This is a genomic window from Pseudomonas sp. S30 (genome assembly GCF_016518545.1).
Taxonomy (GTDB): Bacteria; Pseudomonadota; Gammaproteobacteria; order Pseudomonadales; family Pseudomonadaceae; genus Aquipseudomonas.
In genome coordinates, this window is sequence record NZ_JACVTO010000008.1 from 56,738 (window position 1) to 171,316 (window position 114,579).

Here is a 114,579-nt window from a genome sequence, read left to right on the forward strand (position 1 = left end):
TCGGGCTGACGCGCGGCGTGAAGGTGGACCACATCATTCGTGCCGCCCTGGAGTCGATCGCCTTCCAGACCCGCGATGTGCTCGACGCCATGCAGCACGACTGCGGTCAGCGCCTCACCGAGCTGCGGGTGGACGGCGGGGCGGTCGCCAACAACTTCCTGATGCAGTTCCAGGCCGATATCCTCGGCACCTGCGTCGAGCGCCCGAAAATGCGCGAAACCACGGCGCTGGGCGCGGCCTATCTGGCGGGCCTGGCCTGTGGCTTCTGGACCAGCCTGGACGAGCTGCGCGACAAGGCGATCATCGAGCGCGAATTCAGCCCGCAGCTCGACGACGCTCACAAGGAGAAGCTCTACACCGGCTGGAAGAAGGCGGTCGAGCGTACCCGCGACTGGGAAGACCACCAGGACTGACAGACGTCTCGTTGCACCGGCGCCTGCCAGGGCGCCCGGTTGCGCCAAAGGTGAGCGCCGGCTCCCGAGAGGATGCCACGGCATTCACTTCGCGAGCCTGCACTCCGACACTGTCGGACCTGCCTAAGAAAAATGTAGGAATCTACCTACCAGAACGGTCCAATCCTGTGCTGGCCGACATCCACGTCCTACGGCATCATTGCAGCATTTGTCCGGCAGCCCCAAAGGACCGCCCATGAATCTGCCCCCCCGCCAACAACAAATACTCGAACTGGTGCGCGAACGCGGTTACGTCAGTATCGAGGAGATGGCCCAGCTGTTCGTCGTCACCCCCCAGACCATACGTCGCGACATCAATCAGCTCGCCGAAGCGAACCTGCTGCGCCGTTACCACGGTGGCGCGGCCTATGATTCGAGCATCGAGAACACCGCCTACGCCATGCGCGCCGACCAGATGCGCGACGAAAAGCAGCGCATCGCTGAGGCTGTCGCGCGGCAGATTCCCGACCATGCGTCGCTGTTCATCAACATCGGCACCACGACCGAATCGATCGCCCGCGCCCTGCTCAACCATGCCCACCTGAAGATCATCACCAACAACTTGCACGTGGCGTCGATCCTGGCCGCCAAGGACGACTTCGAAGTGCTGGTGGCGGGCGGCACAGTGCGTCGTGACGGTGGGGTGGTGGGCCAGGCGAGCGTCGACTTCATCAGTCAGTTCAAGGTCGACTTCGCCGTGGTCGGCATCAGCGGCATCGACGAGGATGGCAGCCTGCTGGACTTCGACTACCAGGAGGTTCGGGTGTCCCAGGCGATCATCGCCAACGCCCGCCAGGTGATACTCGCGGCCGACTCCAGCAAATTCGGGCGCAATGCCATGGTGCGGCTGGGCTCGATCAACCTGATCGATTGCCTGGTGACCGATCGGACACCCTCTGCAAGCCTTTCGCATTTGCTCAACCAGAACAAGATCCGCCTGGAAGTGGTCTGAGTCAGCCGACACGGCCGGCCGCCAGCTGCGGTGAATCCGGTTGCCAGTCAATGTTCACAAATGTTCATTTCATACGTCAGCGATCGATATTTTCAATGGAAGATCGCTGGCGATGACCATTTCGTTGCGCTACTATTTTCGCAAACGAACATTGATGTTCACATTCGCTGTGAATACATTCAGGAGACCTTGCCCGTGTCCCAGTCACAGAATCAGTCATCCCTTGCCGATTGCTACGACCTTGCCGTGATCGGCGGCGGTATCAATGGCGTCGGTATCGCAGCGGATGCGGCTGGGCGTGGCCTCAAGGTGTTCCTCTGCGAAAAGGACGATCTGGCGCAGCACACCTCTTCAGCCAGCAGCAAGCTGATCCATGGCGGCCTTCGCTACCTGGAACACTATGAATTCCGCCTGGTGCGCGAAGCCCTGGCCGAACGCGAAGTGCTGCTGGCCAAGGCCCCGCACATCGTCAAGCCCATGCGCTTCGTGCTGCCGCATCGACCGCACCTGCGCCCTGCCTGGATGATCCGCGCGGGTCTGTTCCTCTATGATCACCTGGGCAAGCGCAAGCGCCTCGGGGCCTCGCGCAGCCTGCGATTCGGCCCCGGCTATCCGCTCAAGCCCGCAATCAGCCGCGGCTTCGAATATGCCGACTGCTGGGTCGACGATGCGCGTCTGGTCGTGCTCAACGCCATGGCGGCCCGTGAGCAGGGTGCGCGAATCCAGACCCGCACCCGGTGTCTGCGCGCCGAGCGTGTCGAGGGCGTATGGGAAGTCGTGCTGCAGCACGCCGATGGCCGCATCGAGAGTATCAGGGCGCGCGCGCTGGTCAATGCGGCCGGCCCTTGGGTGGCCCGTTTCATCAAGGAAGACCTCAAGCTCGATGCTCCCTACGGCATCCGCTTGATCCAGGGCAGCCACCTGATCGTGCCACGCCTGTACGAAGGCGAGCAGGCCTACATCCTGCAGAACGAAGACCAGCGCATCGTGTTCTGCATCCCTTATCTGGATCGCTTCACCCTGATCGGCACGACCGACCGTGAGTACACGGGCGACCCGGCAAAGGTCGCGATCACCGATGCTGAAACCGATTACCTGCTCAACGTGGTCAATGCCCACTTCAATCATCAGCTGAGCCGGGCCGACATCAAGCACACCTACTCCGGCGTGCGCCCCCTGTGCAACGATGAGTCCGATAATCCCTCCGCAGTGACCCGTGACTATACGCTGGCAGTGTCGGCCAGCCAGGGACAGGCGCCGCTGCTGTCGGTGTTCGGCGGCAAGCTCACCACCTATCGCAAGCTGGCCGAGTCGGCGATGGCCGAACTCAAGCCGTTCTTCGCGCAGATGCGCGGACAATGGACGGCGGATGCACCGCTGCCGGGAGGCGAAGACATGACCAGCGTTCAGGCGCTGGCCAGCCAGTTGCTTGCCGAACATCCCTGGTTGGCCAGCGACATCGCGCTTCGCTGGGCACGCACCTATGGCTCGCGCACCTGGAAGATTCTCGCGGGCGTGCGCGGCCCCGACGATCTCGGCCAGGCCCTGGGCGCAGGGCTGTTCGCCAGGGAGGTGGATTACCTCTGCCGCGAAGAGTGGGCGGTGAGCGTCGACGATATCCTGTGGCGCCGGACCAAGATCGGGCTGTTCCTCACGGCTCAGGAGGTCGAGGCGGTACAGGCCTACCTCCAGCATGCCGCGCTTGCCCGCGCGAGCGCCGGGCAAGCGGCCTGATCCCTCCGCCAGACAACCCTGCGTGCACGCTTCCAGGCCTCACCCCTGAAGCCGTGCCTGCAGTTCGTTGGCCAGGGTCAGCAGCAAGGCGTTCTCCAGCCGCTGGTAGTCCTGTTTCAACGCTGCACAGGCCTGTGCGTACTCCCAGTCGTTGATCTTTCCTTCGCTCAGTTGCAGGTCCAGTGCTTCAATCTGCGTATGCAAGGGCGCGAAAACCTCTTCGAAACGCCCGGCGTATCGATCATGGGCGTAGGCTTCCCAAAAAGGGCGTTCTGCCAGCGTGCGCGCCAGAAGCGGAGGCGTCTCGCGCTGGATCACCCGTTGATAGGCGTGCTCGAGATCACTGCGTCGAACATGGGCATACTCGGGATAATGCATGATGGCCGACTCGACAGGTAGATCCAGACGGTCGCGCAACTGCTGGCGGAAAAACAGCCTGACTTCCACTTCATCGACTTCGACCAGATTGGACCTGCGCAGTTGAGCCACGTGCTGGGCGGCGATATGGTCGACCTGATCCAGGCGCCAGAGCCCCCTGCCCAGCCCGTACAGGCGTCGTTCGAGGCCTTCACGTGGGCCTTCCCTCCAGGCACGCTCGACCAGCACGGCGAGTTCCAGCTGTTCGAGGGTGAGCAGCAAGCGGTCCTCGCAGGTCTGTGGACCGGCAGCGACCAGGAACAATCGCTGACGCAGCCCCGCATCCCGTTCGCATGCCTGCAGGATGCGCCAGATGCGTGGCCTGTAGAGGCTGGGGTCACCCTCGAAGTCTTCCGAGTAGGCGAAATCCAGAAGAAAGCGGAACAGCCCGGAAGAGCCCTGTTCCTGCCGCAAGGCGTTCCAAATCGCCTGGCGGCGTTGCCGCTCGACTCCACTATCGCCGGCAGTGTAGCGGCCTATCAGTTCGGGATGCTCGTCGACCACGTGCCGACGCCTGGGAACGGCATGCGGAGTTCCGGCGCCTGCGCGAGCCTCGCCCAGCAGCTGTTCGCTGGCCGCATCGAGCGGATTGTCGTGCAGCTCCAGTCCGTCCAGACGCAGCCGCAGCAGACGCAAGTCCTCGCGCACCTGCCGAATGGCGTTGTCGCGCAGATCCAGATGCGCGCGGGGCGGCACCCCCTCGGGCAGCGCCTGCAGGTGGGTCGCCCGCAGGCTGACATGGCGCAGGTTGTGCAATCCGCTCAACACGGGAGCGACACCCAGCGGGTTGTACTCCAGCTCCAGTTGATGCAGATGAGTGAGCTGGGTCAGGTACGAGCGTGCAGAGGCGCTCAAGACGATCCTGTTGTGTCCAAGGCGCAGGATACGCAGGCGCTGCAGATGCCTGATGCCCTGAGGCAGCTCGGTGAGCTTGTTGTGGGACAGGTCGAGTTCGATCAGGTTGCCGAAGCGTGACAGAAAGTCGTCTTCGACGTCGACCAGACCCATGTCGCGCAAGGTCAGGCGCTGGATATGGTCGTAGCGAATACCCACGGGCAATGCGGGCAGGGAGCCCACTGGCTCGCCTTCGATTTCCACCACGTATTCGCCGAAGGCATTGGTGATCTTGCGGCGCCAACTGCGCCGCAAGGCGACTTCCACATTGCGGCGCCTGAACGTGTCGAGGACACCACTCGCGTTGGCACGCCACTGGCGCAGCTGGCTGCGCAGTTGATCGAGTTGCGCCTGCAGCTGCACATAGTGTTCCCAGAGGCCTTCACCTCGCTCGATCAGGGGCAGCAGATACGCCTGCAGTTCCTGATCGGTGAGTGTTGGGTAGATACGATGGATGCCGGCGCGCAATGCATGCCGGCTACCGCCGCCGCGGCCACTGAGCGGATAACCGAGACGGCCGTCGCCCAGTCTCGGTGCCGGGCGCAAGGCCGGCGCAGGTGCCAGCCCCATCAATTGGGCCGCATGCTGACGATCTTCCGCGGCCTGGCGAGTCAACCAGATGGCCAGGGTCTCGTCGTCCCATGCGGCATCCTGAAGCTGGGCATACTGACCCTCGCTGAGGCTGCGCCGCAGCGCACCCGCCAGACTGCAGGCCTGGCCGTCGGCGCCGGCCACGCGATAACCCGACAGCTCACGAACGATCACCGTCACCGCGGAGGCGGAATCACTGCCGACCTGCACCAGCAACTGGCCTGACGCGGTGTCCTGACGCAGTTCCACGCGAGCGTCGTCAGGCCAGGGATACCGCTCATGCAGCAATCTCAGCGCCAGCGACTCGCTGTCGGCGTTCGCGGCACGTGGCAGGCGCACGCCGGCCAGGGCCCGGTCCAGCCGCGCCTCGCGCAATGCCCAGCGTGCCCGCTCGGCCAAGGCCAGGGGCACCCGGGCACGCTCCTGCATCTGCGTCAGCTCGGCGCTGCTGGACTCTTCGAGCAACTGCACGACCTGACGCAGCGACAGTCCCGGGAAGGCTCGAGCCAGCATGCCGCCGGTTCCCTGACTGGCACCCAGGCTGCTGCTGAACGACTGATCCAGGGTATCCCCCCACAAGGCGCGGTTGCCTTGGTGGAGTTGATGCAGGTCCAGGGCATCGAGCAGCCTGGCCGGCGCCGCGACCTGTTCCAGGTGCAGCCTGCGCAGCTGCGCCTCATCGAAGCCGGTGACCTGTATCAGGTAGTCCGCCGTCTCGGCGCTGAGTGAAGCCAACCGGCCAGAGAAGCGCTGCAGCAACTGTGTACCGTGCCAGAACCGCGCGCTTTCCAGCTCGTGTCGCCAGCCGTCGGCGCCATTGCCCTCGACGCGCGGCGCATAGGCGTCGCTACGCCGTGGGTGGCTGATGCGCAATTCCCCCTCGCCGAGCGCTTCCTGGACTCGGTACAGTTTTTCATCCACATGCCACAACCATCCCTGGGAACCTTCTTCCATCTTCGTCAGGGCATGCCCAGGCAGCTCGGGGCTCATCAAGCGAACCTTGCCATCGCTCGCCCGGATCGGCTGAAGATCGTCGACGAATGGCCTGCGCTCGACCACCGCGTTGAACGCCACGCCGCCTGCGGCCATCAGCGTCGCGCCGATGACATTTTCAGCCACGGAGAACAGGTGCGCCAAGGCGGCCTCGCGGTCGCCGATCCGCCAGTCCTGATAGCCCTCGTACACCTCCGCAGCGAGCGACACCGCGCCGACGCCCAGCAGCAGTTCACCCAGGCCGGGAACGAAAAGACCTGCAAGGTTGAGCAGGTTCAGGCCTGCCTGGGCGTAGCCCTGCAGGCGCTCCAGGCGATCACGCTGGTCTTCTTCGCCGGTGGGCGTGGCCAGCACCAGGGCATCGTCGATCAGGGTGTCGATACGCAGACTGCGCAGGTAGCGCCACAGATCCTGCTCGAGTGGAAGATGGCGCCCATCGAGTTGCAGGGGCTTTCCAGGGGCGACGGCTAGCAGGTGCCGGGCCAGGGTCAATTGGAAAATGACGCGGTCACGCTCGCTGATGAAACGCATGAAGAAGCGTCGGTAGGACTCCTCGCCCAGACGGGTGGCCAAGGTGTCGTAGAAGCTGGCCCAGGAGCGATGCTGGCTCAGTTGGGTGTTGGGGTCGCCCGGTATCCACGCAACGATCGCCTCCACTGGCGCCTCGACGGCCGGGCGCAGCTCGAACGCGACCACACCGCGGACCTTCTTGCCCAGTACGTAGGGTTGACAGGCGGTGACATGGCCGAGCACCCCGGGCACCACCGGCACCTCACTCACCTGCGACAGTAACATCAGGTAGCAATTTTCTCTGACCTCTCCCCTGAACAGCGCGCAACGCAGGGCCACCTCGAGGTTGGCTTGCAGACTCTCTTCGAAACACCGATGCACGTGCTCGCGCGCTTGCCCCGCGGGTTCGCCTGGCGGGTCCGCGGGTGCCAGGCACTCCTGGAGGATCGCCTGGTAGCGGCCGCCGACGTCCAGCGCCCTGCACAGGCCCGCGTACACCAGAAAACCCATGCAATGATTGCCAGAGACATCGACTACCGAGCCGCGCCGGCGTGAAGAGGGCCGGGTCTCGGTGATATGGAAGTTGTGCAGCGCCGACGCCAGAAGCGTGCTGGATGACCGATCCACATAACGCGGAATCGGCCAGCCCACCACTCTGGCCAGCGGAATGCGCTCATGCTCGACGATCACGTGACTGCGACGCACGTCCACACCGTTGACGCCCGCCTTGCACAACGCATCGCTCAACAGTTTCGCGGCGAACGCGTCCAGTGGCGGGATGGGTCGCAGCAGTTCAGCCAAGGCCGCGCTGGCAGTGGCCTGACGCTTGAGTGCCTGGTGCAGCCGCAGCAGGCGGTCGGTGTTGCCATGCGCGGTCAGCCAGGCAGGCAGGCGCGAGGCAATCAGCGCCTCCACGGTTTCTGGTGGAAAAGGGGATGTGCTCACGGCCGACTCCTCGATGAAGGTCCGGCCAGAAGACCCTTCGCGCGCCTCTGCAAGGTGCTATATACGTCTGCGGCATTCGTTCGGGTTTCCGAACGACGAACAGGTGCCCGTTCGGCAATGCGGACGGATCGAGGCAAAGCCAGGTGCCATCATCTGGTCATCCCCCAGCCAAATCGAGGTGTTATGCTGGGGCGTGAAGCTTGGCACGAGTCATGCTCTACACTTGGTAGCCGAACGCGCACCCCAGGGTGTGTTCGTTGACCGAAGAGTCCACAAACGGCTGCATAAGAAAAACAAATGTCGAGGAAAATTTGATGCGTATCGTTCGTCAATTGCTGGGCGCTGCAATCGCCGCCGCCGTCATCGCTTCGCCGGTCATGGCCGACGAGCTCACCGGCACCCTGAAGAAGATCAAGGACTCGGGCACCATCACCCTGGGTCACCGCGATTCCTCCATTCCGTTCTCCTACCTCGCCGGGGGCACAGAGCCTGTCGGCTACTCCCACGATGTGCAGATGGCCGTGGTCGAGGCCCTGAAAAAGCAACTGGGCACCGACATCAAGGTCAGGTACAACCTCGTCACCTCGCAGACTCGTATCCCCCTGGTACAGAACGGCACCGTGGACCTGGAGTGCGGTTCCACCACCAACAACGTCGAGCGCCAGCAGCAGGTCGGCTTCTCGGTGGGCATCTTCGAAGTGGGCACGCGCCTGCTGACCAAGGTCAAGGACGGTCAACCTGCATACAAGGATTTCCCGGACCTGGCCGGCAAGAACGTGGTCACCACCGCCGGAACCACCTCCGAACGTCTGCTCAAGGCGATGAACGCCGAAAAGCAGATGAAGATGAACGTGATCTCCGCCAAGGACCATGGCGAAGCCTTCAACATGCTCGAAAGCGGTCGCGCCGTGGCCTTCATGATGGACGACGCCCTGCTGGCCGGCGAAATGGCCAAGGCCAAGCAACCCAAGGACTGGGTCATCACCGGCACCCCGCAGTCCTATGAAATCTACGGCTGCATGGTGCGCAAGGAGGATGCGCCGTTCAAGAAAGCGGTCGATGACGCCATCGTCGCCTACTACAAGTCAGGTGACGTCGAGAAGAGCTACGACAAGTGGTTCCAGCAGCCCATTCCGCCGAAGGGCCTGAACCTGGACTTCTCTATGAGTGCCGAGCTGAAGAAGCTGATCGCCGAGCCGACCGACAAGGCTGCCGACGAGAAGCCGGCAGACGAGAAGAAGTCCTGATTCTCAGCCGTTAGTGGCCTGGTGCGGCAACGCACGACCTTCGATCCGACAGGCCACCCATAAGTGTCTAACCTTGATTCCAGGGGTGCCCGTAACCGGGCCTCCTGGAAGCTCGAAGGTGCCCGTGAAACAATCGTCTGAGGGGAAATCCCGATGAATTACAACTGGGACTGGGGCGTGTTCTTCAAGTCCACCGGCGTGGGCAGCGAAATCTATCTGGACTGGTACCTCACCGGCCTGGGCTGGACCATCGCCATCGCCGTCTCGGCCTGGATCATCGCCTTGCTGCTGGGATCGCTGCTGGGCGTGATGCGTACGGTGCCCAACCGCCTGCTGTCAGGCATTGCCACCGCCTATGTGGAGCTGTTCCGTAACGTACCGCTTCTGGTACAGCTGTTCATCTGGTACTTCCTGGTGCCGGACCTGCTGCCCGAGGGCCTGCAGGAGTGGTTCAAACAGGACCTCAACCCCACCACCTCGGCACTGATCAGCGTGATCATCTGCCTGGGCCTGTTCACCGCCGCACGCGTCTGCGAACAGGTGCGCACCGGTATCCAGGCCTTGCCCCGCGGACAGGAGTCGGCCGGGCGCGCGATGGGCTTCAGCCTCACGCAGATCTACATGAACGTGCTGCTGCCACAGGCCTACCGGATCATCATCCCGCCGCTCACCTCCGAGTTCCTCAACGTGTTCAAGAACTCGTCCGTGGCCTCGCTGATCGGCTTGATGGAACTGCTGGCGCAGACCAAGCAGACTGCGGAGTTCTCCGCCAACCTGTTCGAAGCCTTCACCCTGGCGACCCTGATCTACTTCACCCTGAACATGGGCCTGATGCTGCTCATGCGCATGGTCGAGAAGAAAGTCGCGGTGCCGGGCCTGATTTCCGTGGGAGGTAAATGATGGACCTGGATTTCAGTGAAATCATCCCTGCCCTGCCGGCCCTCTGGAACGGCATGGTCATGACCCTGCAACTGATGGTGATGGGCGTGGTGGGCGGTATCGTGCTCGGCACCCTGTTGGCCCTGATGCGACTGTCGTCGAGCAAGTTGATGGCCAACCTGGCCGGCGCCTACGTCAACTACTTCCGCTCCATCCCGCTGCTGCTGGTCATCACCTGGTTCTACCTGGCGGTGCCCTTCGTGCTGCGCTGGATCACCGGTGAAGATACGCCGATCGGCGCCTTCACTTCGTGCGTGGTGGCCTTCATGATGTTCGAGGCCGCCTACTTCTGCGAAATCGTGCGCGCCGGCGTGCAGTCGATCTCCAAGGGCCAGATGGGCGCCGCGCAGGCGCTGGGCATGAGCTATGGGCAGTGCATGCGCCTGATCATCCTGCCCCAGGCGTTTCGCAAGATGACCCCGCTGCTGCTGCAACAGAGCATCATCCTGTTCCAGGACACTTCGCTGGTGTACACCGTGGGCCTGGTCGACTTCCTCAACTCGGCACGCGCCAATGGCGACATCATCGGGCGCTCCCACGAGTTCCTGATCTTCGCCGGCGTCGTGTACTTCCTCATCAGCTTCTCCGCTTCCTGGTTGGTCAAGCGCCTGCAAAAAAGGATCACCGTATGATTTCCATCAAGAACGTCAACAAGTGGTACGGCGACTTCCAGGTGCTGACCGACTGCAGCACCGAGGTCAAGAAAGGCGAGGTGGTGGTGGTCTGTGGTCCGTCCGGTTCGGGCAAGTCCACCCTGATCAAGTGCGTCAACGCGCTGGAGCCTTTCCAGAAGGGCGACATCGTGGTCGATGGCACCTCGATCGCCGATTCCAAGACCAACCTGCCCAAGCTGCGTTCGCGGGTGGGCATGGTGTTCCAGCATTTCGAGCTGTTCCCGCACCTGTCGATCACCGAGAACCTGACCATCGCCCAGCGCAAGGTGCTGGGCCGCAGCGAGGCGGAGGCCACCAAGAAAGGCCTGGCGCTGCTCGACCGGGTGGGCCTCGGCGCCCATGCCAAGAAGCATCCCGGCCAGCTGTCCGGCGGCCAGCAGCAGCGCGTGGCGATCGCCCGGGCGCTGTCCATGGACCCGATCGTCATGCTGTTCGACGAACCGACGTCGGCGCTGGATCCGGAAATGGTCAACGAGGTGCTGGACGTGATGGTCGAGCTGGCCCATGAGGGCATGACCATGATGTGCGTGACCCACGAAATGGGCTTCGCGCGCAAGGTCGCCAACCGGGTGATCTTCATGGACAAGGGCCACATCATCGAGGACTGCCAGAAAGAGGAATTCTTCGGCAATCCTTCCGGCCGCCACGAACGCACCCAGCACTTCCTCAGCAAGATCCTGCAACACTGATGCGTCTCGCGCGTGCCGCCCAGTCGGGCGGTGCGCGCTGGTCGTGACAAGGCCACTGTGATGAAATGCGACCCCTCGCTTCTTCGCCCCGCAGAGCCCGCCGTGAAATCCCGCCTGATCCGCCAAGTGTTCCTGCCGCCGTTGATCATCCTGCTGATGGTCGGCCTGGGCCTGGTCGGCTACCTGATCAGCGAGCACAACGGCATCCGCACCCTCGGCGAGAACGGCGAACGTCAACTCGAGCTGCACGCGCGTACGGTCGAGAGCGAGATCAGCAAATACACCTACCTGCCCAGCCTGCTCGAGCTCGAAGACAATGTGTCGCAGTTGTTGGCCAATCCAGACGGTGGCTCACGCCAGGCCGTCAACGAATACCTCGAAGGGATGAATCGGCGCAGCCGCAGCCGCGCCATCTACGTGCTCGACACCAGCGGCCGGGTGCAGGCCACCAGCAACTGGCGCGACGCCGACTCCTTCCTTGGCGAAGACCTGTCGTTCCGCGCCTACTTCCAGGATGCGGTGCGCGGTCAGCCCGGTCGCTTCTATGGCATCGGCAGCACCACCGGCGAGGCCGGCTATTACCTGGCGCACGGCCTGGAAGAGCATGGCCGGATCATCGGCGTGGCGGTGATCAAGGTGCGGCTGGACACGCTGGAGGAACGCTGGCAGCGGGCGCGACTGGAAGCGTTCGTCAGCGACGAGAACGGGATCATCATCCTTTCCAGCGATCCTGCCCGGCGCCTCAAGTCCGTACGCCCGCTGACCCCGCAGATCAAGGAAAACCTGGCGCGCAGCCTGCAGTACTACTGGTGGCCACTCAACGAATTGCAGCCACTGGCACGCCAGGGACTGGGCGACGGCGTGGAAAAGCTCACCTTTCCGTCCAGCCAGGACGGCGAATCGGGTAGCCAGCACGAGGTCACCTACCTGGCGCAGACCCGGCGCCTGGCCGATACGCCCTGGCACTTCACCCTGCTCACGCCCCTGCAGGACCTGCATCGCGAGTCGATGATCCAGGGCATCCTGGTGGGCGTCGCGTTCGCCCTGCTGGCGATCCTCGGGATCGCCTGGAACGAGCGGCGCAAGGTGATCGCCACTCGCCTGGCGGCGCGGGAGGCGTTGGAACAGGCCAATAGCCAGCTGGAGCGGCGGATCGCCGAGCGTACCGCCGATCTGCGCGCCAGCAACGAACGGCTCAAGGGTCAGATTCGTGAGAGGCGCCATGCCGAGCAAACCCTGCGCCATGCCCAGGACGAACTGGTCCAGGCTGGCAAGCTGGCGGCCATCGGGCAGATGTCCACCAGCATCGCCCATGAACTCAACCAGCCACTGGCCGCCCTGCGTACGCTGTCGGGCAATACCGTGCGCTTTCTCGAGCGCGGCGCGCTGGACACGGCCAGCACCAACCTGCGCACCATGAACGATCTGATCGACCGCATGGGCCGCATCACCGCCAGCCTGCGCTCGTTCGCCCGTCGCGGCGAGGACAGCGGCCGGGCATCGCTGGGCAGTGCCGTGGACGCGACGTTGCAGGTCCTGGCCAACCGTATCGCTGCCTGCGAACTGACGCTGCATCGCCAGTTCGACGAGCAGCGGCTGGCCATCGACCAGACGCGCCTGGAGCAGATCCTGGTGAACCTGATCGGCAACGCCCTGGACGCCATGGCCGCTCAGCCGCAACCCCAGTTGTGGCTGGAGGGCGAACTGGCCGGGGATCGCTATCGCCTGCGGGTGCGCGACAACGGCCATGGCATCGACCACGATGCACGCCAGCACCTGTTCGAACCGTTCTTCACCACCAAACCGGGCGAGCATGGCCTGGGCCTGGGGCTGACCTTGTCGGCCAGCCTGGCCACCGCCGCCAAAGGTACTTTGAACGTCGAGCATCCGCCCGGCGGCGGTACGGCCTTCGTGCTCAGCCTGCCACTGGCGCCATCGGCCAGTGATCCGATCGACCCCTCATCAACATAGGGTGCCCATGAACCCCACTCCCCTGACCGTCCTGATCGTCGAAGACGACCCCCACGTGCTACTGGGTTGCCAGCAGGCGCTGGCACTGGAAGACATCGCCTGCGAGGGCGTGGGCAGCGCCGAGCAGGCGCTCGAACGCATTGGCGACGACTTCGCCGGAATCGTCGTCAGCGATATCCGCCTGCCCGGCATCGACGGCCTGGAGCTGCTCAACCGGCTCAAGGCGCGCGACCGCAGCCTGCCGGTGGTGCTGATCACCGGCCACGGCGACATCGACATGGCCGTCGGCGCCATGCGTAACGGTGCCTATGACTTCATGGAAAAACCCTTCTCGCCGGAGCGGCTGGTGGAAGTGGTCCGCCGCGCCCTGGAACAACGCGGCCTGTCACGGGAAGTCTCGGCCCTGCGCCGGCAACTGGCCGGTCAGGGCTCGCTGGAGGGGCGCATCATCGGTCGTTCGCCGGCCATGCACGCCTTGCGCGAGCTGATCGCCAACGTCGCCGACACCTCGGCCAATGTCCTGATCGAAGGCGAGACCGGCACCGGCAAAGAGCTGGTGGCGCGCTGCCTGCATGATTTCAGCCGCCGCCAGGCAGCGCCCTTCGTGGCCCTGAACTGCGGCGGACTGCCGGAAAACCTGTTCGAGAGCGAAATCTTCGGCCATGAAGCCAATGCCTTCACCGGTGCCGGCAAGCGGCGTATCGGCAAGATCGAGCACGCCAATGGCGGTACGCTGTTCCTCGACGAAGTCGAAAGCATGCCGATCAACCTGCAGATCAAGCTGCTGCGGGTGTTGCAGGAGCGCACTCTCGAGCGGCTGGGGTCGAACCAGAGCATCGCGGTGGATTGCCGGGTGATCGCCGCGACCAAGTCTGACCTCGCCGCGCTGGGGCAGTCCGGCCAGTTCCGTAGCGATTTGTATTACCGCCTGAACGTCGTCACTCTGGAATTGCCTCCGCTGCGAGAACGCCGCGAAGACGTGCTGCAACTGTTCGAGCATTTCCTTCAGCAGTCGGCGCTGCGCTTCGACCGGGATGTCCCGACGCTGGACAACCAGACCCTGTCACGGCTCATGGCTCACGACTGGCCCGGCAACGTGCGCGAGATTCGCAACGTTGCCGAACGCTATGCCCTTGGCCTGCCAGCGTTCAAGCGCCAGGGCGGCGGCACCAGCCAGGGGCTGGGCTTCGCCGAGGCGGTGGAAGCCTTCGAGCGCAATCTGCTCGGCGACGCCTTGCAGCGCACCGGCGGCAATCTCAGCCAAGCCAGTCAGGAGCTGGGCATGGCCAAGACCACCCTGTTCGACAAGGTGAAGAAGTACGGGCTGGGTTGACCCCTGCAACGTGTTCGCGCAATGCGGTAGCGCGCGTCACAAACCGGCGAGGTGCGTCGCGTCCTGGCGATGGGCCTTGAGATAAGGGAGCACCGCCGCCAGCAGCGGCGCCTTGAACGGCTCCTGGAAACGGTGCGCCAGGCCCGGAATCAGCCGCAGTTGGCTGCCCTGGATATGCGCGGCCAGGTGTACGCCGTGCATCACCGGTAGCAGGGGATCGGCCGTGCCATGCACCACGAGCGTGGGCACCCGCAGGCGGTTGAGCAAGGCTACCCGGCTCGGTTCGGCCAGGATCGCCATGATCTGGCGCTTGACGCCCTCCGGGTTGAACGCACGGTCATAGGCCTGCGCCGCCTGCTGCAGCAGCACGGCCCGGTCATCATGGACCGTCGGGCTGCCCAGTGCCGCCAGCAGATCGGCCTGCTGTTCGAGCGCCACCGTCCGGTTCGGCGCACTGCGCCGGGCCAGCAGTTGTACCAGCGCCGGACTTGGCGCCGGCAGGCCCTGGGCGCCGGAGCTGGACATCACCAGGGTGAGGCTGCGTACCCGCTGCGGCGCCATGGCGGCCAAGTGCTGGGCGATCATTCCGCCCATGCTCACACCCAGTACATGAAATTGCTCGATGCCCAGCGCATCCATCAGGCCCAGGCCGTCGCCGGCCATGTCGGTCAGGCTGTAGGGGGCCGCCACGGGCAACCCCAGCTTGTAGCGCAGCAGTTCGAGGGTGAGGTTGGCCGAGGCCGGCGGCTGGTTCCAGCGCGACAGGCCGACATCGCGGTTGTCGTAGCGAATGACGCGAAACCCCTGGCGACACAGGGCCTGCACCACCTCGTCCGGCCAGTGGATCAACTGCCCGCCCAGCCCCATTACCAGCAGCAATGCCGGGTCGCCTGGCTCACCGACGCTCTGGTAGACCAGGCTCAAGCCGCCGAGCTCGGCGCGCCGCACCGGCACCTGAGCATCGCAGCGACCCGCAGCCAAGCCTGCCGGCAGCAGACACAGCCAGAGCGATAATGTGAGAAAAAAACGCATGGAAGAAAACACCAGAATGCAAATGCCCAGTAGAGCGCGAGTCTGATGAAATCCGTGCGGGCGCGCTGCCACAGTTGCGTGACAGTTTGATTAACGTCGCCGAACGGTCATGTTCAGGACAGTCGACAGGGTCGACAACATGAGCGAAACTCAACCTCCTTCCTTTCATCGTCCTGATTCATCGCTGGAGCTGCGAGTGCTGGAGATCCGCCACCTGAAAACCCTTCATGCCCTGCGCGAGGCCGACAGCCTCGTCGAGGCGGCTGACCGGCTACACCTGACCCAGTCGGCGCTCTCGCACCAGTTCAAAGAGCTGGAAGAGCGCCTGGGCATGCAGCTATTCGTGCGCAAGACCAAGCCGATCCGCTTCACCAGCGCCGGGCTGCGCCTGTTGCAACTGGCCGATGCCACCCTGCCGCTGCTGCGCGGCGCCGAGCGGGACATCGCACGCCTGGCCGGAGGTACGGCAGGACGCCTACACATGGCCATCGAGTGCCACAGCTGCTTCCAGTGGCTGATGCCGACCATCGACCAGTTCCGCGACGCCTGGCCGGAAGTGGAGCTGGACCTGGCCTCCGGATTCGCCTTCGCGCCGCTGCCAGCCCTGGCACGCGGCGACCTGGACCTGGTGGTGACGTCCGACCCGCTGGACCTGGCGGGCATCACCTACGTACCGCTGTTCACTTATGAGGCCATGCTCGCGGTGGCCAACCAGCATGCCCTGGCGGGCAAGCCATACGTGGTGCCGGACGATCTGATCGACCAGACCTTGATCACCTACCCGGTGGAGCGCGATCGCCTTGACATCTTCACCCGGTTCCTGGAGCCGGCGGACATCGAGCCGGCAGCGGTGCGCACGTCGGAACTCACCGTGATGATGATGCAACTGGTGGCCAGTGGCCGTGGCGTCTGTGGCATGCCGCACTGGGCGCTGCACGAGTACAGCGCGCGCGGCTATGTGAAGGGCAAGCGGCTGGGCGAGAAAGGCCTGTTCGCCACGCTCTACGCCGCGGTGCGCACCGACATGCTGGAAGCCCCGTACATGCGCGACTTCCTGCTGACGGCCAAGGACACTTCGTTCGCCACCCTCGAGGGCGTCAGCGCGGTGCGTTGAGGCGCTCACGCCACAGCGGCAGGATCAAATCGCGGGTCAACGGCGCGAGCGTCAGCTCCGTCGCCTGATCGGCTGCCAGCCACTGCACCTCTTCGATCTCCGCCGCGGGTATCACCGTCTCGGCGCATTCGACGCGAAACAGTTCGGCCTGGACTTCGAAGCCAGGCTCATTGGCCGCCGGGGCACTGAATCGGCCCAGGTGCACGGCGTGCTCGGGCTCGACGCGCAGGCCCAGCTCTTCATGCAGCTCGCGCACCAGGGCCTGAGCCGGCGTCTCGCCAGCATCGATCTTGCCGCCGGGCTGCATGAACGCCTGGGTGCCACGCTTGCGCACCAGCAGGGTGCGCCCTGCCGGATCGAGCAACAGGGCGGCGGCGATATGAAGGGTCTTGGTCATGGCTGGGCTCCTGTGTGGGCTGGGGAGAATACCCGAAAACCCCGGTAACCCCTCAAGTCAGACGAATGGCCTCTTGCCAAGCCAGCCTCCAGCCGCCATAAACGGTGGATGAATCTGCCCGCCCTGCATCACCCGGTGCTCGACCTGTTCCACCCAGCGGTGAGCGCCTGGTTTCGGCGTCGTTTCGCCACGCTGACCGACGCCCAGGCCAAGGCCTGGCCGCTGATTCACGCCGGACGATCGATGCTGCTGGCGGCACCTACCGGTTCGGGCAAGACCCTCAGCGCCTTCCTCGCGGTGCTCGACGAGCTGTTCCGCCAGGGTCTGGAACAGGGCGGCGAGCTGCCCGCGCAGACCCAGGTGGTGTACCTGTCGCCGCTCAAGGCCCTGTCCAACGACATCCGCCTGAACCTGCAGGCACCGCTCGAAGGCATCGCCGCCACGCTCGCCGAACAGGGCCTGAAGGCGCCGCAGATCACCACCGCCGTGCGTACCGGCGACACGCCGCAGAAGGAGCGCGCCGCCATGCGGCGGCGTGCCCCGCACATCCTGGTGACCACACCCGAGTCGCTGTACGTGCTGCTGGGTTCGGCATCGGGTCGCGCCGGCCTGAGCCAGGTGCACACGGTGATCGTCGACGAGATCCATGCGCTGGCCGGCAACAAGCGCGGCTGCCACCTGGCTTTGAGCCTGGAGCGCCTGCAGGCGCTGTGCGGTCGGCCCTTGCGGCGTATCGGGCTGTCGGCCACGCAGCGGCCGATCGAGCGGGTCGCCGAGTTCCTCGTGGGGCATGCCAGGCCCTGCGCCATCGTCGACGTGGGCCATGCCCGCGAACGCGACCTGGCCATCGAAGTGCCGCCGGTGCCGCTCGAAGCGGTCATGGCCAACGATGTCTGGGAGCGGGTCTATGATCGCCTGGCCGCGCTGGCCCGCGAGCACCGCACCACCCTGGTGTTCGTCAACACGCGCCGGTTGGCCGAGCGGCTGACCCGCCACCTCGGCGAGCGCCTGGGCCAGGACCAGGTCGCGGCGCACCATGGCAGCCTGGCCAAGGAGCAGCGACTGGCTGCCGAACAGCGGCTCAAGGCGGGTGAGCTGCGCCTGTTGGTGGCCACCGCCTCACTGGAGCTGGGGATCGATATCGGCGAAGTCGAGCTGGTGTGCCAGATCGCCTCGCCGGGCTCGATCGCGGCATTCCTGCAGCGCGTGGGCCGCTCCGGCCACCAGGTCGACGGTGTGCCCAAGGGCCGCCTGTTCCCCACTTCCAGGGATGACCTGATCGAATGCGTGGCGCTGCTCGACTGCGTGCGGCGCGGCGAGCTGGATGTGCTGCACCTGCCCGAGGCACCGCTGGATGTGCTGGCCCAGCAGATCGTCGCCGAAGTGAGCAACCAGCCCTGGCCCGAGCAGGCGCTGTTCGACTGCCTGCGCGCCGCAACGCCCTACGCCAGGCTCGACGAAGACCGTTACCAGGCGCTGCTGCGCATGCTCGCCGAAGGCTACAACGGCCGCCAGGGGGTGCGCAGCGCCTACCTGCACCGCGATGCGGTCAGCGGCATGCTGCGCGGTCGCCGCGGCAGCCAGCTCACCGCGCTGACCAGCGGCGGGACCATACCCGAAACCGCCGACTACAGCGTGATGCTCGACCCGCAGGCGATGAACATCGGCAGCGTCAATGAAGATTTCGCCGTGGAAAGCATCGCTGGCGACATCTTCCAGCTGGGCAATGCCTCCTACCGAATTCTGCGCGTGGAGCCCGGCCGCGTGCGGGTCGAGGACGCCAAGGGACTGCCACCGACCATTCCGTTCTGGCTGGGCGAAGCGCCGGGGCGCAGCGCCGAGTTGTCGGCTGCCGTGGCGCGGTTACAGGCAGGGCTCGACGAGCAGTTGCAGCGAACCGAGGGCGACCTGGACCAGGCGCTGAACTGGCTATCGAGCGAGTACGTGCTGGACGACGCCAGCGCCGGCCAGTTGCTCGACTACCTGGGACGCACCTGGCAGGTGCTGGGCGCCCTGCCCTCGCAACGAACGCTGGTCATGGAGCGTTTCTTCGATGCCTCCGGCGGCACTCAGCTGATCATCCATTCGCCCTATGGCAGCCGCATCAATCGAGCCTGGGGCCTGGCCTTGCGCAAGCGCTTCTGCCGCACCTTCAACTTCGAACTGCAAGCCGCGGCCAGCGAAGACGCGATCGTCCTGTCGCTGTCGACCAGTCACAGCTTCGAGCTGGACGAGGTGTGGCGCTACCTGTCCAGCCGCAGCGCCGAGGCGATCCTCGTCCAGGCCCTGCTCGACGCGCCGCTGTTCAACGTGCGCTGGCGCTGGAACGCCGCCACCGCCATGGCCCTGCCGCGCTATGTGGGCGGGCGCAAAGTGGCGCCGCAGATTCAGCGGATGAAGAGCGAGGATCTGGTGGCGGCCGTGTTTCCCGACCAGATCGCCTGTGTGGAAAACCTCGTCGGCGAGCGCCAGGTGCCGGATCACCCGCTGGTGCAGCAGACCCTGGACGATTGCCTGCACGAAGCGCTCGACAGCGAAGGCTGGCTGGCCCTGCTCGGGCGCATGGAGCGCGGCGAGGTGCGCCTGCTCAGCCGCGACCTGCCAGCCCCTTCGCCACTGGCCGCGGCGATCCTCAATGCTCGGCCCTACGCCTTCCTCGACGATGCGCCCCTGGAGGAGCGACGCACCCAGGCGGTGCTCAACCGACGCTGGAGCGACGTGCACAGCGCCGATGACCTCGGTGCGCTGGATGCCGAGGCGATCGCGGCGGTCGAGGTCGAGGCCTGGCCGCAGCCGCGCGACAGCGACGAAATGCACGAGGCCTTGATGAGCCTGGGCGTGATCGCCCAGGCCGAGGTGCAGGCCAATGATGGCTGGGCACGGATGCTCGGCGCGCTGGCCGCCAAAGGCCGCGCGACCCGGCTGGCGGGGCCTGCGCAGGGACTGTGGTTGGCTCGCGAGCGCCTGCGCACCCTCACCACGCTTTACCCGGGCGCGCTGCTGGCCCCTGCCGTGCAGGTGCTGCCCGGCTTCGATCACCCAACGGACCCCGAGCGCGCGCTGGACGAGGTGCTACGGTGTCGGCTCGGTGCCTGTGGGCCGCAGACACTGAGGCAGATCGCCGCGCCACTGGGCTTGCCGGACGCGGATATCGAGCAGGCCCTGGCGCGTCTGGAGGCCGAAGGCTATATGCTGCGCGGCCACTTCAGCCCGGGCCAGCCCGAGCTGCAATGGTGCGAACGGCATTTACTGGCGCGCATTCACCGCTACACGGTCAAGCGCCTGCGCCGAGAGATCGAGCCGGTCAGCCTGCAGGACTTCATGCGCTTCCTGTTCGACTGGCAGCACCTGAGTGCAGCCGAACGCCTGCGCGGCCCCCAGGCGGTCGCGCAAATCCTGGCACAGCTCGAAGGCTTTCCCAGTGCTGCCGCCGCCTGGGAGGCGAACCTGCTGTCGACGCGCATCGCCGATTACAGCCCGCACTGGCTCGACGACGCCTGCCGCAGTGGTCAGTGGACGTGGACCCGGCTGACTGCAAGTGGCGCGAGCAGTACCCTGGCCAGCACGCCACTGGTGCTGTTGCCCCGCGAGCACCTGGGCCTGTGGCGCAGCCTGGCCCCCGACATCGAGGCGCAGACGCTGGGGCCTCGTGCGCAGCGGGTGCACCAGGCGTTGCAGCGCCAGGGAGCGTCGTTCTTCGACGAACTGGTGAGCGAAGCACGGCTGTTGCCCAGCGAACTGGAAACCGCCCTGCAGGAACTGGTCGGCTCGGGACTGGCGGCGGCCGACAGCTTCGGCGGGCTACGCAGCCTGATCGCACCAGCCTCACGGCGCGGGGCGCGCCACCTGCGCCGCAGTCACCTGCCGCTACCGGGCAGCCTGCTCCAGACCGGACGCTGGTCACTGTTGCGGCGGAGTGCAGCACAGCCCGATGCCGACCAGCGCCTGGAGCACATCGCGCGCACCCTGCTGCGCCGCTACGGCGTGGTCTGCTGGCGTCTGCTGGAGCGCGAAAGCGAACTGCTCCCACCCTGGCGCGACCTGCTGCGCTGCTACCATCGCCTGGAAGCACGCGGGGAAATCCGTGGCGGGCGCTTCATCGCCGGGCTGGCGGGCGAGCAGTTCGCATTGCCCGAGGCCATAGGCCCGCTACGGCAGGTGCGCCGACGCGAAGGCGACGGCGAGCTGGTGCTGGTCAGCGGCTGCGATCCGCTGAACCTGATCGGCTCGCTGCTGCCCGGCGCCAAGCTCCCGGCTCTGACGGCCAATCGCCTGTTGTTCCGAGACGGCATACCAGTGGCGATGCGAATCGGCGGCAAGTATCGCTTTCTGGTCGAAGCCTGCGCGTCGGATCAGACGCACTGGCAACAACGGCTGCTGCGCGGCTGAGGGCTACGGGCCGAGGCCTCGCCCATGACCGATCGCTCAGCGAGGCTTGCCGGCGAACCCGGCGAAACGCTTGTTGAAGCCCGCCACCCGGCCTTCGACCGTGGTCTTGCGCTGTTGCCCGGTGTACACCGGATGGGACGCGCTGGAGACGTCCAGCGCCACGTAGGGGTAGGTCTGGCCGTCGCTGTGGCGATGGGTACGGTCGGTGTCGACGGTCGAGCCGATGAGAAAGTACACGTCTGCGGCGGTGTCGTGGAACAGCACGGGGCGGTAGTCGGGGTGGATGCCTGCTTTCATGGGAATATCCTCGAACAGTAGTGATATTTTATAACATATCATCATGAGAATGATTTTCGATACCCCAGATTTCATTTTCACGCCTGCCCGAAGCCCTGGCCAGGGAAGGCCGCAGCGGGCTAAGGTCGAGCACTGCCCAGGCCCCGCGCCTGATTGACCGAAGCATCCGCAAGGGAATTTCGCATGAGTCTGTCACTACTGAGCCGTTACGCCGTGTTTGCGCTGTGTGTGCTGTTCACCCTGGCCAGCCTGCCTTTCCTCCAACACGAATGGTTGTGGCCGTTCACCCTGACCACAGCGGTACTGAGCCTGCTCGGCGTGTTCGACCTGCTGCAGAAACGCCACGCGGTACGCCGCAACTATCCCATCCTGGGCAACATCCGCTACCTGGTCGAAGGCATTCGACCGGAGATTCGCCAGTACCTGCTGGAATCGGACAACGACGCCCTGCCGTTCTCCCGCGCGCAGCGCTCACTGGTGTATGCACGGGCCAAGAACGAGGCCTCGGACAAGCCCTTCGGCACCCTGATCGACGTGTACCAGGCCGGCTTCGAGTTCATCGGTCACTCGATGCGACCAGCGCCGCTGGCGGACCCGGCGAGCTTTCGCATCACCATCGGCGGCCCGCAGTGCACGCAGCCCTACTCGGCGTCGATCTTCAACATTTCGGCCATGAGCTTCGGCTCGCTCAGCGCCAACGCCATTCGCGCCCTCAACGAAGGCGCTCGGTTGGGCAATTTCGCCCATGACACCGGCGAAGGCAGCATCAGCCCCTACCACCGCGAGCATGGCGGCGACCTGGTGTGGGAGCTAGGCAGCGGCTATTTCGGCTGCCGTACCGCCGACGGTCACTTCGACCCGGCGCGCTTCGCCGAGCAAGCCGCCAACCCGCAGGTGCGGATGATCGAGATCAAGATGAGCCAGGGCGCCAAGCCCGGCCACGGCGGCATTCTGCCCAAGCACAAAGTCACGCAGGAAATCGCCGAGACCCGCGGTATCGCCATGGGCGAGGACTGCATCTCGCCGTCACGCCACAGCGCGTTTTCCACGCCAGTGGAAATGATGCAGTTCATCGCCCGCCTGCGCGAACTGTCCGGCGGCAAGCCAGTGGGCTTCAAGTTCTGTCTGGGCCATCCCTGGGAGTTCATGGGCATCGCCAAGGCCATGCTGGAGACCGGCATCCTGCCTGACTTCATCGTGGTCGACGGCAAGGAAGGCGGGACCGGCGCCGCGCCGGTAGAGTTCATCGACCATATCGGCGTACCGCTGCGAGAAGGCCTGCTGTTCGTGCACAACACCCTGGTGGGCCTGAACCTGCGCGACAAGATCAAGCTCGGCGCCAGCGGCAAGATCGTCAGCGCGTTCGACATCGCCAGCGTACTGGCCATCGGCGCCGACTGGGCCAACTCGGCGCGGGGATTCATGTTCGCCATCGGCTGCATCCAGTCCCAGAGCTGCCACACCAACAAATGCCCTACCGGTGTCGCGACCCAGGACGCCTTGCGTCAACGCGCGCTGGTGGTCCCGGACAAGGCTCGGCGGGTGCTGAACTTCCACCACAACACCCTCCACGCGCTCGCCGAGATGCTCGCCGCGGCTGGTTTGCAGCACCCCGCACAGCTGGAAGCCAAGCACCTGGTGCGACGCATCTCCGCCACCGAGATCAAGCTGTTCTCGCAAATGCACGTGTTCCTCAAACCCGGCGAACTGCTCACCGGCGACGTGGATGGCCAGTTCTATTCACGCATGTGGCAACTGGCACGCGCCGACAGCTTCGAGCCCCACGACGACATCGCCGCCTGACCGCCGATCCTCTTCGCCCGCCATCACAAATTTTTCACCTTATCCAGCCAGCGTCTAAGCTTCAGACAAGCAAGACAAAATCCCTGGCCGGACTGGAAGACTATGGGCGTGATGCGGCACTCGCAACAGATCAGCAGCGACACGCGTGAACCCGCCCTGACCGACGCCCCCACGCCGAAGACACCCCGTCATCGGCGCCTCTGGTGGCGGCTGATCGTGCTGATCGTGCTGGTGGCCCTGGTCGCGCTGGGTTTGGCCGTGCATGACGAAGTGCGCACCTCGCGGGTGCAGTCGCGTGAATTCAGCCAGCTGGCCAGTACCCTCACCTACTCCCTGGGCAGCGGCCCGAGCGACGCCATCGTCTACCCAGGCGACGGCCCCTTCGACAAGCGCCTGGGCTACAGCGCCCTGGGCCAGTTTCTGCCGCGGCTGCTCAAGCGTGACTACCTGATCAGCGAACAGGTGCGTTTTTCCCCGGCGTTGATGCGCTATGTCGATCATGGCCTGTTCGTGCCCTACGTGGAGAAGGATCAGGCCGGCCTGTCGATCACCGATTGCCGTGGCGACAGCCTTTATCAGTACCGTTACCCGCAACAGCTTTACGGCAGCTTTGCCGACATCCCGCCGCTGATCGTCAGCAGCCTGCTGTTCATCGAGAACCGTGACCTGCTCGACGGCCGCGAGCCACGTGACAACCCGGCGGTGGACTGGCCGCGCTTCGCCAAGGCCGCCTATACCCAGGTGGCCAAGTACCTGGCGCTGCCGGGGCAGTCCGCCGGGGGCAGCACCCTGGCGACCCAACTGGAAAAATACCGCCATTCGCCGGACGGTCTGACGGTCAGTGGTGCCGAGAAGATCCGCCAGATGATCTCGGCCAGCGTGCGTGCCTATCGAGACGGGCCGGACACCACGGCGGCGCGGCGGCGCATCGTGCGCGACTACCTCAACAGCGTGCCACTGTCGGCCGTGCCGGGACATGGCGAGGTGCACGGCCTGGCCGAGGGCTTGCGGGTCTGGTACGGCGCCGACTTCGCCGACGTGAACCAGGCCCTGGCCTCCACCGCCACGGACCCTCGGAGCCTGGCTGCAAGAGGCCTGGCATTGCGCGAAGTGCTGTCGCTGATGATCGCCCAGCGCCGGCCCTCGCACTACCTGTCCAAGGGGCGCCTGGAACTGGCCGAACTGACCGATGCGCATATCCGCGTGCTGGCCGCCAACGGCGTCATCGACCGGCCGTTGGGCGATGCCGCCCTGGCCAGTGAAGCGGTGTACCGCGACTGGGTGGCGCAGCCGACCATCGTGCCGATCGTCACCAACAAGGGCATCAGCCTGGCGCGCAATCGCCTGGCGGCCATGCTCGACCGGCCGCTGTACGACCTCGATCGTCTCGACCTGTCCGCCACCAGCACCTTGCAGGCCGACCTGCAGACCCAGGTCAGCCAGTACCTGAAGAACCTGGCCGACCCCGCCTTCGCCGCGCAGATCGGTCTGATCGGCGAGCGCCTGCTGACCAGCCGCAGCACGGACCAGGTCAGCTACAGCTTCACATTGTTCGAGCGTACCGCCGATGGCTCGCGAGTGCGGGTGCAGACCGACAGCACCAATCAGCCCTTCGACATCAACGAGGGCAGCAAGCTGGAGCTGGGTTCCACGGCCAAGCTGCGCGTGCTCACCACCTACCTGGAAATCATCGCCGAACTGCACGAGCGCTATGCCGGCAAGCCCGTGGCCGAACTGCGCAAGGAGCCGGTCGCCGATCTGGACCGCATCAGCCAATGGGCACGGCAATGGCTGATGCAGAACAGCAGGGACCAGCACCTCGACGCCATGCTCGACGCCGCGCTGGAGCGCACCTACTCGGCCAGCACCGGCGAGGCGTTCTTCACCGGTGGTGGCCTGCACCGCTTCAACAACTTCCGCAAGCAGGACGAAGGGCGAAATCCGAGCCTGAAGGACGCGCTGCGCGAATCGATCAACCTGCCGTTCATCCGCCTGATGCGCGACCTGGTGCGCTACGTCACCTACCAGCAGCCCTACAACCGCGAGCCGCTGCTCAAGGACGATGCCGATCCGCGCCGCCAGGAATACCTGGCCCGCTTCGCCGACCGCGAAGGCACCAACTACCTGCTGCGTTTCTGGCGCAAGTACCAGCGCAAGACCTCGCAGCAGCGCCTGGACACCTTTCTCGACGGCATGCGCGTGACTCCACAGCGCCTGGCAGCAGCGCACCGCTACCTGTTCCCCGATGCGCGTCAGGAAACCTTCAATGCCTTCGTTCGCGCCCGCGGCGCCAAGGACAAGGCGGCCCTGGCCAAGCTCAGCGACGGCCGTCTGGCCGAGATGTACGCCGCCTACGGGCCGGGCAAGTACGACCTGCCCGACCAGGGCTTCATCGCCAAGGTGCACCCGCTGGACCTGTGGCTGCTGGGCTACTTGCTGCGCAACCCGGGCGCCAGCACCCGCGACATGGTCAATGCCAGCCGCTTCGAACGCCAGGAGGTCTACAGCTGGCTGTTCAAGAGCCGCCACCAGGGCGCACGGGACAGCCGTATCCGCACCATGGTCGAAATCGAGGCGTTCCTGGACATCCACCAGCGCTGGAAGCGCGTGGGCTACCCCTTCGACCACCTGGTACCCTCGCTGGCCACGGCCATCGGCAGCTCCGGCGACCGACCAGCGGCGCTGTCGGAACTGGTGGGGATCATCCAGAACGACGGCGTGCGCCTGCCTACGTTGCGCATCGACACGCTGCATTTCGCCGCCGACACGCCCTACGAAACCCGGCTGGTCAGTGATCCGGACCGAGGCCGGCGGATTCTCAAGGTGGAAGTGGCGCGCGCCTTGAAGGGCGCCATGTCGCAAGTGGTGGACGCCGGCACGGCACGGCGCATCGCCGGCAGTTTCAAGCTGCAGGACGGCACCTCACTGGTGATGGGCGGGAAAACCGGCACCGGTGACAACCGCCTGCAAAGCTATGGTGCCGGCGGACGACTGATTGCCTCGCGCTCGGTGAACCGTACCGCGACCTTCGTGTTCTTCCTGGGCGACAGCCATTTCGGCACGCTCACCGCCTTCGTGCCCGGGCCCACGGCAGAGGCCTTCACCTTCACCTCGGCCCTGCCGGTGCAAGTGCTAAAAGGCATGGCGCCGATCCTGATGCCTTACCTGGAGCCGGGAAACGCCAATGCCTGCAAGGCGCCGTCTCTTGCCGGGCGGTAACCGAACCTTGCATCGGAAAAATAGATGATAATCATCCGCATTTAAAGGTTGAATTAAGATATATCTTGAGTAGTATCTTTCACTGAATCCCCGTTGAGTGGCAGTGAAATGCGTGAGCCTGCACCGAACGATCCCCTTGACCGCCGCGTGGGCCGCAGTGAGCGCGGCCCCCGTGTTTTCGCACCCGGCGACCTGAAGCTGCTGCTGTTGTCGATGCTCTCGTCGGGTCGACCTGGGCATGGCTACGAGTTGATCCGTCAGATCGAGGCGCTGTTCGATGGCAGCTACAGCCCCAGCCCTGGCGTGATCTATCCCACCTTGAGCTTCCTCGAAGAGGCGGAGCTGATCACCGGCTACATCGAGGGCAGCAAGCGCCAGTACGTCATCACCGACAGCGGCCGGCGTGCCCTGGATGATCAGGCCGTCGCCCTGGAAGGCGTGCGTACGCGCATCGACCTGAGCCGCCGCGCTCTAAAGGGGCAGGATCGCCCACCCGAAATCCATGAGGCGGTCGGTAATCTGCGCCACGCCTTGCACCTACACAGTGGCCACTGGACGCCAGAGGAGATCGAGCGCGTGCGGCGGCTGCTCGACGACACCGCCAAGGCCATCGCCAGCGGGCCGTCCCCACAGGAGAAGACCCCATGAACGACACCATTCATCGCGTCAACCACCCGATCCGCCAGCGTCGCCTGCACGTGCTGCGCGTGACCGAGCTGACTCCACGCATGCGCCGCATCACCCTGGGAGGGCCGGAGCTCGCCGGGTTCGTCAGCCTCGGCACGGACGATCACATCAAGCTGTTGTTCGGCTGCACCGCCCAGGAACAGCAGGCGATCGATACCCGCAACCTGAGTGGCGAGGGCAGCGTGCGACCGACCATGCGCGAGTACACGCCCCGGCGCATCGACCTTCAGGCGCTGGAGCTGGACATCGATTTCGTGCTGCACGGCGACGGTCCTGCCTCGACCTGGGCCGCCCAGGCGGCGCCGGGCCAGACCCTGGACATCGCCGGGCCGCGCGCCTCCATGGTGGTCCCGGACATCTTCGACAGCTACCTGCTGATCGGCGACGAGACAGCGATCCCGGCCATCGCCCGGCGGCTGGAAGCCTTGCCTGCTGGCCGCCAGGTGCTGGCCGTGATCGAGGTCGAGGACGAGCACGAGCGCCAGCCGCTGGGCAGCCAGGCCCAGGTGGAAGTGATCTGGGTACGACGGCATGCCGAGGACCTGCTCGACCGGGTGGCGCACCTGGCGTTGCCGCAGGGCAGGCTGTATGGCTGGGTGGCGCTGGAGAAAGGCCTGACCCGGCAGGTCAAGCGTCTGCTGCTGGACAAGGGTGTGCCGGAAGACCGGCTCAAGGCCGCGGCGTACTGGCGTGCAGAAGGCACGCCAGATGACGAGTAGCCGCTGACCGCCCGGCATGGCGCACCGCTCGCGGTCGCGCCTGTCTCAGCCTTGGCGTGCGCCCCACCAGCGGTCGAGGCCGATCAGCAGCACACCGATCCCCCAGAAGCCGGCCAGCACGCCCAGCCCGTTGAGCGTCACCTGGGCATAGCCAAGGCTCGCGACGTCGACGAAGGGATAGGGGTACACGCCGATCTCATGCCCACGCCACAGCATGAACACGAAGTACGTCAGCGGATAGAGGCTCCAGGCCGCCAGGTGCCACAGGCGCAGATGCCCCTTGGGCACCGCCACGCACCAGTACAGTGTGAACACCACCGGCATCACGTCGTGCAGCAGCTCGTCGGCCAGATGCTGCCAACCTTGCGGGTGCCACAGGCCGCGCAGCAGCAGGCTGTAGGCCAGGGCCACCAGCACGATGCTGACCAGCACGCCAGCGCTCACCGCCGGTGTCAGGAACCAGCGCCGCGCAGCTGTTTCTCGGCCGAAGGCGGCATGGCTGAGCACTGTGGCCACCAGCGTATTGCTGAGCACGGTGAAATAGCCGAACAGGTTGATCAGCCCGCCGATGAGACTGGCCTGCTCTTGCCAGCGTGCCCACAGTACCAGGTACAGCTGGATCGCCAGCCCGGTCCAGCCGAGCAGCGCGGCGCCCGTCAGCCAGGCGCGGTGGCGCCTCAACGCTGACGCTGCAGCTTGACGTACAACTGCTCGACCCTCTCCCGGGCCCAGGGCGTCTTGCGCAGAAATGTCAGGCTCGACTTGATGCTCGGATCGCTCTTGAAGCAGCGGATATCGATACGCTCGGCCAACCCCTGCCATTGGTAGTGGTCCACCAGCTCGGTCAGGATCTGCTCCAGCGTCTTGCCGTGCAGCGCGGTGTGTTGCGCCGTGCTCATGCCGTTCTCCAGCGTTGAAAGATGCGCACCTTACACCAGTGCAGAGGCTGGGTGTGCGATTCGCGGCGTAGCTGCGGGCGGCATTGTCAGCACGCCTGCATGGGACGGCTTCTAGGCTATTCAGCCAGAGCCCAGGGTCAGCGCACACATCCCGGGGCATGAACAGTAGTGCCATATGTAAATGGCAATGTTATATTGTATCAATAAATATCTGCCGCCAAGGAATGTCCCCTCGCCATGCTGTCCAAATCTTTCGTCCTGTCTCCCCTCGCCGTCGCGCTGTGGCTGGCCTCATCACCTGGCCAGGCGCTGGAGCTCGCACCTCAGGTGATCACTGCCAACCCCCTGGGCAACTCGCAATTGGCCGCCCCCAGCACCGTGCTCGAGGGTGACGCGTTGCTGCAACAGCAGCAGGGCAGCCTGGGAGAGACCCTGAACAAGCAGCCCGGGGTGGCGTCCACCTGGTTCGGGCCGGGGGCGAGCCGTCCAGTCATCCGCGGTATGGACGGCGACCGCATCCGTCTCCTGCGCAATGGCGTCGGTGCCCTGGATGCTTCGTCGCTGTCCTACGACCATGCGGTGCCGCTGGATCCGGTCAACGTCGATCGCATCGAGATCGTGCGCGGACCGGCTGCCCTGCTCTATGGCGGCAATGCCATCGGTGGGGTGATCAACACCTTCGACAATCGGATTCCCGATTCGCCCATCGACGGCATCCACGGTGCTGGCGAACTGCGCTACGGCGGCGCCGACACCACCCGCAGCAGCGCTGGCAAGCTGGAAGCGGGCGACGGCACGTTCGCCCTGCACCTGGACGCCAACAGCCGCCAGTTCAACGACCTGCGCATCCCTGGCTATGCGCGCAGCAGCAGGGTCCGCGATGCCGATGATGCAGGCTCCAAGCACCGTCTGGAGAACAGTGACGGTCGCCAGGACGGCGGCGCGATCGGCGGCTCGTATCAGTGGGATCATGGTTATGCCGGCCTGTCCTATAGCCGTTACGACGGCAACTACGGTTCGGTCGCCGAGCCGGGTGTACGCCTGGACATGGAACAGGATCACTATGCCTTCGCCTCGGAATTGCGCGACCTCGAGGGGTTGTTCAGCTCGATCAAGGTCGATGCCGGCTACACCGAATACAAGCACCGTGAGATCGAAGACGGCGAAGTGGGCACCACGTTCAAGAACAAGGGCTACGAAGCGCGTATCGAGGCCCGTCACCAGCCCATCGGGCCGGTCGAGGGCGTGGTCGGCGCTCAGGTGAACCGCAGCGAGTTCTCGGCGCTGGGCGAGGAAGCCTTCGTTCCGCAGACCGATACCGACAGCCTCGCGCTGTTCATGCTCGAACAGTGGCAAGCCACCGAGCGCTTGAACCTGAGCCTGGGCGCGCGCCTGGAGCACACCCGTGTCGATCCGGACAGCCAGGGCAACGAGCGCTTCGTCCACGCCGACGGCACCGACAGCTTCAATGCCTGGAGCCTGTCGTCCGGGGCGGTCTATCAACTCGATTCGGTCTGGGCGCTGGCGGCGAACCTGGGCTACACCGAGCGTGCCCCGACCTTCTACGAGCTGTACGCCAATGGTGCCCACGTGGCGACCGGCACCTACGAGGTGGGCGATGCCGACCTGAACAAGGAAAAGGCCATTTCCGGCGACCTGGCCCTGCGCTTCGACAACGGCACCCACAAGGGCAGCGTGGGGGTGTTCTACAGCCATTTTCGCAACTACATCGGTCTGATCGGCAGCGGAGTCGAGCGCGAAGGCGAAGACGAAGACGACCTGATCCCGGAGTACCGCTACACCGGCGTGCGGGCGCGCTTCTACGGCATCGAAGCCCAGGATCACTGGAAACTGCTGGAAAACCGCTATGGCCGTTTCGCCCTGGAACTGTCCGGTGACTATACCCGTGCCAAGAACCTCGACACCGGCGAGCCGCTGCCACGCATCGCACCGCTGCGCGTCAACACCGGACTGCTGTGGGAGCTGGATCGCTGGCAGGCGCGAGTGGATGTACAGCATGCCTCGGCGCAGCATCGCAAGCCGGCCAACGAAACCAGCACCGATGGCTACACCACCCTGGGCGCGAGCGTCGGCTATCGCTTCGACATCGGCCAGAGCCAATGGCTGGCGTTCGTGCGCGGCGAGAACCTGACCGACCAGACGGTCCGCTACGCCAGCTCGATTCTGCGTGACATCGCCCCGGCACCGGGGCGCAGTGTCGAAGTCGGACTGACCACCCGGTTCTGACGCCCGCTCGCTGAAGTACGACGGGCTGCTCCCAGGGAATCAGAGGGGGCGGTCCGTATTCGACGGCACTGCACTCTTACCGCCTCCACAACAATGCCCTGCGACATTCTGTCTTTTTTTCCGTGACCATCCTCTATATCCTCCCCGCCGCAAGCTGAAACGCTTCACTAATTATCCCTTGCAGCCTTCGTCATCAGAGAGCAGCTCTTTGATGCGCTTGCGTTTTCCCCACACTCTAAAAAGACAGCGCTATCTCATGTTTCAACTGCCCAACTCACGCCTTCCCGGCATCGTCTTGACCACGGTGCTCGCCAGCCTGGCATCGCCCGCCGTGGCCGACTCGCCATTTGCCACCGACTCGCCCTGGATGCTGGGCGACTGGGGCGGCACTCGTCAGCGCCTGCAACAACAGGGCTACGATTTCACTCTGGGCTACACCGGCGAAATGGGCAGCAACCTGCACGGCGGCTACGATCATGACCGCACTGCTCGCTACAGCGACCAGCTCACCTTGGGCACCCACTTCGACCTGCAGAAGTTGCTGGGTTGGCAGGACAGCGAATTCCAGCTCACCGTCACCGAACGCAGCGGCCGCAACATCAGCAATGACCGAATCAACGACCCACGTGTCGGCGGGTTCACTTCCGCCCAGGAAGTCTGGGGTCGCGGCCAGACCTGGCGCCTGACCCAGATGTGGTTCAGGCAGAAGTACCTCGACGGTGCCCTGGACATCAAGGCCGGACGCTTCGGCGAGGGCGAGGATTTCAACAGCTTCCCCTGCGACTTCCAGAACCTGGCGTTCTGCGGCTCGCAAGTAGGTAATTGGGTGGGCGGCATCTGGTACAACTGGCCGGTGAGCCAATGGGCCTTGCGCGTCAGATACAACCTACACGAGAACCTCTACGCGCAGATCGGCGTCTACGAACAGAACCCCTCGAACCTGGAAACGGGTAATGGCTTCAAACTCAGTGGCAGTGGCACGCAAGGCGCGCTGATGCCGATAGAACTGGTGTGGAGCCCGCAGGTCAATGGCTTGAAAGGGGAATATCGCGCCGGCTACTACTACAGTAATGCCAAGGCACAGGATGTTTACCGCGACGTTGATTCACAGCCTGCGGCGCTGACGGGCCAGGCCTATCGCAGCCGTGCCAGCAAGCAGGGCGTGTGGTTCGGCGCCCAGCAGCAGGTGACGTCGCTGGCCTCCGACGCTTCGCGCGGCCTGAGCCTGTTCGCCAATGCCACGATGCACGACAAGAAGACCAATATCATCGACAACTATGTTCAGGCAGGCCTGGTGTACAAAGGCCCTTTCGACGCCCGCGCCAAGGACGACATCGGCTTCGCCCTGGCCCGCGTGCACGTCAATCCGGCCTACCGCAAGAATGCCCGCCTGATCAATCGGGTCAACCTTGTGGACGACTACGACCAGCCCGGCTCCCTGCCTGTCCAGGACACCGAATACAGCGCCGAACTCTACTACGGCATTCACGTGGCCAATTGGCTGACCGTGCGCCCGAACCTGCAGTACATCCGCCATCCAGGTGGCGTGTCGCAGGTCGATGACGCACTGGTCGGCGGCCTGAAGATCCAGAGCAGTTTCTGAAATGACCCCTCGAACGAACGGAGAACCCACGATGAGCACTGAAGGTGCCACCCCCGGCCCCCGCTGGCTACCCCGGCTGCTAGGTGTACTGCTGCTGCTGATGGGCCTGGCCCTGATCGCCGGCGGCCTGAAACTGAGCCAACTGGGCGGATCGCTGTATTACCTGATCGGCGGCGTCGGCTTCGCCTTGTCCGGCGTGCTGCTGATCGCCCTGCGCCGCATCGGCCTGGGCCTGTACGGCGCGGTGCTGCTGGCCAGCACCGTCTGGGCGCTGTGGGAAGTGGGCCTGGACTGGTGGCAACTGGTGCCGCGTCTGTCACTATGGTTCGCGCTGGGTGTGGTCCTGCTGCTGCCCTGGGTGCGCCGTCCGTTGCGTGGCCCGGCCTCGAACTTCAACGGTGCCCTGCTCAGCGTCGCGGTGATCGCCTCCGGCGCCAGCGCCGTGGCCAGTCAGTTCACCCATCCGGGGGAAATCTTCGGCGAACTGGGCCGGGACAGCAGCGAGATGGCCAGCGCCGCACCGGCCATGCCGGACGGCGACTGGCAGGCCTATGGCCGCAGCGAATACGGCGACCGCTACTCGCCGCTGCGCCAGATCACCGCGCAGAACGTCGATCGTCTTGAAGAGGCCTGGCGTATCCGTACGGGCGATCTGCCAAGCGACAACGATCCGGTCGAACTGACCAACGAGAATACGCCGCTCAAGGTCAACGGCATGCTCTACGCGTGCACCGCGCACAGCCGGGTGCTGGCCCTGGACCCGGACACCGGTGCCGAGATCTGGCGCTTCGATCCGCAGCTCAAGAGCTCGGTGGGTACCTTCAAGGGGTTCGCGCACATGACCTGCCGCGGCGTTTCGTACTATGACGAAAACCGCTACGTCAGCCGCGACGGCAGCCCCGCGCCGCAGATTTCCGACGCCGGCAAAGCCGTGGCGCAGGCCTGTCCACGCCGCCTGTACCTGCCCACTGCCGACGCCCGCCTGATCGCCATCAACGCCGACAGCGGCAAGGTCTGCGACGGTTTCGCCAACCAGGGCACCATCGACCTGACGGTCGGCATCGGGCCGTTCACCGCTGGCGGCTATTACTCCACCTCGCCGGTAGCGGTCACCCGTGACCTGGTGATCATCGGTGGCCACGTGACCGACAACGAGTCGACCAACGAGCCGTCCGGCGTGATTCGCGCATACGACGTGCACGACGGCCACCTGGTGTGGAACTGGGACAGCAACAACCCCGACGACACCGCGCCCCTGGCGCCTGGCAAGACCTACAGCCGCAACTCGGCCAACATGTGGTCGCTGGCCAGCGTCGACGAAGAGCTGGGCATGGTCTACCTGCCGCTGGGCAACCAGATGCCCGACCAGTACGGTGCCGACCGTACCCCTGGTGCCGAGAAGTACAGCGCCGGCATCGTCGCGCTCGACCTGGCCACCGGCAAGGCGCGCTGGAACTACCAGTTCACTCACCATGACCTGTGGGACATGGACGTCGGCAGCCAGCCGACCCTGGTGCACATGAAGACCGACGAAGGCGTCAAGCCGGCCGTCATCGTCCCGACCAAGCAAGGCAGCCTGTACGTGCTCGACCGCCGTGACGGCACGCCCATCGTGCCGATCCGCGAGATCCCGGTACCCCAGGGTGCGGTCAAGGGTGACTTCACCGCGCCGACCCAAGCCCGTTCGGACCTGAACCTGCTGGCGCCGGAACTGACCGAGCAGGCCATGTGGGGCGCCACGCCGTTCGACCAGATGCTGTGCCGTATCCAGTTCCGCGAGCTGCGCTACGAAGGCCAGTACACCCCGCCGTCCGAGCAGGGCACGCTGGTTTACCCCGGCAACGTGGGCGTCTTCAACTGGGGCGGCGTGTCGGTCGATCCAGTGCGTCAGTTGCTGTTCATCTCGCCGAACTACATGGCGTTCGTGTCGAAGATGATCCCCCGCGCAGAGGTCGCCGCCGACAGCAAGCGCGAGAGCGAGACCAGCGGTATCCAGCCGAACACCGGCGCCCCGTACGCCGTGACCATGCACCCGTTCATGTCGCCACTGGGCGTGCCTTGCCAGGCACCGGCCTGGGGCTACGTGGCCGCCATCGACCTGTTCACCCACAAGGTGGTTTGGAAGCACAAGAACGGCACCACGCGTGACAGTACGCCGGTGCCGATCGGCCTGCCCGTGGGCGTGCCGAGCATGGGCGGTTCGATGGTCACCGCCGGCGGCGTGGGCTTCCTCAGCGGTACGCTGGATCAGTACCTGCGCGCCTATGACGTGAACGATGGCAAGCAACTGTGGAGCGCCCGTCTGCCAGCAGGCGGCCAGGCTACGCCGATGACCTACACCGGCAAGGACGGCACCCAGTACGTGCTGATCGTCGCCGGCGGCCACGGCTCGCTGGGCACCAAGATGGGCGACTACATCATCGCCTACAAGCTCGCGCACTAGCGCGAGTCCTGCAGGTCGCACAACGCAAGACCCAAGCGGGGCCATGACGGCCCCGCTTTTTCATGGCCGCTCGACACCCGAAATCCCACGCTTGCTCGCGCTGCTTGAAACCCCAGGCCGCTTGCCCCATCTAAGCACCATAGCCATTCACGCAGGTGCCCCATGAGCGACCAGCAGGACTTCCCCGAACACCCCGACGAGCATGAGCAGGTCGAACACATCGACGCCAAGACCAGCACCAGTCATGCCCTCGCCCTGCCCGGCCAGCAACTGCCGGACAAGGTCTATGTGATACCGATCCACAATCGCCCGTTCTTCCCCGCCCAAGTGCTGCCGGTCATCGTCAACGAAGAGCCCTGGGCAGAAACCCTGGACCTCGTGGCCAAGACCGAGCACCACACCCTGGCCCTGTTCTTCATGGACACCCCGGCTGAAGACCATCGTCATTTCGACACCAAGGCCTTGCCCGAGTACGGCACGCTGGTCAAGGTGCACCATGCCAGCCGCGAGAACGGCAAGCTGCAGTTCGTCGCCCAGGGCCTGACCCGCGTGCGCATCCGCACCTGGCTCAAGCACCATCGCCCGCCCTACCTGGTGGAGGTGGAGTATCCGCGTCAGCCCACCGAGCCCAATGACGAGGTCAAGGCCTACGGCATGGCGCTGATCAACGCCATCAAAGAGCTGCTGCCGCTCAATCCGCTGTACAGCGAAGAACTGAAGAACTACCTCAACCGCTTCAGTCCCAACGACCCCTCGCCGCTGACCGACTTCGCCGCGGCCCTCACCTCGGCCACCGGCAACCAGTTGCAGGAAGTGCTCGACTGCGTGCCCATGCTCAGGCGCATGGAGAAAGTCCTGCCGATGCTGCGCAAGGAGGTCGAGGTCGCCCGGCTGCAGAACGAGATCTCGGCCGAGGTGAATCGGCAGATCGGCGAGCACCAGCGCGAATTCTTCCTCAAGGAGCAGCTCAAGGTCATTCAGCAGGAGCTGGGCCTGACCAAGGACGACCGCAGCGCCGACCTGGAGCAGTTCGAGCAGCGCCTGCAAGGCAAGACCCTGCCCGACCAGGCGAAGAAGCGCATCGACGAGGAAATGGGCAAGCTGTCGATCCTGGAAACCGGCTCGCCGGAATACGCCGTCACCCGCAACTACCTGGACTGGGCCACTGCCCTGCCCTGGGGCGTGTATGGCAAGGACAAGCTCGACCTCAAGCACGCCCGCAAGGTGCTCGACCAGCACCACGCCGGGCTGGACGACATCAAGGAGCGCATTCTCGAGTTCCTCGCCGTGGGCGCCTGGAAAGGCGAGATCAGCGGTTCCATCGTGCTGCTGGTGGGCCCGCCAGGGGTGGGCAAGACCAGCATCGGCAAGTCGATCGCCGAGTCGCTCGGGCGACCGTTCTACCGCTTCAGCGTCGGCGGCATGCGTGACGAGGCCGAAATCAAGGGTCACCGGCGTACCTACATCGGCGCCCAGCCGGGCAAGCTGGTGCAGGCACTCAAGGATGTCGAGGTGATGAATCCGGTGATCATGCTCGACGAGATCGACAAGATGGGCCAGAGCTACCAGGGCGATCCGGCGTCGGCGCTGCTCGAGACTCTCGATCCCGAGCAGAACGTCGACTTCCTCGACCATTACCTGGACCTGCGCCTGGATCTGTCCAAGGTCCTGTTCGTCTGTACCGCCAACACCTTGGATTCGATTCCCGGGCCACTGCTGGACCGCATGGAAGTGATTCGCCTGTCCGGCTACATCACCGAGGAAAAGGTGGCCATCGCCAAGCGTCACCTGTGGCCCAAGCAGCTGGACAAGGCCGGTGTGGCCAAGACCAGCCTGAGCATCAGTGACAGCGCGCTGCGGCTGGTCATCGAGGGGTACGCCCGGGAAGCCGGTGTGCGTCAGTTGGAAAAGCAATTGGGCAAGCTGGTTCGCAAGGCGGTCGTGAAGTTGCTGGACACCCCGGATGCCAAGCTCAAGATCGGGCCGAAGGAGCTCGAACCCGCCCTGGGCATGCCGGTGTTCCGCAGCGAGCAGGTCCTGGCAGGCAAGGGCGTGATCACCGGCCTGGCCTGGACCAGCATGGGGGGGGCGACTTTGCCGATCGAGGCGACACGCATTCATACCCTCAACCGCGGCTTCAAGCTCACCGGCAAGCTGGGTGATGTGATGAAGGAGTCTGCGGAAATCGCCTACAGCTACGTCAGCTCCAATCTCAAGCAGTACGGGGGCGATCCGGGCTTCTTCAACGAGGCGTTCATTCATCTGCACGTGCCTGAAGGCGCTACGCCCAAGGATGGCCCCAGCGCCGGGGTCACCATGGCCAGCGCGCTGCTGTCACTGGCGCGCGATCAGGTGCCGAAGAAAGGCGTGGCGATGACTGGAGAATTGACCCTGACCGGGCAGGTACTGCCCATCGGCGGGGTACGAGAAAAAGTCATTGCCGCACGCCGACAGAAAATCCACGAGCTGATTCTGCCGGAGGCCAACCGCGGCGACTTCGAAGAGCTGCCGGCCTATCTTCGTGACGGGCTGACCGTGCATTTCGCCAAGCGCTTCGCGGACGTCGCGAAAGTGCTTTTCTAAAAGAAGGCGCTGTTCTGAAAGCACGTGGGGCCGCTCGTCGGCCCCACAGCTTTTCCCGCTTCGGTTATCCTCGGTGCATCGTCGCTTGAGGAGCCACCATGACCATCCCCTACCTTGCGCTTCCCCTGAGCCTTGCCCTGCTGGCCGGCTGTGCCCAGCAGTCCCGTCAGCCCGTCGAACTGGATGCCGAGAGCGAATGCCCGCAACGCCTCTCGACCGGCCAGACCCTGACCCTGACGCTGGCCAGCAACCCCACCACCGGCTATCGCTGGCTGGTCAGGGATCCAGCCGCGCATGTGCTGCGCAGCCTGGGGCCGGAGATCTACAACAGCCCCGAGGACAACGGACTGGTCGGCAGCTCCGGCACCTCCACCTGGCGTTATCAGGCCAGCACGCCGGGCGAAGGCCACCTGGTCCTTGTGTATCAGCAGCCTTGGGCACAGGAGGTCCAGCCCGTGCAGACCTTCGAGTGCGCGATCAAGGTGAGGTGATTCGCCTCAGGCGGCCTCGATGCGCCTGCGTATCGCCAGCAGGTAGTCACGCGCCGTGAACAACGCCGCAAGCAACGCGCTGCTATCGGCAGCGTCCATCATGCCCTTGTCGACGACGCTCCAACCCTCGATGAACCGCTGCGCCTGAGTCAGCCATTGCTGACGCAGTTCCAGAAGGGCGTCGGCGTGACGATACTGGCTGACCGTCTCGTCGAGATTCCTGGACGCCTCCTGCATGACAGCGAGATTGTGTTTTTCCTGGTCGAGGGCCTGCGCCATTTTATTGCGCGCCTTGAGCACACTGGCATATTCACGCCCTTGCTCCAGCAGGTCCAGATGCTGATTCAACTTGGCGATGGCGGCCTTGACCAGCTCAGGCGATGCCGCAGGGCCCTTGATCGCTGGGAGAATTGAGTCGATGTCCTTGTCCTCGGGAATCATCTGGCGCAGCGCCCGGCTGATCGAGGGCGCATTGAGCAGCGCCAGACTGCTGTCGATTTCCGCCAGTGATGCTTCGCGACTCTTGATCGTCTGTTCGACTTCGTGCAAGGCGGTGGCGCTCTGCGCGATGTCCGCTTCAGCGGCAGCCCTGGGAGCGGCCAGATCAGGAAGCCGGTCCGCTTGCACAGCCTCGATCACTTGGGTCAGACGTTGGATGTCGCTCTGCAGCGCTCCACGGGAACGCAACAGCTCTTGCTCGTCGAGGTCATCGGTGGCGCTCTGTTCGAGCCCCTCGAGGTCGCCGTTCAACGTCACCAGGCTCGCGGTCACATCCTTGCGCAGGGCCTGGTTGGCCTTCTTCACCGACCGGGTGATGTCCTGCAGTTCCTCGCGCACCGCGGGGAGCAACTGGCTGGTCTGGTCCTGATAGATTGCAAGCACCTCCTTTTCGATGCTCATCAACCTCGACATATCGGGCATCGGTAGTTCATGGGCGACAGGTTTCATGGCGCTCCCTCCTCTAAAGGATCTTTGATAACCGCATTGAAAATTTCGGAAATGCTTTTGGAGATATTGAGGATATGGCGCCACGGCGAAATGACTCGCTCGAACTGCACGACGAACTTCTTCAGTTGTACATTGGTCGTGATCGCATTGACCTTCTTCATCGATGAATTCATGTACGACTCGAGCAACACCCAAACATCCTCTAGATTCGCGGTTGCCGCACGCACTTCCACCAGGCGGAAGCTGATGTCCATCACCGACTTCTTCAGGGCCTGGAAATGCGCCAGGCCTTCGCCTAGATCGGACTGCTGTTTGATCAGCGCATCGCGCTTAACGATCAAGTCGTTCTTTTCAGCCCGCACCGCCTCTGCCTTCGCACCGTAGATCCCACCCGAGACGGCCAGGCCTGCCGGACCGAAGGCCAGTCCGTAGAATGCCGCGCCGACCAGACTGTCGTACTCGCTGGCCTTTTTTTCGATCATGCCATCGAGCAGGATCAACTGCGTCCCGATGTTGGCGATCTTCGAATCCAAACTTTCCTTCGCCAGATGCTCCAACAACCCACGAGCCGTAGGCGACAGGTTGGTGGTGATCTGGTCGCCGAAGTGGTCGATGAGTTGCTTCACTTCGCCGATGACCCTGAGCTCATCGCGAATGGAGCTCAGAATCGCATCCAGATAAAGATCCACAGCCTCCTTGAACGCGAGGTGGTCGACGTCGGACAGTGGAATGCTCTTGCTGGCTTCTTCGGGGAGCTGATCCAGGCCACTGTCCAACGCCGCAGTGGTCTTCAGCTTGGAAATGAACTTCACCCCTTCGGTGATGAACTCTTCAGCGAACACCTGCAGGTCGCTACCCATCTTCTTACAGGCGTCTTCCACGTCATCCCACGCGTTGCCGTGGGCGTGCAGGTTGGTATAGAAGCGCAGGATGTCATCGACCTTGAGGCCGAGGGCATCCAGGTTGATATCGCCTGCCAGACCCTCACGAGTGGTGGGCAACCTGCTCACCGCGCTCTGGTAGCGTTTTATCGTTCGCAAGTTATCCCGACTGAACAGGAAGGCCGGATCACTCTTCTTGAAATCGAATATCTGTTGCGGGATGAATTCAACCCGCTCCTCTTCCGTCAGTTCATTGAACGGCTTACCCTGAGGGGGTGAACCTGACGAGGCGGAAGTGGGTTCGGCAGTAGCATCGGACATGATCGCTCTCCTCTACCAGTCATACGCCTGGCCTCGGGAAGAGGCCAGGAAAGTCACTGTATCGGTCACGGATGGACCACGAAGTCAGCTGCGCGCGAACTGGCGTGCGGGAAAATGCTCGGGGATCTGCCTGATCGTTGAGCCGAGGAGCCACTGCCATGCGGCGGCTGGCGTGTGGAGGATGCAGGCGCAGGGCGTCGGTTTTGCTAGAATGTGCACCTTTTTTCCGATGACGCATGAGCCCGCTGTGAGCCACCCCTCAGATCGCCTGTTCGCCCAGCCGCTTGATCGAGTCCCCGACTTCGTCTTCAACGAAGATGTCGTGCGGGTGTTTCCCGACATGATCAAGCGCTCGGTGCCGGGCTACCCGACCATCGTCGAGAACATCGGCGTACTGGGCGCGCGTTTCGCCCAGCCCCACACCGCACTGTACGACCTGGGCGCGTCGCTGGGCGCGGTCAGCCAGTCGCTGCGCCGTCACGTGCGCAGCGAGGGCTGCCGGGTGATCGCAGTGGACAACTCGGCCGCGATGGTCGAACGCTGCACCCAGTACCTCACCGCACAGGACTCCATGTTCCAGGAGCTGCTGCCGGTAGAAGTGCTGGAGGCCGATATCCTGGCGTTGTCCTTCCAGCCCGCCTCGTTCATCGCGATGAACTTCACCCTGCAATTCATCGCACCTGAGCAGCGCCAGGGGCTGCTGACGGACATTCGCCAGGCGTTGCTGCCCGGTGGCGCTCTGGTGCTCTCGGAGAAGCTGCACTTCGAAGACGCCCAGAGCCACCGACTGCTCAACGAGCTGCACCTGGACTTCAAGCGTGCCAACGGCTATAGCGAACTGGAAATTGCCCAGAAGCGCAGCGCCATCGAACATGTCATGAAACCCGATACCCTCGCCACCCACGAGCGACGCCTGCGTGAAGCCGGTTTCTCGAAGGTGGTGCCCTGGTTCCAATGCCTCAATTTCGCCTCGTTGATAGCGCTGCCATGATCGATCTGTCCCCTCTCGTCCGCCGCTTGGCGGGCACCCCACTGGCTGCCTGGTCCCAGGGCCTGCAAGCCCAACTGGACACCAAGCTGGAGAAAGGCCACGGCGACCTGGAGCGCTGGCGCGGCGCGCTGGCCGCATTGCCGTCACTGGTGCCCAGCGAGATCGACCTGAGCACGGGCCTGCGCCTGGATTGCGCCTGCGAGCCCGCGACGCGCGCGCAGATGCAGCAGGCCTTGATGGGGCTGTCGCCCTGGCGCAAGGGCCCGTTCGACCTGTTCGGAGTGCATGTGGACACCGAGTGGCGCTCGGACTGGAAATGGTCGCGGGTAGCCCCCCATCTGGACCTGCACGGCAAGCGCGTGCTGGACGTGGGTTGCGGCAACGGCTACTACCAGTGGCGCATGCTCGGCGCCGGTGCGGACATGGTCATCGGCGTCGATCCGAACTGGCTGTTCTTCTGTCAGTTCCAGGCCGTGCACAAGTACCTGCCCGACTTGCCGGCCTGGCACCTGCCCTTCGCGCTCGAGGAGCTGCCCGCCAACCTGGAAGGCTTCGACACGGTCTTCTCGATGGGGGTGTTCTACCACCGTCGCTCACCCATCGAGCACCTGCTGGCCTTGAAGGACTGCCTGGTGAAAGGCGGCGAACTGGTGCTCGAAACGCTGGTGGTCGAAGGTGACGAGCATCAGGTACTGGTGCCCGAGGACCGCTACGCGCAGATGCGCAACGTGTGGTTTCTGCCGTCGGTACCGGCGCTGGAACGCTGGCTGCGCCGCGCAGGTTTCAGCGACGTGCGCTGCGTGGATGTCAGCGTCACCGGCATCGAGGAACAACGCAGTACCGAGTGGATGCGCTACCAGTCGCTGGTAGACTTCCTCGACCCAGACGACCACAGCAAGACCGTCGAGGGCCTGCCGGCACCCCGCCGCGCCACCCTGCTGGCACGCAAGTGAACGAGGGCGCGCGGACGAGCCGCTGATTCAGCTGCGTCGAGGCGCCGCTGCCAGCATCAGCGCCTTCATCTCGGCCACGGCCGCCGGGAACCCGACGAACAGCGCGTGGGCCACCAGAGCATGGCCGATGTTCAGTTCGTTGATGCCCTCGATGGCCGCGACCGCCTCGACGTTGTGGTAATGCAGGCCATGCCCGGCATTGACCACCAGCCCCTGGGCCAGACCACAGGCGACACCGTCGACGATACGCTGCAACTCCTCGGCCACCTCGTCAGGCGTCTGCGCATCGGCGTAACGTCCGGTGTGCAATTCGACGGCAGGCGCACCGACGCGACGGGAGGCCTCGATCTGGCGCGGATCGGCATCAATGAACAGCGAGACTTCGGCTCCGGTGCGTGACAGCCGCTCGACTGCCTTTTGAATGCGCGCTTCCTGGCCGGCGACGTCCAGGCCGCCCTCGGTGGTCAGTTCCTGACGGGTCTCCGGCACCAGGCAGATGTGCGCCGGTCGGATCCGCTCGGCGAATGCCATCATTTCCTCGGTCACGCCCATTTCGAAGTTCATGCGAGTCTGCAGCACGTCCTTGAGCAGCAGGACGTCGCGCTCCTGGATATGCCGGCGATCTTCACGCAAGTGCACGGTGATGCCGTCGGCGCCCGCCTGCTCGGCATCCAGCGCCGCCTTGACCGGGTCTGGGTAGCGGGTACCCCGGGCCTGGCGCAAGGTCGCCACATGGTCGATGTTGACGCCGAGAAGGATGCGGTTGCTCTGGGTCACGAAAGGCTCTCCTGAAGATTGAGCCCCACAGCATACGTCGTGCTCAGCGCTTTCGAAACAGTTCGCGGCTGACCAGCGGCTTGGGCCCCAGGTGCACCGCCAGTGCCTGGCGCATCAGTCGCTTGGCGGCCAGCAGGGCGCCCGGCGCTTCCCATTGCGCTTCGGCCAGCGCCAGCAGCTCGGTGCCATTGAACAGCCCGGGCTGGAACAGCTCGACGCGCTCCAGGCCGCCGTCCACCTGCAGGCGATACAGCCCTTCGGCCACCACGGGCGCCTGGTCGACATCTTCGCTCAGGGAAAAGGCATAGCCCAGTTCGTCCAGCAGACGCCATTCGAAGGCACGCAACAACGGCTCCAGCGGGCGTCCGGCCGCCAGGGCCTGCAATGTCAGGCCATAGTGTTCGAACAATACCGGATGGGCCGCTTCGCCAGGCAGCAGGCGCATCAGCAGCTCGTTCAGATAGAGCCCACTGAACAGCGCCTCGCCGTGCAACCAGCCGGCCACGCCGACAGTATCCATGCGCACCACACTCTTGAGCTCGCTACGGCCCCGCAGCTCAAGCTCCAGTGGCACGAACGGGCGCACATTGCTGCCGCCCTTGCCGCGTGCCCGGCGCAGCACTGCACGGACACGCCCTTCAGGCGTGAGGAAATCCACCAGCGCGCTGGTTTCCTTGTAGGGTCGGCTGTGCAGAACGTAGGCGAGCTGAGGGCTGGGATGGTCCATGGGGCGCTCTGTGAAACTCGATGAGGCGCAGGGGCGCGGCGAACGCCCCCGCGAAGGCCGCAGCCATGACCGCGGGCGTCACGTCCGACGGCTCATGGCGTTGGGCCTCAGAGGTCGCCGTAGCCCAGCGAACGCAGCGCGCGCTCGTCGTCGGACCAGCCACCCTTGACCTTGACCCACAGGTTGAGCATGACCTTGGCGTCGAACAGCACTTCCATGTCCTTGCGCGACTCGGAACCGATACGCTTGATGCGCTCGCCCTTGTCGCCGATGATGATCTTCTTCTGCCCATCGCGCTCGACCAGGATCAGCGCGTGGATGTGCAGCACGTGGCCCTGCTGCTTGAATTCCTCGATTTCCACGGTGATCTGGTAAGGCAGCTCCGCGCCCAGCTGGCGCATGATCTTCTCGCGTACCAGCTCGGCGGCCAGGAAACGGCTGCTGCGATCGGTGATCTGGTCTTCCGGAAAGAAATGCTCGTTCTCCGGCAACTGCTTGGCGATCAGCGCTTCCAGCGAATCCAGATTGTGCCCTTGCTGCGCGGAGATCGGCACGATCTGCGCGTTCGGCAACTGCTCCTGCAGCCATTGCAGGTGCGGGATCAACTCGGCCTTCTCTTCCATGCGGTCGGTCTTGTTGACCGCCAGGATCAGTGGGCCCTCGACGTACTGCACGCGCTCGAGCACCAGTTGGTCCTCATCGGTCCAGCGGGTACGGTCGACCACGAAGATCACCACGTCGACGTCCTTCAGGGCGGCCGAGGCGTTGCGATTCATGTAGCGGTTAAGGGCCTTGTCGTTTGCCTTGTGCATGCCGGGCGTGTCGACGTAGATCGCCTGCACCTCACCCTCGGTCTTGATGCCGAGCATGTTGTGCCGGGTAGTCTGCGGCTTGCGCGAGGTGATCGCCAGCTTCTGCCCCAGGATATGGTTGAGCAGGGTGGACTTGCCCACGTTGGGGCGGCCGACGATGGCGACGTAGCCGCAACGGGTCGGGGTGTTCTCAGTCATTGCCATTCTCCACGCCCAGGGCGATCAATGCGGCGGCGGCGGCGACCTGCTCGGCGATGCGCCGGCTCACGCCCTGTCCACGGCTCTTGTTGTTCAGCAGCACCACTTCGCATTCGACGAAGAAGGTGCGGCAGTGTGGTTCGCCCTGGATGTCCACCACTTCGTAGCGCGGCAGGTCGCAGGCGCGCGATTGCAGGTATTCCTGCAGACGCGTCTTGGGGTCCTTGTTGGTGTCGACCAGCGTCAGCCCCTCGAACTCGTCGGCCAGCCAGGCGAGAATGCGCTCGCGGGCCGTCTGCATGTCGGCATCCAGATAGATGGCGCCGATCAAGGCCTCCAGGGCATCGGCGAGGATCGACTCGCGACGAAAGCCGCCGCTCTTGAGCTCGCCCGAGCCCAGGCGCAAGTACTCGCCCAGGTCGAAACCGCGCGCCAGGCGGGCCAGGGTCTCGCCCTTGACCAAGCGCGCACGCAGCCGCGACAACTGCCCTTCGCGCGCCTGGGGAAAACGCTCGAACAGCGCCTCACCGGCGACGAAATTGAGGATGGCGTCACCGAGGAACTCCAGGCGCTCGTTGTTGCGCCCGGCGTAGCTGCGGTGGGTCAGCGCCAGAAGCATCTGGTCGCGATTCTGAAAGGTATAGCCGAGCTTGCGCTCCAGGCGTTCGAGGGAAGCGTTCATGCAGCCACCCCATCGTTGTTAGACGCGTTCAAATCAACATCCTGAAAGACTGTTTGGCCGTGTCGCGTCGCCAGGCGACGGTGGAAGGGTTCATCCCTGAAGACACAGCCTATGTCAGAAATGCATTCGGCGCCGTCCGGGGACAGCGCCGAGGGGAATCAATGGATCAGGCCGACCCGGGACAGATTCGGCAGATGGCTGAGCTTGGGCTCCGGCCAGCTCATCCAGACCGCGAAGGCCTTGCCGACGATGTTGCGGTCCGGAACCATGCCATGCAGCTCGCGCGGGATGTTCGGATCGTCCCAGAAGCGGCTGTCGTTGGAGTTGTCACGGTTGTCGCCCATCATGAAGTAATGGCCGGCCGGCACGGTCCACTGCTGGTCGGGCGGCATGCGATAGCGGCTCATTTCCTTGCGAATCAGGTGCTCGGCCTTGCCCAGCTTTTCCTGGTACAGCTCGGCGCTTCCGAGCGAGCCCGCTTCGCTGCCGACCAGCTGCTCGGCGACCAGCTGGTCGTTGACGTACAAGCGCTTCTCGTTGGTGTAGCGAATACGGTCGCCAGGTATACCGACCACACGCTTGATGTAGTTGACGCTGGGGTCGCTCGGGTAGCGGAACACCATGACGTCCCCACGCTGCGGATCACCTACCGGGATGACCTTCTTGTCGATCACCGGCAGACGAATGCCATAGGAGAACTTGTTCACCAGGATGAAATCGCCCACTTCCAGGGTCGGCTTCATGGAACCCGACGGAATCTGGAAGGGTTCGACCAGGAACGAGCGCAGCACCAGGACGATGAACAGCACCGGGAAGAACGATTTGCCGTATTCGACCAGCAACGGCTCCTTGTTCAGGCGTTCGACCACCGCCACCTCGGGCTGGCTGACGCTGCCCTGGTAGTTGGCGATTGCCGCCCGCCGGCGCGGGGCCAGGAACAGCAGATCGATCAGACCCAGCAGACCGCAGACGATGACGGCGATGACAAGCAACAGCGGGAAATTTAGCGACATAGGACCTAGCTATCCAACCTGAGCACGGCAAGGAAGGCTTCCTGTGGAATCTCCACGTTACCCACCTGCTTCATGCGTTTCTTACCGGCCTTCTGCTTCTCCAGCAGCTTCTTCTTACGGCTCACGTCGCCACCGTAACACTTGGCCAGTACGTTCTTTCTGAGCGCCTTGACAGTGGTCCGCGCGATGATCTGACCGCCGATGGCTGCCTGGATCGCCACATCGAACATCTGCCGAGGGATCAGTTCCTTCATCTTCTCGGTCAACGCGCGGCCCTTGTAGGCCGCGTTGTCGCGGTGCACGATCAAGGCCAGGGCATCGACCTTGTCGCCGTTGATCAGCACGTCCAGCTTGACCAGGTTGGCCGACTGGTAACGATCGAAATGATAGTCCAGAGACGCGTAACCGCGGCTGGTTGACTTCAGGCGATCGAAGAAGTCCAGCACCACTTCGTTCATCGGCATGTCGTAACGCACCTGTACCTGGCTGCCGAGGAACTGCATGTCGCGCTGCACGCCACGCTTCTCGATGCACAGGGTGATGACGTTGCCCAGGTGCTCCTGAGGCACGAGGATGGTCGCGGTCACGATCGGCTCGCGGAAGTCGACCACAGAGGAGACGTCCGGGAGCTTGGAGGGGTTGTCGACCACGATGGTTTCACCGGTCTTCAACTCCAGCTCGTAGATCACGCTCGGCGCCGTGGTGATCAGGTCCAGGTCGTATTCGCGCTCCAGGCGCTCCTGGATGATCTCCATGTGCAACATGCCCAGGAAGCCGCAGCGGAAACCGAAGCCCAGGGCATCGGAGCTTTCCGGCATGTACTGCAGCGACGAATCGTTGAGGGTGAGCTTCTGCAACGCGTCGCGGAAGTCTTCGAAGTCGTCGGAGCTGACCGGGAACAGGCCGGCGTAGACCTGCGGCTGGATTTTCTTGAAGCCCGGCAGTACCTGCACTTCAGGGGTGCTGGAGAGGGTCAGGGTGTCGCCGACCGGCGCTCCGTGAATGTCCTTGATGCTGGCGATGATGAAGCCCACTTCACCGGCCTTGAGGTCGGCGGTGGCGGTGTGCTTGGGGGTGAACACGCCGACGCTGTCGACCAGATGCACCTTGCCGGTAGACTTGACCAGAATCTTGTCGCCCTTCTTGACCCGACCCTGGCGAACGCGCACCAGCGAGACTACGCCCAGGTAGTTGTCGAACCAGGAGTCGATGATCAGCGCCTGCAACGGCGCTTCGATGTCGCCCACAGGCGCGGGAATGGTGTGCACCAGGCGCTCGAGCACCTCGTCCACGCCCATGCCGCTCTTGGCGCTGCACGCCACGGCGTCGGTGGCGTCGATGCCGATGATCTTCTCGATCTCGTCCTTGACGCGATCCGGATCGGCCTGGGGCAGATCCATCTTGTTCAGTACCGGCATGACCTCCAGGCCCTGCTCGATGGCGGTGTAGCAGTTGGCGACCGACTGCGCCTCCACTCCCTGACCGGCATCGACGACCAGCAGCGCACCTTCGCAGGCCGCTAGAGAGCGCGAGACTTCATAGGTGAAGTCGACGTGGCCGGGGGTGTCGATGAAGTTGAGCTGGTAGGTTTTGCCGTCCTGCGCCTTGTAGTGCAGCGTGACGCTGTGGGCCTTGATGGTGATACCGCGCTCACGCTCCAGGTCCATGGAATCGAGGACCTGGGCTTCCATTTCGCGCGAGGTGAGGCCACCGCACATCTGGATGAATCGGTCGGCCAGGGTCGACTTGCCATGGTCGATGTGGGCGATGATGGAGAAATTGCGGATATGACTCAAATCACTCACAGGTCAACACTCGAAAAGGCTGCGAGCCGGACGCCCGCCAAAAAATAGCCGGGCATTGTAACGCAAGCCGAACGGATATGGGAGATTCCTCTGTCGCCGCCCCGCCACTACAGGGTGAGCTCTGCCGGGCACTCACGAAAAAGGGCAGCCGCAGCTGCCCTCTTCTCCTGCACCGGACCGCTTACTCGGCCAGCTTGAAGGTGATGAAGCTGGCGCGACCCTGGCGCAGCACGCGCATGGACACCGAGCGATTTTTCGGCAGTTCCTTGGCGATCTCGGTGAACTGCTTGGCCGAAGTGATGGCCTGGTTGTTCAGATGGCTGATCACGTCGCCTGGACGCAGGCCGATCAGGGCAGCCGGACCGTCCTGGACTTCCTTGATGACCACACCGCCCTTGAGCTCCAGGGATTTCTTCTGCTCATCGCTCAGCTCGGCCACCGAGACGCCCAGGCGGTTGCTGTTGCGTTCGGCGCCTGCCTGGCCACCCGTGCCGATGTCGGCATCGTCTTCGGGCAGCGCACCGACGGTGACGTCCAGGTTCTGGCGCTTGCCGTCGCGAATGATCTCCAGCTTGGCCTTCTGGCCATCCTTGAGGCCGCCGACCAGATGCGGCAAGTCGGCGGACATGACGATCGGCTGGCCGTTCATGCTCAGGATCACGTCACCCACCTGCAGGCCGCCCTTGGCCGCCGGACCGTTGTCCAACACCTGCGCGACCAGCGCGCCGGCCGGCTTGTCCAGGCCGAAGGACTCGGCGAGGTCCTTGTTGACCTCCTGGATGACCACGCCCAGCCAGCCGCGGCTGACCTTGCCGTCTTTCTTCAACTGATTGGAGACGTCCAGGGCCACGTCGATCGGGATGGCGAACGACAGGCCCATGAACCCACCGGAACGGGTGAAGATCTGCGAGTTGATACCCACCACTTCGCCATTCATGTTGAACAGCGGCCCGCCGGAGTTACCCGGATTGATGGCGACGTCGGTCTGGATGAACGGCACATAGGTGTCGTTGGGCAGGGTGCGCCCCTTGGCGCTGACGATGCCCTTGGTGACGGAGTGATCGAAGCCGAACGGCGAGCCGATCGCCAGCACCCACTCGCCGACCTTGAGTTTTTCCGAATCGCCCAGCTTCACGGTGGGCAGGTTCTTGCCATCGACCTTGAGCAGGGCCACGTCGGTGCGCGGATCGGTGCCGACCAGCTTGGCCTGCAATTCGCTGCGATCGGACAGGCGCACGATGATTTCATCGGCGTCGGCGACCACATGGTTGTTGGTCAGCACGTAGCCATCGGGGGAGATGATGAAACCCGACCCCAGCGACTGCGCCTCACGCTGGCGGTCGCCTCGGGGAGAGCGAGGCTGCTGCGGCATGTTGCGCTCGAAGAATTCGCGGAACATCGGCGGCAGACCTTCCAGATCCGGCATCTGGCCAGCCGCCACCCGGCGGTCGGGCAGCTTCTGCTTGGTACTGATGTTGACCACCGCCGGCGAGGCCTGCTCGACCAGGGTGGTGAAGTCCGGCAAGGCTTCCTGCGCCTGGGCAGTGAGCACCTGGCCAAGCATCAGCACGGCGGCGAACATCGATAGGTAGGATTTCAAACGTGGTATTGACATACGGCTCCCGTCACATCGAGCGTAGTTAGCAGAACGGCCTCTGCAGATACAGGAAAGGCCAGACTCCGGAAAGTCTGACCTATAGAAAATTTACCAGGTGATTGCAAATGACAATGCCTTAAATTCATGTCAGGCACATGCTCAGCGAGCGTAGGACGCCTCTGTGTCAACTAGCGTTGCGCCTGTGCGCCCTGGGCGCGCATCGACAATGCCACACGTTCCGCAGTCCCCAACGGAATCTCCCCCACCACCGTCACCATGAAGTTGCCCTCTGGCGTGTTCAACCGACGAGAAACGGCCGCAGTAGGCCCGAGCTGGACGCGCGTATCGGTGCCGGTATCGGTGATCGGCTCGAGAAACACCGAGAACCGCGCCTGCCCATCATCGTACATCAGACTGCTGACCGAACGACGCTCAGGACCGTCTCGCTGGACGGCACTGTCGATGAGTTCGAAGCCGGGCGGCAGCCAGTCCGAGCGCCATCCGACGATCGGCTCGGATTTGACCGCCAATGGCTTGCCCGGCGGTGTGCAATCCGAACTCGGCGCCAGGTCGCGATCGGTAGGCACCTGGGAGGTGTCCAGACGCGTAACCTGGAAACGCTCCAGCAACTGCCCCTTGTCGTTGAGCATCAACGAACGCAACGGCAGGCCGGTCTGGCGATCCAGATGCAGTTCGAAGGCGTAGCGGTACTGGTCGCGCGGCGTGACCGTGATGATCACGGCATCGCGACCGGCTATGCGGGACGCACCGGCGACGCTCAGGTCGTACCAGCTCATGAGTTTGAGGGGGTCGAGCACACGAGGAGAAGCATTCGGAGTCGAATGAACGTCATCGACCAGGTCGCCGCTGACGCATTGCACCTTGCCGTCTACACGGACGATCTCTTGCGGGAAACCGTCTAGCTGAAGCAGCCGTTCGCTGACTTGGCCATTGCGGGCACGATGCCAGATGTCATGGGAAGAAAAGCTGCCATTGCGTTCGTAGACGAAGGAGCCCTGGTAGCTCTGACTGGCTTCGGCCTGTGCCAGCCTGGTCAGCCATTCACTCGCCTCGGGCGAGGAGTTGGCCGCCAGTACCGGCACTGAAAGACATGCGCAACACAGTAGCGCCAAGTGAGGAAGCGCGCGCATGTTTCTCCTTACTTGGCAGGTTCCAGGCTGGCTGCACGAGCATAGGGCAGAGCGTTCTCAGCGCCTTTGAGCGCCGACTCCTGGGCATGCTGACGCAGGTAGCCGGGCAGACGCTGATCCCAGCCGGCCTGGTTCTGCAGCACGCCATTGGCCATTGGGCCGGTAGGCTGATCGCTGCTCTCGGTGTAGCCCGCCAGCACGGCAGGGCCTTGCGCCTGAGGAACGCTGACACCTTGCTGTACCGGCTGCTGGGAAGCGAGCTGGGCACCGGTGATTTCGTCCTGGTTATACAGACGTACACCTGCCAGAACCGCAACGGTCACCGAGGCGGCGACAGCCAGGCGGCCGACACTGCGCCATGGGCCGCGCTTGGCCTGCACGGGCACCGCCTCATCGGCCAGTGCAGCCGATACGGCCGAGGCGATGTCCAGGTTGGGCAGCAGCAGTTCCTTGTGCATGGCCGCACGCGCCACTTGGTAACGCGCCCAGGTAGCACGGGTTTCGGACTCGTCGGCTGCATTGAGCACCCGGCGCAATTCCAGTTGGTCCGCTTCGTTGTCCATTACCGCGGACAGCGATTCTTGCAAAGCTTCACGACTCATGGCGGTTCCTCTCTTGGCTGTAGCCGCTGTCTCAGGTTTCCTGCAACAGGGGCTGCAGGGCTTTGTCAATGGCCTCCCGAGCGCGGAAAATCCGAGAGCGCACGGTACCCACCGGACATTGCATGACACTGGCAATGTCTTCATAACTCAGTCCGTCGAACTCGCGCAGGGTCAGCGCCGTACGCAGGTCTTCGGGCAGTTGCTGGATGGTGCGATGGACCGTGCCCTCGATTTCATCCCGCAGCAATGAGCGCTCTGGTGACTCCAGATCCTTGAGCCCATGATCGCCATCGTAGAACTCCGCATCCTCGGAGCTCACATCGCTGTCTGGCGGGCGCCTTCCGCGCGACACCAGGTAGTTCTTCGCCGTGTTGATGGCGATGCGGTACAGCCACGTGTAGAAGGCACTGTCGCCGCGGAAATTGCCCAGCGCTCTGTACGCCTTGATGAAGGCTTCCTGCGCTACGTCTTGCGCTTCATGGGTGTCGTGGACAAAACGCACGATCAACCCGAGAATCTTGTGCTGATACTTCAGCACCAACAGATCGAACGCTCGCCTGTCACCACGCTGCACGCGCTCGACAAGCTGCTGATCCTCTTCCTGGGTTAGCATGAACACTCCTCGGTGAACTTGAAGGAGCGCTGCATCAAGCATCGTTCAGGCTTGCAACCATAGACTCGGCCTTTGTGCAAAAGTTCTCCCCTCCAAGCAAGTTTCCTGCGGCCTCTGGTCGGCTCGCACGAAAAAGGCACAGCGCGGTCGCAGCCGGCTGCGTCGATAATCGGTGTTGCTGGTACACAGGTGCCACACCGGTCGGTATTGGCGCCCCGCATCGCCTCGGCATTGCTGTCGGACGGGCATCCTGCTTAGGATTTCCAGGTGAGCCGGAAAGTTCCCACAGTCGGGTCCTACCCTTATCTCCGCATTGGAAATCTGGCATGGGAGGCTGCTATAAAGGCAGCCGACAGGTTTCACGATAGTTTCACAATGCCATATGCGCAGGTCTATTGTGCCGCCCCCCATCCCCAGTTACCAGTGCCCTCCGACATGAGCCAACAATTCCAACATGATGTCCTGGTGATCGGCAGCGGTGCAGCCGGCCTCAGCCTGGCGTTGAACCTGCCAGACCACCTGCGTATCGCCGTGCTGAGCAAGGCAGAGCTGGCCAATGGCTCCACCTACTGGGCCCAGGGTGGCGTCGCGGCGGTGCTGGATGACAGCGACACGGTGCAGTCCCACGTCGAGGACACACTCGACGCCGGTGGCGGGCTGTGTCGTGAGTCGGCGGTACGCTTCACCGTCGAGCATAGCCGCGAGGCCATCGACTGGTTGATCGAACAGGGAGTCCCCTTCACTCGCGACGAACGGCACAGCGTGGACGACGGCGGCTTCGAATTCCACCTCACCCGCGAAGGCGGCCACAGCCATCGGCGCATCATCCACGCGGCCGATGCCACCGGGGCAGCGATCTTCACCACGTTGCTGGAACAGGCGCGCAAACGGCCGAACATCGAGCTGCTCGACCAGCGCGTGGCCGTCGACCTGATTACCCAACAGCGCCTCGGCCAGGAGGGCGAAAGGTGCCTGGGGGCCTATGTGCTCAATCGCCACAGCGGCGAAGTCGATACGTTCGGCGCCCGCTTCACGGTACTGGCGACCGGGGGCGCGGCCAAGGTCTATCTCTACACCAGCAATCCGGACGGCGCCTGCGGTGATGGCATCGCCATGGCCTGGCGTGCCGGTTGTCGGGTGGCGAACCTGGAGTTCAACCAGTTCCACCCTACCTGCCTCTACCATCCACAGGCCAAGAGCTTCCTGATCACCGAAGCGCTGCGCGGCGAGGGAGCGCTGCTGCGCCTGCCCAGCGGCGAACGCTTCATGCCGCGTTTCGATCCGCGCGAGGAGCTGGCGCCGCGAGACATCGTGGCCCGCGCCATCGACCATGAGATGAAACGCCTCGGCGTGGACTGCGTGTACCTGGACATCACCCACAAACCGGCAGCCTTCATCAAGAGCCACTTCCCGACCGTGTACGAGCGCTGCCTGGCATTCGGTATCGACATCACCCGACAGCCGATCCCCGTGGTGCCGGCCGCCCACTACACCTGTGGCGGTGTCATGGTCGACGAACGCGGCCATACCGATGTTCCCGGCCTGTACGCCATCGGCGAGACCAGCTTCACCGGTCTGCACGGCGCCAACCGCATGGCCAGCAATTCCCTGCTCGAGTGCTTCGTCTACGCGCGGGCCGCCGCTGCGGACATCCAGGCGAATCTTCATCAGGTGTCGCCTGCAGCGCCCCTGCCCGCCTGGGACGCCAGCCAGGTCACCGATTCGGACGAGGACGTGATCATCGCGCACAACTGGGACGAGTTGCGGCGCTTCATGTGGGACTACGTCGGCATCGTGCGCACCAGCAAGCGTCTGCAACGGGCCGAGCACCGCGTACGCCTGCTGCTGGACGAGATCGACGAGTTCTACAGCAACTACAAGGTGAGCCGCGACCTGATCGAGTTGCGCAACCTGGCGCAGGTGGCCGAGCTGATGATCCGCTCGGCCATGCTGCGCAAGGAAAGCCGGGGGTTGCATTACACCCTGGACTACCCCCAGCTGCTGGACGCGCCCAAGGACACCGTGCTCAGCCCGCGGCCACCGGCCCCCAGCGCCGACGACTGAATTTCAGGCGCAGGCGCAGGCGGCGATGGCTATCGGCTGGCATCGCGTCGCGCGGGATGCTGAGGGTTTCGCTCAGGCGCCGGCCCTGGCGCACGAAACGCAGCACTACCAGGGCAGGCAGGGCCAGGCTGTCGGGCCGCAGCGCCACCGATTCCCAGCCGCGTGCCCGGCTGAACAACTGCCAGCCGCTGGCGTCGCGACGCAGACCGCTCACGGCTTCGGGATGATTGAGCAGGATGCGGCGCGGGATGACCCACCAGGCGTGGGCGAGACACAGCGGCTGCAGGCACAGGGGCAACCACCAGGGTAGCGCGCTCATCCACAATGCGAGGAACGCCAGCCCCTGAGCTGTCAAGTAGGCCGTCAGCAGCAGGCGCGAGCCTTGCCAACGGCACTCGAACCGCTCACTTGGGCTGGACACGGTCCAGGATGATGCGAACCATGCGTTGCAGCTCTGGATCGTCCGATTCGCTGCGCTCCATGAACCAGCCGAACATGTCCTGGTCTTCGCAGGTCAACAGGCGCCGATACAGCTCGCGGTCCGCTTCGCTCAGGCTCGGGTAGACCTCCTGGGTGAAGGGCACGAGCAGCACGTCCAGCTCCAGCATGCCACGGCGGCTGTGCCAGAAAAGCCGGTTGAGTTCAGTTTGTTCGACCATGGGGCCCTCCTCGAATGGTCGCGCAGTATACCCCGCGACAATCGTGGCGGCACGGCGCATTGGTCCGCTCGCCTACCTATTTTGTTACCGCCGTTCTATGATGGCCGCCAGTCTCTATAGCTACCGCGATGACCCATGGCCGACTCCGCTTTCTTCTGCCCCCTGTCCCACGAGGGCATTCTCGCCGTCCGCGGCTCCGATGCCGGCAAATTCCTGCAAGGTCAGCTGACCTGCAATCTCGACTACCTGAGCCTGGAGCATGCCAGCCTGGGCGCGCGCTGCATGGTCAAAGGGCGCATGCAGTCGAGCTTTCGCATCCTGCCCGAGGGCGATGGCTTCCTGTTGGCCATGGATCGCGAGCTGCTCGATGCGCAACTGGCCGACCTGAAGAAGTACGCGGTGTTCTCCAAGGCCAAGCTGACCGACGAAAGCGCCGCCTGGTCGCGCTTCGGCCTGAATGAAGGGGCTCGGGCACTGCAGGCCCTGGGCGTGCAACCACCCGAGGGTGCCGGCAGCACGGTGCGCGCCCACGACCTCATCGCAATCGCCGTGTCGCCGGGCCGCACGGAGCTGTGGGCTCCTGCCGAGCGAGCGCCGCAGGTGCAGGCGGAGCTCGCCGCCCTGCTGCCCGAGGCGCCGCTCAACGACTGGCTGCTCGGTCAGATTCGCGCCGGTATCGGCCAGGTCATGGGCCCGACCCGTGAACTGTTCATTCCGCAGATGATCAATCTGCAAGCGGTCGATGGCGTGAGTTTCAGAAAGGGCTGCTACACCGGTCAGGAAATCGTCGCCCGCATGCAGTACCTGGGCAAGCTCAAGCGCCGGCAGTACCGCCTTGCGCTCGAACAGGCGCCCGCGCCGCTGCCGGGCAGCGAGATCTTTTCGCCGACCCACGGCTCCTCGGTCGGCGAAGTGGTCATCGCCGCCACCGCGGCGCAGGGCGTCGAACTGCTGGCAGTGCTCACGGCCGACGCGGTCGAGGACGACAACCTGCACCTGGGCAGTCTGCAAGGGCCTCGGCTGACGCTGCTCGATCTGCCCTACACATTGGACCGCGACCGGGAAATTCAGCGCTGACCCGCCGGCCCTGCCGTTGCGCAGGGCTGCCTTACCACTGCGGGAGAAACGCTCATGAACACGCTGGCCGAGATGGTTCAGGCACAACTGCTCGAAGCCATCGAGAACGACGACCTGGTGCTGCCCACCCTGCCCGAGGTTGCCATGAGCATCCGCGAGGCGGCCGAGGACAGCGAGATCAGCGTGGCCGCGCTGAGCCGGGTGATCGGCCGCGACGCCGCGTTGTCGGCGCGGTTGATCAAGGTGGTCAACAGCCCGCTGCTGCGCGCGCTGGTCGAGGTCACCGATCTGCACACCGCCATCACCCGACTGGGGGTCAACTACAGCAGCAACCTGGCGATCGGCCTGGTGATCGAGCAGATCTTCCATGCTCGCGCACCGGCGGTAGAGGGCACCTTGCGGCGCATCTGGGAAACCAGCCTGGAAGTGGCCGGCGTCAGCTACGAGATCTGTCGCCGCCATACCCACCTCAAGCCGGACCAGGCTGCGCTGGGCGGGCTGGTCCACCAGATCGGCGCGCTGCCGGTGCTGATCTACGCCGAAGAGCACAACGAGCTGCTGTCGGATCCGATCTGCCTGGACTTCGTCATCCAGCAGATCCAGCCGGTACTGGGCGACAAGATCCTCGGCGCCTGGGACTTCCCGGAGCAGTTGGCGCGTCTTCCCGGCCAGGTGCAGGACCTGGAGCGCGACAGCGACAAGATCGACTACATCGGCATCGTGCAGATCGCCCGCGCGCTGTGCCTGCGCGGGCTGGGCACGGGGCCTGAAACGCTTGCGGCCTACCGGCACCTGCGCCTGCCCGAAGGCAAGGACCTGGACTTGAACGACCTGCTCGACGCTCGCGACATGCTGCGCTGAGCGGCATCGGTCGATCAGTCGGCGATGAAGCTCACTCGAACCTTCAGTCCGCCTTCATCGCCATCGTGCAGGCTGATCTGCGCCAGGTGCGCACGACAGATCTCGCCAACGATGGCCAGCCCCAGGCCGCTGCCCTGGACGCCACGCCGATAGAAGCGTTCGAACACTCGCTCGCGCTCATCCTCGGGAATGCCCGGGCCGTCGTCCTCGACCTCCAGCACCGCCGGCGCCAGCACCCTGAGGATCACATTGCCACCGGACGGGGTGTGGGCCAGGGCGTTGTCCACCAGGTTGCTCAGCAGTTCGTTGAGCAAGGTCGGCTCGCCCTTGAGCCATACCGGCGCTTCGGCCTCCAGGGCCAGGGCGACACCGCGGGCATGGGCCAGTGGCGCCATGGCCATGCCCAGCTCGCGGGCCAGCTGACTGAGATCCAGCCGCTGGGCGCCACCTTCGGCGATGGCTCGCGCGCCATTTTCCACTCGCGCCAGCGACAGCAGCTGATTGGCCAGGTGGGTCAGGCGATCGGTGCCTTGTGCGGCGGCCTCCAGTGTCTGATGCCACTCGCGCGGCTCGGGCGAGCGCAGGCCCAGCTCGACCCTGGCCTTCAGCGCGGCCAGGGGCGTGCGCAACTCGTGGGCGGCCTCGGCGATGAACTGCGCCTGACGCTCGAACTGGGCGCGCAGGCGTTCGGTGAAGTGATTCAGCGCACCGACCAGCGGCGCCAGTTCGTGCTGCACCTGCACCAGCGGCAATGCGCGCAGGTCGTCGGGCTGGCGCTCTTCGACCGCCGTGCGCAAGCGCTCGAGCGGGCGCAGTGCGGCGCTGACCGCGAACCCCACCAGCACCAGGGCGCCCAAGGCCAGCATGCCCAGGCGCAGCAGGGTGTCGGCCATCAGCGCACGGGCCATGCTGACCCGTGCCTCCTCGGTCTCGGCCACGCGGATTTCGGCCATGCCGTTCATGTTCGGCTCGCTGACCGCCTTGAGCAGGCTCACCACGCGCACGTCCTGGCCCAGGTAGGTGGCGTTGTAGAAGCGTGCCAATGCCGGATAGTCGTCGGTGCGCGGCGTGCCTGGCGGGGGCGGGGGGAGTTTTTCGTAACCGGAGATCAGCGTCCGGTCGATGTCCAGCACCTGGTAGTAGATGCGCCCGGCGCTGTCGTAGGCGAAGGTGTCCAGGGCAACGTAGGGGACATCCGCGCTGAGCGTGCCGTCGCGCTGGGACAGACCGGCGGCGATGGTCCGGGCCGAGGCCAGCAGGGTGCGGTCGTAGGCGGTGTCGGCCGCCTCGCGTCCGTTCCAGTAGGCGCTCAGGCCGCTGGCCAGCATCAGCATCACCAGCAGCAAGGCCAGGTTGCCCAGCAGTCGCCGGCGCAGGCTGCCGGCGTCACGCATCGCGGTGCTCGAGCAGATACCCCAGGCCGCGGAAGGTGACGATGGCCACTGGCTGGCCGTCGAGTTTCTTGCGCAGCCGATGGATGTAGATCTCGATGGCGTCGGGGCTGGCCTCCTCGTCCAGACCGAAGACCTGGGCCGCGAGTTGCTCCTTGCTCATCACTCGCCCAGGGCGCGCGATGAGCGCCTCTAGTACGCTCTGCTCGCGCGAGGTGAGAGTCAGCGCCTCATCGTTCAGGGTAAAGCGCCGGGTGTCCAGGTCGTAGACCAGCGGACCACAGCGTTGCTGACGCTCGCCCCCGAGCACGCTGCGGCGCAGCAGAGCCTTGACCCGGGCCTCCAGCTCGGTGAGCTCGAAGGGTTTGGCCAGGTAGTCGTCGGCGCCCAGGTTGAGCCCGTGGACCCGGTCGCGGACATCGCTGCGCGCGGTGAGCATCAGCACCGGCAGGGTCTTGCCCCGCGCACGCAGGCGCGCCAGCACTTCGAAGCCGTCCAGACGCGGCAGGCCGACGTCCAGTACCGCGACGGCATAGTCCTCGCTGGCCAAGGCCAGGTCGGCCGCCACGCCGTCATGCAACACATCGACGTTCAGGCCCAGGCCCTTGAGGGCCTGGGCCACGCTTTCGGCCAGCGGCAGATGGTCTTCGACCAGCAGCACTCGCATCGGATTCTCCCTGCTCGGGTTGGGCGGTGGCCGGAGTGTACCGCCACGCTCGGCGCTGTGAAGCCCCCAGGCACAAACCTTTCGCATTGAAAGGTTGGCGAAAGGTTCGTTACCTAGCATCGCATCACGGTCGCACTCAACGACACGGCAAGCACCATCAAGGTGCAATTCATAAGAACAATAAATCGGAGTCAGACGCGATGCTGTTTCTGCAGCCTAGCCCGTCCCATCCCACTCGTGCGTGCGCACAGCACCCGGCGCTACGCGAGCGCGCCTCGACAAGCCTGCCTGCCGGCCTGAATCTTTCGCACTCCAGACCTCGCTCGATCGCTCGACCAGCCAGTATCCTCCTCGCCGACCCTCCCCGGCGCCGATGAGCCGTGCCTGCTCGATAGCCCCCGCCTGACCCCGCAAGACCCTATAACAACAACGTTCACGGAGACAGATCATGACCTTTTCACTGCGCCGACTCGTCCTTGCCACCGGTTGCCTGCTGCTGGCCGGCAACGCCCTGGCAGCCGAACCGAAACGTCCCGAGTGCATCGCCCCGGCTTCGCCGGGTGGCGGCTTCGACCTGACCTGCAAACTGGTGCAAAGCGCCTTGGTACAGGAAAAGATCCTCAGCAAGCCCATGCGCGTCACCTACATGCCCGGAGGCGTGGGGGCGGTGGCCTACAACGCGGTCGTCGCCCAACGCCCGGGCGACGCCGGCACGCTGGTCGCCTGGTCCAGCGGCTCGCTGCTGAACCTGGCGCAGGGCAAGTTCGGTCGTTTCGACGAGAACGCGGTGAAATGGCTGGCGGCGGTGGGCACCAGCTATGGCGCCATCGCCGTGAAAAGCGATTCACCCTACAAGACCCTGGACGATCTGGTCGCCGCGCTGAAGAAGGACCCCGGCAAGGTAGTGATCGGCTCGGGCGGCACCGTCGGTAGCCAGGACTGGATGCAGACCGCGTTGATCGCCAAGGCGGCCGGCATCAACCCACGCGACCTGCGCTACGTGGCCCTGGAGGGCGGCGGCGAGATCGCCACGGCACTGCTCGGCGGGCACATCCAGGTGGGCTCCACCGACATCTCCGACTCCATGCCGCATATCCAGAGCGGCAACATGCGCATTCTCGCGGTGTTCTCGGAAAAGCGCCTGGACGAACCGGAAATGAAGGACATTCCCACGGCCCGCGAGCAGGGTTACGACATCGTCTGGCCTGTGGTGCGCGGCTTCTACCTTGGGCCGAAGGTGACCGACGAAGAATACGACTGGTGGAAAGCCTCGTTCGACAAGCTGCTGGCCTCGGAAGAGTTCGACAAGCTGCGTGACCAGCGCGAGCTGTTCCCCTTCGCCATGACCGGCGCGCAGCTCGACGCCTACGTCAAGCAGCAGGTCGTCGAGTACAAGACTCTGGCCAAGGAATTCGGGCTGATCCAGTAAGCCGTCCCCGCGCTGTCGCCGATCCCTGTGGCAGCAGGCCCAGCGTCGCGCACACCGGCCTTGCCGGTGTCACACTCCGCGGTCGCAGGCCTGCATCGTGCCCTTTTCAACGAGGATTCCTTGATGATCCTGCAACGTCTTTTCGCCCTGGTGCTGCTGGCCGTCTGCGCCGCCCTGGCCGTGATGGCCTGGCCCTATCAGGCGGCATTTTCCTACGAGCCGGTGGGCCCGCGAGCCTACCCGCTGCTGATGCTTGGCCTGATGAGCCTGGCCCTGCTGTACCTGGCCGTCCGCCCTACCCCGATCGTGCGCAAGGACGACGAGCCCGAACTGGACCGTGACACCCTGACCAAGATCGTCGCCTGCGTCGGCTTGCTGATCCTGTTCGCCGCCACCTTCGAATCGCTCGGCTTCATCCTCAGCGCCGTGCTGGTGGGCGTACCGATGGCGCGCCTGTACGGCGGCCGCTGGCTTTACAGCGCCGTGGTGGTGGTCGCCATGAGCCTGCTGCTGTACTGGCTGTTCGACCGGGTGATGGACGTGCCCTTGCCCCTGGGCCTGCTGAGCGTACTGGAGAACTGACACATGGATACTTTGAGCTACCTGGGCCAGGGCTTCGGCGTCGCGCTGAGCCCGTACAACCTGGTCACCGCCCTGAGCGGCACCTTGATCGGTACCGTGGTCGGCCTGCTGCCGGGCCTGGGGCCGATCAACGGCGTGGCCCTGTTGATTCCCATCGCCTTCGCCCTGGGCTTGCCGCCGGAGTCGGCGCTGATCCTGCTGGCAGCAGTCTACCTGGGCTGCGAATACGGGGGGCGGATCAGCTCGATCCTGCTGAACATTCCCGGCGAAGCGTCCACGGTGATGACCACCCTGGACGGCTATCCGATGGCCCGCCAGGGCCTGGCCGGCGTCGCACTGTCGCTGTCGGCCTGGAGCTCGTTCATCGGCGCGTTCATCGCCACCTGCGGCATGGTCCTGTTCGCGCCGCTGCTGGCGAAGTGGGCGATCGCCTTCGGTCCGGCCGAGTACTTCGTGCTGATGGTCTTCGCCATCGTCTGCCTGGGCGGCATGGCCGGCGACAAGCCGCTCAAGACCTTCATCGCGGCGCTGATCGGCCTGTTCCTGTCGGCGGTCGGCATCGATGCCAACAGCGGCGTGTACCGCTTCACCGGGGACAGCGTGCACCTGGCCGACGGCATCCAGTTCGTGGTGCTGGTGCTGGGCCTGTTCTCCATCAGTGAAATCCTCTTGCTGCTGGAAAAGACTCATCATGGTCACGAAGCGGTGAAGGCCACCGGACGCATGTTGTTCAACCTGAAGGAAGCGGCCTCGGTGTTCGTGGTGAACATCCGCTGCGGCCTGCTCGGCTTCATCATGGGCGTGCTGCCGGGTGCCGGGGCGACCCTGGCCAGCGCCGTGGCCTACATGACCGAAAAGCGCATCGCCGGTACTGGCGGCAACTTCGGCAAGGGCGATGCCCGTGGCCTGGCTGCACCGGAGACGGCCATCGGCGCCTCGTGCTGCGGTGCCCTGGTGCCGATGCTGACCCTGGGCGTGCCAGGCTCGGGCACCACGGCGGTGATGATCGGGGCCTTGACCCTGTACAACATCACGCCAGGGCCGATGCTGTTCGAGCAGCAGCCGGACATCGTCTGGGGCCTGATCGCCTCGCTGTTCATCGCCAACATCATGCTGGTGATCCTGAACATCCCGATGATCCGCCTCTTCACCCGCATCCTCGCCGTGCCGAACTGGGCGCTGGTGCCGGTGATCGCGATCATCACCGGGATCGGCGTCTACGCCGTGCACGCCACCACCTTCGACCTGTTCCTGATGGTCGGCATCGGCATCATGGGCTACATCCTGCGCAAGCTCGACTTCCCCCTCTCGCCGATCCTGCTGGGCTTCATCCTGGGCGGCCTGATGGAACAGAATCTGCGCCGCGCGCTGTCGATCTCCAACGGCGAGATGAGCATCCTCTGGTCGAGCCCGATCAGCCTGGGGGTGTGGGCCCTGACCCTGTGCATGCTGAGCTTGCCGCTGCTGCGCATCTGGCGCCGCCGCAGCCAACAACGCCGTGCCCTGGCCGATGCCTGACCGGTCGCTGCCCCTGTTCCTGGCCACCGGGCTGGTCGGGCTGGCGGGCGGATTGCTCGCCAGCCGGATCGGTTGGCCGCTGCCGTGGATGGTCGGCTCGTTGCTGGCGATCATCGCCGTGCGCTGCCTGACGCCCTGGCAACTGACGGAAATCCCCAATGGCCGCAAGTGTGGGCAATGGGTGATCGGCATCGGCATCGGCCTGCACTTCACCCCTGAGGTGATCGATCAGGTCGCCGGGCACTTCGCGCTGATCTTCTTCGGCGCACTGCTGACCACTTTGTCCAGTGCGGTGGGTGTCTGGTTGCTGCGTCGCGCCGGCGAGGATCGTGCCACCGCGTTCTTCGCCAGCATGCCGGGCGGCTCGGGGGAGATGGTCAACCTCGGTGCACGCAACGGCGCGGTGCTGAGCCAGGTGGCGGCGGCGCAGAGCTTGCGGGTGCTGGCCGTGGTGCTGTGCGTGCCGGCGCTGTTCAAGCTGCTGCTGGGCGACGGTGTGGCACTGGATCATGCCGGCAGCGTCAGCTGGGGCTGGCTGGCGTTGATCGCACCGCTGAGCGTGGCCATGGCGCTGCTCTGGCAACGCTTGCGCCAGCCCAACCCCTGGTTGTTCGGCCCGCTGCTGGTGGCGGCCAGCTTCAGCCTGGCCGGCGACCTGCGCATCGGTCTGCCGGACGGCGCCAGCCAGATCGGCCAGTGGCTGATCGGCAGCGGCCTGGCCTGTCACTTCAATCGGGCATTCTTCCGTCGCGCGCCAGCTTTTCTTGCGCGCACGCTGGTGGCCACGGCCCTGTGCATGGTCATCGCCGGCGCTGCCGCCTGGGTCCTGAGCCTGTTCAGCCACCTGGACCTGCGCTCGCTGACCCTGGGCATGATGCCGGGCGGCATCGCCGAGATGAGCCTGACGGCCGAAACGCTGCAGTTGTCGGTGCCGCTGGTGACCGCGCTACAGGTGATGCGCCTGCTGTTCGTGCTGTTCCTGGCCGAGCCGATGTTCCGCTACTGGATACGCCGGCAGGCCTAGGCTCTGTCTGAAAAGCCTTGGGCTGCGTCCGAAAAGCCTTGGGCTGCCGAGCGCTACAGCGGCGGCAACGACCAGTCGATCGGGGTCAGGCCACGCTGCTCCAGGAAGCCGTTGGCGCGGCTGAAATGCCCGCAGCCGAAGAACCCCCGGTACGCCGACAGCGGCGAGGGATGCACCGACTTGAGCACCAGGTGGCGGGTGCCGTCGATCAGCTTCTGCTTGCTCTGGGCGTGGGAGCCCCACAGCAGGAACACCACGTTCTCGCACTGCTCGCTGACCACCTCGATGATGCGGTCGGTGAAGAACTCCCAGCCTTTCTTGGCATGGGAGGCGGCATTGGCCCGTTCGACGGTCATGGTGGTGTTGAGCAGCAGCACGCCTTGCTCGGCCCAGCTCTGCAGGTAGCCATGGTTGGGAATCGGCAGGTTCAGGTCGCGCTGCAGTTCCTTGTAGATGTTCACCAGCGAGGGGGGCGTCGGCACGCCCGGCTGCACGGAGAAACACAGGCCGTGGGCCTGGCCGGGGCCGTGGTAAGGGTCCTGACCGAGGATCACCACCTTGACCTGGTCCAGCGGCGTACTGTTCAGGGCATTGAAGATCAGCGGCCCGGGGGGATAGATCTGCTTGCCGGCGGCGTATTCGCCCCGCAGAAACTCGCGCAACTGGTGCATGTAGGGCTTGTCGAACTCGGCTCGCAGTGCGGCCTTCCAGCTGGGTTCGAGCTTGATGCGGTCATCGTCGGTCATGGCGCCGTCCTGAATCGGTGTGCCGCGACACTAGGAAAGCTGTCCCGGCTTGTCAATCGCGACGACCGAAGGCGGGCAGGATCGGCAGGATCCGCCATACTTGCCCGACGATTTGCGGGAGGTGATTCCATGTCCGTGCACTGCGAGGTACTCACCGGCGTCGATGGCGCCCGTATCGGCGTCGCCACTCTGGAGGCCGCCAAGACCCTCAACGCCCTCACGCTGGCGATGATCGAGACGCTGGATGCGCAACTGCGTGCCTGGGCGGACGATCCGCGCATCGTCTGCGTGCTGCTGCGCGGCGAGGGGCCCAAGGCGTTCTGCGCAGGTGGCGATGTGCGCGCCCTCGCCCAGGCCTGCCGCGAGCAGCCCGGCAGTGTGCCAGCGCTGGCCGCCACTTTCTTCGCCAGCGAGTACCGCCTCGATCACCGTCTGCACAACTTTCCCAAGCCGCTGCTGTGCTGGGGCCATGGCCATGTGCTGGGCGGCGGCATGGGCCTGCTGCAGGGGGCGAACGTGCGCATCGTCACGCCCAGCAGTCGCCTGGCGATGCCCGAGGTGAGCATTGGCCTGTACCCGGATGTCGGCGCCAGCGCGTTCCTGCACCGACTGCCCGGCAAGCTGGGGCTGTTCCTGGCCTTGACCGGCTCGCCGCTCAACGCCCGCGATGCCCTGGACCTGGGCCTGGCCGATCGCTTCGTCGGCGAAGGCCGCCAGGGCGCGCTGATCGACGAGCTGCTGCAACTGAACTGGCAGGAACAGACCGGATTGCAATTGAACAGCCTGCTGCGAGCCGAGCAGCATTGTGCCCGCGCCGAACTGCCCGAGGCCCAGTGGCTGCCGCGCCGGGAGATGATCGACGAGCTGCTCGACGTCGCCGATCCGGTGGCCGCCTGGCAGGCCCTCGGCACCCTGGCCTCGCACGCCGATCCGCTGCTGGCCGCCGCTGGGGAGCGCGTGCGCCAGGGCTGCCCGCTGACCGGGCACCTGGTGTGGGAACAGCGCCGGCGGGCGCGGACGTTGTCCCTGGCTCAGGTGTTCCAGATGGAATACGCCATGAGCCTGAACTGTTGTCGGCATCCGGAATTCAGCGAAGGGGTACGCGCGCGCCTGATCGACAAGGACAACCAGCCGCGCTGGCATTGGCCGGACATCGCCAGGATACCGCCTGCGGTAGTGGCCGCCCATCTGCACCAGTCGTGGGAAGGCGCGCATCCACTGGCCGACCTCGGGGCACCCGCGCCCGTATAGCCGCACCCGTGCAGACGACCCCGTCTAGGCGACCCCGTCTAGGCGACCCCGTCTAGGCGCGCCCGTCCCAGCGGTTATACTGCGCACCTGCCTGACGACCCGCCTGACCTCGTGGACCTGACCATGCTCGACACCCAGTGCTGCCTCGCTTGCGGCGCCGCCAACCACTGCGCCCTGGCCGACCCGCGCAGCGCCACCCAGGCCTGCTGGTGCTACGGCGTGACCCTCGACCCGGCGGTGCTCGAAGCGCTGCCCGTGGCGCTGCGCGACAAAGCCTGCCTGTGCCCGCGCTGCGCGGCGGTGCAGGACCAGCTGGAGGCCGCCAGGCAGCGGCCAGCGCGCTGAGTCGCGGCCATGCGATTGGACCGTTTTCTCACCAACCTGCCCTGCTACAACCGCCAGCAGGTCCGTCGGCTCCTGGCCCTGGGCTGCGTGCGCGTGGGCGGTGTGGTGATCACCGATCCCCATCACGAGGTTCGCGAATTCAGCCAGGTAGAAGTGGACGGGCAGGTGCTGCAGGCCGCCCGCCCGGCCCGCTACCTGATGCTGCACAAGCCCGGCGGCTGCGTCAGCGCCACCCGCGACCCGCAGCACCCCACCGTGCTCGACCTGCTGCCAGCCGAGCTGCGTGACGACCTCCACATCGCCGGGCGCCTGGACTACAACACAACCGGCTTGCTGATCCTGACCAACGACGGCCAGTGGTCGAGGCGCCTGACCCAGCCCTCGACCAAGCTGCCCAAGGTGTACCGGGTCGAGACCGAGGACGAGATCGGCGCGCACTACATCGACACCTTTCACCAAGGCCTGTACTTCGCGTTCGAGGACCTCACCACACAACCCGCCCAGCTCGACATTCTCGGCCCGCGCAGCGCGCGGCTGGCGATCGTCGAGGGGCGCTATCACCAGGTCAAGCGCATGTTCGGTCACTTCGACAACAAGGTCATCGCCCTGCACCGCGAGCGCATGGGGCCGATCGCGCTGGACCCCACCCTGGCGCCCGGCGCCTTCAGGGCCCTGAGCGCCGCCGAGGTGGCAGCGGTCTAGCGCCCGTCGGCGCCGGGCCTCACCCGGAACCAGGCCGCGTACAGTGCTGGCAGGAACAGCAGCGTGAGCACCGTGGCCACCACCAGTCCACCCATGATCGCCACCGCCATCGGCCCATAGAACACGCTGCGCGACAGTGGAATCATCGCCAACACCGCTGCCAGCGCCGTCAGCACGATGGGCCGCAGCCGGCGTACGGTGGCCTCGATGATCGCCTGCCAGCGGTCCAGGCCGGCGGCGATATCCTGTTCGATCTGGTCGACCAGGATCACCGAATTGCGCATGATCATGCCCGCCAGCGCGATGGTGCCCAGCATCGCCACGAACCCGAACGGCTGGCCGAAGGCGAGCAGGAACAGGGTGACGCCGATCAGGCCCAACGGGGCGGTGATGAACACCATCAGCGTGCGCGAGAAGCTGCGCAACTGCACCATCAGCAGGGTCAGCACCACCACCACGAACAGCGGCATGCCGGCGTTCACCGACTGCTGGCCGCGGTCGGCATCCTCCACCGTGCCGCCGACCTCCAGCAGGTAACCCTCAGGCAAGCGCTCGCGCACCGACTGCAAGCTGGGCAGTATCTGGCGCACCAGACTGTCGGGCTGCTCCTTGTCGTAGATATCGCCCCTGACCGTTACCGTCGGCAACCGGTCGCGGTGCCAGATCACACCCTCTTCGAAGCCGTATTCGAGCGTGGCGACCTGCGACAGCGCCACGCTGCGACCGTTGTCGGTGGGCACCGCCAGACTGGCCAGGCTACCCAGATCACGGCGGGTTTCGGCAGTACCGCGCACGAGAATTTCGATCAGCTCGTTGTCCTCGCGGTACTGGCTCACCGAAGAGCCGCTGAGCGCACTCTGCAGGAAGCTGGAGAGCTTGGCCGTGCTCACCCCCAGTGCACGGGCGCGGTCCTGATCGATGGCCAGGAACACGGCCTTGCTGGGTTCCTCCCAGTCCAGGTGCACGTTGACCAGGTGCGGGTTGTCACGCACCTTCTCGGCCACCTCGCGCGCCAGCGCCCGTACGGTGCCGATGTGCTCGCCCGTGAGACGAAACTGCACTGGATATCCCACGGGCGGACCGTTCTCCAGGCGTGTCACTCGCCAGCGCAGGTCGGGGAAAGCCTCGTCGAGGGTGCCGATCGCCCAGTGCCGCAGGGCCTCGCGGTCCTCCAGGGACCGGGCCAGCACGACGAACTGGGCGAAGCTGGTGGCGGGCAGTTGCTGGTCCAGCGGCAAGTAGTAGCGCGGCGAGCCGGTGCCGATGTAGGCCACGTAGTTGGCGATACCCGGCTGCTCCTTGAGCAGCGCCTCGAGCCGCTGCACCTGCTCGGTGGTGTTGGCCAGCGAAGCGCCCTCGGCCAGCTTGAGGTCGATCATCAGCTCTGGCCGGGCCGAGGCCGGGAAGAACTGCTGGGGCACGAACCGGAACAGCAGCAGGCTGCCGACGAAGGCGGCGAGCGTCAGCACGATCACCGTCTTGCGTCGCCTCACGCACCACCCCACCACTCGCCGTACGCGCTGGTAGAAGGGCGTGGCATAAGGGTCGGCGGCGTGCGCGCCCTGCGTCCTGGAAAGATCCGGCAGCAGGCGCTCGCCCAGGTAGGGCACGAACAGCACCGCGGCGACCCAGGACGCCAGCAGCGCGAGGGTGACCACCTGGAACAGCGAGCGGGTGTACTCGCCCGTGCTGCTGGCAGCGGTGGCGATGGGCAGGAAGCCGGCGGCGGTGATCAGGGTTCCGGTGAGCATCGGGAAGGCCGTACTCGACCAGGCGTAGCTGGCGGCCTTGAGCCGGTCGTAGCCCTGCTCCATCTTGATCGCCATCATTTCCACGGCGATGATCGCATCGTCCACCAGCAGGCCCAGCGCCAGCACCAGCGCGCCCAGGGAGATCTTGTGCAGGCCGATGCCGAAGTAGTGCATGGCGGCGAAGGTCATGGCCAGCACCAGCGGAATCGCCAGTGCCACCACCAGCCCGGTGCGCAGCCCCAGGGAGAAGAAGCTCACCAGCAACACGATGGCCAAGGCTTCGGCCAGCACCTGCACGAACTCGCCGACACTCGCCTTCACCGCTGCCGGCTGGTCGGACACCTTGCGCAATTCCATGCCCACCGGCAGGTCTCGGGCCAGGCGCGTGAACTCGTGCTGCAACGCCTTGCCCAGGGCGAGTATGTTGCCGCCTTCCTTCATCGACACGGCCAGGCCGATGGCGTCTTCGCCCATGAAACGCATGCGTGGCGCCGGGGGATCGTCGAAGCCGCGCTGCACCTGGGCGACATCGCCGATGCGCAACGTCCTGTCGCCCACCCGCAAGGGAAACTGACGGATCTGCTCGACGCTGTCGAAGCGGCCGCTGACCCGAAGCTGCAGCCGCTCGCTGGGGGTCTCGAAGAAGCCGGCGGTGCTCACCGCGTTCTGCTCCTGCAGCGCCTGCTGCACGGCCGCCAGGGACAGGCCCAGGGTGGCCAGCTTGGTATTGGACAACTCGATCCAGATCTTCTCGTCCTGCAGGCCCAGCAGCTCGACCTTGCCCACGTCCTGGACCCGTTGCAGCTGGATCTGGATGCGGTCGGCGTAGTCCTTGAGCACGGCATAGTCGAAACCTTCACCGCTCAAGGCATAGATGTTGCCGAAGGTGGTACCGAACTCGTCGTTGAAGAACGGGCCCTGGACTTCCGGCGGCAAGGTGTGGCGGATGTCCGCGATCTTCTTGCGAACCTGATACCAGAGCTCGGGAATGTCGGCAGACTCCAACGAATCGCGCGCCATGAAAGTGACCTGCGACTCCCCGGGGCGCGAGGATGAGACGACCTTGTCGTACTCACCGGTCTCCATGAGGGTTTTCTCGATGCGCTCGGTGACCTGCCGGGCCACTTCTTCGGCCGTCGCTCCCGGCCACAGGGTGCGGATCACCATGGCCTTGAAGGTGAAGGGCGGATCCTCGCTCTGCCCCAGCTTCGTGTAGGAAAGCGCGCCAATGGCCGCAAGCAAGATCATCAGGAACAGTACGATCTGGCGATTGCGCAATGCCCAGGCGGAAAGATTGAACCCCATCCGGACTTACTCCTTGGCCGCCAGGTGCACCCCTTGATTGCTGCGGTCCACCGGCCGCACCTGCTGCCCCTCGCGCAGCACGTGACCGCCGGCGGCGACCACCCAGTCGTCGGCCTGCAGCCCGGCGAGAACTGGCACACGTTCGGCGCCATAAGCGCCCAGTCGTACCGGCGCGCGTTGCACGCGGTTGTCCGGCCCCACTCGCCAGACATAGGCCTGCCCCTGCTCGGCGCTGACCGCCGATAGCGGCACGGCCAGCGACGCGCCTTGCCCCTCGGCGATGTACACCTTGGCACTCTGTCCCAATTGCGCTGGGCTCTGCGCCGAAGCGAAGGCCACTCGCGCGGCGAAGGTCCGCGAGCGCGGGTCGGCCGCTGGCGACAGCTCACGGATGCGCCCGGCCAGGCGCTGGCCCGGATGCGACCACAGCTCGACGCTGACCGGCTGGCCCACGGCGAACCGCGTGAACTGTTGCTCGGGCAGGCCGATGGCCACTTCCCGCTCGCCATCGACGGCCAGGGTGAACACGGTCTGACCGGCCGCCACCACCTGCCCGACCTCCACCAGACGCTGGGCGACCACGCCGTCCTGGGGCGCACGGAGCACGGCGTAGGCCGCCTGGTTGCCCGCCACATCCATCTCGGCCTTGGCCTGCTTGAGACGCGCCAGCCCGGCGCGATACAGATTTTCGGCGTTGTCGTAGAGCGAATGGCTGACCATCTGCCGTTCGAACAGGCGCTGGTAGCGGTCGCGTTCGGCGCGTACCAGGGCCAGGTTGGCCTCGGCCGCAGCCAACTGCGCCCGGGTCGCGTCCAGCTGCAGGCGCACATCCTGCGGATCCAGCTCGGCCAGGGGCTGGTTGGCCTTGACCCGCTGCCCTTCTTCGACCAGGCGTTTGCTGACCTTCCCGGCGATACGAAACGCCAGCGCCGGCTCGAACCGGGCACGCACCTCGCCGGGGTAGCTCTCGGCAGCGGCCAGGGCGGCGCGCGGCTGGATCACCAACGCAGGACGCGGCGCCGGTGGCGCTGCCACCTCCGCGCTGCAGGCAGTGAGCAACAGGACACAGGCGAGCGGCACGGCAGGCAGTGCATGGCGCAACATGGTGGGTGACCCTTCCTTGGCGATTGACGAACAATAATTGAACCGATGGGTATAATAAATCAGGGAACCGAAGCGGGGAAGCGGCTGCCACAGAGAAATCCCGATCGGCGCCTGGACTTCGTACAATGAGCGCCCCGTTCATCCATAAGGACCGCAATGCCCAACGATGCCCCTACCGGCCCCGGTCGGCCCAAGGATCAGACCAAGCGCCAGGCCATCCTCGACGCCGCCAAATCGCTGTTTCTAAGCCTTGGCTACGCCAACACCAGCATGGACGCGGTCGCAGCGGCAGCCGGTGTGTCCAAACTGACGGTGTACAGCCATTTCAACGACAAGCGAAGCCTGTTCGGTACGGCGGTGATGGCCACCTGTCAGACGCAATTGCCCGACCTGATCTTCGAGCGGGCCGACGACGCGCCCCTCGACGAAACCCTGCTGAGCATAGCCCGTGGATTCCAGGCGCTGATCAGCAGCGAGGAATCGGTGAAGCTGACTCGCCTGGTCATGGCGCTGGGCAGCCAGGATCCGCACCTGGGGCAGTGCTTCTACGAGGCCGGTCCGAAGCGGGTACTGGCCGGCATGGAGGGGCTGTTGCGCGATGCCCACCGCAAGGGCCTGCTGGATATCGCCTGCCCACGCACGGCGGCCGAGCAGTTCTTCAGCCTGCTCAAGGGCGCGCCGGACTACCGCTTGCTGCTCGGCTGCGCCCCGGCGCTGACCGGAGACGAGGCCGAGGCGCACCTGCAGGCGGTGGTCGAGCTGTTCGTACGGGGCTACCGCAGTGATCGCCGAGGCGCCGAACAGCGCCTGCCGGCATCTTGATCAGCCCTGCGCCTTGAGGGCCTTCTTCGGATAGATGTCATAGCGGCTGGACTTGCCTTCCAGGCTATGGCTCGGTTTGGCACCTTCGATGATCGGCGCCTTGCGCGGGCGCTTGACCACTACCCGGTGGGAAGCCAGCGCCAGGGCGGCTTCGAGCAGCGCCGGGGCGTCCAGGTCGTCGCCGACCAGGGGCCTGAACACGCGCATTTCCTTTTTCACCAGCGCGCTCTTGTCCCGGTGCGGAAACATCGGATCGAGATAGATCACCTGCGGCGCCTCGCCCTGCCAGGCCTGCATGAGCGCGATGGCATTGCCGGTGAGCAGGGGCATACGCTCGACGATCGGCGCCACTTCGCCGTCGGCACGGCCTCGCGCCAGACCGTCTTCGAGCAACGCGGCGATCAGCGGCTGGCGCTCGATGAGGGTCATCTGGCAACCCAGGCTGGCCAGCACGAACGCATCCTTGCCCAGGCCCGCCGTGGCATCGAGCACCTGCGGCCGCACGCCTTGGGCGATGCCGACCGCCTTGGCGATCATCTGCCCGCTGCCGCCACCGAACAGACGCCGGTGTGCCGCCTGACCCTCGACGAAATCGACCCGCACAGGGCCCGGCGCCTGCGGCCCCAACTGCTGCAACTGCAGCCCCTCTGCGCCCACCTGCAAGGCGAACTGCGCGGTGTCGTCGTCCAGTGGCAACTGCAGACGCTGGGCCCATTGCTGGGCCTGCGCCTGGAACGAGGCGTCCAACGCCTCCACGCGGATCCCGCTGCCGTGTTCTTGCTCTGCCATCCCACCCGTACTCGAAAAGATTAAGGAAACCCCGGCCTCGGCCGATAGATGCTCTATCCGCTATTCTGCCAGAGCCCAACGCGCGCGACTCGCCATGTCAGAAACTCTCCCCATCGGCTTGACCTACTTGTCGCCTGTCGGCAACTACGGTCGGCAGAATTCCCAGGCCCTCGGTGGCGTCAGCCACCTGTGGCAGGATTTCTTCGCCCGCGCCATGGCCGAGCGCTCCGAGGACGAGCAGGACAGCTTCAGCCAGGCGCTGGGCCAGCAGGTCGACCGTGAAAGTGGCGAGCCCCTGGGCGGTGCCAAGGCCTTGGCGTTGATCGAAATCCAGCGCGCCTTGCCGGTGCAGGAGCAGGAAGTACGCCCTCCCGAGCCGCTGTTCCTGCCCAAGGCCGAGCTCGAAGCCCGCTTGCTGCCACCGGCGCCCGAGCCGTTCAGCGCCAGCGAACTGATCGCCCAACAGCGTCAGCTCGACCTGGACGGCAGCTGGCTGCGCCCGCAGGTGATGCGCCGGGGGCATCCTGCTCCGGCCCCTGGACCGGCGCCTTCGCCCCGCCCCCTGCACCTGCCCATCGCCGAGCTGGAGCCGGCGCTGCTCGAACCCGCAGCCGAACCGTTCGACGAGACCACCCTGGCCCGGCAACAGCACGACCTGGCCTTCGACGTGCAGTGGGCTCGTCCGGTGGTGTTGAACAACGTGCGCGCCTGCGCCTGAATCAGCGACAGGCGCGCCAGGGTCCCATGTCCAGGTGAAAGTGGTTGGCGTGGGCCGCGTTGTAGTCCGGACCGAGCACAGTGTTGAAACTCACGCACGCCGCATCGCGCACTTCGCGCAGGAACTGCGCCTTGGCGCCGTTTCCCTGCCAGTCGCGGGCGAGCACGATGCGCTGGCCGTCCTCGAGGCGAAAACCGCTGATGTCCAGCGCGTTGGCCGTGGCGTGCTGGCTGCGCCGGCCCTGTTGACGGTGATACACGTTGCGGCAGGCGAAGCTGCCGACGTGATCCACCTGCGTCACCGGCTGGCCGAAGGCACGCTGGGCCGCCGGTTGCAGGCCGTGAATTTCGAACAGTGCGTAGGCCACCGCCAGGGGACAACTGGCCAGGAAGCTGCTGCTCAGGCGCGTCTGGGCCCCGCTTTGCACGCGCCACACGTTGCTCAATGGACAATCGGCCCCAGGGCTGCTGTCGGCCTGCTCGCGATAGCGCATCCCGGAGGTGCGCAGGGTCTGCTGGCACAACGCTGGATCATCGCGCAGGCGCGACAGTTTCCAGGCCGTTAGCAGGTTAGGCGGCTGACGCACATCCAGCGGCGCCCAGGGATTCCATTGCATGGGTGGCCGCCATCCCAGGTGCCAGGCCTGGACGCCTGCCAGCAGCAGGCCGCAGAGCACCAGCGCGAACAGGCGCACGGCCTGTCAGCGGCGCAGCAGGTCGTTGAGGTCAGCGAAGGGCAAGGTCTGCTCGGCGTAGCTGAACGTGCCCTGCTCGCGAATTTCCAGCGCCGCGCGCTGGAAGGCGCCCAATGCAGCGCGGGCCAGGGAAGAACCCACACTGATGCGCCGCACGCCCAGGTCCTGCAACTGATTCACGCCCAATGGCACGCCCGCCAGACCCATCAGGACGTTCACCGGCGTGGGTGCCACCGCCTGCACCACCGCACGTACCTCTTCGGCGGTTCGCAGACCCGGTGCATACAGTACATCGGCTCCGGCCGCAGCGAACGCCTGCAGACGAGCGATGGTGTCGTCCAGGTCCAGGCGTCCATGCAGCAGGTTCTCGGCACGGGCACAGAGGGTGAAGGGAAACGCCAGGCTGCGTGCGGCCTGCACCGCCGCCCTCACCCGCTCGACCGCCTGACCGAGGTCGTAGATGGGGGCGTCGGGCCGACCCGTGGCGTCTTCGATCGAGGCGCCGACCAGCCCCACCTCGGCCGCACGCAGAATGGCTGCGGCGCAGGCCTGCGGTTCATCGCCATAGCCGTTCTCCAGATCGCCGGACACCGGCAGCGCCGTTGCATCGACGATGCCGCGGGCATTGTCCAGCACTTCATCGAGGCTCAGTGCGCCCTCCGCATCCGGCCTGCCAAGGCTGAAAGCCAGGCCGGCACTGGTGGTTCCCAGGGCTTCGAAACCCAGCGCGGCGAGCATACGTGCCGATCCGGCATCCCAGGGGTTGGCCATGACGAAAGCACCCTCACGCGCATGCAGCGCCTTGAAGGACTCGGCTCGCAGGGTTTGCACATCCATGATCACATCTCCGGCAGGGTCTAGAGGGGCATTGGGCTGTGTGCGAAGGATATCCGCATTCGCCGGTGCGACGTTGAACGGGAGTGCGATCAACTCATGTCCGTCCTCACACGTGCCCGATCGCATCGCCTCGGCTTGCCGAACGTGGTGCAGGTACCTTTCAGACAGACCCTAGAGCAGGTCCAGTTGTTCGATCTCGGGCGCACGCGGCAGCTCCGGCAAGGCCGCCAGACCCGGCAGACGCGCCATCAGGCGTTGGTGAAAGCGCTGTGCCAAGGCGGCGGCCAGGTAGTTGTCCGCCGTGTGCAGAAAGATGTAGGGACGCCGGCCCGCTTCGATCCACTCGGCGAGCTTGTCCACCCAAGGCGTGAGAAACGGCTCGTTGGCCGCCAACTCCGGATGCCCGATGAAGCGTACCTGTGGCGTGTCGCTGAAGGCGGCGGGCCTGGGCGGCACCTTGGGTTTCTTGGACTGGGCATGCAGCACTTCGGGTGACCGCGAAGTGCAACTGAACAGCGCCCGTGGATCGAGGCAGATCCGCTCGACGTCATGGGCAAGCAGCAGCCGGTTCAGCGCCCGTTCTTCCTCGCCGCGGGCGAAAAAGGCGTCGTGGCGCACCTCTACGGCCAGCGGCACGCCGACCTGTTCGATGAACTGGCTCAGCTCTGCCAACCGTCCTGGTCCGAAGGAGGCCGGCAATTGCAGCCAGTAAGGCGCCACCCGTGCGCCCAGCGGCGCCATCAGCCGAGTGAAGTCGGCCGCCGACTCCAGTTGCCCACGCAGATCATCGCAGTGGCTGACTTCACGGGGAAACTTGGCGGTGAAGCGGAAATCCGCCGGCATCACCTGCGCCCAGCGCTCCACGGTGGTGGCTGCAGGACGGGCATAAAAGGTGGTGTTGCCTTCCACCGCATTGAAGACCTGGCAATACAGGCCGAGGAAATCGTGGGTGCGCGAATCGGCAGGATAGAGGTAGTCACGCCAGGCGTTTTCGCTCCAGGACGGGCAACCAAGGTGATAAGGCAGCGGCGATGGGGTCATCGCTCAAATGTACAGGTCCAGACCGAGCACTTCCATCTCCCAGTCACTGAAACCGGCGGTACTCAGATAGCTGGCCAAGGCAGTAGCCGTTCGACGATCGCGGGCCCGCGGAAAGATCATGTCCTGTTGCCGGGCGGGCAGGCCTGCACTGCGGCGCTGGGCACGGGCCACCTGTTCGGCTTCGCCGTCCTCGATCAGCTGCGCGTCTTCGATCGACTCGTCACGCACCGGCCCCTTGCGCGGGGCGCGCTTGACCGGATAGGACTGTGGGGAGAAACCGTCGATGCGCATGGCGATGCACTCAGAAGCAGTGATGGCAATCTAGCAGCATCCGGCTTTCATCACCAATGCGCCCGTGATAACTGGACCACAGTTTCGCGCAAATGTTTATCTCCAACCGCACTAGCCGACGAAGGGCAATCAGCGCGCCTTGGGCGTGGCCACGTTGTCGCGCAGATAAACCGGCTGCGCCTGGTCGGCGGCCATCGCCTCGCCCCGTGCCCAGCCATGGGCTGCCAGGCTGAGGATGTCCTGTGCATGAGGCAGGGCCTGGGGGTCGCTGCCCTGAACCTGTACGCCCAGGCGTTCGCCATAACCCCATCCGGTGCCTGCACCGAACCACGAGCCGCCCTCGGGCAAGGCCACGCGCTCGGGGGCGATCACCTGCTCGGGCAACAGCAGGCGCATTTCATCGCCTTGGGCCTGGTAACAGCCCCAATAGACTTCATCCATGCGTGCATCGATGGCCGCCGCCACCTGGCGCACACCGTGCTGACGCAACGCGCCCTGGGCCAAGGCGGCAAGATTCGATACAGGCAGCACGGGCCGGTCGAGCGCGAACGCCAGCCCCTGAACCACGCCGATGGCGATGCGCACGCCAGTGAAAGCGCCCGGCCCGCGGCCGAAAGCGATGGCATCCACCGCGCTCAGGGCCAGGCCAGCATCGGCGAGCAGCTGCTGGATCATCGGCAGCAGTTTCTGGGCGTGCTGACGCGGGATCACCTCGTAATGGCTGATCGTCTGGCCGTCGTGCAACAGGGCGACGGAGCAGGCTTCGGTGGCGGTATCGAGGGCCAGCAGGGTGGTCATCTGAGGTGTATCCAGGGGTCGGAATGGAAAAGGCCGGCAGTATAAACGACAACGGCCCGCAAGCGGGCCGTGGTGCACTGCAGGCGATGATCAGTTCAACGCGGCGAGCACCTTCTGGGTGATCGAGTCCACCGAGCCGACGCCTTCGATGTGCGCATAACGCGGCTTGCCATGGTTGGCTTTGGACAGCTGCTGGTAGAAGTCCACCAGCGGTTTGGTCTGGTTGTGATAGACCGCCAGACGATTACGCACGGTCTCTTCGCTGTCATCCTCGCGCTGGATCAACGCTTCACCGGTGACATCGTCCAGGCCCTCGACCTTGGGCGGGTTGTGCTGGATGTGGTAGGTGCGGCCCGAGGCCAGGTGCACACGGCGACCGGCTACGCGACTGACGATTTCCTCGTCGTCGACGGCGATTTCCACCACGGCATCGATTTCGACGCCTGCCGCGACCATGGCTTCGGCCTGCGGAATGGTGCGTGGGAAGCCGTCGAACAGGCAGCCGTTGGCGCAGTCGGGCTGGGCGATGCGCTCCTTGACCAAGCCAATGATCAATTCGTCGGAGACCAGATCGCCGCTGTCCATGACCACCTTCAGTTGCAGACCCAGCGGGGTGCCTGCCTTGACCGCGGCACGCAGCATGTCACCGGTGGAAATCTGCGGAATACCGAATTTCTCGGTGATGAACTTTGCCTGAGTACCTTTACCGGCCCCGGGAGCTCCCAGCAGGATTACGCGCATCTTGTGCTCCTCATAGTTTTTATAGCAAATCGGTGGATTCGGCAGTCAGGGCCGAATCCGGACAATCGGGAAGACCGGAAATTCGGTCGAAAGGCTGCTCAAGATACACAGCGCCCGGCAGCCAGACAAGCGTTGCAAAGTGGCACGAATGTCCGCTTCGTGCGCTGTTTCAGGGCAGGTTGCGCCCATCGCAACCTGCCCCGCTCCACCTGCTCGAAGCGATCGTGCAGTAACCTGTCGAACGGGGGCTCGATCACTCAACCGGTGTTGCGCAAACCCGCCGCGATACCTGCCACGGTCACCAGCAGGGCCTGCTCCAGCGGGCTGTCCAGCGCGGCTTCGCGCACCCGAGAGCGGGCCAGCAGCTCGGCCTGCAGCTGGTGCAAGGGGTCCAGGTAGGTATTGCGCAGGCTGATGAATTCCAGCGTCTCCGGGCTGTGCGCCAGTAGCACCGGCTGGCCGGTGAGGCTCAACACGATGTCGCACGACTGCGACAATAGGTCGCGCAGATGCGCCCCCAGTGCCAGCAGTTGCGGTTGCACCAGACGTTCGTCGTAGGCCTTGGCGATCTGCGCGTCGGCCTTGGCCAGGACCATCTCCAGCATGTCGATGCGCGTGCGGAAGAACGGCCACTGGGCGCGCATCTGCGCCAGCAACTCGCCTTGGCCGCGCGCCAGGGCGTTGCCCAGCGCCGTCTCCCAGCCCAGCCAGGCAGGCAGCATCAGGCGCGTCTGGGTCCAGCCGAAGATCCACGGAATCGCCCGCAGGCTTTCGATGCCGCCAGCACGGCGTTTGGCTGGGCGGCTGCCCAGCGGTAGACGACCCAGTTCCTGCTCAGGCGTGGATTGGCGGAAGTATTCGACGAAGTCAGGGTTCTCGCGCACCACCGCCCGATAGGCCTGCACGCCGTCGGCGGCCAGCTGGTCCATCACCTCGCGCCAAGCGGGCTCGGGCGGTGGCGGCGGCAGCAGCGTGGCTTCCAGCACCGCCGCCAGGTACAGGTTGAGGTTCTGCTCGGCGATGCCCGGCAGACCGAACTTGAAGCGGATCATCTCGCCCTGCTCGGTGGTACGAAACCGTCCGGCGACCGATCCTGGCGGCTGCGACAGGATGGCCGCATGGGCAGGACCGCCACCGCGCCCTACCGTGCCGCCCCGGCCATGGAACAGCAACAGCTCGACCTGATGCTCGCGGCAGATACGTACCAGGTTCTCCTGGGCGCGGTACTGCGCCCAGGCCGCCGCTGTGGTGCCGGCGTCCTTGGCCGAGTCCGAGTAGCCGATCATCACTTCCTGCGGGCCGTGCAGCCCGTCGCGGTAACCGGGCAATCCCAGCAGACGCTGCATCACCGGCCCCGCATTGTCCAGGTCGGCCAAGGTTTCGAACAACGGCACCACGCGCATCGGCCGGGTCAGCCCAGCCTCCTTGAGCAGCAGCTGCACCGCCAGCACATCGGAGGCCGCACCGGCCATTGAGATCACGTAGGAACCCAGCGAGGCCGCTGGCGCATTGGCGATCTCGCGACAGGTCGCCAGCACCTCGGCGGTGTCGGGCTCGGGCGCGAAGGAGCGAGGCAGCAAGGGGCGCCGATTGGCCAGCTCCGTCTGCAGGAAGTCGATGCGCCGTTCCTCGTCCCAGTCGGCATAGCGGCCCAATCCCAGGTACTCGGTGATCTCCGACAGCGCCTCGCGGTGACGGGCAGCGTCCTGTCGCACGTCCAGCCGCACCAGGAACAGGCCGAACGTCACCGCACGGCGCAGGCAGTCGAGCAGCGCGCCATCGGCGATCACGCCCATGCCACAGTCGTGCAGGGACTGATGGCAGCGCTCCAGGGGCTCGATCAGATCAGCGTTGTCCGCCAGTACCTGTGAACCGGCAGGCTGCGGCTCGCTCAACGACGCCTGGGCCCAGGCGCGGGTGGCGCGCAGACGCTCGCGCAACTGCTTGAGCGCGGCACGATAGGGCTCGGCGCTGTCTCCGACCTGAGCACGCAACGCCGAGCTGGCCTGCTGCATGGACAGCTCGGCGGCCAGCGCATCGATGTCGCGCAGGAACAGGTCCGCCGCCATCCAGCGCGCCAGCAGCAGCACTTCGCGGGTGACTGGCGCGGTGACATTGGGGTTGCCGTCGCGATCGCCGCCCATCCACGACGCGAAGCGTATCGGCGCCGCGTGCAGCGGCAGACGTTCGCCCGTCGCCTCGAACAGCGCCTGGTCGACCTTGCGCAGGTGGCTGGGGATCGCCTGCCACAAGGAATGCTCGATCACAGCGAAGCCCCATTTGGCCTCGTCCACCGGTGTTGGGCGAGTGCGGCGAATTTCCTCGGTGTGCCAGGCTTCAGCGATCAACCGGCGCAGCCGCTCGCGAATCTGCTGGCGCTCGTTCGGGGTCAGGTCGCGGTGGTCCTGGGCCGTGAGCTGGGCGGCGATGGCGTCGTACTTCTGGATCAAGGTTCGCCGTGCCACCTCGGTGGGATGAGCGGTGAGCACCAGCTCGATGTCCAGCTCGGCCAATTGCCGAGCCAGGGTCGGGCCGTGGTGGCCAACCCCACGCAACCGCGCGAGCAGCTCCGGCAGCGCACGATCCTCGAACGGCGCGGGCTGGTCGGCGCCACGCCGATGGATCAACTGGTACTGCTCGGCGATGTTGGCCAGGTTGAGAAACTGGTTGAACGCACGCGCGACCGGCAGCAATTCGTCGTCGGCCAGATCGTCGAGGGTCGAACTCAACCGCTCGCCGGCCCCACGGCGATCTGCCTTGGCGCTGTGACGAATGGCCTCGATCTTCTGCAGGAATCCGTCACCGTACTGCTGGCGGATGGTTTCACCCAGCAGTTCGCCGAGCAAGTGGACATCTTCACGCAAGCGCACATCGATATCGGTCATTAGCTTTCCTTGTCGCGTTGGCGCGCGGGAGCCCGCGCTGCTGCCCGGCTGTCACTTCAAGAGTGCCCACAGTGGCACGCCAAGACAAGTCGGTGCACACCAATGCAACTATTGAAGCGCAGCGTTGTTCTGAACACAGACACCGTACAGGTATGGACGATTCGTCCGTTTACACGGATGGATCTGGCTGACCGAACAGTCAGAAAAACTTGTATTGCCTAGCTAAGTTTTTTCTGAACTATTCCTCAACCGCTCCAGTCGGAGCCAATAGCCATCACGCAAAAACCCTGCGCCCATGGTGTTTGGTGCACCGGCCCACACCAAGGTGATGTCAGGGAGCGATGGACTGTCACGGACATCGTTATCAGGAGTGTTCCAATGGAGTTGACCACCATGAAGACCCGCACCGCAACCTTCCCGTCCAACTCACTGCGCGGGCTGAAACTGGCCGCACTGGCCCTGGGCAGCAGCCTGGTTCTGGCTGGCTGTGCCGGCAACCCGCCGACCGAGCAGTACGCCGTGACCCAGTCCGCTGTGAATTCCGCGGTCAGCGCCGGCGGTACCGAGTTCGCGGCAGTCGAGATGAAAGCTGCGCAGGACAAGTTCAAGCAGGCGGAAATCGCCATGCATGACAAGAAATACGAGCAAGCCAAGATCCTGGCCGAACAGGCCGAGTGGGATGCACGTGTCGCCGAGCGCAAGGCGCAGGCAGCCAAGGCCCAGAAAGCCGTCCAGGATGCTCGCCAGGGCGTCAAGGATGTCCGTGAGGAAGGTCTGCGCAGCGTCCAGTAAGACCTGCCTAGCCTGCCTACTGCCTTCGTTATCGATCAAAGGATGAACACCATGCGCAACTATGTAATGATCCCTGCCCTCCTGGCCCTGAGCGTCGGTCTGGCCGCGTGCTCCCATGACCCGAACGCCAACCTGGAGTCGGCCCGCTCCAACTTCTCTTCGCTGCAGAGCGATCCGCAGGCCAGCAAAGTCGCCGCCCTTGAGACCAAGGACGCCCAGGACTGGCTGAACAAGGCCGACAAGGCCTACATGGACCGTGACGACGAGAAGAAGGTCGACCAACTGGCCTACCTGACCAACCAGCGCGTCGAAGTGGCCAAACAGACCATCGCCCTGCGCACCGCTGAAGCCGACCTGAAAAACGCTGCTGCCCAGCGCGCCCAGGCCAAGCTGGACGCCCGCGACGCTCAGATCAAGGCGCTGCAGGACAAGCTGAACGCCAAGCAGACCGACCGTGGCACCCTGGTGACCTTCGGTGACGTGCTGTTCGACTTCAACAAGGCTGAGCTTAAGAGCAGCGCCTTGCCGAACATCACCACCCTGGCGACTTTCCTCCAGGAAAACCCGGAGCGTAAGGTGATCGTCGAAGGCTACACCGACAGCGTCGGCTCGCAGAGCTACAACCAGAGCCTGTCGGAGCGTCGCGCCAACAGCGTGCGCATGGCACTGGTACGCGCCGGCATCGAGCCTTCGCGCATCGTCGCCCAGGGTTATGGCAAGGAGTATCCGGTTGCGGACAACTCCAGCAACTCCGGCCGTGCACAGAACCGTCGTGTGGAAGTCACCATTTCCAACGACAACCAGCCTGTCGCACCGCGCTCGACCATTCGCTGATAGCGTCTGCTCGATGACCTGAAAGAACCCGCCCGATGGCGGGTTTTTTCATGCCTGCGATTCACTGGGCCTGCTGCGGCGTGCCCTGACCCATGCAACGAATCGCCCGCTTGCGGTTGTCCACCAGCACGCCGGTGAGCCCCTTCTGCTGGGTATCGAACAGCACCAGCACGCCATCGACGCACTGGGCCAACTGCGGCGAGGGCTCCAGTGACACCCTGTAGTCCTCGCCAGGCACCGTCTTGAGCATGGTGTAGTCCTGCAACAGCAGGGCGTCCTCAGGCTTGGCGAAGTGCAGGTAACCGTAGTACCACAAGGCCCCCACGGTGACGATGATGGTCCCTACGCCGGTCAGGATCAGTGGAATGGCGTTGCGTTCGTCACTCATCGCGGGGCGTTCTCGTCAGGGTAGTTCGGCACTTCCGCCAGTCGGCGCAAGCCGTTGAAGTGGCTGGGGTCGTCGAGAAAACGCAGCATCACCTGGCGCCATGTCGGATCGGCGAAGGTCTGCACGTGATCGCCCCGGGTAAGCTGCAACACCCGCGGCGGCGGTGCCTGCTGGTACAGGCGGATGCCGTTGGCCATGGGCACCAGGTTGTCGTCGATGCTGTGGAAGAACAGCTTCGGCGGCCCTTGCAACCGATCGATGGAGTTGATCGGGCTGTCATGGTCGGGCACCAGCCACGACAGCGGTACTTGCAGCGGCCAGGTCATCCACGAGGTGCTCAGGGCATAGCGTCCGACATCGCGGTAGCTGGCCGGCACGCCATCGAACACCAGCGCCTGGAAGCGCCGGCGTTGCTCGGGATGCTCAGCCAGGTAATGGATGGCCATGGCGCCGCCCAGGCTCTGGCCGAGCAGCACCAGCGGCTTGCCCTGCACGGGCGGGGCCTTGTCCAGCCAGTCCAGCGCCGCCTGGATGTCACCATAGACTTGCGGCAGGCTCGGCGATCCTTCGGACAGCCCGTAGCCACGATAGTCGAGCATCAGCACCTGATAGCCCTGCTCAGGCAGCCAGTAGCTGCCACCCAGGTGCCAGGCCAGATTGCCGCCATTGCCGTGCAGGTGCAGCACCGTTCCCTTGATCGGCACGCCCTGCTTGGCCGGCAACCACCAGGCATGCAGTCGAGTACCGTCCGCCGCCACCAGAGTGAGGTCGCGGTACTGCAGATGCGCCCGCTCGGGGGTCAGCGGCTGCCCGGGCTCGGGATAGAACAGCAGGCTGCTGCAGCCGGCCAGGCACACCAGGCCAGCGCCCAGCAGCAGTGACCGCAGGTGCTTAGAGAATGTTGGCGTAGTCGGCTTCAATGCGATCGAGGCTCAGGTGATTGAGGAAGTTGGAAAAGCACATCCAGGCCGACAAGGCATTGAGGTCGCGGAACTGCTCCGGCAGGTACTTCGGCGGCGCCACCAGGCCTTCCTCGACCAACTGGCGCAAGGTGCGCATGTCCTCCAGCGTGGTCTTGCCACAGAACAGCAGCGGGATCTGCTCCAGCTTGCCCTTTCTCACGGCCAACTGAATGTAGTTGTAAACCATGATGAAGCCCTTGAGGTAGGACAGGTCCTTGGTGAAAGGCAGGCCATTGGGCACCGAGCCGCGGAACACGCGGCTGGCGTTGCCATAGCTGTCCGCCATGTCGAAGCCCTGCTCGCGGAAGAACGCGTAGACCTGCATGAAGTCGGCGCCCTGCTCCACCATATGGATGGCGCGGGTGCGGTTGGTCAGCTTGCGCAGGCGACTAGGGTAGGAGGCGAAGGCGATCACCTCCATGAGGATGGCCAGCCCTTCCTGGGTCACGGTCGAGGACGGCGGACCCTTGGCGAGGAAGGTGCAGATCGGCTGGTTTTGGCCGTTGAGGGTGGTGCCCACGTGCACCAACCCTTCATGCACCTCCAGCGCCCGCACGTCACGGCTGTTGAACAGGGCATCGGCACGTACCTTGATGTAGTCGGCGCCGGCGGCCGCATCGGCGACGATGCCGTCGGACTCGAACACGCGAATGGTCTCTTCGGCCTCGCCGAACACCTTGTTCAGGCGCCGCTGGAGAATCTCCACCGCCTCCTTGGCCGTCAGGTTCTTCGGCTCATCCTTGAGGTCGCCACGCCCGTCGATGTTGTTGAGGTAGTCCGACAGCATCAGCCCCAGGTCGGCCAGGGTCGGGTCACCGGCGTGAAAGGCATCGGAAGCGGCGCCGTACAGTTCCTGGGAAATCAGGCCGAAGTCTTCGGTACCCCGCGCTTCGAGCATGCGCACCACCATGCGGTACTCCTTGCACATGCGCCGCATGATCTGCCCGACCGGGTTGAATTGGCCGAGCTGGCGGGTGATGTCGCGCTCGATGCCCTGGAATTCGGCCTTGACCGCGCTGGAGTCGAACGCCAGCGGGCGATTCTGATAATAGGCCCGGTCCACCGCCGGTGGCTCCGTGCCCTTGGCCTTGAGAAAGCCCTGACGGATGCCGTCGTCCCATTTCACCGCATCGAGCACGCGGATCGGCGTCTGCGCTGCCACGATACGATCGGACAAGGCGCGGATGGTCTGCTGGTATTCGTCCACCGGTCACTCCTGATGCTTGCAGGAATCGGTCAGCCCCTAGAAGGCTGGCGAGTCGATTGGATCACTTGCCCGTGCGCTGGAAGCGCGCAGCCTCGACGAACAGGTCGGAATTGGCCGGATCGTCCAGATACGCCAGGACGCGCTCGGCAGGGCTGTCGATCAGCACGCCGGCGCCGTTGTCTTCAGGCACCTGGACGGCATGCCCACTGAGCTCCTGCTTGGCCACGGCCTGCTGGACCTGCTCGATGTCCAGGGTGTAGACCACCAACTGCTGGCCGTCGATCAATTCGAAACCACCGATCAGGTAATGCCCCCCCAACTGCTTGGGCACGCCTGCCGACAGGTACCAGCGATTGCCGTGGCGCGAGACCGTGAAATCGTAGGCGCGCGCCGCCTGGCCCTGGGTTCGGGCCAGCGCCTTGTAGCCGCCCTGCGCCGTGCGGCTGATGGTCAGTTGCAGCGGTTGGCCCCAGGCATCCTTGCTGCTCCACTGCCCGAGCAGGGCCTTGGGCGCCGGCTGATGCACCGCCAAGGGACGGTCGAAGGTCACCAGACAGCCGCTCAGCAACAGGAACGACAGGGTCAGCAGCAGCACACGCCAGGGTTTCATCGGGTTCTCCTCGAGGACATCGGCTAGCCCTACACCGCCGCGAGCACCAGGTGCAGGTAGCGAGAAAGGATCGCGAGCGTCTGCTCTTGCGCCTGCGGATCACCCGCAGCGAGCAGGCCCTGATATTCCATCTGCTCGATGATGGCCGTCAACACCAGCGCATCCTGCCGTGGTTCCCTGGAGCCGACCACTTCGAGCATCTGCCAGGCACCGTGCAGCAGGATCTGCTCATGGGCATGCACCAGGTCGGCAAGACGCGGATTGAGCAAGGCTTCCTGGCGGAAGGCCTGTTCGGCCATGAGAAAATCGCGGCGGCCGTGCAGTTGGCGGATGACGTAGTCGGCGGTCATCCGCGCGACCTCGTCGGCCAGGCGCGCGCGCGACAAGGCGCTGCTGTCACCCTGGGCCAGCAGCGCGCGCAGCACGCCTTCGGTGTTGCTCCACAGCTTGGCCATGTACGCGGCACTGCGCTCAACGTACTGGGCGAAGGCATCGGCAAGCAAGTCCTCGATGTCCTTGAAGTAGTAGGTGGTAGCCGACAACGGCACCCCGGCCTCGGCCGCCACGGCGCGGTGGCGCACGCCGCGCACGCCGTCACGCACGACGATGCGCATGGCGGCGTCGAGGATCTGCTGGCGGCGTTGCTCGCTGCCCTGGCGACTGGCCTTGCGGCCCTGGTACTGGACACTCTGGGCGACCGCACTGGCCACGCCGGCGGCGCCTGGTTGGGAGGACACGTTGCAGACCTCGGCAGAAATAGAAAAGCGGCATGGCTGCCGCTCGAGCACAGATGCGGGCTCGCCGTGCTGAAACGACGTCACCCGCCATGGGCCATGGCGCAGCGGCGCTGGGCCGCTGCGACGGGTCAGGCCTGCGGACGCATGTGCGGGAACAGGATGACGTCGCGGATCGACGGCGAGTCGGTCAGCAGCATCACCAGGCGGTCGATGCCGATGCCTTCACCTGCCGTTGGCGGCATGCCGTACTCCAGCGCACGGACGAAATCTGCGTCGTAATGCATGGCTTCGTCGTCACCGGCGTCCTTCTCTGCCACCTGGGCCAGGAAACGTTCGGCCTGGTCCTCGGCGTCGTTGAGCTCGGAGTAGGCGTTGGCAATCTCGCGCCCGCCGATGAACAGCTCGAAGCGATCGGTGACCGCCGGGTTTTCATCGTTGCGCCGGGCCAGTGGCGAAACTTCGAAGGGATATTCGGTGATGAAGTGCGGTTGCTCCAGCTTGTGCTCGACCAGCTCCTCGAAGATCATCACCTGCAGCTTGCCCAGGCCCTCGTGACCCAGCACCTTGGCACCAGCACGCTTGGCGATGTCGCGGGCGCGGTCGACGTCCTGCAGGTCGGCAGCGCTCAGCTCGGGGTTGTACTTGAGGATCGAATCGAACACCGACAGGCGCACGAACGGCTCGCCGAAGTGGAACACCTTGTCGCCATAGGGCACGTCGGTGCTGCCCAGGACCAGTTGCGCCAGCTCGCGGAACAGTTCCTCGGTGAGGTCCATGTTGTCGCGGTAATCGGCGTAGGCCTGGTAGAACTCGAGCATGGTGAACTCGGGATTGTGCCGGGTCGAAACGCCTTCGTTACGGAAGTTGCGGTTGATCTCGAACACCTTCTCGAAACCGCCGACCACCAGGCGCTTGAGGTACAGCTCGGGCGCGATGCGCAGGAACATGGCCATGTCCAGGGCATTGTGGTGGGTCTCGAACGGCTTGGCCGCCGCGCCGCCAGGGATGGTCTGCAGCATCGGCGTCTCGACTTCCAGGAAGTCGCGCTCGGCAAGGAACTTGCGGATGTGGGAAATCACCTGGGAGCGCACGCGGAAGGTGTGGCGGGTCTCTTCGTTGACCATCAGGTCGACGTAGCGCTGGCGATAGCGCTGCTCGGTGTCGGTCAGGCCGTGGTGCTTGTCGGGCAGCGGACGCAGCGACTTGGTCAGCAGGCGTACGTCGGTCATTTCGACGTACAGGTCGCCCTTGCCCGAGCGGGCCAGGGTGCCTTCGGCGCTGATGATGTCGCCCAGGTCCCAGGTCTTGACCGCCGCCAGTGTTTCTTCGGGCAGGGTCTTGCGGTTGACGTAGACCTGAATGCGACCGGTCATGTCCTGGATGACCATGAACGAGCCACGGTTGAGCATGATCCGCCCGGCCACCTTGACCGGGATCGCGGCTGCTTCCAGGGCTTCCTTGGTCATGTCGACGTAGCGTTTCTGCAGGTCGTTGCAGTAGCTGTCGCGGCGGAAGTCGTTGGGGAAGGCGTTACCCTTTGCCCGCTCGGCGGCAAGCTTGTCCTTGCGCAGGGCGATCAGGGTGTTTTCTTCCTGTTGCAGGTCTTGCGATTCGGTCTTCAGGTCGCTCATGTCGTCATTGGTTCCATCAGGTATTCAGTGCCCCTTGGGGCAGGCCACGCGATGCCGGCAGGCTCGGCATCGCGGCGAGGGTGGGCGGATCAGAGGCCCTGCTTGAGGCTCGCTTCCAGGTACTGGTCGAGGTCGCCGTCCAGCACTTTCTGGCAGTCGCTGCGCTCCACGCCCGTACGCAGGTCCTTGATGCGCGAGTCGTCGAGCACGTACGAACGGATCTGGTGACCCCAGCCGATGTCCGACTTGCTGTCCTCGAGCGCCTGCGAGGCCGCGTTACGCTTCTGCATTTCCAGCTCGTACAACTTGGCCCGCAGCATCTTCATGGCGGTGTCCTTGTTGGCGTGCTGGGAGCGTTCGTTCTGGCACGCCACCACGGTGTTGGTCGGCACGTGGGTGATACGCACCGCCGAGTCGGTGGTGTTGACGTGCTGGCCGCCGGCGCCGGAGGAACGGTAGGTGTCGATGCGCAGGTCCGACGGGTTGATCTCGATTTCCACCTTGTCGTCGATCTCGGGCGAGACGAACACCGCCGAGAACGAGGTGTGACGGCGCGCGCCGGAGTCGAACGGGCTCTTGCGCACCAGGCGGTGCACGCCGATCTCGGTGCGCAGCCAGCCAAAGGCGTATTCACCCTTGATGTGCACGGTCGCGCCCTTGATCCCGGCGACCTCGCCCTCGGACAGCTCGATGATGGTGGCGTCGAAACCACGCTTGTCGGCCCAGCGCAGGTACATGCGCAGCAGGATGTTGGCCCAGTCCTGCGCTTCGGTGCCGCCGGAGCCGGCCTGGATGTCCAGGTAGGCGTTGTTCATGTCCATCTCGCCACTGAACATGCGTCGGAACTCGAGCTTGGCGAGGGATTCTTCCAGGCCTTCGAGTTCGCCGATGACATCGTCGACGGCGCCATCGTCACCTTCCTCGACGGCCATGTCGAGCAGGTCCTTGCAGTCGGCCAGGCCACCGGACAGCTTGTCCAGGGTCTCGACCACCTGGGCCAGCATGGCACGCTCGCGGCCCAGGGCCTGGGCATACTCGGGCTTGTTCCAGACGGCGGCGTCTTCCAGCTCGCGGTTGACTTCGATCAGACGATCAGCTTTGTGATCGTAGTCAAAGATACCCCCGAATGGACTGGGAGCGTTCGGTGAGGTCCTTGATGGTGTTGAGGATCGGTTGGATTTCCATGGGCGGGCAACTCTCGCGCGAATTCGGTGAAAAGCCCGCGAGTATAACCGACTCCGCCGCAGGGCGGCAGACCCGCCGGGCAGTGCTTGCAGGAAGGGTCGCACACGCCGAGGTCCGTTCGGCGCGTAAGGCGCGGTGCCGAGGGGCCTTTGGCTCAGGCGATACCCACCTGGTTGCGACCGCCGTTCTTGGCCAGGTACAGGCCCTTGTCCGCCGCCGAGATCAGCTGCCGGCAGTGGCTGCCGATCGCCGGCGTCTGAGTGGCCAGGCCGATACTCACGGTCAGGCTGGCATCGGCTTGCGGCATGCTGTGGGGAATGTTCAGCGCCAGCACGGTCTGGCGCAGTTTCTCGGCGATCAGGCGCGCGCCGCCCGGGGAGGTGTTGGGCAGCACCAGGGCGAATTCCTCGCCGCCGTAACGCGCCGGCAGGTCGCTGGGCCGCGAGCAGGAGCCGCGGATCGCCTCGGCCACCTGGCGCAGGGCCTCGTCGCCGGCCAGGTGGCCGAAACTGTCGTTGTAGGCCTTGAAGTAGTCGACGTCGATCATCAGCAAGGACAACAGCTGCTGCTCACGCATGGCCCGGCGCCACTCCAGCTCCAGGTACTCGTCGAAATGGCGGCGGTTGGACAACCCGGTCAGGCCGTCGGAGTTCATCAGCCGCTGCAGCATCAGGTTGGTGTCGAGCAGTTGCTGCTGGCTGACGCGCAGGGCTCGGTAGGCTTCGTCGCGCTGCAACAGTGTGAGGTAGGAGCGCGAGTGGTAGCGGATGCGCGCCACCAGCTCGATGGTGTCCGGCAGCTTGACCAGGTAATCGTTGGCCCCGGCGGCGAACGCCGCGCTCTTGACCAAGGGGTCCTCCTTGGTCGAGAGCACGATGATCGGGATGTCCTGGGTCGCCGGGTTGTTGCGGTATTCGCGTACCAGGGTCAGGCCATCCAGGCCAGGCATGATCAGGTCCTGCAGGATCACCGTGGGCTTGATGCGCATCGCCTGCGCCACGGCCTGGTGCGGATCGGCGCAGAAATGGAAGTCGATATTGTCTTCCTGGGACAACCCACGCCGCACGGCCTCGCCGATCATCGCCTGGTCGTCGACCAGCAGCACCATGGCCGCGCCTTCGTTGATCGTCGTGAAACCTTCGATCGGTAGATCACTCATCTGTATTCACCAGATCACTACCGACCAGGCGGCGTGACTCAACACATGTCGTCATTTCGGAAAGATGTCCACTAGTCGGCTGGCGATCCGCTCCAGCGGCCGGATCTCCACCGCGGCCTGGATCGCGGCCGCCGCCTTGGGCATGCCATATACCGCACTGCTCTGCTGGTCCTGGGCGATGGTCAGAAAGCCCTGCTCGCGCATCAGCTTCAGGCCCTGGGCACCGTCGCGGCCCATGCCGGTCAGCAGTACGCCCACCGCTTCGCTGCGCCAGAACCGCGCCACGCTCTCGAAGAACACATCGATCGAGGGGCGGTAGATTTCGTTGACCGGCTCGGCGGTGTACGCCAACTGGCCGTTTTGCAACAGTCTGATGTGATGGTTGGTGCCTGCCAACAGCACCTGGCCCGGCTGCGGGGGCTCTCCCTCGCGCGCCAGCCGCACCGGCAGGCCGGATACCCCGCTGAGCCACTCGGCCATGCCGGCGGCAAAGACCTGGTCGACATGCTGGACCAGCACGATGGCCGCCGGAAAATCCCGGGGCAGCCCCTTGAGCAGCACCTCCAGCGCCGCCGGCCCACCGGCGGACGAGCCGATCGCGACCAGCCCGCTGCGGGCCGCGGTGCTGCGCGCCGGTGCCGCCACCGAGCGTGCCGCACTGGAACGCTGCTGGCCGATCAGCCAACCGATGTTGAGGATCTTGCGCAACAAGGGCGCGGCCGCCTCGCGCGCATCCCCCCCACCCAGTGCCGGCGTGTCCACCACATCCAGCGCGCCGTGGCCCATCGCCTCGAACACGCGATGGACATTCTGCTTGCGGTCCACGGTGACGATGACGATCGCACAAGGCGACTCCGCCATGATCCGCCGCGTCGCCTCGACCCCATCCATGACCGGCATGATCAGGTCCATGAGGATCAGGTCGGGTGTCTGCTCGGCACACTTGTGCACCGCTTGCTCGCCGTTGCCTGCCACCCACACCACCTCATGGGCCGGCTCGAAGGCCAAGGCGCGACGCAAGGCTTCCACAGCCATGGGCATGTCATTGACGATGGCGATCTTCATCCCTGTGCACCTCCGATCAACTCTACGACGGCTTCCAGAAGCGCGTCGTCGTGGAAGCTGGCTTTGGCCAGATAATAGTCGGCACCTGCATCCAGTCCACGACGACGGTCTTCTTCCCTGTCCTTGTAGGACACCACCATCACCGGTAACGACTGCAACCGGCTGTCGCGGCGCACCAGGGTCACCAGTTCGATGCCGTCCATGCGCGGCATGTCGATGTCGGTGATCAACAGGTCGAAGTCTTCCCCGCGCAGGGCGTTCCAGCCGTCCATGCCGTCGACCGCCACCGCCACCTCATAGCCGCGGGTGCCGAGCAGCTTGCGCTGCAGCTCTCGCACGGTGAGCGAGTCGTCGACCACCAGCACGCGCTTGCGCGCCACGCCCCGGCCTTTCCCGGTGCCGCGCTCGATGCGCTCCAGGCGTCCGGTGCTGAGCAGCTTGTCCACCGAGCGCAGCAGGTCCTCCACATCGATGATCAGCACCACCGAGCCATCGTCGAGCAATGCCCCCGAGGAAATGTCCTGGACCTTGCCCAGGCGCGGATCCAGCGGCATGACCACCAGCACCCGCTCGCCGATCAGGCGCTCGACCGCCACGCCATAGAGCTGCTCGCCCTCGCGGATGACCACCACGCGCAGGCTGTCCGCCTCGCCCTGGGGGGCCGGGCGGTTGAGCAATTGGCTGGCGGCGACCAGGCCGATGTGCTGCCCTTCGTGCCAGAAATGCTGGCGGCCCTCGATCTGCACGATCGACTGCGCGGGAACGTCCAGGGTCCGCTCGATATGCGCCAGCGGGAACGCGTAGGCTTCGGCGCCGACCTCGACCACCAGGCTGCGCACCACCGACAACGTCAACGGTACCTCGATATGGAAGCAGCAGCCCTGCCCGGGCGTCTGCGTGAGCTCGATCGAGCCGCGCAGTTCGCGCACCATGTGCTGCACAGCGTCCAGGCCTACGCCGCGACCGGACACCTCGGTGACCTGCTCGCGCAGGCTGAAGCCGGGCAGGAAGAGGAAGCTGAGCAGCTCCGCCTCGCTCATCTGCGCCACGGTCTCGGCCGGCGACAGGGCGCGCTCGACGATGCTGCGGCGCAGCCGCTCCAGGTCGATGCCGGCGCCATCGTCGACCAGTTCCAGCACCAGCAGCCCGGCCTGATGGGCCGCGCGCAAGCGCAGCGAGCCGTCGATGGGCTTGCCGGCCGCCACGCGCCGTTCGGGAGACTCGATGCCGTGATCGACCGCGTTGCGCAACAGGTGCGTCAACGGCGCATCCAGACGCTCGAGAACGTCCCGGTCGACCTGGGTCTTCTCCCCTTCCACCTGCAACTGCACCTGCTTGCCCAGCGACCGCCCGAGGTCGCGCACCATGCGGCTCTGGCCGGTCAGCACATCGGCGAACGGGCGCATGCGGCAGGCCAGGGCCGTGTCGTACAGCAGTTGGGCACGCTGGGTGGCCTGCCAGCCGAATTCGTCGAGGTCGGCCGCCTGCTGTTGCAGGATCTGCTGGGTCTCGCCCAGCAGCCTCTGGGTCTGGGCGAGGGCCTCGAGCACCTCGGCACTCTGGCCGCTGCCTTCGAGCTGACCGCGCAGGCCGTCAAGGGCGCGCATGCCTTGGCCATGCATGCGCTTGAGGCGTTGCAGGGTCGCCAGGTAGGGCTTGAGCCGCTGGGTTTCGACCAGCGACTTGCTCGACAGGTCGAGCAGGCTGTTCAAGCGATCGGCGGTGACCCGCAGGACCCGCTCGCCCCCTTCGCCGCCACGCCTGGCCTGGCGGGCGGAGGACACGGGCTCGGCGTCGGCTTCGACTTCGCCCGGCCGCTCCGACGGCAGGGGTTGTGCCGGGGGCGTGGCGACCGATGCGCTCGGCGCCTGCGCGATGGCACTGGCGGGGTCGAGCAGCGCCGCCATCTGGGCGAGAAACGCCGCGACGCCAGCCTCGCCCTGGGGGTCACCCGGCGTCGCGATGCGCATCAGCAGGTCGGTGCCCTGCAGCAGCGCGTCGATGTGCTCCGGGCGCAGCAGCAGGCGGTGTTCCTGGGCGGCCACCAGGCAGTCTTCCATCACATGGGCCACGCTCACCCCGGCATCGATGCCAACGATGCGCGCGGCACCCTTGAGCGAGTGCGCCGCGCGCATGCACGCCTCGAGCTGGTCGGCCTGGGCCGGGTTGCGCTCCAGCGCCAGCAGACCTGCGCTGAGCACCTGGGTCTGGGCCTCGGCTTCGAGGCTGAACAGTTCGAGCAGGGAGGCATCGCGCATTTGCTCGGGGGTCATGACAGGCTCCGCTTCACGGCACCAAGCAGCTGCTGCTCGTCCAGCACGCGCACGCTGCGACCGCGCCACTGCAACACCGCCAGGGTGAACTGATGCGCCTCGCGCTCGACAGGCTCGAGCGCCAGTTGCAGGCGATGGATGCCGTCGACCTCATCGACCGCCAGCACCACCGGCCCGCCGTCGGCCGCCAGAATCAGCATGCGCGGTATCACGCGGGCGGAGCGCTCGTTGCCTTCGGTCACCGGCATGCCCAGCAGTTCGGCGAACGACAGGCACGGCACTAGGGCACCGCGCACGTTGACCACGCCTTGCAGCGTGCGCGAACGCTGATGAGGCAAGGCATGCACCGCCAGCAAAGGCTCGATCTCGACCAGGCAGGCCGTGGCCAGGGCCAGCCATTCCTCGCCCAGCCGGCACAGCAGCATGGAGCGGCCGAGCGCTGCGGGCTCGACCGGCGGGGCGTCGACCTGCTCGTCCGACACCAGGCTATAGCGGTCGAGCAGACGCGTCGCGGCGGCAGCATGCACCTCGCAGTTGCGGCAGTGAATATGCCGCTCCAGCAACGGGCACTCCTTGTTGCCATGCACGCCGATGCGGTTCCAGCAATCGTCGATGGCGTCATGGGCCTGGGCAATCAAGGCCATCGCCGGCTCATCGCTCATCCTTCAGCCTCCCGGTCCGATTTTGCCGCACGCGCCTGCAGCCGGCGGGCACCGGCGACATCACCTTGGGAAGCGAGCAATGCGGCCAGATGCATCAGCGCCTCGGTATGCTGGGGCTCCAGATACAAGGCCTTGCGATAGTGCTTGAGCGCCTCGCCGGCATCGCCCTGGGTATCGCTGAGCAGGCCCAGCCAGTAGTAGACCTGCGCCTTGGGTGCGAACTGCCGCAGGTAGCGCTCGCAACTGGCGCGCGCCTGCTCGCTGGCACCACTGTTGGCCAGCTGCGCGATGCTGGCCAGCAACTCGGCCTCGTCCGAGCGGACCTCGTTCGCCACGGGCGGCGCAGGGCGCGCGGGCGGGGCGGCAGGTACCCGCACAATCTGCGGCGGCATCAGGCGCGGCGGTGGTGGGACGACCGTGGCGCTGCGAGCGACCGGCGCGGCCAGCAGTGGCGGCGGCGTGTCGCAAGGCGACTGGCGAACGTAGGCGAACGATTGCGCAATGCCCAGCGGGCGCATGCCCAGACGCGCCAGCAGGCTGCCTTCGGCCGGCCCGATGAACAACACGCCGCTGTCATGCAGCAGGTGCTTGAGCACTTCGAAGACACGCTGTTGGGTGGGCAGGTCGAAATAGATCAGCAGGTTGCGACAGAACACGATGTCGTAGAGCCCGTTGCGCGAGCGCAGCGCCGTGTCCAGCACATTGGCCGTTTCCAGGCTGACTTGGCGGCGCACCCGCTCGTGCAGCTCGAAACCCTCGGCGACGGCGTCGAAGTGCCGGTCGCGGAACGCCAGGTCGATGCCGCGAAAGGAATTGCGTCCATACACTGCCCGCGCTGCACGGGCGATCGAACTCGGGCTGATATCCATGGCATCGACACGGAAGCTGCTCGGCGCGATACCGGCGTCCAGCAGCGCCATGGAGATCGAGTAAGGCTCTTCGCCGGTCGAGCACGGCAGGCTCAGCACGCGCAGCACGCCCCCTGCCCCGCGCTCGGCCAGACGCTTGCGCGCCAGCGTGGCCACGGCAGAGAACGACTCCGGATAACGAAAGAACCAGGTCTCCGGCACGATCACCGCCTCGATCAGCGCCTGCTGTTCCTCCACCGACTGCTGCAGGTGCAGCCAGTAATCGTCCAGATCATCGGCGGCCGAGGCCTCGCAGCGCTGGCGCAGGGCCCGTTCGACCATCGAGGCGCCGACGGACTCCACGTCCAGGCCAATGCGCTCCTGCAGGAAGCGGAAGAAGCGGTGCTCGTTCATCGGGCCTGCTCCGCGCAGTCTTCGGGGAACAGCAACCGGCGTACTTCGTCGGTGAGCAACTGGTTGACCTCGATGCGTTGCAACAGGCCCTGCTCGTCCTGTCGCACCGGGCCCAGGTAGCGCGCTTCGGCATTGTCCACGCCATAGGGGCGGAACTCGTCGACGCCGCAGCGCAGGGTGTGCGTGGCCTGCTCCAGCACCAGGCCCAGGGCGTGCTGCGGTCGCTGCGGCTCGCCACGGTAACGTACCAGCACCAGACGCGTGCTGGTGCGCCGCGGCGCTGGCTTGCCGAGCGTCAGGGCGCACAGGTCGATGACCGGCACCAGCAGGCCCCGGTGACCGAGCACACCGGCTACCCAGGCAGGGGCCTGGGCGAGGGGCTTGAGCGTGGGCAGCGCCAGCACCTCGATCACCTCCCGCACATCCAGCGCGAAACGCTGCTGGTCGAGCGTGAACTGAAGATACAGCACACCCTTGGAGGCGGTGGCGCGCGGCACAGGCGCGTAAGGCTCGCTCATGGTGCTCAGACCTTGAAGCGCGAGACACCGCCGCGCAGGCCGGCAGCCACCTGGCTCAGCTCGTCGATGGCGAAGCTGGCCTGGCGCAGCGACTCGACCGTCTGGGTGCTGGCGTCACTGAGCTGGGCCAGCGCCTGGTTGATCTGTTCGGCGCCGGTGGCCTGGGCCTGCATGCCCTCGTTGACCATCAGCACGCGCGGCGCCAGCGCCTGGACCTGATGAATGATCTGAGTGAGTTGCTCTCCGACCTGCTGCACCTCGAACATGCCACGGCGTACTTCCTCGGAGAACTTGTCCATGCCCATGACGCCGGCGGAGACCGCCGACTGGATCTCGCGCACCATCTGCTCGATGTCGTAGGTCGCGACGGCCGTCTGGTCGGCCAGGCGGCGCACCTCGGTGGCCACCACGGCGAAACCGCGGCCGTACTCGCCGGCTTTCTCGGCCTCGATGGCGGCATTGAGCGACAGCAGGTTGGTCTGGTCGGCGACCTTGACGATGGTCACCACCACCTGGTTGATGTTACTGGCCTTCTCGTTGAGGATGCCCAGCTTGGCGTTGACCAGATCGGCCGCGCCCATCACCTGGTGCATGGTTTCCTCCATGCGCGCCAGCCCCTGCTGGCCGGAACCGGCCAGGCTGGAAGCCTGGTCGGCGGCGCTGGTGACCTCGGTCATGGTGCGCACCAGGTCGCGCGAGGTGGCGGCGATTTCCCGCGAGGTGGCGCCGATTTCGGTGGTGGTGGCGGCCGTTTCGGTGGCGGTCGCCTGTTGCTGCTTGGACGTGGCGGCGATCTCGGTCACCGACGTGGTGACCTGCACCGAGGAACGCTGCGCCTGGGACACCAGGTTGGCCAGCGCTTCGGCCATTTCGTTGAAGCCGGTCTCGATGGCGCCGAATTCGTCCTTGCGCGACATGTTCAGGCGCACGCTGAGATCGCCCGAACGCAACTTGTCCAGCGCCTGCACGATGCTGCGCATCGGGGCGCTGATGGCGCGCATCAGCAGCAGGCCGCAAATGCCCGCGGCGGCGATCGCCAGCAGCAGCGACACCGCCATGCTGCCCTTGGCGGTGGCCACGGCATTGACGATGTCGCGCGAGGCCGCATTGGCCGACTGGGTGTTGCGGTCGATCACCTCGTTCAAGTGCTTGCGCCCGGCGCTCCAGGCCGGCGTGAGCTCCTCGCGGATCAGGCGCTCGGCTTCACCGTAGTTCTTTTCCCGGAAAGCGCCCAGGACGTGGTCTACGGACGCTTCATAGACCTTGTCGAGCGCGACGAAGGCGTCGAAGGAGGCCTGGTCGTCGGCGTCCTGGATGGTGCCTCGGTAATTGGCCATCTGCTGTTGCAGGCGGTCATGGAAGCCCTTGAACACCTCGGCATCGGCCGAAGTGAACTCGCGGCGCCCCGACAAGCCGACCAGTTGCTGGCTGGCGACGTAGCTGTCGACCCAGGCACTGCGGATCATGGAGCTGTAGTAGACACCCGGAATGCTGTCGGACCCTACCGCCTCTTCGCTGGACTCGATGGCCACCAGACGCGAATAGGCAGCCACGATCATCAACAGCATGATGGCGATGATCACGGCAAAGCTTGCCAGGATCCGTTGGCGCAAGGTCCAGTTCTTCACAATCAGCCCTCAGGAATGCTTCACGAGCGGGAAAATCGTCGAAGTATAGCCCAGGCGCCTGACGCTTTTACGGGAGAATTGCCCTGAGGGAGCAGGTGCGCGGCCAATCGACGGCCGCGCGCCCTGTCAGGAAGCCGACACTTGCCTCACCTGCTGCTCGAGCTCTGCACGCAGCGTGGGTTCCAGGCGCAGCTGGCGCGCCAGCTCGTCCAGATAGGCACGTTCCATGAAGTGTTCCTGGTCGACCATCATCACGCTGGCCAGGTACATCTCGGCGGCCATTTCGGGCGTCTGGGCGGCACGCGCGACTTCGGCAGGGTCCAGCGGCTTGTTCAATTCGGCATGCAGCCAGTGCTGCAGGTCGGCATCGTCGTCCAGGCGGGCGAACTCGCCTTCGATCAACGCACGCTCCTTGTCGTCGATATGACCGTCGGCCTTGGCCGCTGCCACCAGCGCCTTGAGCACGGCCTGGCTGTGCTGCTCGACCTGTTCCGGGGGCAGCCGATCCAGGGTGCGTGGCTCGCCTGCACCTGCCTGGCCCTGGCGCGCCTGCCAGTTGCCATAGGCCTTGTAGGCGAGCACGCCCAACGCAGCCAGGCCCCCGTAGGTAAGCACCTTGCCGCCGACCTTGCGCACTTTCTTGTTGCCCATCAGCAGGCCCATCGCGCCGGCAGCCAAGGCACCGCCGCCGGCACCGGAGACCAGGCCACCGAGGCCGCCCGCCTTGCCGCCGAGCAGGTCGCCGAGACCGCCCTTGGCCGGGCCGCCCTTGTTCGGCGCGTTCTGCAACAGCGATTGACCGGATTTGAGCAATTGATCGAGCAGACCACGGGTATTCATCTGGCGGACTCCACGCAGGACAGGAAAGCCTCAGTCTAGAACCGCCAGCTGAATCCAGGCTTAATCGCGCAAGTCCGACTCGTGAATCGGGTTGGCCCGATGGGTTGCGCGCTGGTACTGGGCGGGCCAGGTGGCCTTGTTGCCGCCCAGGTCGTCGTCCGCATGCAGCGGCCAGTAGGGATCGCGGAGCAACTCGCGCGCCAGGAAGATCAAGTCGGCCTGACCGGTGCGCAGGATATGTTCGGCCTGGGCAGGTTCGGTGATCATGCCGACCGTCCCCGTGGCGATTTCCGATTCCTTGCGTACCCGTTCGGCGAAACGGGTCTGGTAGCCCGGGCCTGTGGGAATCTCGGCGTTGACCGACGTACCGCCGGATGACACGTCGATCAGGTCCACGCCCAGCGCCCTCAGGCGGCGTGCCAGTTCCACCGTCTCGTCGGGGTTCCAGCCGTCTTCCACCCAGTCGGTGGCCGAGACGCGTACCAGCAGGGGTAACTCCTGCGGCCAGACTTCACGTACCGCCTGGACCACCTGCAAGGTCAGGCGGATGCGGTTTTCGAAGGAGCCGCCGTAGTCGTCACGACGCTGGTTGCTCAGCGGCGACAGGAACTGATGCAGCAGGTAGCCGTGGGCGGCATGGACCTCCACCACCTTGAAGCCGGCGCTCAAGGCGCGGCTCGCCGCATCGACGAAGGCCTGCACCAGGCCCTGGATTTCACCGATGCTCAGTTCGCGAGGCGCGGTGTGCTCGGGATCGAAGGCGATGCTCGACGGCCCTACCGGCTGCCAGCCCCCCGCCTCGGCCTGCACGCTGCCGTGCTTGCCCAGCCAGGGCCGATGGGTGCTGGCCTTGCGCCCGGCATGCGCCAGCTGGATACCGGGCACGGCGCCCTGGGCGGTGATGAAGCGGGTGATGCGCTGCAGCGGGGCGATCTGCTGGTCGTCCCACAACCCCAGGTCCTGGGCGGTGATCCGCCCATCGGCAGTGACCGCCACCGCCTCGCTGATCACCAGCCCGGCGCCGCCTACGGCACGACTGCCGAGGTGAACCAGGTGCCAGTCGTTGGCCAGGCCGTCGACGCTGGAATACTGGCACATCGGCGAAACGGCGATGCGGTTGGGCAAGGTCAGCTGACGCAAGGTATAGGGCTCGAGGAGCATGCTCATGGATAGCCTCCGAATGACTGCACGTCGGTGCCGGCCCGTCACCGGCACCCTTTGAGACTAGACCAGATTGCCCCCGGGGCCGGTTCCCTAGAAGTTGGCCAATGGACCCTGCCGGCAGCTGCATCGCGCGCTGCGCGGCCGGCTCCTGCCACGCGACGCGCCCGTGCTCAGCGCGGCTCGATATGGGCGATCATCAGTTGCACGCTTTCATTGCCGCGAAACTCGTTGACGTCCAGCTTGTAGGCCAGCTCGACCCAGCGCACGGTCGGGTTCGGCCACACCTCGCGGTCGATACCGAAGGCGATGCCGTCGAGCTTGAGCGATCCACATTCGCTCCTGAGCACGACCTTCAGGTGCCGCTCCCCCACCACTCGCTGCTCGACCAGTTCGAAGACCCCGTGGAACAGCGGCTCGGGGAAGTGCTGTCCCCACGGGCCGGCGTTGCGCAGGGCACGGGCCAGGTCGAGGTGGAATTCTTCTACCGCCAGGCTGCCATCGCTGAGCAGTCGACCGGTGAGATCGTCTTCGCACAGCTGGCGCCGCACCTCCTGGTCGAAGGCCTCGGCGAACAGCGGGAAATTCGCCTGCGGCAAGGACAGCCCCGCCGCCATGGCGTGGCCACCGAACTTGCTGATCAACTGCGGATGACGCGCCGCCACGGCATCCAGGGCATCGCGGATGTGAAATCCAGCCACCGACCGCGCAGACCCTTTGAGCATGCCCTCGCCGGCATCGGCGAAGGCGATGGTCGGGCGGTGGTAGCGCTCCTTCAGGCGCGAGGCGAGGATACCGATCACGCCCTGATGCCATTGGCGGTCGAACAGGCACAGGCCATAGGGCATCGCGTCCAGCGACAGGTCCTTGAGCTGGGCCAGGGCTTCGCGCTGCATGCCCTGCTCGATGGACTTGCGGTCCTGGTTGAGGCCATCGAGTTGCGCCGCCATCTGCGCGGCCTCGACCGGGTCCTCGCAGAGCAGGCACTCGATACCCAGGCTCATGTCGTCCAGGCGTCCGGCGGCGTTGAGCCGCGGGCCCAGGATGAAGCCCAGGTCGGTGGAGGTGATGCGCCGGTGATCGCGGCGAGCCACTTCCAGGATCGCCTTGAGCCCGGCACGGGCACGCCCGGCACGGATGCGCTCGAGCCCCTGGTGGACCAGGATGCGGTTGTTGGCATCCAGCGGTACCACGTCGGCCACGCTGCCCAGCGCCACCAGGTCCAGCAGTTCGCCGATGTTCGGCTGCGCCTGGGTCTGGTAGCGCCCCAGGCTGCGCAGGCGTGCGCGCAGGGCCATGAGCACATAGAAGATCACCCCCACGCCCGCCAGCGCTTTGCTGGGAAAGCTGCACCCGGGCTGGTTGGGATTGACGATGGCATCGGCGTCCGGCAGTCGTTCGCCAGGCAGGTGATGGTCGGTGACCAGCACCTTGAGCCCGGCCGCCTTGGCCGCGGCGACGCCCTCGACGCTGGAGATGCCGTTGTCCACCGTGACCAGCAGTTGCGGCTCGCGCGCCAGGGCCACCTGGACGATTTCCGGGGTCAGTCCATAACCGTATTCGAATCGGTTGGGCACCAGATAGTCGACATGAGCCGCCCCCAGCAGGCGCAGGCCAAGCACGCCGACGGTACTGGCGGTGGCCCCATCGGCATCGAAATCGCCGACGATGAGGATACGTTGGCGCTGGTCGAGCGCTTCGACCAGCAGGTCCACGGCCGCGTCGATGCCCTTGAGCTGCTGGTAGGGCAGCAGGCGGGCCAGGCTCTTGTCCAGCTCCAGCTCGCTCTGCACGCCCCGCGCTGCGTAAAGGCGGGTCAACAGCGGTGGCAACTGCCCGAGAAATGGCAGGGTGTCGGGCAGGGGACGGGGTTCGATGCGCATGGGACTCTTCAATCGGATCGGGGAATCAGCCGCGCTCGCCGAGCAGCCATTGCAGTTGGACTTCGTGCTGGCCACGGTCGTCGGTGACGAACACCGTGCCTTCGCTGATCATCACGTCCCACTTGATGGTGCGCGGCATGTCGGTGGCCAGGACCTGCAACACCTCCTGGGGGATGGCGGCGATGCTCAGGTTCTTCAACCCCTTCACCGCCGGGACCACCTTGCCTTCCCAGACGCGCAGGCTGCCATAGGCCAGCAGGCTGGTGCGCTCGGTCCGGCGCGAACACCAGGTCAGGCGCTCGGCATCGGGCTGACCGACCTCGATCCAGTGCAGGATGCGGTCATCCAGACTCTTTTCCCACACTGCAGCCTCGTCGACATCCGACAGACCACGACCGAACGACAGGTTCTCGTTGTACCACAGCGCATACGCCAGAAGCCGCACGGCCATGCGCTCTTCGGTCTCGGACGGATGACGGGCGACGGTCTGGCGGACACTTTCGTAAACGCCACGGTCGAGGTCGGTGAGATTGAGTTCGAACTTGTAGGTGGTGGATGGCTGGGCCATGAGGCAGAGGCTTCTGTGGAGAAAGTCGGAGAGTTTACCCGATCCGCCACTGCAGAGGGCGCCGGATCGGCGATCGGGCATGACCTGCCCTCTCGCCCCCAGCGACCCATGCGCAATGGCGGTTTCTGCAACCGGTCAGCTGTGATAAAACCAAGGCCATCCAGTCAGCCGCCACGGACTCTTCATGCCCAGTCCCGCCAAACCCCTCGCCGGCCTCAAGGTGATCGAACTCGGCACCCTGATCGCCGGCCCCTTCGCTTCGCGTATCTGCGCCGAATTCGGCGCCGAGGTGATCAAGGTAGAATCGCCCGATGGCGGCGACCCGCTGCGCAAGTGGCGCAAACTCTATGAAGGCACCTCGTTGTGGTGGTTCGTGCAGGCCCGCAACAAGCAGTCGCTGACCCTCAACCTCAAGCATCCCCAGGGCCAGGAAATCCTCAAGCGGCTGCTGGCCGAAGCGGACATCCTGATCGAGAACTTCCGCCCCGGCGTCCTGGAAAAACTGGGCCTGGGTTGGGAGGTGCTGCATGCACTCAACCCGCGCCTGGTCATGGTGCGCCTGTCCGGCTTCGGCCAGACCGGCCCGATGAAAGATCAACCCGGTTTCGGCGCGGTCGGCGAATCCATGGGCGGGCTGCGCTATATCACCGGTTTCGAGGATCGCCCGCCGGTGCGTACCGGCATCTCCATCGGCGACTCGATCGCAGCGCTGTGGGGTGTGATCGGCGCGCTAATGGCCTTGCGCCACCGCGAAGTCAATGGCGGCAAGGGCCAGGTGGTGGACGTGGCGCTGTACGAGGCGATCTTCGCCATGATGGAAAGCATGGTGCCGGAGTTCGACGTGTTCGGCTTCATTCGCGAGCGCACCGGCAACATCATGCCGGGCATCACACCGTCGTCCATCCACACCAGCGCCGATGGTCGTCACGTGCAGATCGGCGCCAACGGCGATGCCATCTTCAAACGCTTCATGCAGGCGATCGGGCGCCACGATCTGGCCGATGACCCTGCCCTGGCCAGCAACGACGGCCGCGACCTGCGGCGTGACGAACTGTACGGGGTGATCGACCGCTGGGCCAATGCCCAGCCATTCGAGCAGTTGATGCAGGCGCTCAACGACGCAGGCGTGCCAGCCAGCCGTATCTATTCGGCCGAAGACATGTTCAACGACCCGCAATTCCTCGCGCGGGAGATGTTCGTCCAGGGTCGCCTGCCCGACGGCAAGGCGTTCAGGATGCCGGGCATCGTCCCCAAGCTTTCGGACACACCTGGCTCGACCGAATGGGTTGGCCCCGAGCTGGGCCAGCATACCAGCGCGTTGCTTCAGCGCCTGGGCTACAGCCCGGCGCAGATCGCCGGACTGCGTGAACAGGGGGCCGTCTGATCCGTGCCGCCAATGCCATGAGGCGCCTGTTGTCGCTGTGCGCCCTGCCGTTGCTGGCGTTGAACACTGCCGAGGCAGGCGAGCGGCTGACCTGGCTGGTGCGCGATCTACCGCCATTCACCATCCATGAAGGGCAGGAGAAAGGCCAGGGGGTCATCGATCAGCTGCTGGCGCGCCTGATCGAGCAGATGCCCGAATACCATCACGACATCGTGCGGGTCAATCGCCCTCGCGGCATACAGATGCTGCAGGATGCCAGCCTGGCCCGCGACCCCACCCTGCTGTGGACCGCGGAACGCGCGAGGTTCGTGAGTTTTTCCCAGCCGTCGCTGCCGATCCTGAGCAGCGGCGTGATCGTGCGTCGGCGCGACATGGCTGCGCTGGGGCTGACCGCAGAACAATCTTCGGTCGACCTCGCCCAGCTCCTGAGCGGGCCCGACCGCATACTCGGGGTAGTGGCCGGGCGCAGTTATGGTCAGGTGGTCGATGCACTGCTTGGCCAATTGCCCGAGGCCACCTTGAGCCGACACTACGGCAACGACGCCACGGCCAACCTGTTGCAAATGCAGCAACTGGGCAGGTTGCAACTGGTGCTGGGCTACTGGCCCGAAGCGCGCTACCTGCTCCAGCAGCAGGCGAGCTCGGTGGACGAGTACGTGTTCCTGTCGATCAAGGGCACCCAGCGCTATCAGCTGATGCACGTGGGCTGTTCCGACACACCGCAGGGCCGCGCCGCCATCGCGCGTATCGACAGCCTGCTACCGCATCTGCGCGAGCAGGTCCTCTTCGAACGCTACGCCAAGTGGTTGGACCCCAACATGCGCCAGCGCTATCTGCAACAAGCCCCACGACTGCTCCAGGCGCAAGGTTCGACCGATACCGACGCCGCCCCCTGACCCCGCTTGCTGACGACAAGGCCCGGCGACAAGGCTGGCGAACAGGCAAAAAGAAACCCCGTCTGCCGATACCGGCAGGCGGGGTCAATCTGAAGCCTCGCAAGGCTCCGACCGGTCTGGCGCGCTACCGGAGCAAAGCAGCGCGAAGGGGCGGTCTAAAGATGTGACGAGTACCTCAGGCGAAGGTTCCCCGAGGCTGCGGTTGATTGCTCAGGGCAGCGATGACGCAAGGTTGCAGCCGGCCCTCGACGATTTGCAGGTCGCGGTGCAGACCGTCTACCAGATCCACCAGCAGACGCTGATCCTGCAGTTGCAGCGGGCTTACCGAACGACGCAGCACGGTCGTGCCACGGGCATCGATCAGGGTCAGCTGACGGTGGCCAGAGCCATCCATATCGTCGAGCTGGACCTGATAGGGCGTCAGGGCATCGTTGAGCAGGGTGCAGATTCTTTCCATCCGGCGTACTCACTTTGTCGGTAATCTATGCCAACAGACCCTCAAGCGAGACGGAAAGTTCGTCTCGCGGCGGCCTGCCTCAACGCGTCACCAGCGCCGAGGTTGCCGCCACACCGCTTGCCTCCCAACGGTAACCGTCACCAGGGCGCAGACGCTGCAAGGCGGCGTGCAGCGCACCGACCGACAGCGGCCAGGACAGGTTGCCCAACACCCACAACCCCTTGCGCCAGGCCTCCACGGACAGGTTCGGCGCGCCGGCTGGTGGCTCGCCCAGGAACAGCACTGCACGCAGGTGTTCGTGACGGACCAGGCGCTGCAACAGCGCCTGCACCGCCAGGGTCGGCATGCTGTGGTCGATGAGCACGGCATCCGGGGTGCGCTTGAGGCTCGCGCACGCTTCGGCGAGGTCCCCGGCCACCCTGACCTTGAAGATGCCCAGGGCATTGCAGGCCTGGTGCACGAGGATCTGGTGGGACGGGCGGGATTGGACGACGAGAAGGTCGAGGTGCTGCATGAACCGCTCCTGAGGGCAGACGCACTGATGGTCAGGGCGCCCACTCTAGAGCGACAGGATGGCTCCTCGAATAGGACAAAACTGATACTAAGAAGCGATAGTTCCTAAATTACCCAACCTGAAAGCAGCGAGGGCAGGTCGGTTTCCCGCCCTGCCCCGCTTTGCAGCCTCAGCCTCGAATCGCTTACAGCGGCTTGCCGCGGTTACCGTGCTGGCTGACGAACGCCTGGACCGCTGCCAGATCGTTGGCCAACACCGTGCAGCGCTCCTCGCGGCTGAACAGGTCGCTCAGGTGCACGGGCAACTCCAGCGCCTTGCCAACGCCTGCCTGTTCCACTGCCTCGGGGAACTTGACCGGATGCGCGGTACCCAGGATCACCATGGGGGTGTCCAGGCTACGACGGCACTCGCGCGCCGCCTTGACGCCGATCGCGGTATGCGGATCGAGCACTTCGCCGGTGGCCTTGAACACCTCGGCGATGGTCTGGCAGGTCTGCTCATCGCTGACGGCGAGCGAATCGAACAGCTTGCGCGCCTCGGTCCAGCGATCCTGTTCGACGCTGAAGCCGCCGCCCTGCCGGAAGTTGCCCATCAGCTCGGCGATGGCCGCGCCGTTGCGACCGTGCAGGTCGAACAGCAGGCGCTCGAAGTTCGACGACACCATGATGTCCATCGACGGCGACAGGGTCGCGTGCAGCGCGTCCTTGACGTACTGGTTGCCGCTCATGAAGCGGTGCAGGATGTCGTTGCGGTTGGTCGCTACCACCAGTTGGCTGATCGGCAGGCCCATGTTGCGCGCCAGGTAGCCGGCGAAGATGTCGCCGAAGTTGCCGGTCGGCACCGAGAACGCCACCGAACGGGCCGGGCCGCCAAGCTGCAAGGCCGCGTGGAAGTAGTAGACGATCTGGGCCATGATCCGCGCCCAGTTGATCGAGTTGACCGCCACCAGGCGCGTGCCCTTGAGGAACGACTGGTCGGCGAAGCTGGCCTTGACCATCTCTTGGCAGTCGTCGAAGTTGCCCTCGATGGCGATATTGTGGATGTTATCGCCCAGGATGGTGGTCATCTGCCGACGCTGCACTTCCGACACACGCTGGTGCGGGTGCAGGATGAAGATGTCGACGTTGTCGCAGCGGCGGCAGCCTTCGATGGCGGCCGAGCCGGTGTCACCGCTGGTGGCACCGACGATCACCACACGCTCGCCTCGCTTGAGCAGCACATGGTCGAGCAGACGGCCGAGCAGTTGCAGGGCGAAATCCTTGAACGCCAGGGTCGGGCCGTGGAACAGCTCCATCACCCACTCGTTGCTGTCGAGCTGGCGCAGCGGGGCGACGGCGCTATGGGCGAAGACGCCGTAGGTTTCCTCGAGGATCTTCTTGAACGCGGCATCGTCGATGCTGCCGGCCACGAAGGGGCGCATCACGCGGAACGCCAGTTCGTGGTACGGCAGGCCGGCCCAGGAGGCGATCTCTTCCTGGGTGAAGCGCGGCAGGTTCTCCGGCACGTACAGGCCGCCATCGCTGGCAAGGCCTGCCAGCAGGACATCTTCGAAGTTCAGGGCCGGGGCCTGGCCCCGTGTACTGATATAGCGCATGGATGCAAACCTTTGGTGTGGAGCGGCAGGCCTGGAGCGACGAATGACAGCCTCATGGCTGTGCGCTTGCGCGCTGTCGCTGTGCCTGACCGCGACGGTAATCTGTTAGGGCCTCGACGGCATGGGGGTCCAGGGCGCGGTGCGCCTCAGCCCAGCTGCTCGACCCGAATGCGTACCACGCTGCCAACCACGTCGTGCAACGCTTCCATGGCCGCGATGGCTTCGTCGATGTGCTGCTCGACCACGCGGTGGGTGAGCAGGATCATCGGGACCAGGCCGTCCTGTTCCTCGGCTTCCTTCTGCATGATCGACTCTATGTTGATGCCGCGCTCGGACAGAATGCTGGCCACCTGCGCCAGCACTCCGGGGTGATCCTTGGCCTGGATCCGCAGATAATAGGCGCTTTCGCAGGCCTCGATCGGCAGGATCGGATGAGCAGACAGCGAGTCGGGCTGGAATGCCAGATGCGGTACGCGGTTTTCCGGGTCGCATGTCATGGCGCGCACCACATCCACCAGGTCGGCCACCACCGACGACGCGGTCGGCTCCATGCCGGCGCCCGCGCCGTAGTACAGGGTCGAGCCTGCAGCATCGCCATTGACCATGACCGCGTTCATCACGCCGTTGACGTTGGCGATCAGTCGATCGCTGGGGATCAGCGTCGGGTGCACCCGCAGCTCGATCCCCTCGTCGGTACGGCGCGCCACGCCCAGGTGCTTGATGCGGTAGCCCAGGGCCTCGGCGTAGTTGACGTCGGCGGTGGTCAGGCGGGTGATACCCTCAGTGTAGGCCTTGTCGAACTGCAGCGGGATGCCAAAGGCGATCGACGCCAGGATGGTCAGCTTGTGCGCCGCGTCGATCCCCTCGACATCGAAGGTCGGATCGGCCTCGGCATACCCCAACGCTTGCGCCTCGGCCAGCACGTCCGGGAAGGCCCGGCCTTTCTCGCGCATTTCGGTGAGGATGAAGTTGCCGGTGCCGTTGATGATACCGGCCAACCAGTTGATACGGTTGGCCGACAGGCCCTCGCGGATAGCCTTGATCACTGGGATACCGCCGGCCACGGCGGCTTCGAAGGCCACGATCACGCCCTTCTCGCGCGCTCGGGCGAATATCTCGTTGCCGTGCACGGCGATCAGCGCCTTGTTGGCGGTGACCACATGCTTGCCGTTTTCGATGGCCTTGAGCACCAGGTCGCGGGCGATGGTGTAGCCACCGATCAGTTCGATGACGATGTCGATTTCGGGGTTGCTCGCGACTTCGAACACATCAGCGGTAATGGGGGTACCGGTAATCTGGCAGTTCGGGTTCTGCGAGCGCATGGCGATCTGCGCCACTTCGATGCCACGCCCGGCACGGCGGGCGATCTCCTCGGCGTTGCGCTGAAGCACATTGAAGGTTCCGCCACCGACGGTCCCCAACCCACAGATGCCTACTTTGACCGGTTTCACTGAGAACTCCCCATTGAACGGCCGGCACCTCGCCGACCGTGAAACATGCCGTCACCCCATGACGACGGCGTATTGAATGATTACTTGGCCGCGGGTGCCTGTGCAGCCAGGGCCAGCTTGGCCACCTGAGGTGCCGGCTGATAGCCAGGAATCACCTGGCCGCTCTCCAGGACGATCGCCGGCGTGCCATTGACGCCGATCGACTGGCCCAGGTGGAACTGCTTGCCGACCGGGTTGGCGCACTTGGCCGCCTTGATTTCCTTGCCATCGACCATCTTGTCCATGGCCGCGACGCGATCGCTCGAGCACCAGACCGCCTGCAACTGCTCGTCGCCCGGCGAACCCAGCCCCTGGCGCGGGAAGGCGACATAGCGCACCTCGATACCGCGCTTGTTGAGCTCGGGCACCTCGGCGTGCAGTTTGTGGCAGTAGGGGCAGGTGGTGTCGGTGAAGACGGTGATGTGCGAGCGGGTTTCGCCCTTGGCCGGGTAGATGACCATTTCAGCCTTGGGAATGCCATTGATCAACTTGGCGATGCCCTGGCGTTCGGTCTTTTCGGTCAGGTTGACCGGCTTGCCATCCTTGAGCTGGTACAGGTAACCCTGCATGACGTATTGGCCATCGCCGCTGGCGTACAGCACACGACCGCCCTGCAGCTTCACTTCGTACAAGCCGCCGACCGGACTGCTGGAGACGCTCTCGATCGGCACGTCCAGTTCCAGGGTCTTGAGAGTGTTGCGGATGGCCTGTTCAGCGCCGGCATCGGCGCTGGCATTGGCGGTGCTGTTGGCGTCGGTCGCCGCCGCAGCGGCAAAGGTGCTGGCCAGCGCCAAGGCGGCGGCGGCGAAAATCTGGGTCACGCGCATGGGTACTCCTGAAGACGGACGGGGACCGGAGGACATCGCCTGCGGGAAAAGCACGGCGAAAAGAGCGGCCCCTGATGCAAACCGTCCAAGACTACCACATCAGGCCGGGTCGCAATCAGTGTCTACCGGCCAGCGGCTGAACATGAGCAGCATTCATCCACGGGGATGATGCTGGGCATGCAACTGCTGCAGGCGTGCCTTGGCCACGTGGGTATAGATCTGCGTCGTGGACAGGTCGCTGTGGCCTAACAGCATCTGCACCACACGCAGGTCGGCGCCGTGGTTGAGCAGGTGGGTCGCGAAGGCGTGGCGCAGGGTATGCGGCGACAGCGGCTTGTCGATGCCGGCCACGCGCGCATGGTGCTTGATGCGGTGCCAGAAGGTCTGGCGGGTCATCTCCTCGCCCCGCAGGCTGGGGAACAGCACGTCGCTGGGGCGGCCATTGAGCAGCTCGGCACGACCGCCGCGCAGGTAGCGCTCGATCCACACCACCGCCTCCTCGCCCATGGGCACCAGGCGCTCCTTGCTGCCCTTGCCCATCACCCGCAGCACACCCTGGCGCAGGTTGACCTGATCCAGGGTCAGGCTCACCAACTCGGTGACCCGCAGCCCGCAGGCATACAGCACCTCGAGCATGGCGCGGTCGCGCTGGCCGATGACCTCGCCCAGTTCCGGCGCCTTCAGCAGGGCCTCGACGTCCGCTTCTGACAGCGACTTGGGCAGTGGTCGCCCCAGTTGCGGCATTTCCACTTGCAGCGTGGGGTCGATGGCGATGAGTTTCTCGCGCAGCAGATAACGGTAGAAGCCGCGCACGCCGGACAGAAAACGCGCCGTGGAACGCGGCTTGTAGCCTTGATCCAAACGCCAGGCCAGGTGATCGAGAATGGCCTCGCGACTCGCAGCGAGCAATTTCCCGCCCCGCTCCTCGAGCCAGCCATTGAACAGGGCGAGGTCGCTGCGGTAGGACGCACGGGTGTTGTCCGAGAGGCCCTTTTCCAGCCAGAGGGCATCGAGGAATTGGTCGATCAATGGATGGTCCAGGGCGGGCATGCGATCAGCTTATGGTGGAAGTGGCCTAGTGTTTCACACCGCTTGACGGCTTGTCTCCTGCGCGAGCACGCGCATGTACCGCCCCTGAAAGGCAAAAAAGCAGCCCGAAGGCTGCTTTTTTTCTCGCGCAGTGGCCAGGGCCACCGGTCAAACTGCACTCAGGACAGTTTTTCCTTGATGCGAGCGGCTTTGCCGGACAGGTCGCGCAGGTAGTACAGCTTGGCTTTACGCACGTCACCACGACGTTTCACGGCCAGGCTGTCGATCTGCGGGCTGTAGGTCTGGAAGGTACGCTCGACGCCAACGCCGCTGGAGATCTTGCGCACGGTGAAGGCGCTGTTCAGACCGCGGTTACGCTTGGCGATGACGACGCCTTCGAACGCCTGCAGACGGGAACGATCGCCTTCCTTCACTTTGACCTGGACGACTACGGTGTCGCCGGGTGCGAAGGCCGGGATTTCCTTGCTCATCTGCTCTGCTTCGAGCTGCTGGATGATTTTGTTGGTCATGCTGTGCTCCTAAGATGGATACGCGATCCACCATCGATACGTTTAACTATCGTCCCGCTCGCGGAGGTATTCCTCGAGCAGCTTCTTCTCTTCTCCAGAAAGTGAGCGACTTTCCAGAAGATCGGCGCGTCGTACGAAGGTCCTACCAAGGGACTGCTTCATTCTCCAACGCCGGATGTGTGCATGGTTGCCACTGAGCAACACGTCGGGTACACGCTGATCCGCATACACCTCGGGTCGGGTGTAGTGCGGGCAATCGAGCAGACCGTCGGTGAAAGAGTCTTCCTCCGCCGAGTCCACATGCCCCAAAGCTCCGGGCAGCAGTCGTGTAACCGCATCGATCAGCACCATGGCCGGCAGCTCGCCACCGGACAGCACATAGTCGCCAATCGACCACTCTTCATCGACATGAGCCTCGATAAAGCGCTCGTCGATGCCTTCGTAACGGCCGGCGATCAGGATCAACGATTCCTGCTCGGCCAGACCCTTGACCGCCTGCTGAGTCAGCTTGCGGCCCTGTGGCGACAGGTAGATCACCTTCGCCGCTGCTCCGGTCGCCTGCCTGGCACTGGCCAGGGCGTCTTCCAGAGGCTTGATCTTCATCACCATGCCCGGACCACCACCAAAAGGCCGATCGTCCACCGTGTGGTGTCGATCCGTGGTGTAGTCCCGCGGGTTCCAGCAGGTCACGCTGAGCAACCCCTGTTTCACCGCGCGGCTGGTTATGCCGTACTCCGTGATGGCCGAGAACATCTCGGGGAACAAGGTGACGACTTCTACGCGAAGGTTACCCATCGTCTAGAAATCCGCGTCCCATTCGACTCGCATCACGCCCGCTTCCAGGTCGATGGCCAGCACGCATTGCTCCGTATAGGGCAACAGACGCTCGCGATCATCCAGGCTGCCTGCGCTAGGCTTGACCACCAATACATCGTTCGCGCCGGTCTCCAACAGGTGATCGACCTTGCCGAACAGCTGTTCGTCCTGGTTGATGACCGTCAGACCCACCAACTGGTACCAGTAGTACTCGTCAGCGGCCAGGTTGGGCAAAAGGCTCCGCGCAATGCAGATGTCGTAACCGCTCAGAAGCCGGGCTTCGTCACGATCCTCGAGGCCTTTCAATTTCACGACCAGGCCCTTCTGGGAGCCACGACCGTTGACCAGCTCGACCTGCTTTACCTTGCCTTCGTGCCGAAGCGTCCAGCGCGGATAATCCAACAGGTTTTCAATCGGATCGGTAAAGGAATACACCTTCACCTCGCCGCGAACGCCGTGAACCGAAAAGATCTTGCCTACGACGATGAGATCGTCAGGCGTTTCTGGCGTCGCGTTCATACTGCTCAGGCGGCGGCCTTGGCAGCGTCCTTCAGCAGCTGAGCAACACGCTCAGACGGCTGCGCGCCCTGGCTCAGCCAGTAGGTGACGCGTTCCTGGTTGACCGACAGCTTGACTTCGGCGCCCGAGGCGATCGGGTTGAAGAAGCCTACGCGCTCGACGAAACGGCCGTCACGGGCGTTACGCGAGTTGGTCACGGTCAGGTGGTAGAAGGGGCGCTTTTTCGAGCCGCCACGGGCCAGACGAATGGTTACCATGTGAACATCGTTCCTATAGTCGGTACTGCAGTCGGTGCTGCAAATCTGAATGCCAAATAGGCACACGGGTGCCCAAAAGGCCGCATATTCTCGGGGAATACACGGACATTTGCAAATGGCTTTTTCGCTGACGCCATTGCCATGCTGTCCAGACCTGCCGCTTGGGCCGCGCTGACGCGGCGTTTTGCCCCGTCAGTGACGGGTGCTGCCCGGTCATCGAATACTGTCGAAGGCCGAGCGGATCCTCTTACATCTTCGGCATGCCGCCGCCTGGCATCATGCCGCCCAGGCCACGCATCATCTTGGCCATGCCGCCCTTGGCGGAGAATTTCTTCATCATCTTCTGCATCTGCTTATGCTGCTTGATCAGCCGCCCGATGTCCTGCACCTGGGTGCCGGAACCCAGGGCGATACGGCGCTTGCGCGAGCCGCTGATCAGGTCGGGGTCGCGGCGCTCGGCCGGGGTCATGGAATTGATGATCGCCTCCATCTGCTTGAACTGCTTCTCGGCCGCACCCTGGGCGTTGCCCATCTGCGACAGGTTGACCCCGCCAATGCTCGGCAGCTTGTCCATCAGGCCGCCCAGACCGCCCATGTTCTTCATCTGCAGCAGCTGATCGCGGAAATCCTCGAGGTCGAAGCCCTTGCCCTTCTTGAGCTTCTTGGCCAGCTTGTCGGCCTTGGCCTTGTCGAGGGTCTGCTCGGCCTGCTCGATCAGGCTGAGCACGTCACCCATGCCCAGGATGCGCGAGGCGATGCGATCGGGGTGGAACGGCTCGAGCGCTTCGCTCTTCTCGCCCATGCCGATGAACTTGATCGGCTTGCCGGTGATGGCCCGCACCGACAGCGCGGCACCGCCGCGGGCGTCGCCGTCGACCTTGGTCAGCACCACGCCGGTGAGCGGCAGCGCTTCGCCGAAGGCCTTGGCCGTGTTGGCGGCGTCCTGGCCGGTCATGGCGTCGACCACGAACAGGGTTTCCACCGGCTTGACGGCGGCATGCAGGGCCCTGATCTCGTCCATCATGTCGGCGTCGATGTGCAGACGGCCGGCGGTGTCGAGGATCACCACGTCGATGAACTTGATCTTGGCTTCGCGGATGGCCGCCTCGGCGATGTCCACCGGCTTCTGGCTGATGTCGGACGGGAAGAAGGTCACGCCGATGTCGTTGGCCAGGGTCTCGAGCTGTTTGATGGCCGCCGGACGGTAGACGTCGGCCGATACCACCATCACGCTCTTCTTCTTGCGTTCCTTGAGGAACCGCGCCAGCTTGCCGGCGGTGGTGGTCTTGCCCGCACCCTGCAGGCCGGCCATCAGCACCACCGCCGGCGGCGCTGCGTTGAGCGCGAGGTCTTCGTTGGCAGCGCCCATGAGGCGCTCCAGCTCGGCCTGGACGATCTTCACGAAGGCCTGGCCTGGGGTCAGGCTGCGCGACACCTCGGTGCCGACCGCACGCTCCTTGATGCTGTTGACGAAGTCCTTGACCACCGGCAGGGCGACGTCGGCCTCGAGCAGGGCCATGCGCACTTCGCGCAGGGTGTCCTTGATGTTCTCTTCGGTCAGCTTGGCCTTGCCGGTGACATGGCGCAGCGTCTGTGACAGGCGGTCGGTCAGGTTTTCGAACATGGTGATCCTTTCAGGCCCAGTGAAGCCGAGGTTGTTCAGGCGCCCTGGCGGCGATCGGCACGCCCAGGGCACAGCAAGCCGGGCAGTATAACGGAGAGCGGCCATGGCGCACACCATAGGCGCCAAGCAAGGGGCCGCCGGCAGCCTCGCTGTGGATCGCGCCCGGATCGCCGTCGCCGCCGCTTCCGCGTCACCCCCTTCTATGCCAAACTCCCCTCCTTCAAGGGCTCGCCTACCTGGACCTATGCTCTCTTCACCCAGTCTTCTTCCGAACCTGATCGCCGCCGCGCTGTACGTCGTAGCGACCGCACATCAGGGCATCCGCCTGGCGCAGGGCAACAAGGCCGACAAACGGCTGCTCGGGCTGCTGGGAGCGATCGCCGTGATCGCCCAGGGTGGCGCGCTGTTCTTCCAGCTGATCACCCCCCTGGGCCTGAGCCTGGATTTCTTCAGTGCCGCCAGCCTGATCGCCACCGCGGTGATCGCCCTGACGCTCCTGGCGTGCCTGAGCATTCCGGTGGAAAACCTGCTGGTGCTGCTGTTCCCGCTCGGCGCCATCACCGCCTTGCTGTCGCAGTTCGCGCCGGCCGGTACAGTGCCGCTGATCAACGAACAACCCGGCATCCTGGCGCATATCCTGCTGTCGATTCTCGCCTATGGCGTATTCACCATCGCCGTGGTCCAGTCGCTGCTGCTGCTGCTCCAGGACCATCAGCTCAAGCACAAGCACCCCTCGGGGCTGATCCGCAACTTCCCGCCGCTGCAGACCATGGAGAGCCTGCTGTTCGGCTTCCTGTGGGCCGGCTGGATGCTGCTGTCGCTGTCGCTGATCTCCGGCTGGCTGTTTCTC

Annotated in this window: 101 protein-coding genes (2 of these 101 only partly in view); 39 read left to right on the forward strand and 62 right to left on the reverse strand. The window is 65.1% G+C overall.

What is annotated here, in order from left to right; genetic code table 11:
• The 3 genes from glpK to glpD all read left to right on the forward strand — a co-directional run.
• Positions 1-413 carry the end of a glycerol kinase GlpK gene (glpK, locus tag IAE34_RS11100; RefSeq protein WP_200138999.1) on the forward strand. Its footprint begins 1,087 nt before the window's first position, so only the last 413 of its 1,500 coding nucleotides appear in the window; the start codon falls outside the window, past its left edge; it ends in the stop codon at positions 411-413.
• Between the two features lie 235 nt (positions 414-648).
• Positions 649-1,404, forward strand: a complete 756-nt coding sequence (gene glpR / locus IAE34_RS11105) for a DNA-binding transcriptional repressor GlpR (RefSeq protein WP_200139000.1) — start codon at positions 649-651, stop codon at positions 1,402-1,404.
• Between the two features lie 195 nt (positions 1,405-1,599).
• Positions 1,600-3,138: a glycerol-3-phosphate dehydrogenase gene (gene glpD / locus IAE34_RS11110; RefSeq protein ID WP_325100987.1), complete on the forward strand. Its 1,539-nt coding sequence runs from the start codon at positions 1,600-1,602 to the stop codon at positions 3,136-3,138.
• Positions 3,139-3,177: 39 nt separating this feature from the next.
• Here the strand turns inward: glpD and IAE34_RS24575 are convergent, their stop codons facing one another.
• Positions 3,178-7,488: an NEL-type E3 ubiquitin ligase domain-containing protein gene (locus IAE34_RS24575; RefSeq protein ID WP_200139002.1), complete on the reverse strand. Its 4,311-nt coding sequence runs from the start codon at positions 7,486-7,488 to the stop codon at positions 3,178-3,180.
• A 314-nt stretch (positions 7,489-7,802) separates the two neighbouring features.
• On the opposite strand from IAE34_RS24575, the gene IAE34_RS11120 reads away from it, so the two are divergent.
• The 6 genes from IAE34_RS11120 to IAE34_RS11145 all read left to right on the forward strand — a co-directional run bounded on the left by IAE34_RS11120 (position 7,803) and on the right by IAE34_RS11145 (position 14,341).
• Positions 7,803-8,735, forward strand: coding sequence for a glutamate/aspartate ABC transporter substrate-binding protein (locus IAE34_RS11120; RefSeq protein ID WP_200139003.1), 933 nt, complete (start codon positions 7,803-7,805; stop codon positions 8,733-8,735).
• Positions 8,736-8,888: 153 nt separating this feature from the next.
• Positions 8,889-9,635 (forward strand): amino acid ABC transporter permease, encoded by a 747-nt coding sequence (locus tag IAE34_RS11125; RefSeq protein WP_200139004.1) that lies wholly within the window; start codon positions 8,889-8,891, stop codon positions 9,633-9,635.
• Positions 9,635-10,306, forward strand: coding sequence for an amino acid ABC transporter permease (locus tag IAE34_RS11130; RefSeq protein ID WP_200139005.1), 672 nt, complete (start codon positions 9,635-9,637; stop codon positions 10,304-10,306). Before IAE34_RS11125 ends, IAE34_RS11130 begins: the two co-directional genes overlap by 1 nt.
• Positions 10,303-11,037: an amino acid ABC transporter ATP-binding protein gene (locus tag IAE34_RS11135; protein ID WP_200139006.1), complete on the forward strand. Its 735-nt coding sequence runs from the start codon at positions 10,303-10,305 to the stop codon at positions 11,035-11,037. Before IAE34_RS11130 ends, IAE34_RS11135 begins: the two co-directional genes overlap by 4 nt.
• A 60-nt stretch (positions 11,038-11,097) precedes the next feature.
• Positions 11,098-13,008 carry a sensor histidine kinase gene (locus IAE34_RS11140; RefSeq protein ID WP_200139007.1) on the forward strand — a complete coding sequence of 637 codons (1,911 nt, stop codon included), beginning with the start codon at positions 11,098-11,100 and terminating at the stop codon, positions 13,006-13,008.
• Between the two features lie 7 nt (positions 13,009-13,015).
• On the forward strand, positions 13,016-14,341 hold the full coding sequence (locus IAE34_RS11145) for a sigma-54-dependent transcriptional regulator (protein WP_200139008.1): 1,326 nt from the start codon (positions 13,016-13,018) through the stop codon (positions 14,339-14,341).
• A gap of 36 nt (positions 14,342-14,377) precedes the next feature.
• Here IAE34_RS11145 and IAE34_RS11150 read toward each other — a convergent pair whose 3' ends face one another.
• Entirely contained in the window at positions 14,378-15,373 is a 996-nt protein-coding gene (locus IAE34_RS11150; protein ID WP_200139009.1) for an alpha/beta fold hydrolase, read from the reverse strand.
• A 196-nt stretch (positions 15,374-15,569) separates the two neighbouring features.
• Between IAE34_RS11150 and metR the strand changes: the two genes are divergently transcribed.
• Positions 15,570-16,487, forward strand: a complete 918-nt coding sequence (gene metR, locus IAE34_RS11155) for a transcriptional regulator MetR (protein WP_200139010.1) — start codon at positions 15,570-15,572, stop codon at positions 16,485-16,487.
• On the opposite strand, the gene IAE34_RS11160 is transcribed toward metR, so the two are convergent.
• On the reverse strand, positions 16,471-16,884 hold the full coding sequence (locus IAE34_RS11160; RefSeq protein WP_200139011.1) for an NUDIX hydrolase: 414 nt from the start codon (positions 16,882-16,884) through the stop codon (positions 16,471-16,473). The two genes, metR and IAE34_RS11160, sit on opposite strands and share 17 nt — an antisense overlap.
• 108 nt (positions 16,885-16,992) lie before the next feature.
• Between IAE34_RS11160 and IAE34_RS11165 the strand changes: the two genes are divergently transcribed.
• A complete protein-coding gene (locus tag IAE34_RS11165) occupies positions 16,993-21,273 on the forward strand; it encodes a DEAD/DEAH box helicase (RefSeq protein WP_200139012.1) in 4,281 nt (1,426 codons plus the stop codon).
• 36 nt (positions 21,274-21,309) lie between these two features.
• On the opposite strand, the gene IAE34_RS11170 is transcribed toward IAE34_RS11165, so the two are convergent.
• Positions 21,310-21,570, reverse strand: a complete 261-nt coding sequence (locus IAE34_RS11170) for a type B 50S ribosomal protein L31 (RefSeq protein ID WP_200139013.1) — start codon at positions 21,568-21,570, stop codon at positions 21,310-21,312.
• Between the two features lie 183 nt (positions 21,571-21,753).
• Here IAE34_RS11170 and IAE34_RS11175 point away from each other — a divergent pair, with 183 nt between their 5' ends.
• The 4 genes from IAE34_RS11175 to IAE34_RS11190 all read left to right on the forward strand — a co-directional run bounded on the left by IAE34_RS11175 (position 21,754) and on the right by IAE34_RS11190 (position 27,998).
• Positions 21,754-23,373, forward strand: coding sequence for an FMN-binding glutamate synthase family protein (locus IAE34_RS11175; RefSeq protein ID WP_200139014.1), 1,620 nt, complete (start codon positions 21,754-21,756; stop codon positions 23,371-23,373).
• 111 nt (positions 23,374-23,484) lie between these two features.
• Complete coding sequence (locus tag IAE34_RS11180; protein ID WP_442793197.1) at positions 23,485-26,592, forward strand: transglycosylase domain-containing protein; 3,108 nt, start codon at positions 23,485-23,487, stop codon at positions 26,590-26,592.
• Positions 26,593-26,700: 108 nt separating this feature from the next.
• On the forward strand, positions 26,701-27,240 hold the full coding sequence (locus IAE34_RS11185) for a PadR family transcriptional regulator (RefSeq protein WP_200139016.1): 540 nt from the start codon (positions 26,701-26,703) through the stop codon (positions 27,238-27,240).
• Positions 27,237-27,998 carry a siderophore-interacting protein gene (locus IAE34_RS11190; protein ID WP_200139017.1) on the forward strand — a complete coding sequence of 254 codons (762 nt, stop codon included), beginning with the start codon at positions 27,237-27,239 and terminating at the stop codon, positions 27,996-27,998. Before IAE34_RS11185 ends, IAE34_RS11190 begins: the two co-directional genes overlap by 4 nt.
• 45 nt (positions 27,999-28,043) lie before the next feature.
• Here the strand turns inward: IAE34_RS11190 and IAE34_RS11195 are convergent, their stop codons facing one another.
• Complete coding sequence (locus IAE34_RS11195) at positions 28,044-28,679, reverse strand: Pr6Pr family membrane protein (protein WP_200139018.1); 636 nt, start codon at positions 28,677-28,679, stop codon at positions 28,044-28,046.
• On the reverse strand, positions 28,676-28,897 hold the full coding sequence (locus tag IAE34_RS11200) for a VF530 family DNA-binding protein (protein WP_200139019.1): 222 nt from the start codon (positions 28,895-28,897) through the stop codon (positions 28,676-28,678). The genes IAE34_RS11195 and IAE34_RS11200 overlap by 4 nt, the downstream gene beginning before the upstream one ends.
• A gap of 237 nt (positions 28,898-29,134) precedes the next feature.
• Between IAE34_RS11200 and IAE34_RS11205 the strand changes: the two genes are divergently transcribed.
• The 5 genes from IAE34_RS11205 (at position 29,135) to IAE34_RS11225 (ending at position 38,264) form a co-directional block, all read left to right on the forward strand.
• Positions 29,135-31,144 (forward strand): TonB-dependent receptor, encoded by a 2,010-nt coding sequence (locus tag IAE34_RS11205; protein ID WP_200139020.1) that lies wholly within the window; start codon positions 29,135-29,137, stop codon positions 31,142-31,144.
• A gap of 256 nt (positions 31,145-31,400) precedes the next feature.
• Positions 31,401-32,747, forward strand: coding sequence for a carbohydrate porin (locus tag IAE34_RS11210; protein WP_200139021.1), 1,347 nt, complete (start codon positions 31,401-31,403; stop codon positions 32,745-32,747).
• A 31-nt stretch (positions 32,748-32,778) separates the two neighbouring features.
• On the forward strand, positions 32,779-35,190 hold the full coding sequence (locus tag IAE34_RS11215) for a glucose/quinate/shikimate family membrane-bound PQQ-dependent dehydrogenase (protein WP_200139022.1): 2,412 nt from the start codon (positions 32,779-32,781) through the stop codon (positions 35,188-35,190).
• Between the two features lie 162 nt (positions 35,191-35,352).
• On the forward strand, positions 35,353-37,773 hold the full coding sequence (gene lon, locus IAE34_RS11220; RefSeq protein WP_200139023.1) for an endopeptidase La: 2,421 nt from the start codon (positions 35,353-35,355) through the stop codon (positions 37,771-37,773).
• 98 nt (positions 37,774-37,871) lie between these two features.
• On the forward strand, positions 37,872-38,264 hold the full coding sequence (locus IAE34_RS11225) for a protease inhibitor I42 family protein (protein WP_200139024.1): 393 nt from the start codon (positions 37,872-37,874) through the stop codon (positions 38,262-38,264).
• A gap of 6 nt (positions 38,265-38,270) precedes the next feature.
• Here the strand turns inward: IAE34_RS11225 and IAE34_RS11230 are convergent, their stop codons facing one another.
• Positions 38,271-39,212: an alpha-xenorhabdolysin family binary toxin subunit B gene (locus IAE34_RS11230; RefSeq protein WP_200139025.1), complete on the reverse strand. Its 942-nt coding sequence runs from the start codon at positions 39,210-39,212 to the stop codon at positions 38,271-38,273.
• Positions 39,209-40,414: an alpha-xenorhabdolysin family binary toxin subunit A gene (locus IAE34_RS11235; protein ID WP_200139026.1), complete on the reverse strand. Its 1,206-nt coding sequence runs from the start codon at positions 40,412-40,414 to the stop codon at positions 39,209-39,211. The genes IAE34_RS11230 and IAE34_RS11235 overlap by 4 nt, the downstream gene beginning before the upstream one ends.
• A 229-nt stretch (positions 40,415-40,643) precedes the next feature.
• On the opposite strand from IAE34_RS11235, the gene cmoA reads away from it, so the two are divergent.
• Positions 40,644-41,405: a carboxy-S-adenosyl-L-methionine synthase CmoA gene (cmoA, locus tag IAE34_RS11240; RefSeq protein ID WP_200139027.1), complete on the forward strand. Its 762-nt coding sequence runs from the start codon at positions 40,644-40,646 to the stop codon at positions 41,403-41,405.
• Positions 41,402-42,358, forward strand: a complete 957-nt coding sequence (gene cmoB / locus IAE34_RS11245) for a tRNA 5-methoxyuridine(34)/uridine 5-oxyacetic acid(34) synthase CmoB (RefSeq protein ID WP_200139028.1) — start codon at positions 41,402-41,404, stop codon at positions 42,356-42,358. Before cmoA ends, cmoB begins: the two co-directional genes overlap by 4 nt.
• Before the next feature lie 27 nt (positions 42,359-42,385).
• On the opposite strand, the gene pdxJ is transcribed toward cmoB, so the two are convergent.
• From pdxJ to rpoE, 10 genes are all read right to left on the reverse strand, one after another.
• The gene (gene pdxJ / locus IAE34_RS11250) at positions 42,386-43,135 is read right to left on the reverse strand and encodes a pyridoxine 5'-phosphate synthase (protein ID WP_200139029.1); all 750 of its coding nucleotides are present in this window, start codon (positions 43,133-43,135) and stop codon (positions 42,386-42,388) included.
• Positions 43,136-43,178: 43 nt separating this feature from the next.
• The gene (recO, locus tag IAE34_RS11255; protein ID WP_200139030.1) at positions 43,179-43,862 is read right to left on the reverse strand and encodes a DNA repair protein RecO; all 684 of its coding nucleotides are present in this window, start codon (positions 43,860-43,862) and stop codon (positions 43,179-43,181) included.
• Positions 43,863-43,969: 107 nt separating this feature from the next.
• The gene (era, locus tag IAE34_RS11260) at positions 43,970-44,872 is read right to left on the reverse strand and encodes a GTPase Era (protein ID WP_200139031.1); all 903 of its coding nucleotides are present in this window, start codon (positions 44,870-44,872) and stop codon (positions 43,970-43,972) included.
• A complete protein-coding gene (gene rnc, locus IAE34_RS11265) occupies positions 44,865-45,554 on the reverse strand; it encodes a ribonuclease III (RefSeq protein WP_200139032.1) in 690 nt (229 codons plus the stop codon). Before rnc ends, era begins: the two co-directional genes overlap by 8 nt.
• Before the next feature lie 158 nt (positions 45,555-45,712).
• Positions 45,713-46,567, reverse strand: coding sequence for a signal peptidase I (gene lepB, locus IAE34_RS11270; protein WP_200139033.1), 855 nt, complete (start codon positions 46,565-46,567; stop codon positions 45,713-45,715).
• A 5-nt stretch (positions 46,568-46,572) separates the two neighbouring features.
• The gene (gene lepA, locus IAE34_RS11275; RefSeq protein WP_200139034.1) at positions 46,573-48,372 is read right to left on the reverse strand and encodes a translation elongation factor 4; all 1,800 of its coding nucleotides are present in this window, start codon (positions 48,370-48,372) and stop codon (positions 46,573-46,575) included.
• A 181-nt stretch (positions 48,373-48,553) separates the two neighbouring features.
• On the reverse strand, positions 48,554-49,954 hold the full coding sequence (locus IAE34_RS11280) for a DegQ family serine endoprotease (RefSeq protein WP_442793199.1): 1,401 nt from the start codon (positions 49,952-49,954) through the stop codon (positions 48,554-48,556).
• A 203-nt stretch (positions 49,955-50,157) separates the two neighbouring features.
• Positions 50,158-51,120 carry a MucB/RseB C-terminal domain-containing protein gene (locus tag IAE34_RS11285; RefSeq protein WP_200139036.1) on the reverse strand — a complete coding sequence of 321 codons (963 nt, stop codon included), beginning with the start codon at positions 51,118-51,120 and terminating at the stop codon, positions 50,158-50,160.
• A gap of 8 nt (positions 51,121-51,128) precedes the next feature.
• Positions 51,129-51,722 carry a sigma-E factor negative regulatory protein gene (locus tag IAE34_RS11290; RefSeq protein ID WP_200139037.1) on the reverse strand — a complete coding sequence of 198 codons (594 nt, stop codon included), beginning with the start codon at positions 51,720-51,722 and terminating at the stop codon, positions 51,129-51,131.
• 31 nt (positions 51,723-51,753) lie between these two features.
• Positions 51,754-52,335 carry an RNA polymerase sigma factor RpoE gene (gene rpoE / locus IAE34_RS11295; protein ID WP_003252049.1) on the reverse strand — a complete coding sequence of 194 codons (582 nt, stop codon included), beginning with the start codon at positions 52,333-52,335 and terminating at the stop codon, positions 51,754-51,756.
• A 435-nt stretch (positions 52,336-52,770) separates the two neighbouring features.
• Between rpoE and nadB the strand changes: the two genes are divergently transcribed.
• Positions 52,771-54,399 carry an L-aspartate oxidase gene (gene nadB / locus IAE34_RS11300; protein WP_200139038.1) on the forward strand — a complete coding sequence of 543 codons (1,629 nt, stop codon included), beginning with the start codon at positions 52,771-52,773 and terminating at the stop codon, positions 54,397-54,399.
• On the opposite strand, the gene IAE34_RS11305 is transcribed toward nadB, so the two are convergent.
• Positions 54,362-54,820, reverse strand: a complete 459-nt coding sequence (locus IAE34_RS11305; protein ID WP_200139039.1) for a protein YgfX — start codon at positions 54,818-54,820, stop codon at positions 54,362-54,364. The two genes, nadB and IAE34_RS11305, sit on opposite strands and share 38 nt — an antisense overlap.
• Positions 54,804-55,058, reverse strand: coding sequence for an FAD assembly factor SdhE (locus IAE34_RS11310; protein ID WP_200139040.1), 255 nt, complete (start codon positions 55,056-55,058; stop codon positions 54,804-54,806). The genes IAE34_RS11305 and IAE34_RS11310 overlap by 17 nt, the downstream gene beginning before the upstream one ends.
• A 135-nt stretch (positions 55,059-55,193) precedes the next feature.
• Here IAE34_RS11310 and ygfZ point away from each other — a divergent pair, with 135 nt between their 5' ends.
• Complete coding sequence (ygfZ, locus tag IAE34_RS11315) at positions 55,194-56,135, forward strand: CAF17-like 4Fe-4S cluster assembly/insertion protein YgfZ (protein ID WP_200139041.1); 942 nt, start codon at positions 55,194-55,196, stop codon at positions 56,133-56,135.
• Between the two features lie 54 nt (positions 56,136-56,189).
• Positions 56,190-56,996, forward strand: coding sequence for an HDOD domain-containing protein (locus tag IAE34_RS11320; protein WP_200139042.1), 807 nt, complete (start codon positions 56,190-56,192; stop codon positions 56,994-56,996).
• A gap of 14 nt (positions 56,997-57,010) precedes the next feature.
• Here the strand turns inward: IAE34_RS11320 and IAE34_RS11325 are convergent, their stop codons facing one another.
• Together IAE34_RS11325 and IAE34_RS11330 are read right to left on the reverse strand one after the other, a co-directional pair.
• Entirely contained in the window at positions 57,011-58,390 is a 1,380-nt protein-coding gene (locus IAE34_RS11325) for a sensor histidine kinase (protein WP_200139043.1), read from the reverse strand.
• On the reverse strand, positions 58,383-59,054 hold the full coding sequence (locus tag IAE34_RS11330; RefSeq protein ID WP_200139044.1) for a response regulator: 672 nt from the start codon (positions 59,052-59,054) through the stop codon (positions 58,383-58,385). The genes IAE34_RS11325 and IAE34_RS11330 overlap by 8 nt, the downstream gene beginning before the upstream one ends.
• 448 nt (positions 59,055-59,502) lie before the next feature.
• Here IAE34_RS11330 and IAE34_RS11335 point away from each other — a divergent pair, with 448 nt between their 5' ends.
• The 4 genes from IAE34_RS11335 to IAE34_RS11350 all read left to right on the forward strand — a co-directional run bounded on the left by IAE34_RS11335 (position 59,503) and on the right by IAE34_RS11350 (position 63,607).
• Positions 59,503-60,483 carry a Bug family tripartite tricarboxylate transporter substrate binding protein gene (locus IAE34_RS11335; RefSeq protein WP_200139045.1) on the forward strand — a complete coding sequence of 327 codons (981 nt, stop codon included), beginning with the start codon at positions 59,503-59,505 and terminating at the stop codon, positions 60,481-60,483.
• Positions 60,484-60,606: 123 nt separating this feature from the next.
• A complete protein-coding gene (locus tag IAE34_RS11340) occupies positions 60,607-61,065 on the forward strand; it encodes a tripartite tricarboxylate transporter TctB family protein (protein WP_200139046.1) in 459 nt (152 codons plus the stop codon).
• 3 nt (positions 61,066-61,068) lie between these two features.
• Positions 61,069-62,583 carry a tripartite tricarboxylate transporter permease gene (locus IAE34_RS11345; RefSeq protein ID WP_200139047.1) on the forward strand — a complete coding sequence of 505 codons (1,515 nt, stop codon included), beginning with the start codon at positions 61,069-61,071 and terminating at the stop codon, positions 62,581-62,583.
• Entirely contained in the window at positions 62,576-63,607 is a 1,032-nt protein-coding gene (locus IAE34_RS11350; protein WP_200139048.1) for an AbrB family transcriptional regulator, read from the forward strand. Before IAE34_RS11345 ends, IAE34_RS11350 begins: the two co-directional genes overlap by 8 nt.
• A gap of 53 nt (positions 63,608-63,660) precedes the next feature.
• Here the strand turns inward: IAE34_RS11350 and ung are convergent, their stop codons facing one another.
• A complete protein-coding gene (gene ung / locus IAE34_RS11355) occupies positions 63,661-64,353 on the reverse strand; it encodes a uracil-DNA glycosylase (protein WP_200139049.1) in 693 nt (230 codons plus the stop codon).
• A 129-nt stretch (positions 64,354-64,482) separates the two neighbouring features.
• Here ung and IAE34_RS11360 point away from each other — a divergent pair, with 129 nt between their 5' ends.
• The 3 genes from IAE34_RS11360 to IAE34_RS11370 all read left to right on the forward strand — a co-directional run bounded on the left by IAE34_RS11360 (position 64,483) and on the right by IAE34_RS11370 (position 66,651).
• Positions 64,483-65,604 carry an enoyl-CoA hydratase/isomerase family protein gene (locus IAE34_RS11360; protein WP_200139050.1) on the forward strand — a complete coding sequence of 374 codons (1,122 nt, stop codon included), beginning with the start codon at positions 64,483-64,485 and terminating at the stop codon, positions 65,602-65,604.
• Positions 65,605-65,727: 123 nt separating this feature from the next.
• Positions 65,728-65,949: a cysteine-rich CWC family protein gene (locus IAE34_RS11365; protein ID WP_200139051.1), complete on the forward strand. Its 222-nt coding sequence runs from the start codon at positions 65,728-65,730 to the stop codon at positions 65,947-65,949.
• 9 nt (positions 65,950-65,958) lie between these two features.
• Complete coding sequence (locus IAE34_RS11370) at positions 65,959-66,651, forward strand: pseudouridine synthase (RefSeq protein WP_200139052.1); 693 nt, start codon at positions 65,959-65,961, stop codon at positions 66,649-66,651.
• Here IAE34_RS11370 and IAE34_RS11375 read toward each other — a convergent pair.
• Positions 66,648-69,707: an efflux RND transporter permease subunit gene (locus IAE34_RS11375; protein WP_200139053.1), complete on the reverse strand. Its 3,060-nt coding sequence runs from the start codon at positions 69,705-69,707 to the stop codon at positions 66,648-66,650. The genes IAE34_RS11370 and IAE34_RS11375 overlap by 4 nt on opposite strands.
• Before the next feature lie 6 nt (positions 69,708-69,713).
• A complete protein-coding gene (locus IAE34_RS11380; RefSeq protein WP_200139054.1) occupies positions 69,714-70,811 on the reverse strand; it encodes an efflux RND transporter periplasmic adaptor subunit in 1,098 nt (365 codons plus the stop codon).
• Between the two features lie 144 nt (positions 70,812-70,955).
• On the opposite strand from IAE34_RS11380, the gene IAE34_RS11385 reads away from it, so the two are divergent.
• Entirely contained in the window at positions 70,956-71,633 is a 678-nt protein-coding gene (locus tag IAE34_RS11385) for a TetR/AcrR family transcriptional regulator (RefSeq protein WP_325100992.1), read from the forward strand.
• Here IAE34_RS11385 and IAE34_RS11390 read toward each other — a convergent pair whose 3' ends face one another.
• Positions 71,634-72,422 (reverse strand): class I SAM-dependent methyltransferase, encoded by a 789-nt coding sequence (locus IAE34_RS11390; RefSeq protein ID WP_200139056.1) that lies wholly within the window; start codon positions 72,420-72,422, stop codon positions 71,634-71,636.
• A gap of 94 nt (positions 72,423-72,516) precedes the next feature.
• On the opposite strand from IAE34_RS11390, the gene IAE34_RS11395 reads away from it, so the two are divergent.
• Entirely contained in the window at positions 72,517-73,140 is a 624-nt protein-coding gene (locus IAE34_RS11395) for an energy transducer TonB (RefSeq protein ID WP_200139057.1), read from the forward strand.
• A gap of 1 nt (position 73,141) precedes the next feature.
• Here IAE34_RS11395 and IAE34_RS11400 read toward each other — a convergent pair whose 3' ends face one another.
• The 7 genes from IAE34_RS11400 to ppc form a co-directional block, all read right to left on the reverse strand.
• Complete coding sequence (locus IAE34_RS11400; RefSeq protein ID WP_325100989.1) at positions 73,142-73,834, reverse strand: extensin-like domain-containing protein; 693 nt, start codon at positions 73,832-73,834, stop codon at positions 73,142-73,144.
• Between the two features lie 6 nt (positions 73,835-73,840).
• Positions 73,841-74,671 (reverse strand): isocitrate lyase/PEP mutase family protein, encoded by an 831-nt coding sequence (locus IAE34_RS11405; protein ID WP_200139058.1) that lies wholly within the window; start codon positions 74,669-74,671, stop codon positions 73,841-73,843.
• A gap of 171 nt (positions 74,672-74,842) precedes the next feature.
• Complete coding sequence (locus IAE34_RS11410; protein ID WP_200139059.1) at positions 74,843-75,712, reverse strand: DUF72 domain-containing protein; 870 nt, start codon at positions 75,710-75,712, stop codon at positions 74,843-74,845.
• 3 nt (positions 75,713-75,715) lie between these two features.
• Positions 75,716-76,003: a hypothetical protein gene (locus tag IAE34_RS11415; protein ID WP_200139060.1), complete on the reverse strand. Its 288-nt coding sequence runs from the start codon at positions 76,001-76,003 to the stop codon at positions 75,716-75,718.
• Positions 76,004-76,132: 129 nt separating this feature from the next.
• Positions 76,133-76,801 carry a tRNA (adenosine(37)-N6)-threonylcarbamoyltransferase complex dimerization subunit type 1 TsaB gene (tsaB, locus tag IAE34_RS11420; RefSeq protein ID WP_200139061.1) on the reverse strand — a complete coding sequence of 223 codons (669 nt, stop codon included), beginning with the start codon at positions 76,799-76,801 and terminating at the stop codon, positions 76,133-76,135.
• Positions 76,802-76,891: 90 nt separating this feature from the next.
• Positions 76,892-77,542, reverse strand: a complete 651-nt coding sequence (adk, locus tag IAE34_RS11425) for an adenylate kinase (protein ID WP_200139062.1) — start codon at positions 77,540-77,542, stop codon at positions 76,892-76,894.
• 257 nt (positions 77,543-77,799) lie between these two features.
• Complete coding sequence (gene ppc / locus IAE34_RS11430; protein WP_200139063.1) at positions 77,800-80,427, reverse strand: phosphoenolpyruvate carboxylase; 2,628 nt, start codon at positions 80,425-80,427, stop codon at positions 77,800-77,802.
• 378 nt (positions 80,428-80,805) lie between these two features.
• On the opposite strand from ppc, the gene IAE34_RS11435 reads away from it, so the two are divergent.
• Both IAE34_RS11435 and IAE34_RS11440 read left to right on the forward strand, forming a co-directional pair.
• Positions 80,806-81,219 (forward strand): DUF4398 domain-containing protein, encoded by a 414-nt coding sequence (locus IAE34_RS11435; protein WP_200139064.1) that lies wholly within the window; start codon positions 80,806-80,808, stop codon positions 81,217-81,219.
• A gap of 51 nt (positions 81,220-81,270) precedes the next feature.
• Entirely contained in the window at positions 81,271-82,053 is a 783-nt protein-coding gene (locus tag IAE34_RS11440; protein ID WP_200139065.1) for an OmpA family protein, read from the forward strand.
• Positions 82,054-82,114: 61 nt separating this feature from the next.
• On the opposite strand, the gene IAE34_RS11445 is transcribed toward IAE34_RS11440, so the two are convergent.
• The 18 genes from IAE34_RS11445 to IAE34_RS11530 all read right to left on the reverse strand — a co-directional run bounded on the left by IAE34_RS11445 (position 82,115) and on the right by IAE34_RS11530 (position 101,792).
• Positions 82,115-82,441, reverse strand: coding sequence for a hypothetical protein (locus tag IAE34_RS11445; RefSeq protein ID WP_200139066.1), 327 nt, complete (start codon positions 82,439-82,441; stop codon positions 82,115-82,117).
• The gene (locus tag IAE34_RS11450) at positions 82,438-83,361 is read right to left on the reverse strand and encodes an alpha/beta hydrolase (RefSeq protein ID WP_200139067.1); all 924 of its coding nucleotides are present in this window, start codon (positions 83,359-83,361) and stop codon (positions 82,438-82,440) included. The genes IAE34_RS11445 and IAE34_RS11450 overlap by 4 nt, the downstream gene beginning before the upstream one ends.
• Complete coding sequence (locus IAE34_RS11455) at positions 83,333-84,610, reverse strand: flavohemoglobin expression-modulating QEGLA motif protein (RefSeq protein WP_200139068.1); 1,278 nt, start codon at positions 84,608-84,610, stop codon at positions 83,333-83,335. Before IAE34_RS11455 ends, IAE34_RS11450 begins: the two co-directional genes overlap by 29 nt.
• Positions 84,611-84,671: 61 nt before the next feature.
• Positions 84,672-85,220, reverse strand: a complete 549-nt coding sequence (locus IAE34_RS11460) for a hypothetical protein (protein WP_200139069.1) — start codon at positions 85,218-85,220, stop codon at positions 84,672-84,674.
• Positions 85,221-85,249: 29 nt separating this feature from the next.
• Positions 85,250-85,957, reverse strand: coding sequence for a TetR/AcrR family transcriptional regulator (locus tag IAE34_RS11465; RefSeq protein WP_200139070.1), 708 nt, complete (start codon positions 85,955-85,957; stop codon positions 85,250-85,252).
• A gap of 128 nt (positions 85,958-86,085) precedes the next feature.
• Complete coding sequence (gene lysS, locus IAE34_RS11470; RefSeq protein WP_200139071.1) at positions 86,086-87,588, reverse strand: lysine--tRNA ligase; 1,503 nt, start codon at positions 87,586-87,588, stop codon at positions 86,086-86,088.
• Between the two features lie 89 nt (positions 87,589-87,677).
• Positions 87,678-88,773, reverse strand: a protein-coding gene (prfB, locus tag IAE34_RS11475) for a peptide chain release factor 2 (RefSeq protein WP_200139072.1) whose coding sequence is annotated in 2 segments (ribosomal slippage) — positions 87,678-88,700 and positions 88,702-88,773 — 1,095 coding nt in all. Because the reading frame shifts where the segments join, the coding sequence is not laid out codon by codon here.
• Positions 88,774-88,927: 154 nt separating this feature from the next.
• Positions 88,928-89,932 (reverse strand): response regulator, encoded by a 1,005-nt coding sequence (locus IAE34_RS11480; protein ID WP_200139073.1) that lies wholly within the window; start codon positions 89,930-89,932, stop codon positions 88,928-88,930.
• Between the two features lie 51 nt (positions 89,933-89,983).
• Entirely contained in the window at positions 89,984-90,997 is a 1,014-nt protein-coding gene (locus IAE34_RS11485) for a chemotaxis response regulator protein-glutamate methylesterase (RefSeq protein ID WP_200139074.1), read from the reverse strand.
• Positions 90,994-93,270 (reverse strand): hybrid sensor histidine kinase/response regulator, encoded by a 2,277-nt coding sequence (locus IAE34_RS11490; protein ID WP_200139075.1) that lies wholly within the window; start codon positions 93,268-93,270, stop codon positions 90,994-90,996. Before IAE34_RS11490 ends, IAE34_RS11485 begins: the two co-directional genes overlap by 4 nt.
• Positions 93,267-93,932, reverse strand: coding sequence for a chemotaxis protein CheW (locus tag IAE34_RS11495; RefSeq protein WP_233631093.1), 666 nt, complete (start codon positions 93,930-93,932; stop codon positions 93,267-93,269). Before IAE34_RS11495 ends, IAE34_RS11490 begins: the two co-directional genes overlap by 4 nt.
• Entirely contained in the window at positions 93,929-95,194 is a 1,266-nt protein-coding gene (locus IAE34_RS11500; RefSeq protein WP_200139076.1) for a CheR family methyltransferase, read from the reverse strand. The genes IAE34_RS11495 and IAE34_RS11500 overlap by 4 nt, the downstream gene beginning before the upstream one ends.
• Complete coding sequence (locus tag IAE34_RS11505) at positions 95,191-95,712, reverse strand: chemotaxis protein CheW (protein WP_200139077.1); 522 nt, start codon at positions 95,710-95,712, stop codon at positions 95,191-95,193. Before IAE34_RS11505 ends, IAE34_RS11500 begins: the two co-directional genes overlap by 4 nt.
• A gap of 5 nt (positions 95,713-95,717) precedes the next feature.
• Positions 95,718-97,340 (reverse strand): methyl-accepting chemotaxis protein, encoded by a 1,623-nt coding sequence (locus tag IAE34_RS11510; protein WP_200139078.1) that lies wholly within the window; start codon positions 97,338-97,340, stop codon positions 95,718-95,720.
• A 126-nt stretch (positions 97,341-97,466) separates the two neighbouring features.
• A complete protein-coding gene (locus IAE34_RS11515) occupies positions 97,467-98,180 on the reverse strand; it encodes a tellurite resistance TerB family protein (protein WP_200139079.1) in 714 nt (237 codons plus the stop codon).
• A 60-nt stretch (positions 98,181-98,240) separates the two neighbouring features.
• Complete coding sequence (locus tag IAE34_RS11520; RefSeq protein WP_200139080.1) at positions 98,241-99,347, reverse strand: NADH:flavin oxidoreductase/NADH oxidase; 1,107 nt, start codon at positions 99,345-99,347, stop codon at positions 98,241-98,243.
• 167 nt (positions 99,348-99,514) lie between these two features.
• A complete protein-coding gene (gene recJ / locus IAE34_RS11525; RefSeq protein WP_200139081.1) occupies positions 99,515-101,224 on the reverse strand; it encodes a single-stranded-DNA-specific exonuclease RecJ in 1,710 nt (569 codons plus the stop codon).
• Positions 101,225-101,249: 25 nt separating this feature from the next.
• On the reverse strand, positions 101,250-101,792 hold the full coding sequence (locus IAE34_RS11530; protein ID WP_200139082.1) for a YaeQ family protein: 543 nt from the start codon (positions 101,790-101,792) through the stop codon (positions 101,250-101,252).
• A 184-nt stretch (positions 101,793-101,976) separates the two neighbouring features.
• On the opposite strand from IAE34_RS11530, the gene IAE34_RS11535 reads away from it, so the two are divergent.
• Positions 101,977-103,176, forward strand: coding sequence for a CaiB/BaiF CoA transferase family protein (locus tag IAE34_RS11535; protein WP_200139083.1), 1,200 nt, complete (start codon positions 101,977-101,979; stop codon positions 103,174-103,176).
• Positions 103,176-104,072, forward strand: a complete 897-nt coding sequence (locus IAE34_RS11540; protein ID WP_442793198.1) for a TIGR02285 family protein — start codon at positions 103,176-103,178, stop codon at positions 104,070-104,072. The genes IAE34_RS11535 and IAE34_RS11540 overlap by 1 nt, the downstream gene beginning before the upstream one ends.
• Positions 104,073-104,247: 175 nt before the next feature.
• Here IAE34_RS11540 and IAE34_RS11545 read toward each other — a convergent pair whose 3' ends face one another.
• From IAE34_RS11545 to ffh, 11 genes are all read right to left on the reverse strand, one after another.
• A complete protein-coding gene (locus tag IAE34_RS11545) occupies positions 104,248-104,529 on the reverse strand; it encodes a DUF3509 domain-containing protein (RefSeq protein ID WP_200139085.1) in 282 nt (93 codons plus the stop codon).
• A gap of 79 nt (positions 104,530-104,608) precedes the next feature.
• Positions 104,609-105,043, reverse strand: coding sequence for a histidine kinase (locus tag IAE34_RS11550; protein WP_200139086.1), 435 nt, complete (start codon positions 105,041-105,043; stop codon positions 104,609-104,611).
• Positions 105,044-105,227: 184 nt separating this feature from the next.
• A complete protein-coding gene (thrC, locus tag IAE34_RS11555) occupies positions 105,228-106,637 on the reverse strand; it encodes a threonine synthase (RefSeq protein WP_200139087.1) in 1,410 nt (469 codons plus the stop codon).
• 146 nt (positions 106,638-106,783) lie between these two features.
• On the reverse strand, positions 106,784-108,088 hold the full coding sequence (locus IAE34_RS11560) for a homoserine dehydrogenase (RefSeq protein WP_200139088.1): 1,305 nt from the start codon (positions 108,086-108,088) through the stop codon (positions 106,784-106,786).
• Between the two features lie 80 nt (positions 108,089-108,168).
• The gene (locus tag IAE34_RS11565; RefSeq protein WP_200139089.1) at positions 108,169-108,954 is read right to left on the reverse strand and encodes a DsbC family protein; all 786 of its coding nucleotides are present in this window, start codon (positions 108,952-108,954) and stop codon (positions 108,169-108,171) included.
• Positions 108,955-109,107: 153 nt separating this feature from the next.
• Positions 109,108-110,004 carry a site-specific tyrosine recombinase XerD gene (xerD, locus tag IAE34_RS11570; RefSeq protein ID WP_200139090.1) on the reverse strand — a complete coding sequence of 299 codons (897 nt, stop codon included), beginning with the start codon at positions 110,002-110,004 and terminating at the stop codon, positions 109,108-109,110.
• A gap of 158 nt (positions 110,005-110,162) precedes the next feature.
• Positions 110,163-110,513 (reverse strand): 50S ribosomal protein L19, encoded by a 351-nt coding sequence (rplS, locus tag IAE34_RS11575; protein ID WP_200139091.1) that lies wholly within the window; start codon positions 110,511-110,513, stop codon positions 110,163-110,165.
• A gap of 42 nt (positions 110,514-110,555) precedes the next feature.
• The gene (gene trmD / locus IAE34_RS11580; protein ID WP_200139092.1) at positions 110,556-111,308 is read right to left on the reverse strand and encodes a tRNA (guanosine(37)-N1)-methyltransferase TrmD; all 753 of its coding nucleotides are present in this window, start codon (positions 111,306-111,308) and stop codon (positions 110,556-110,558) included.
• A gap of 3 nt (positions 111,309-111,311) precedes the next feature.
• Positions 111,312-111,848, reverse strand: coding sequence for a ribosome maturation factor RimM (gene rimM / locus IAE34_RS11585; RefSeq protein WP_200139093.1), 537 nt, complete (start codon positions 111,846-111,848; stop codon positions 111,312-111,314).
• Between the two features lie 5 nt (positions 111,849-111,853).
• Positions 111,854-112,105 (reverse strand): 30S ribosomal protein S16, encoded by a 252-nt coding sequence (rpsP, locus tag IAE34_RS11590; protein ID WP_008094480.1) that lies wholly within the window; start codon positions 112,103-112,105, stop codon positions 111,854-111,856.
• 247 nt (positions 112,106-112,352) lie between these two features.
• Positions 112,353-113,729 (reverse strand): signal recognition particle protein, encoded by a 1,377-nt coding sequence (gene ffh, locus IAE34_RS11595; protein ID WP_200139094.1) that lies wholly within the window; start codon positions 113,727-113,729, stop codon positions 112,353-112,355.
• Between the two features lie 244 nt (positions 113,730-113,973).
• Between ffh and IAE34_RS11600 the strand changes: the two genes are divergently transcribed.
• Positions 113,974-114,579, forward strand: the 5' portion of a protein-coding gene (locus tag IAE34_RS11600; RefSeq protein WP_200139095.1) for a cytochrome C assembly family protein. The gene runs 204 nt beyond the window's last position; 606 of the gene's 810 nt are visible here — the first part of the coding sequence; its start codon is at positions 113,974-113,976; the stop codon falls past the right edge of the window.

Bases quoted from the DNA above. Each gene is read 5' to 3' on its own strand.
- glpR (WP_200139000.1), top strand. From the start codon at position 649: ATGAATCTGCCCCCCCGCCAACAACAAATACTCGAACTGGTGCGCGAA.
- IAE34_RS11120 (WP_200139003.1), top strand. From the start codon at position 7,803: ATGCGTATCGTTCGTCAATTGCTGGGCGCTGCAATCGCCGCCGCCGTC.
- IAE34_RS11125 (WP_200139004.1), top strand. From the start codon at position 8,889: ATGAATTACAACTGGGACTGGGGCGTGTTCTTCAAGTCCACCGGCGTG.
- IAE34_RS11130 (WP_200139005.1), top strand. From the start codon at position 9,635: ATGGACCTGGATTTCAGTGAAATCATCCCTGCCCTGCCGGCCCTCTGG.
- IAE34_RS11135 (WP_200139006.1), top strand. From the start codon at position 10,303: ATGATTTCCATCAAGAACGTCAACAAGTGGTACGGCGACTTCCAGGTG.
- IAE34_RS11140 (WP_200139007.1), top strand. From the start codon at position 11,098: ATGAAATGCGACCCCTCGCTTCTTCGCCCCGCAGAGCCCGCCGTGAAA.
- IAE34_RS11145 (WP_200139008.1), top strand. From the start codon at position 13,016: ATGAACCCCACTCCCCTGACCGTCCTGATCGTCGAAGACGACCCCCAC.
- IAE34_RS11150 (WP_200139009.1), bottom strand. From the start codon at position 15,373: ATGCGTTTTTTTCTCACATTATCGCTCTGGCTGTGTCTGCTGCCGGCA.
- IAE34_RS11160 (WP_200139011.1), bottom strand. From the start codon at position 16,884: ATGACCAAGACCCTTCATATCGCCGCCGCCCTGTTGCTCGATCCGGCA.
- IAE34_RS11165 (WP_200139012.1), top strand. From the start codon at position 16,993: ATGAATCTGCCCGCCCTGCATCACCCGGTGCTCGACCTGTTCCACCCA.
- IAE34_RS11170 (WP_200139013.1), bottom strand. From the start codon at position 21,570: ATGAAAGCAGGCATCCACCCCGACTACCGCCCCGTGCTGTTCCACGAC.
- IAE34_RS11175 (WP_200139014.1), top strand. From the start codon at position 21,754: ATGAGTCTGTCACTACTGAGCCGTTACGCCGTGTTTGCGCTGTGTGTG.
- IAE34_RS11180 (WP_442793197.1), top strand. From the start codon at position 23,485: ATGCGGCACTCGCAACAGATCAGCAGCGACACGCGTGAACCCGCCCTG.
- IAE34_RS11185 (WP_200139016.1), top strand. From the start codon at position 26,701: ATGCGTGAGCCTGCACCGAACGATCCCCTTGACCGCCGCGTGGGCCGC.
- IAE34_RS11190 (WP_200139017.1), top strand. From the start codon at position 27,237: ATGAACGACACCATTCATCGCGTCAACCACCCGATCCGCCAGCGTCGC.
- IAE34_RS11200 (WP_200139019.1), bottom strand. From the start codon at position 28,897: ATGAGCACGGCGCAACACACCGCGCTGCACGGCAAGACGCTGGAGCAG.
- IAE34_RS11205 (WP_200139020.1), top strand. From the start codon at position 29,135: ATGCTGTCCAAATCTTTCGTCCTGTCTCCCCTCGCCGTCGCGCTGTGG.
- IAE34_RS11210 (WP_200139021.1), top strand. From the start codon at position 31,401: ATGTTTCAACTGCCCAACTCACGCCTTCCCGGCATCGTCTTGACCACG.
- IAE34_RS11215 (WP_200139022.1), top strand. From the start codon at position 32,779: ATGAGCACTGAAGGTGCCACCCCCGGCCCCCGCTGGCTACCCCGGCTG.
- lon (WP_200139023.1), top strand. From the start codon at position 35,353: ATGAGCGACCAGCAGGACTTCCCCGAACACCCCGACGAGCATGAGCAG.
- IAE34_RS11225 (WP_200139024.1), top strand. From the start codon at position 37,872: ATGACCATCCCCTACCTTGCGCTTCCCCTGAGCCTTGCCCTGCTGGCC.
- IAE34_RS11230 (WP_200139025.1), bottom strand. From the start codon at position 39,212: ATGAAACCTGTCGCCCATGAACTACCGATGCCCGATATGTCGAGGTTG.
- IAE34_RS11235 (WP_200139026.1), bottom strand. From the start codon at position 40,414: ATGTCCGATGCTACTGCCGAACCCACTTCCGCCTCGTCAGGTTCACCC.
- cmoA (WP_200139027.1), top strand. From the start codon at position 40,644: ATGACGCATGAGCCCGCTGTGAGCCACCCCTCAGATCGCCTGTTCGCC.
- cmoB (WP_200139028.1), top strand. From the start codon at position 41,402: ATGATCGATCTGTCCCCTCTCGTCCGCCGCTTGGCGGGCACCCCACTG.
- recO (WP_200139030.1), bottom strand. From the start codon at position 43,862: ATGGACCATCCCAGCCCTCAGCTCGCCTACGTTCTGCACAGCCGACCC.
- era (WP_200139031.1), bottom strand. From the start codon at position 44,872: ATGACTGAGAACACCCCGACCCGTTGCGGCTACGTCGCCATCGTCGGC.
- rnc (WP_200139032.1), bottom strand. From the start codon at position 45,554: ATGAACGCTTCCCTCGAACGCCTGGAGCGCAAGCTCGGCTATACCTTT.
- lepB (WP_200139033.1), bottom strand. From the start codon at position 46,567: ATGTCGCTAAATTTCCCGCTGTTGCTTGTCATCGCCGTCATCGTCTGC.
- IAE34_RS11280 (WP_442793199.1), bottom strand. From the start codon at position 49,954: ATGTTCGCCGCCGTGCTGATGCTTGGCCAGGTGCTCACTGCCCAGGCG.
- IAE34_RS11285 (WP_200139036.1), bottom strand. From the start codon at position 51,120: ATGCGCGCGCTTCCTCACTTGGCGCTACTGTGTTGCGCATGTCTTTCA.
- IAE34_RS11290 (WP_200139037.1), bottom strand. From the start codon at position 51,722: ATGAGTCGTGAAGCTTTGCAAGAATCGCTGTCCGCGGTAATGGACAAC.
- rpoE (WP_003252049.1), bottom strand. From the start codon at position 52,335: ATGCTAACCCAGGAAGAGGATCAGCAGCTTGTCGAGCGCGTGCAGCGT.
- nadB (WP_200139038.1), top strand. From the start codon at position 52,771: ATGAGCCAACAATTCCAACATGATGTCCTGGTGATCGGCAGCGGTGCA.
- IAE34_RS11310 (WP_200139040.1), bottom strand. From the start codon at position 55,058: ATGGTCGAACAAACTGAACTCAACCGGCTTTTCTGGCACAGCCGCCGT.
- ygfZ (WP_200139041.1), top strand. From the start codon at position 55,194: ATGGCCGACTCCGCTTTCTTCTGCCCCCTGTCCCACGAGGGCATTCTC.
- IAE34_RS11320 (WP_200139042.1), top strand. From the start codon at position 56,190: ATGAACACGCTGGCCGAGATGGTTCAGGCACAACTGCTCGAAGCCATC.
- IAE34_RS11325 (WP_200139043.1), bottom strand. From the start codon at position 58,390: ATGCGTGACGCCGGCAGCCTGCGCCGGCGACTGCTGGGCAACCTGGCC.
- IAE34_RS11330 (WP_200139044.1), bottom strand. From the start codon at position 59,054: ATGCGAGTGCTGCTGGTCGAAGACCATCTGCCGCTGGCCGAAAGCGTG.
- IAE34_RS11335 (WP_200139045.1), top strand. From the start codon at position 59,503: ATGACCTTTTCACTGCGCCGACTCGTCCTTGCCACCGGTTGCCTGCTG.
- IAE34_RS11340 (WP_200139046.1), top strand. From the start codon at position 60,607: ATGATCCTGCAACGTCTTTTCGCCCTGGTGCTGCTGGCCGTCTGCGCC.
- IAE34_RS11345 (WP_200139047.1), top strand. From the start codon at position 61,069: ATGGATACTTTGAGCTACCTGGGCCAGGGCTTCGGCGTCGCGCTGAGC.
- IAE34_RS11350 (WP_200139048.1), top strand. From the start codon at position 62,576: ATGCCTGACCGGTCGCTGCCCCTGTTCCTGGCCACCGGGCTGGTCGGG.
- ung (WP_200139049.1), bottom strand. From the start codon at position 64,353: ATGACCGACGATGACCGCATCAAGCTCGAACCCAGCTGGAAGGCCGCA.
- IAE34_RS11360 (WP_200139050.1), top strand. From the start codon at position 64,483: ATGTCCGTGCACTGCGAGGTACTCACCGGCGTCGATGGCGCCCGTATC.
- IAE34_RS11365 (WP_200139051.1), top strand. From the start codon at position 65,728: ATGCTCGACACCCAGTGCTGCCTCGCTTGCGGCGCCGCCAACCACTGC.
- IAE34_RS11370 (WP_200139052.1), top strand. From the start codon at position 65,959: ATGCGATTGGACCGTTTTCTCACCAACCTGCCCTGCTACAACCGCCAG.
- IAE34_RS11375 (WP_200139053.1), bottom strand. From the start codon at position 69,707: ATGGGGTTCAATCTTTCCGCCTGGGCATTGCGCAATCGCCAGATCGTA.
- IAE34_RS11380 (WP_200139054.1), bottom strand. From the start codon at position 70,811: ATGTTGCGCCATGCACTGCCTGCCGTGCCGCTCGCCTGTGTCCTGTTG.
- IAE34_RS11390 (WP_200139056.1), bottom strand. From the start codon at position 72,422: ATGGCAGAGCAAGAACACGGCAGCGGGATCCGCGTGGAGGCGTTGGAC.
- IAE34_RS11395 (WP_200139057.1), top strand. From the start codon at position 72,517: ATGTCAGAAACTCTCCCCATCGGCTTGACCTACTTGTCGCCTGTCGGC.
- IAE34_RS11405 (WP_200139058.1), bottom strand. From the start codon at position 74,671: ATGGATGTGCAAACCCTGCGAGCCGAGTCCTTCAAGGCGCTGCATGCG.
- IAE34_RS11410 (WP_200139059.1), bottom strand. From the start codon at position 75,712: ATGACCCCATCGCCGCTGCCTTATCACCTTGGTTGCCCGTCCTGGAGC.
- IAE34_RS11415 (WP_200139060.1), bottom strand. From the start codon at position 76,003: ATGCGCATCGACGGTTTCTCCCCACAGTCCTATCCGGTCAAGCGCGCC.
- tsaB (WP_200139061.1), bottom strand. From the start codon at position 76,801: ATGACCACCCTGCTGGCCCTCGATACCGCCACCGAAGCCTGCTCCGTC.
- adk (WP_200139062.1), bottom strand. From the start codon at position 77,542: ATGCGCGTAATCCTGCTGGGAGCTCCCGGGGCCGGTAAAGGTACTCAG.
- ppc (WP_200139063.1), bottom strand. From the start codon at position 80,427: ATGACCGATATCGATGTGCGCTTGCGTGAAGATGTCCACTTGCTCGGC.
- IAE34_RS11435 (WP_200139064.1), top strand. From the start codon at position 80,806: ATGGAGTTGACCACCATGAAGACCCGCACCGCAACCTTCCCGTCCAAC.
- IAE34_RS11440 (WP_200139065.1), top strand. From the start codon at position 81,271: ATGCGCAACTATGTAATGATCCCTGCCCTCCTGGCCCTGAGCGTCGGT.
- IAE34_RS11445 (WP_200139066.1), bottom strand. From the start codon at position 82,441: ATGAGTGACGAACGCAACGCCATTCCACTGATCCTGACCGGCGTAGGG.
- IAE34_RS11460 (WP_200139069.1), bottom strand. From the start codon at position 85,220: ATGAAACCCTGGCGTGTGCTGCTGCTGACCCTGTCGTTCCTGTTGCTG.
- lysS (WP_200139071.1), bottom strand. From the start codon at position 87,588: ATGAGCGACCTGAAGACCGAATCGCAAGACCTGCAACAGGAAGAAAAC.
- IAE34_RS11480 (WP_200139073.1), bottom strand. From the start codon at position 89,932: ATGAGTGATCTACCGATCGAAGGTTTCACGACGATCAACGAAGGCGCG.
- IAE34_RS11485 (WP_200139074.1), bottom strand. From the start codon at position 90,997: ATGAAGATCGCCATCGTCAATGACATGCCCATGGCTGTGGAAGCCTTG.
- IAE34_RS11490 (WP_200139075.1), bottom strand. From the start codon at position 93,270: ATGACCCCCGAGCAAATGCGCGATGCCTCCCTGCTCGAACTGTTCAGC.
- IAE34_RS11495 (WP_233631093.1), bottom strand. From the start codon at position 93,932: ATGAGCGATGAGCCGGCGATGGCCTTGATTGCCCAGGCCCATGACGCC.
- IAE34_RS11500 (WP_200139076.1), bottom strand. From the start codon at position 95,194: ATGAACGAGCACCGCTTCTTCCGCTTCCTGCAGGAGCGCATTGGCCTG.
- IAE34_RS11505 (WP_200139077.1), bottom strand. From the start codon at position 95,712: ATGAGCGAGCCTTACGCGCCTGTGCCGCGCGCCACCGCCTCCAAGGGT.
- IAE34_RS11515 (WP_200139079.1), bottom strand. From the start codon at position 98,180: ATGAATACCCGTGGTCTGCTCGATCAATTGCTCAAATCCGGTCAATCG.
- IAE34_RS11520 (WP_200139080.1), bottom strand. From the start codon at position 99,347: ATGAGCATGCTCCTCGAGCCCTATACCTTGCGTCAGCTGACCTTGCCC.
- recJ (WP_200139081.1), bottom strand. From the start codon at position 101,224: ATGCGCATCGAACCCCGTCCCCTGCCCGACACCCTGCCATTTCTCGGG.
- IAE34_RS11530 (WP_200139082.1), bottom strand. From the start codon at position 101,792: ATGGCCCAGCCATCCACCACCTACAAGTTCGAACTCAATCTCACCGAC.
- IAE34_RS11535 (WP_200139083.1), top strand. From the start codon at position 101,977: ATGCCCAGTCCCGCCAAACCCCTCGCCGGCCTCAAGGTGATCGAACTC.
- IAE34_RS11545 (WP_200139085.1), bottom strand. From the start codon at position 104,529: ATGGAAAGAATCTGCACCCTGCTCAACGATGCCCTGACGCCCTATCAG.
- IAE34_RS11550 (WP_200139086.1), bottom strand. From the start codon at position 105,043: ATGCAGCACCTCGACCTTCTCGTCGTCCAATCCCGCCCGTCCCACCAG.
- thrC (WP_200139087.1), bottom strand. From the start codon at position 106,637: ATGCGCTATATCAGTACACGGGGCCAGGCCCCGGCCCTGAACTTCGAA.
- IAE34_RS11565 (WP_200139089.1), bottom strand. From the start codon at position 108,954: ATGCGCGTGACCCAGATTTTCGCCGCCGCCGCCTTGGCGCTGGCCAGC.
- xerD (WP_200139090.1), bottom strand. From the start codon at position 110,004: ATGCCCGCCCTGGACCATCCATTGATCGACCAATTCCTCGATGCCCTC.
- rplS (WP_200139091.1), bottom strand. From the start codon at position 110,513: ATGACCAACAAAATCATCCAGCAGCTCGAAGCAGAGCAGATGAGCAAG.
- trmD (WP_200139092.1), bottom strand. From the start codon at position 111,308: ATGGGTAACCTTCGCGTAGAAGTCGTCACCTTGTTCCCCGAGATGTTC.
- rimM (WP_200139093.1), bottom strand. From the start codon at position 111,848: ATGAACGCGACGCCAGAAACGCCTGACGATCTCATCGTCGTAGGCAAG.
- rpsP (WP_008094480.1), bottom strand. From the start codon at position 112,105: ATGGTAACCATTCGTCTGGCCCGTGGCGGCTCGAAAAAGCGCCCCTTC.
- ffh (WP_200139094.1), bottom strand. From the start codon at position 113,729: ATGTTCGAAAACCTGACCGACCGCCTGTCACAGACGCTGCGCCATGTC.